The sequence below is a fragment of the Halorubrum lacusprofundi ATCC 49239 genome (assembly GCF_000022205.1).
Classification (GTDB): domain Archaea; phylum Halobacteriota; class Halobacteria; order Halobacteriales; family Haloferacaceae; genus Halorubrum; species Halorubrum lacusprofundi.
Map to the genome: position 1 here is coordinate 2,245,756 of NC_012029.1, position 112,264 is coordinate 2,358,019.

Here is a 112,264-nt window from a genome sequence, read left to right on the forward strand (position 1 = left end):
CTGTTGGCGACGAGCGCGGCGACCCTCACGGCCGCCGGCTCGGTCGGGGTCGCGGGGTGTCTCGACTTCGCCGCGGGCGACGGCCCGCAGGGCCCCGAGGGGGTCCCAGAGACCCTGACCTGCGAGGACGACTCGTTCGTCCGGCTGACAGCCCCCTTCGACGAACCGGTCGAGGGGACTATCGTCGACGCCGCCGGGACGCGGTTCGAACTGGCGACGGAGGGGAACGCCGAGACGTACGGCCAGTCGATGCGGCTCGTGTTCCGCAACACCGGCGACGAGCCGGCGACGGTCCTCGGCAAACACGCCTACTCGCTCCAGCGCGAGACGGGCGAGGGGTGGCTCGACATCCGCGGGTCGCCCGCGGGCGAGGCAGTCGAGCTTCCTCAAGCCGAGGAGACGTTCGACGCGGGCAGCGCGTACATCTGGTCGATCGACCTCGAAGAGGCGGCGATCGCGTCGGCGGTCCCCGATCGGGATCTGGCGGTGTGCCCGCCGCTCGGGGCCGGTACGTACCGGTTCGTCTACTGGGGGATCCCGGACGGCCCGCCGCTGGGTGCCAAGTTCAAGCTGGTCGGGTAATCCGATGAAAAAGCGACGAGCCTTCTAGAACGCGGTCCATTCGGAGGGCTTCCCGACCCGGCCGCGGACGCGGAACTCTCGGTCGTCTCCCTCGACGCGGGTCTCGACGACCACGTCGAACGGCTCGTGGAGGGTATTGACCACCTGCTCGTCGTGGGCGGCCGAGTTGACCACGCCGACGAACGGCCATCCCTCCCCGGACGTCTGGGAGGTCATGACGCGAGTGAACCGGTAGATCCGCTCCGGATCCCAGTACATCAATAGCTGGGACAGCGAGTAGACGCCGACGGCGCGGTCGCGGCCGGCCGAGGACTCGACGACGTCGGTGAACTTGATCCCGATATCGGTAAGGTTGCCAGCGCTGGCGACGTACTTCGTCGTCGGCGTGTCGTCGCGTTTATCGCCCTGCTCGTGGGTGATGCAGTCGATGACGATCACGTCGTCGCCGTCACGGCCGGTGATCGTCTCGTAATCCTGTCGGATCTTCTCCGCGGTACGGCCGGTAGAGATGACGACCGGCCCGGTCGACCACTCGGCGAGCAGTCGGTTGAACAGATCATACTTCCCGCTCATCGGCGGCCCGGTGACGAGCACGCTGTCGGCGTCGCGGACAGCGTCGGGAAGTACGGTCATGTGTCTGGCTTGAGAGGGTATCGGGTAAAACCCTTCCGAGGGGTCACTTCCGGAGCATCGACGGGAGGTCGAGCGACGACGGGGGGCCCTCGCGGGGGCGCCTCGTGAGTGTCAGTTCCGTTATCGCTCCGGGGAGGGCGGCCGATACGGGCGATCCTCGGGGAGAGCCAGCGCCGTCGACGAGTTGGTCCCAGACCGCCTCGGCGTCGGCGGCCTCGGTGGTGGCTTCGAGCGCCTTGGTCCGCCCCTCGTCGTACGCGAGTTCGATCAGGCTCCGGTCGTACGCGTTCCCGAAGGCGTCGAGGACGCGGTCGAGTTCTGCCGGCCGCTCGCTGCCGACGCCGTCGGCGACGCCGAGCGCGAACGCGCGCTCGACCGCCTCCTCGCGGGTAAGCTCGTCCCACTCCGTGCCGAAGGTCCGGTCGTACATCAGTGGCTCACCGTCGCGGCCGAGCCGACCCGAAGCCCGCCGTCGGTGAACTCGATACCCTGAATATCGGTGTCGACATCGGTTCCGCGCATCTTCAGCACCTGGATCCCGCGCTGCATCCCGCCGTCTTCGAGGTAGTTGTGCATGAAGACGACGCCGTGCGCGAGGTAGTGCTCCTCCGAGTAGGCGCTCGGGTCGGTCATCTCCGAGATGAGCAGGGTGGTCGCGTCGGTCCGCTTCAGGGAGGAGAGCAGCTGGATCATCGTGTCCTCGTCGTCGTCGAGCAGGAACCGCAACAGCATGGTGGAGTCGAAGACGACCCGGTCGATATCGCGGGAGTTGATGAAGCCGGTGAGCCGGTTCGTCACGCCGGAGTGGTCCCGCCGTTCGCCCGGCAAGCCGAAGAACCGCCGGCCGTCCGAGGAGAAGGAGTCGAGGAAGGTGATCCGGTCGCTGTCGAGCGCGCGGTCGAACCCGAAGTCGTACCCGCCCATGTCGCGACGGATCCCCTCCTTCGTCTCGTGCATGCTGACGTACAGCACGTCTTCACCGTTGCGGGCGCCCTGCGCGGCGAACTGCGAGCAGAACGTCGTTTTCCCGCTGCCGGGGGGGCCGCTGACAACGTACAGGCGATTCTCCGGGAAGCCGCCGTCGACGAGAGCGTCGAACCCGGGAACGCCGCTTGAGGCGCGCATACCGATCGACTTGTCGGTAATCAGATAAGGGTTGCCTCCCGGTTCTCACGGGTGAGAACGATCGCGAACGATTTCGAGACGGCACGCGAGCGACCGATGGCCGGCCGCCGGCGACCGACGCGCTACGCTTCGGCCTCTTCGCCCTCTGCGCCGAGCTCGGCGGCGTCGAGATCTCCGATCTCCTCGACATCGGGGGAGACCCAGACCACGAAGCGGTCGTCGGACTTGACGATCCCGTTTACCCCCTTGTCGTCGACGGTCGTCGCCTGATCGACGTCTTCCGGAGCCACATCGCGGACCTGGAACACCTCGTCGACCATCCAGCCGACGGTGCCGCCCTCGTCGATCTCGTCGTCGTCGAACACGACGATCCGCTCGCGGGGGCCCTCCTCATCGATCGCGAAGAGCGTCTTCGGGTCGACGATCGTCGTCGTGCGTCCTCGCAGGTCCATCACACCCTCGACGTGGTCGGGGGAGTTGGGAATGCGCGTGAGTTCGCCGGCGTCGACGATCTCGTCGATGACCCCAATATCCAGACAGTACGTCCCGTCGCCCAGCCCGAACTCCAGTACCTTCGTGGGTTCGGCGTCCGTCTCGATGGCTGCCATGAGAACCTCTGCGGCGAAGATACCAATAACCGTGTCCCCTGAATTATCAGGTGTGATTACCGGGTCCGTGGATTTATGCTGATTCTGGGCCCGCTTCCGCACATGAGTAGGACGACGGATCGGCGAGGCGGTCGCGACGACTCCTTGCGGGTAGTTGTCGTCGACGACTCGCCGTTCATGCGAGGGTTGATCTCCGATCTCTTGACCGACGCGGGGGTCGCGGTCGTCGGCGAGGCGGGCGACGGCGCCGAGGCGCTGTCGGTGGTCGCCGAGACGCGTCCGGATGTTGTGACGATGGACGTCGAGATGCCGGGGATGGGCGGGCTCGAAGCCGTGGAACGGCTGATGGACGAGACGCCGACGCCCGTGCTGATGCTCTCGGCGCACACTGCCGAGGGCGCCGAGGTGACGTTTGAGGCGCTCGAACGCGGCGCGGTCGACTTCTTCTCGAAGCCCGGCGGCGAGGTGTCGACCGGGGTCTCCCGCGAGTCGGATCGGCTCGTCGAGGCCGTCCGGTCGGTCGCGGACGCCGACCTCGACGCGGCGACCCGCGACCGACGCGAGCGCGAGGCCGCCGACAGCGACCAGAATGCGACGATCTCCAGAGTGTCGACCACCTCGACGCCGCCCGCGACCACTGAGATCGACGGCCCGCTGACGGTCGTGATCGGCGCATCGACCGGTGGACCGAACGCGGTCGAGCGCGTCATGTCGGCGCTGCCGATGGCCGACTGCCGGGTTGTCATCGTCCAGCATATGCCGGAGGCGTTTACCGCGCGGTTCGCCGACCGACTCGACGAGGCCTCGGCGTACGACGTGCGCGAGGCGAGCGACGGCGCTCGGATCGGCTCCGGTGAGGCGCTCGTCGCCCGCGGCGGAAGCCACACCCGGATCGACAGCTACCGGTCGGGCCGGCTCCGCGTCAAGCTCGACGAAGACGACTCGCAATCGGTCACGCCCGCCGCCGACGTGACGATGCGCTCTGCGGCCGCAGTCGTCGACGGCCCACTTGTGGGCGTCGTGTTGACCGGAATGGGTGCCGACGCCTCAGAAGGGATCCGAGCGATGGCCGACGCCGGCGCGCGGACGATCGCACAGAGCGAGGACACCTGCGTCATTTACGGGATGCCGAAGCGCGCGGTCGAGACGGGCGGCATCGGCGAGATACACGACCTCGACGACGTGGCCGGCGCGATCGTGGGGGGTGAGGCCTGATGGACTCGCACCGCGCCGCGTTCGTCGCCGAGGCGGAAGACGGGATCACCGACCTGAACAACGCTCTCCTCGCCTTGGAGGCCGACCCCGAGGACGCCGAGGCGATGGACGACGTGTTCCGCGTCGCCCACACGCTGAAGGGCAACGCCGCGGCGATGGGCTACGAAGGCGTCTCCGACTTCGGACACGCCCTCGAAGACCTGCTCGACGCGGTCCGGCAGGGCGACCGCGAGGTGACGCCCGAGCTGATGGACCTGCTCTTCGAGGGGGTCGACACCGTCGAGGCGATGGTGTCGGAGATCGCCGACACGGGCGACGTGTCGACCGACCCCTCCGATCTGGAGGGCCGCCTCCGCGAGATGGAGGAACACGGGACCGTCGGCGGCGAGGACGGAGACGGCGACGCCGACTCCGGTACCGACGCCAGCGATGCCGACGATGCTGACGCAGACGGCGGCGACGAGGACGGTGGCGTCAACGAGGCCTCCGCCGATGAGGACCCCGAGAGCAGCGAGGACGACGCGGAGGATATCTCTGTCCCCGAACTCCCCGACGCGGCGGCCGCCCTCGACGACCCGGTCGTGTACGCAGACGTGACGATCGGCGAGGCCGCGATGGCGGGCGTCGACGCGGCGCTCGTGTTGCAGGCGCTCGACGGTCAGTTCGGCGAGTACGTCACGGTTCCCGGCCCCGAAGCGCTGGAAGACGGAGAGTACGACGAGCGGTTCGACGTCTTCGTCGCCGACGCCGACCCCGGGGTCGTCGCCGAGGGGCTTGGCGCGCTCACGCAGGTCGAGTCGATCGCGACGGGCCTCGTCGAAGATGGCGAAGATGGCGAAGATGTCGAACATGGCGAACATGGCGAAGATGGCGAAGATGGCGAAGATGGCGACGCAGTCGACGACGGCTCCGAAGCGGCTGTAGGTGTCGGCGGTGCCGACGACGCAGACGATGCGAACGAGAGCGCCAAAGACGACTCCTCGTCCAACTCCAAATCCGACTCTAACTCCGGTGACGAGATCAAGTCCATCCGGGTCGACGTCGATCAGGTCGACGAGCTGTACGGGCTCGTCGAGCAGCTGGTGACGAGCCGGATCAAGCTCCGGCGGGAACTGGAGGCGACCGACGCTCAGTCGGACACCTTAGACGAGCTCGATAAGCTCGCGTCCAGCCTGCAGGACACGGCGATGGACATGCGCCTTATTCCGTTCTCGCAGGTGTCGGACTCGTTCCCGCGGCTCGTCCGCGACATCTCGCGAGACCTGGGCAAGCGGATCGACTTCGAGATCGAGGGTGACGACGTGGAACTCGACCGAACCATCCTCACGGAGATGCGCGACCCGCTCGTCCACGTCCTGCGGAACGCGGTCGACCACGGGATCGAGACCCCCGAGGAGCGCGAGGTCGCCGGGAAAGAGCCGACTGGACACGTCAGACTCACGGCCGAACGCGAGCGCGACCACGTCATCATCGAGGTGGCCGACGACGGCGGGGGGCTCGATCCCGACCAGCTCCGCGAGAAGGCGGTCGACGAGGGCGTCAAGAGCCGCGAGGCGGTCGAGGCGATGGAGAACGAGGAGGTGTACGACCTCGTCTTCCACCCCGGCTTCTCCACCGCGGAGGAGGTGACCGACGTCTCCGGGCGCGGCGTTGGGATGGACGTGGTCCGGACGACCGCCCGCGACCTCGACGGCTCCGTCTCAGTCGAGAGTGAACCGGGCGAGGGAACAACGGTCCAGTTCCGGCTCCCGGTCACCGTCGCCATCGTGAAGGTGATGTTCGTCGACGTGGGCGGCACGGAGTACGGGATCCCGATCAAGTCGATCGCCGAGGTCGCCCGCGCGGACGATGTAGAAGAGGTCCACGGCGACGAGATCGTCCGCCACGAGGACGATCTCTACCCCGTGATCCGACTGAACGAGCGGCTCGCGAACGGCGGCGCTACGGCGGCCGGGCCGGGAGACGACGATCCCACAGACGGCGACGCCGCCGGAGGTGACGCCGCGGCCGCGACGACCGACGGCGGCGTGACCGACGAGGGGATGCTCGTGCGGATCCGGGAGGAGACGCGGCAGGTTGCGCTCCACTGCGACGCCGTGCTCGATCAGGAGGAAGTGGTCGTGAAACCGCTCGATGGGCCGTTGTCGGGAACACCGGGGCTCAGCGGCACGGCGGTCCTCGGCGATGGCGATGTCGTGGCCGTCCTCGACGTGGTGAGCCTATGAGCGGCGAGAGCGAGACGCCCTTCGAGGGCGTCCTCAGGCAGATAAACGACACCGTGCCGTTCGAGCCCGGGTACTACAACGAGTCGTACCTTGACCGCCGGATCACCGCCCGGATGCGCCGGCGCGACACCGAGTCGCACACCGAGTACGAGCGGCTGCTCCGGGAGGACGACGGCGAGCGCGAGGCGCTGATGGACGCGCTCACGATCAACGTGACGGAGTTCTTCCGCAACCCGGAGATGTGGGACGCGCTCCGCGGCGTGCTCCGCGAGCGGACGAGCGAACAGCGCCGGGTCCGCGTCTGGTCGGCTCCCTCGGCGGACGGTCGGGAGCCGTACTCGGTCGCGATGTTGGCCTGCGACGACCCCGAGATCGACGAGTCACGCGTCGAGGTGCTCGGCTCCGATATCAGCGAGGAGGCGCTCGACAGCGCCCGCGAGGGCGTCTACCACACTACCCGCACGACCGACATCGCCGAGGAGCTGGAGCCGCTCTCGGACCCTGACCGCTACGTCGAGCGCGACGAGGACGCGTTTCGGGTGCGCTCGGAAGTCCAGCGGCTCGTCGACTTCGAGGCGCACGACCTGATCCGCGATGGCGCCCGCGATCCCTTCGACGTGGTGTTGTGCCGCAACCTGCTGATCTACATCGACGTCGACCACAAGGGGGCGCTGTTCGACACGCTCGAAGCGTCGCTCGCGGACGACGGTGTGCTCGTGCTCGGCATGACCGAGAGCGTCCCGCCGGACCGCTCGGACAGGTACGAGCCGATCGACAAGCGCCGACGGGTGTTTCGGAGGGTCTGATGTCGCTGTACCAGCACGCGCGAGATGGGAACGCCGAGCGGCTCAGAGACGCCATGGGCAGCGACAGCGCCGCGGTCCGGAAGCGTGCGGCCGAGTTCCTCGGCGAGGTCGCCGACCACGGCGACCAGCCGTCTATCGACGTACTCCTGCGCGCCGCGACCGGGGACGAGGACGCACAGGTCCGCGGGGGCGCTGTCGATGCGCTCGACGAGATCGGTGAGGCGGCGCTCGAACAGCTCCTCTCGGAGCTCACCGGCACCAAAGGGTCCGAGGCGGAGTGGGTCACCGCCCGGAAGTTCGCCCGCGCGCTGCAGGCCGACCGCCCGGAGCTACGGATGGCCGCCGCCAACGCGCTCGGCCGACTCGACGACGGGAGCGGTCTCCAGCACCTCGTCGAGGCGCTCGACGACGAGGACGCCCGCGTCAGGCTCCGGGCGTGTCAGGCCTGCGGGACCTTCGCCGATCCGCGTGCAATCCCCGGGCTGACCGAGCGGCTCGACGACGAGCCGCGAGTCCGGCGGGCCGCCGCCAACGCCCTCGGAAACATCGGTACCGATCGGGCGCTTTCTCCCCTCCTGGACCTGCTCGACGACGCCGACGAGTCACTCCGGCGCATCGCCGCCGGCGCGCTCGGGAAGGCGAACAACCCCGAGCCGGTCGAGCCGCTGGCGCGCGCGCTCGGCGACGAGAGCGCGGTAGTGCGCAACGCCGCGGTGTACTCGATCATCGAGCTGCTCTCGAACGTACCGACTCAGCAGAGCCACGCGGTCCGCGATCGAGTCGTCTCCGAGCTGAAGCAGGCCGACGACGAGACGGTCGTCGAGCCGCTGGTAGAGATCCTCACAGACGGCCAACAGAGCCGCCAGCGACGGAACGCGGCGTGGATCCTCGGCCGCGTCGCAGAACGGGAGTCGACGGTCGCAGTCGAGGCGCTCGCGGACGCGCTCGCGGACGACGACGCGCAGACCGCGCAGTTCGCGGCCACCAGCCTCAAGAGCCTCGGCGGGCCGATCGTCGAGGACCGCCTCCTCGACCGGCTCGGAACCGAACACCCCGAGGACGCCCGGGCGAAGGCGGTGTTCGTGCTCGGTCAGGTGGGTGGACAGGAGACGCTCAACCGGCTCGAAGAGTTCACTGACGACGAGAGCCCTGCGGTCCGGAAGCGGGTGTTCTCGGCAGTCTCGAAGCTCCGGGCCGGGGGTCCGTAAATGTCCGACAGCGACGGCGAGTACAAGGTGACAGACACCCAGGGACGGTTCGCGGTCGCCGTCCGCGAGGGACGGAAGGTGAGCGACGTCTCGTGGACGCCGGGCCGGGTGCTCCTCTCGAACCGGCGGCTGATCCTCGCGGGCAACGACGGAAAGCGCACGATCCCCCTCTCGAAGCTTCGGGGGCTGGGGGGGCGCCACGACGCCAACCAGTCGGTCGCGCGGGTCTCCAACTACGTCAGCTTCGACCTCGGCGATCAGGTGCTGATCGTCGCTGCCTCGGATCACGAGGCGTTCGAGCGCGACGTGTACCGAGCGCTGCTCGACCAGCGAACGGTAACCGCGAAACACCCCGCGATCGAGGGCGGCGTCGTTCAGGAGACCGAGTGGGAGCAGGCGCGGGTGAAGATCGACGAGAACGGGCTCAACGCGGCCTTGGAGAGCGGCGCGTTCGTGAAGTTCGACCTCGACGACATCAGCGGACTCGACGCCGCGAAACGCACCGTCAACGGCGAGAAGAAGCCCGTGATAGAGGTGTCACACACCGACGACGAGGGGACGAGCATCGAGACCCACATCGCCGGCGACCCCAACCGGATGCGGTTCGTCGAGGCGTGGCTCCAGAAAGGCGAAGAGCGCAGTTCGACGAACGTTGACCTCTCCAGCCGTGACCGGGAGGTGTTGATGGCGCTGTACTCCGGCGTCTCACCGTTCGAGATCCCGTCGTTCCTCGGAATGGAGGTTGACGGAGTCGAGGAGACGTTCGAGCGACTGATCGATCTCGAAGTGGTCGAAGAGGTGCGGGTGCGTCGCGAGGTGGCGTTGAACTCTCGCGGCCGCAACATCGCCAGTGAGGCGATGAACGAGCAGTAGACGGTCCGATATCTCACTGGCGGGCCGAATGGCGAACAGCCGGCGCAGCCGCTTCCCCGCGGCGGTGCGCCGGGCTCCCGCCTCGGCCGCCACGGACGACGACTCAGTTCACGGGCGCGATGGCCGCGTCATCGGTGATAAGCGGTAGGTTCGTCGGGAAAGTTCCGTGCCGTCGTCGAACCACTCTTAAGTCACAGCCCGACAGAGACGACCCATGAGCTACGAGGCGGTGTTCTTCGACCTCGATAACACCCTGTACCCGTACGCCCCCTGCAACGAGGCGGGCAAGCAGGCCGCCCTCGCGGCGTTCCGCGAGCGCGGGTACGAGATGGACCGCGAGACGTTCGACGAGCTGTACGCGGCCGGGCGTCGGGAGGCGAAACGCGAGACCCGCGGCACCGCGGCCTCCCACGACCGGCACATCTACTTTAAGCGCGCACTCCGGGAGTACGCCGGCGAACGCGACGCCGCTGACGCGCTCGCGATCGGCGACGCGTACTGGGAGGGGTACGCGAGCCAGATGGAGCTGTGTGACGGAGTCGAGCGCGTCTTCGACGCGCTCACCGAGGCGGGGACAGATGTCGCAATCGTGACCAACCTCACTACCCGCGTCCAGCTACAGAAGCTCTCGCGGCTCGCGATCGACGACCGGATCGACCGGCTGGTCACCTCCGAGGAGGTCGGCCGCGAGAAGCCGAGCGCGATCCCCTTCACGACCGCGCTCGCGGCGTTCGATCGCCGACCGAGCGAGGCGCTCATGGTCGGCGACAACGTCGACGCCGACGTGGCCGGCGCGAACGCGGTCGGGATGGACACGGCGCTGTTCGTCGCCGACGGCGACGCGCCCGCCGACGCGGAGCTCCCTGAGCAACGGCGCCCAGACTACCGGCCGGACACGTTCGGCGACCTGACGGAGGTGGCGGCATGAGCCGAGAGGATCCCGATTTTGACGCCAACGCCAATCCCGACCTCCTGCGCGACGCCCGCGGGGCGGTCGTGGAGTACGCACCGGCGCTCGCGGACCTGACGCCCGGGCGGACCGGGAACCTGAGCGTCCGCGAGGGCGACGCGGTCGCGGTGACGCCGACTGGAGTCCCGTACGACTCCTTCGACGCGACCGACGTGCCGGTGGTCTCGCTGGAGGGCGAGCGCCTGGCGGGCCGGATGGCCCCGTCGAGCGAGGTGCCGATGCACACGGGCATTTATAAGCACGACCGACCGGGCGCGATCGTTCACACCCACTCGCCGTGGGCGACGACGATGGCGACGCTCCACCGGAAGCTCCCGCCCGTTCACTACATGATCGCGGCCGTGGGGCGGGAGGTTCCGCTGGCCGACTACGCGCCATACGGCACCGAAGAGCTGGCCGCGAACGTGGTGGCTGCGATGGCCGAGGCCGACTCCGACGCCGCGATCCTCGCAAACCACGGGCTCGTCGTCACCGGGCCGGACATCGAGACGGCGGTCGAGAACACCCACCACGTCGAGGACCTCTGCCGGCTCTACCTCCGGGCGTCGGCGGTCGGCGAGCCGCACGTGCTCTCCGACGAGCAGATGGCGACCGTCGAGGAGCGGTTCGAGAGCTACGGCCAGCAGCCGAACGACGACTCGTAGCTGGGGACAAGGGGCGGACGCTGCCGGCCCGGTGTGCCGGTCACTTCCCGCCCGGTTTTATAAATACCGGGCCGGCTACTGGATCGGTATGACCGACACAGAGCCGGCGGCCCCGGTCCGGGAGACCGCCGAATCGATCGCGACGATGGAGATCCGCGGCGCGGCGACCATCGCGTCCGCGGCCGCGGAGGCGCTCGCCGAGCAGGCCGAGGCGGCGGCCGCGTCCGGCGAGACCGCGAGCGACCCCGCCGCCTTCCGCGCGTCGATGCGCGCCGCGGGCCGATCTCTCCGCGAAACCCGACCGACCGCCGTGTCGCTGCCGAACGCGCTCCGCTACGTCCTCCAGCGAATGGAGGGGGAGACGGTCGACGAGCTGCGCCGCAGCGTCGTCGACGCGACCGAGGCGTTCGTCCGCCAGCTCGACCGCGCGCAGGACGACCTCGGACAGGTCGGCGCGAACCGCCTCGCCGACGGCGACACGGTGATGACCCACTGTCACTCGACGGACGCGCTCGCGTGCATCGAGGCGGCCGTCGAGCAGGGGAAGTCGATCTCGGCGGTCGTCAAGGAGACCCGTCCGCGCCAGCAGGGCCACATCACCGCCGAACAGCTCCGCGACGCCGGCGTCCCCGTTACCCTGATCGTCGACTCCGCGGCGCGACGGTACCTCGACGAGGTCGACCACGTCGTCGTCGGCGCCGACTCGATCGCCGCGGACGGCGGCGTGATCAACAAGATCGGCACGTCGGGACTCGCGGTCAACGCCCGCGAGCGAGGGGTCCCGATCATGACCGCCGCTCAGACGATCAAGCTCCACCCGGAGACGCTAACGGGCCACACCGTCGAGATCGAGATGCGCGACGAAAGCGAGGTGATCGGTTCCGAGGCCCGCGAGGAGATCGGCGAGATCGCAGTCGAGAATCCGGCGTTCGACGTGACGCCGCCGCGGTACATGGATGCGATTGTCACCGAACACGGCCAGTTCCCGCCCGAGAGCATCGTGGCGCTGATGCGGGAGCTGTTCGGCGAGGGCGCCGCCGAGCCGTGGGCCGAACCATGAGCGGACGCGACGGTGACGGCCCCGGGACCGACGGCGACGACCGCAGGTCTGACGGCTGGGAGGAAGAGCTCGCGGAGTGGGACGAAGAGGTCTCCGAGTGGGAGGCCGGCGAGGGGGACGACGAGAGAGACGAGGCTCTCGACGGCGACTCAGACACCGACGACCCTGTCGACGACGATCCCGATCTGGAACCGGAGTCCGCCAGCCACGTTCCGAAGGTTGTCTCGGCCGGCCACATCAACTGGGATGTGACGATCCACGTCGACGAGCTGCCGGAGCCGGACGGAGAGACCCGGATCGACTTACTCGAACAGTCCGGCGGCGGCAGCGCCGCGAACGTCGCAGTCGGGCTCGTGGGACTCGGCGGCCAGTCGGTCGTCTACGGGAGCGTCGGCGGCGACGAGTCGGGCGCGCTGGCGCTCCGCGAACTCGCGAGCGCCGGCGTCGACCCCGGACAGGTCCTCGTCGACGCGGACGAGCCGACCTCGGTGAAGTACGCGATCGTCGACGGCAGCGGCGAGCTGTTGATGTTGGCGAACGACGGCGCTAACGAGTCGTTCACCGCGGCCGAGCTCGACCGCGACACGCTGGCGGCGGCCGACCACCTCCACCTCACCGGCCAGCAGCCGGGGACCGCGGCCGCGCTTGCGACCGCCGCCGGCGAGGCCGGAACGACGCGGAGCTTCGATCCGGGGCGTCGCGTGGGCGACCGCGAGTTCGAGGCCGCGCTCCACGCCACGGACGTGCTCTTCGTGAACGCCCCGGAGGCGGACGCGCTCGCCGACTCGACCGACATCGATCCATGGGAGCCCGACGACCGCGTCGTCGCGATCAAGCTCGGCGAGGAGGGCGCAACCGTTCGGACCCCTCACGGCGACGTGTCCCACCCCGGCTTCGACATCGACGCGGTCGATACCGTCGGGGCCGGCGACGCGTTCGCGGCCGGCTTCCTCGGCGCCGCCCTCCGCGATCCCGAGATCGCCGGTAACGGGTTCTCCCACGACCCCCGCGACTATCAGGTGCCGCTACTCGTCGGCAACGCCTGCGGCGCAATCGCGGCCGAGACGGTGACTGCCCGTGCGGAACTCTCGTGGGACCGCGTCCGCTCGATGATGGGCGAGTCACCCGAGTCGGACCTGCTGATCGAGATCCGGGCCTGAAGCAACCCGAACCCGGACCGCGCTAGCCGACGTAGTCGAACGCCACCGCGATGTCGGCGGCGCCGAAGAAGACGAACCGGTAGCGACCCGGCCGGAGGTCGGGACAGACCCGCAGCCCGTCGGGCTGGTTCTCCTCGGCGACGAGCCCCGACTCGGTCATCGTGAACTCCCACACGACGGTCTCGCCGGGTGGGTGGGCGATCGCCTCGTCGGTGTAGTCGAACTGGCCGTCGTCCCCGCCGCGGACATCGGTCCACCCCTCCTCAGTCAACACCTCGACGTTGTATTTCCCGTGATTGCCGACGGACACCTCTCGGTTCGAGACGTTGGTCAGCTCGATCCGCACGTCGTCGCCGCGCTCGAACGTCAGCGCCTCCGCGGGGTCGTCGCCGTCGTAGGCGGGGTTCACGACGCGGAGTTCGAGTGCTCCGTCGCCGTTATCGCCGACGCGGCCGCCGGATTCCCACGATACGCCCTCGGAGTAGGCGGCGGGATGGCGCTCGAAGGAGTCGTCCTCGCAGTCGAGCGCCGCGGGCACGGTCCGGGGGTCGCCGTCGGGCCTACCGAACCCGTCGAGCGCGTCAGGGTCGCGGATGCCTTCGTCGCCGGTCAGCTCCGCGGTCTCGCCCCAACCGTTCGTTACCGACAGCCGGAGCGAATCCGGCAGCGGGTCGGCGGTAACCCGGAGCAGCGCGGCCGAGTAGGTGATCGCCTCGCCGCAGAGCTCGTCGTCCGCGGCGGTGCTCTCGACGGTCGCGCTGGCGACGAGCGTCCCGTCCTCGACGCCGATGTCGGCGAAGGTGATCTGACTGTAGCAGGTCGTCGGCCCGACCGATTCGACGTACGCGAGCACGGACGACGAGAAGTCGGTCGCCTCGACGAATTCCCCTACCTCCGCGGAGGCGTCGTCGAACAGCCACCGAATCTCGTCCTCGTCGGTGAACAACGTGCAGAAGCCGCGCCGCGACTCACGGTCCCACGCCGGGCCGGAGAGCGCGGCGCCGACCTGCTGGACTTCGGTTTCGGGAGCGCCGTCACTGCCGTCTCCCACGTCACCGCCGTCGCTCCCGTCGGTGCCGTCGCCGCTTCCCGGGTCGCCCTCGGTCGTGCAGCCGGCGAGCGCGGCGACGCTCCCGCCGCCGAGGCCGTACAGGACCGTTCGCCGTGTGCGTCGAATCATGGCCGTCACTACGCGGGGCGCGCATAAGGGTTTCCCGTAGGCACGAACGCTTCCCGGTGTTACGCCGGTCGATTTTTCCCTTGCGGCGTCCGGAACAGGTCGGCGAGGGCGTCGGCATCGGTGTCGCCCGCTTCCCCGTCGCGGTCGAGGTCGGCCGCGAGTCCGAGTGCGAGCGCGATCCGCGCCTTCGACGCCGGGAGGGGGCCGGCGAACGTCACACCGTGCTCCGCCAGCGTGACCGCGCCGCCGGGCGTCCCGTACACCGGTTCGGTGGGACCCGCTGGAGGACGACCGGCGACGACCACGGGGACCTCCGGGAGGACGTCAGCCACGGCGTCGCCGATCGCGGCGGTCGCGTTGCCGAGGCCGGTTCCCTCGATCACGAGCCCGCAGACGCCCGCGTCGACCGCGCGCTCGACCGCGCCCGCACTGACCCCCGTCCCCGAGTGGATCACGGGCACCTCGGGGACGACATCGGCGCTCTCGATGCCATCGACGAGCGGGTCGATGTCGACTCCGCGCCGCGGCTCGCGGACGAGCCTCGACCCGGCGCGGGTGACCGTCGCCACCGGCCCTGTCCCGGGCGAGGTCATCGTCGAGAGCGCGTTGCTGTGGCCCTTGACCACGTCGCGGGCGGCGTGGATCTCGTCGTCGAACGCGACGTGGACCCCCGGCGCGAATCGATCGTCTGCGGCGGCCCGGACCGCGAGCGTCAGGTTCGCGGGCACGTCGCTGGAGGGCTCGTCGAGTCGGCGCTGGGCCCCCGTGACGACCACCGGTGCGGGAAGGTCGGTGAGCAGGTCGAGCGCGAACGCGGTATCGGCGAGGGTGTCGGTCCCGTGAGTGACGACGACACCGTCGGCGCCGTCCGCGACCGCCTCTCGCGCCGCGGTCGCGGTCGCGAGCACGTCGCGCCACCGCACGTCGAACCCGGGCTGCGAGCAGACCTCGCGAGCGCTCACGGCCGCGTACCGCTCGATGCCCGGCACTGCCGCGACGAGGTCGTCGCCGGTCTTTGCCGGCGCCGCGCCACCGTCGTCCGGCTCGGACGCGATGGTGCCGCCGCAGGCGACGACGGTAACGCGAGGATTCGCTCCGCCGGCGATCGCGGTCCGTCTCCCGTCGGGTGCCTCGCGGTCCGTGGTCGGCTCCGTGTCTGTCATACCTGTCGGTACGTTCGGAAGAACAAAGCGGTTGGTCCCCGGCAGCCGCGCGACTCGCCGCGCTGGCGGGGGTGACCCGCGGCGATCTGCGGCGATCGTCGATTGCAGCTGAAAAAAGATAAGAGGGCCGTATAAACGGTTAAATCGTTTCTGAACCTGTTTTAAAACGTCCATTACCCGCCGAGAAACGTAGTGAAATTCCCCGAACCCTCTGCGGGCTATATGGGATCGTCGGTCGTAGGAGGTAGTGTCCATGTCCATCCCCGCACCCACGCGCCTCGCCTCCGGCCAGCAGGTGGCCGGGCTGATGACCGGCACGGTGAAGGCCGCCGCCTTCTGGGCGGCGATCGCCATCCCGGCCACGTATCCCATGCTCCTCTACATGGGGCTCGAAGGCACTCCCGGTCTGCTGTTCGTCGCTCTGCTGTTCGCGAACGCCCTCGCGCTCGCGATCGGCCACGACCACAAGCGCTGAGGCTGTCGCGCCCTCCGAATCGCGTTGCTCGCCAATCCGAATTGCATCGCAGGACACCCGAACGCCCTCCGACCGGCTTCCTCTCTCCCGCTGACCACCCGCCCCCGCACCGGCCGGTCTCGAAGCGCTTACCCACCGTCCGACTCGACTGTCGGTATGACCGACGAGACGCACGTCGAGTGGCTCGATTGGGGCGCTGAGGCCTTCGCCGAGGCCGACGAGCGGGACTGTCCGGTCCTGCTGTCGCTCTCAGCCACGTGGTGTGAGGGCTGTCACGAGATGGACGCGGTCACCTACGCGGAGCCGCGGATCGCCGCCAACGTCAACGAGGGGTTCGTTCCGATTCGCGTCGACGTCGACCGCCATCCGCGAGTGCGCGAGCGGTACAACATGGGCGGGTTCCCGACGACGGCCTTCCTCACGCCGGAAGGCGAACTGCTCACCGGGGCGGGCTACCTCGACGTGGACGGGATGCGGCAGGTGCTCGAATCGGTCCGGCAGATGTGGGCCGACAAGGGACGTTCGGCGGGCCGGGTTCCCCGCGCGCTCGACGCCGACCTCCCGCCGAGGGGGGAGCTGACGGACGCGATCGAGAGCCACCTCGCCGGCCAGATCGAGGCCAAGTACGACGAGGAGCACGCCGGCTGGGGGTCGGACGCGAAGTTCCCGCTTCCTCGCACCATCGAGTTCGCGTTGAAGCGCGACCGCGGTCGGGCCCTCCGGACGCTCGACGCGGTGCGCGATCACCTCGCCGACGACGTGGCCGGCGGCTTCTTCCGGTTCGCGGGGACGCCCGACTGGGGCGACGTGGCCTACGAGAAGCCGATCGACACGAACGCGGCCGTCACCCGGGCGTTCGCGAACGCCTACCTCTACACGGGCGACGAGGCGTACCTCGCGCCCGCGACCGACGCGGTCGACTTTCTCACCGACGGCCTCTGGACCGGCTACGGCGTTGGCGGGAGCGTCGGCCCGGGGCTCGGACGCGCCTACTACGCCGCCTCCGCCGCGGACCGCGAAGAACTCGACCCGCCTCGCCGGGACCTGACCGTCTTCGCGGGCGGGAACGCGCTCGCGGCCGACGCACTGCTCGCGGTCGCCGCCTACACCGACGACGAGCGCGCGCGCGAGTACGCCGAGCGGATCCTCGACGGGCTCGAACGCGACCTGATCGACGCCGACTCCGGGGCAGTGACCCACTACCGCGGGAGCGACGAGGTCGGCGAGACGGACCTCCTCGCCGATGCCGCCCGCGTCGTGAGCGCGTACACCCGCGCCGCTGGCGTGCTCGGCGAGGGCGCCACCGTCGCCCGCGCGGTCGCGGACCGAGCGATAGATCGGCTTCGCGTCGACGGCTCCTTCGTCGACGGGCCGCGGTCCGGGGCAGGGCTGCTCGACCGCCCCTTCCGCCCGCTCGACGGCAACGTGGAGATGGCGACCGCGCTGCTCGATCTGGCGGCGCTGACCGGCGAGGAGCGCTACGAGACGGTCGCCCGCGAGACGGCCGAGTCGTTCGCCGGGGCGACCGAGCGGCTGAGCGTGCAGGTCGCCGAGTACGGGAGTCTCGCGGGGCGACTCCTCCGCGGCACGACCGTCGTCGCCGTCGGCGACGAGCCCGGCAGCGACCTCCACCGCGCCGCGTGGCGGGTCGCCGACCACGAGAAGGTCGTCGTCCCGAACGCCCACCGAGAGGATGCACCTGCCCCGCGGTCGGTCCCGGTCGGCTCGGCGGTCGTGCTCGCCGGGGATGTCGCCTCCCAGCCGGCGGAAACACCGGACGAGTTGATGACGCGGGTCGCCGAGACGGTTGAGTGACGCTCCGGGAACGATATTTCTACTCGATCTCGGCGTTTCGGTCCGGAGTCGTTTCGATCCCATCGAAAGCGAGTCGGTCCGTCGACCACCGCCGCCCCGTGTAAACCTGCGACGTGTTTATACGGATGCCGACGGATGGGTCGGTATGGCATCTCTCCGCGACCTGGGACTCTCCGAGTACGAGGCCCGCGCGTATCGCGCGCTCCTGCGCACCGGGCCCACGACGGCGAAGGACCTCTCGCGGGCCAGCGAGGTCCCGATGGGTCGGGTGTACGACGTGCTCAACAGCTTGGAACAGCACAACCTGGTCCGGAGTCAGGCGGCCAGCCGCCCGAAGAAGTACGCCGCGGTCGAGCCGGACGCCGCACTCGACCGACTGTTGGAGGAGAAAAAGCGGGAGCTGGAGACGCAGGCGGAGCAGTACGAGGGCGTGGTCGACGACCTCTCGACGGAGCTCGACGCGGGTGAGCCCGTCGACGGACAGTTCTGGACCGCGGCCGTCGGCGCGGAAGACGCGACCGACCTCCTCTTAGAGCGGATCGCGGCTGCCGAACGTCGCATGGTCGTCGTCGCCGGCGCGCCCGCGACCGGCTTCGACCTCGGGACGATCGGCGAGCGGGTGACCGACGAGCTGGAGGCGGCGTTAGACCGGGGCGTCGAGATCCGGGTGCTGTTGTCGCCGGCAACGGTGGACGCGCTCCCGCGGAGCGTCGGGCGGCGGTACACCGCCGACCTCTCGGACATGGAGGGGTTCGAGGTGCGCACGATCGCCGGCGTCGACGGGACCTTCTCCGTGTTCGACGGGATCGAGGTCTGTATCGAGGTGCCGCATCCGCTCTCCGCCGACGAGCCGTTCGCGATGATCGATGTGAAGGACGCGGAGTTCGCAACGAGCGTGAAAGATCAGTTCGAACCGCAGTGGGGAGAGGCGGAGCCGCTGACGTTCGGGTGACACCGCGCTACTCGAGGAGTGACGGCCAAAATCACTCGGCGAAAAATGCTCTGACCGCGTCTACTCCGCGTCCAGTTCGTCCCGCAGGTCGCCCATCGTGACCTCGCGTTCGGCGTGGGCGTTGTGCTGGTGGATCGACTCGTCGTTCGACTGCTTCATGTGGATCACGGCGTCGTCCGAGAGGTGGCCGAACTCCTCAATGGTGCCCTCAGCGAGGGCGCGGACACAGTCCTCGACGAACTTCGCATCGGCGTGGGCCTCGTAGGTCATGTGGTCCTCGTCCGGGCGCTTCGCCATGTTGTATATCCGGGCGCTCATCGAGTCGCGAGCGACGTCGATCAGGTCCCGGAGGTCGATATCGGGGTGGCCGTCGGTGGTGACGGTGAGCGTCGCGTGGCCGCGCTGAGAGTGGCCCGGCTGCGGGACGGCCTCCAAGAACTCCTCGGTCGTCTCCTCGTCGACACCCAGATCCGCGAGCTTCTCGCGGGCGCGAGACTCGCTCATCCCCTGCGAGCAGGGACAGACCGTCATGCCGGTGACCTCGGCGCCGATCTCCTCGCGGGTGTCCTCCTCGGTCGCCGTGGCGCTGGCGACGATAGTCGCTGTACTCTGCGTCTCGATGCCGGACGCCGGTGTGTCCTCGCGGGTGACGAGCTCCGCCGACATCGACACCTCGGCGGTGGTGGTGTAGTCGTGCTTTTCGAGGAGTCGCTCGGCGGCGTCGCCACAGACCTCCTCGACGCGGTACGCCTCCTCGCGGGTGATCTCTTCGAGGATCTCGTCGATCGTCGCGAGGTTCCGCGACATATCGATCCCCTTGCGACCGCTCGGGAGGTCGACGAACACCTCGAACTCCGCCATGAGGACGATGGGGCGCTTGTCCCCCCGAGCGATCTTGACGAGCTTCTCCACGCCGGTGACGCCGACCTGCGAAAGCCCGACGGAGACGTCGGGCGCCGACGCCTGAACGTCCGGCAACTGGTGACTCATTACGAATGGGGTAGGGAGTCAGAGGATTAGCCCTTTCGAAAGGGGGAGTCGCGTGGGGTTGTTCGAGGTCGATAGGGCGACGGAGGCGGAGAGATTTCGGCGTCGATGGCGGCGGCGGACGGGTCTCGGCGCCGGTATGGTACCGGCACCCGATCGAGGGCCGTAACGCACCATTTATAACCGCGGCAGCGGAAGAATGCCCAAGACCATGCCGAGTTCCAATGGGCCTCAGAAGGCGACCCGCGACAAGCTCTCGAACAAACCCCGCGACCGCGGCACGTCGCCGCCACAGCGAGCGATTCAGGAGTTCGACGAGGGATCGCAGGTCCACCTCAAGATCGACCCGAGCGTCCAGAAGGGCCGCTTCCACCCGCGCTTCGACGGCCGCACCGGCACAGTGCTGGGCAAGCAGGGCGCCGCGTTCAAAGTCGAGATCCCGGACGGCGGCAAGACGAAGACGCTCATCGTCACCGCCGCCCACATGAGCGCACAGCAGAACTGAGATGACGATATTCAAAGAGAAAATCGACGAGGAGTACGTCACCACCTCCGAGGCGAAGGAGATCCTCGTGGAGATCGAAGCGGAGCGCGCGGACGACGAGGACCGCGACCTCCGCTACGAGCTCGCCCGCGCGATCGAGCACGTCAACCGGTTCGCCCACCTCGACGCCGAGGAATCCCGGGAACTGGTCGAGGAGCTGACCGAGATTGAGCAGATCGACCTGCCGACCGCGGTGAAAATCGCGGACCTCCTCCCCGAGGACCGCACCGAGCTCCGGTCAGTGTTCGCGCAGGAGCGCTACTCGCTGGACGGCGACGAACTCGACGACGTGCTCAACGTCGTTGCGAAGTACGCCTAACGCGTATCTGACCGGCTTTTCACTCGCATTTCGTTCGGCCACGTCGTCGACTCTCTCGTTCGTCGGATCGGTCTCATCTCTTTATAGACAGCTGTAGCGGCGTGGATAGCGGTAACACCGGCGTCGACGATGTTCCGTTGCTCGCTTCTAGACCATTGGCGCTCGATCTGCAGAGTACACTTCCAAAGCCCCAGACGCACCGCAACCGCAGCCTCACACCTCCCCAGCCGCGTCGCCGGCGGCTTTGCCGCCGACTGTCAGAGGCACTTTGCGCCTCGCGGTCACCGGACTACGTCCGATTGCAAGCGAGGGCTTCGCTCTCGCCCTACTCGCGGCCTACTGGCCGCTCGAAGGCACGCGCCACCGTGGACGAATATGTACGACGGTAGTCAGTCGGTCGATCTGATTCACGCTCTCTCCGTCCGACAAGACCCCGGAACCCCTTTGAATTGGGACGACGACTCTTCGAGTATGATTGACGAGACCGTCGCCGAGATCCGGGCGATGCGGACCCACAGCACGTCGGCGGTGGCCGTGAAGGCGACGCGGTCGCTCGCGGACCTGCTCGACCGCGAGTACGTGACTGTCGACGAGTTCGAGCGCGACCTCGAACACAACGCCGGTGTGTTGCGGCGGTCGAACCCCTCCCACGCCGCGCTCCACAACGCGATGCGCGAGGTCGAGCGCTCGATCGTCGGCGAGGCGACGAGCGTCGAGGACGGCAAACAGCGACTCGAAGACACTATCGACCGCGTCGTCGACGACATCGAGACGGCGAAAGGGGAGGCCGCCGCCAACGCGACCGAGCGCATCGAGGACGGCGACACCCTGCTGGTCCACGACTATTCGACGACGGTGCTTGAGGCGATCGAGAACGCGGCCCGCGACGGCGCCCACCTGACGGTGTACGTCACGGAGGCGCGCCCGCGCACCCTCGGTCGGAAGACGGCCCGCGTGCTCGCCGGCATCGCACGGGTCGACACCCGGATGGTGGTCGATAGCGCGATGGGGTACGCCCTCCGCGACTGCGACCAGGTCCTCCTCGGGATCACGTGTATGACCGGGGGCACGTACTACAACCGCATCGGAACGTTCCCGCTTGTCGTCACCGCCCGCGAACTCGGCGTCCCGGTGACCGCCGTCGGCTCCGACGCGAAGCGGATCGAGGAGTTCCGGTTCGAAAACGAGTTCCGCGACGCTGTCGAGGTGATGCGCGAGCCCGTCGAGGACGTGACGATCGAGAACCCAAGCTACGACGCGACCCCGATCGGCATGCTCGACACCATAATCACCGACGACGGCATCGTCGAGTAGCTGGACCGCCGTTGCATTCCGTGTTCCCTCGTCTCGGAGCACGCCGAATGACTCGCGAACGCCCGATTTCGGGAACCGTCGTGTCAGGTGTCGAAATCCGCCACAAGCACTTTGTACGTGTGCCGTGTTAGCGCATACAATGAGCACGAGACAGGGGGCGGCGGGGATCTTTCGGATCCAGAGCGCGGAGCCCGCGACGGAATGTACCAGCGTCTCGTGTGACCTCGCCTCGATCGCGAGCGAACCCGGCACCGTCACCGCGCTGGTCATCGCCGGCGTCGTCGCGTTCGTCGCGCTGGCGTACATCCGCGACGCCGAGGCCGACTGCCGCAACGAACGCCGGCGGGTCCTCGACGAGCGCGACGCCTTCGAGGAGTTCGCTGACCGCGTCTCTGGACTCGATCCCGCGCCCGTCTCGTCGACCGCGTCGTCGCTCGACGGGTCGGCGGCCACGGTTCGCATCGTCTCTACGGCTAACGGAGCGAACGGGGTCGGCAACGATGTCCGGCTCCGGCGCGTGCTCGTGGCGTACCGGGACACGGTGATGTCGTTGCCTCACTACAGGGAGGAGTACGACGAGACGATCCCCGAGAGTCTTGCGGCCGAGCTGGGCCCGGATACGGCCACCGCGCTGGCCTCCAACGGCACCCTCTCGACCGGGGCACAGTCGGCCCTGGTGCGGCGCAGCCGGCGGGCAGCCGACGCCCGGTCGTCGCTGGCGGATGCGATCGGCGCGGAGATCGATGCGCTGTCCCGGTTCGAGGCTGATCTGACCCGCGTCGACCGACGACGCCGCCGTCTCATCGAACACCTTGACGGCGTGGCGGGTGATCGGACGGGTGCCGCGATCGACGTCTGGCGGCAGCTGGACGGGCTCGAAGACGACTGCAACGATATCGCCGGCGAGCGCCAACGCACGCTCGACGACCCGCCGATGACCGTCGATGCACCCAACGCCGACGAAGGACGGCGGACATTCCACGAGTACCTGTACGGATCCGACTCCGGACACCCCCACCCCGTGTTGGCGCAGGTCGCAGAGATCGCCGGGCGGATCCGGACGGACCGCGACCGGGTTGCGACCCAGATCGCCGGCGGCGAGTGAGTCCCCCCGCTTTCATCCGTCCCCGCTACGTGACGACGCCATGGGCAGAAGCTGGCTGTTCGCGTGGGGGCTCGCCGCCGTGGCGTTCGGCGGCGCGTCGCTCATCGTTCCCTTGTACGTCGTCGAACTGGGCGGTGGGGCGTTCGTGCTCGGTGTGCTCTTCGCGACGGCGTCGTTCGTCGGCGTTCCCGGCGCCCTCGTCTTCGGCAATCTGGCGGACCGGACGGGGAAGCGTCGACCGTTCGTTCTCGCGGCGCTCGTCGTCGCGACCGCCACGACGCTCGTCATCCCGACCCTGGAGAGCGTTCCCCTCGTCATCGCCGCCAACGCGGCGCTTTGGCTCGGGTTCGCGGCCGCCGTCCCAGTGCTCACCCTGCTCGCGGTCTCCGGCGAGCCCGAGCACCGGTGGACGGCGGTCATCGCCCGACTGAACGAGTATCAGGGAATCGGCTGGGCGGCCGGTCTCGGGCTGGGATTCGTCGTTACCGCAGTCGTGTCGCTGCGGTACGATCCGGTCACCGCCCAGCGCGCGTTCCTGTTCGTGTGCGCCGCGAGCGCCGCCGCCGGTCTCGCGCTGGCCGCGCGAGCGCTTCCACCGGACTCCGGGACAGTGTCGGAACCGAGCCCCACGCGGCTCCGCCGCCGCGTCCGCGAGGCGTCGCGGTTCAACGTCCGCGGCGCCGCCTTCCCGTTCACTCCTGCCCGGTTCGACCCGCGAGGGCTCCGTCCCCGGGTGCTCATCGATCGCTTCTCTCCGGCGCTTGCGACGTACTTCGCGGCCGTTCTCGTCGTGTTCACCGGCTTCGGCGTCTTCTTCGCGCCACTGCCCGCGTACCTCGCCGGCGTCGGCTTCGGGTCGAGCGAGACCTTCGCGCTGTACTTCGCGCTGAACGCCGCGGCCGCCGCCTTCTACGGACGGGCCGGCCGCCTCGCCGAGGCGTACGGCGTGTACGAGGTACACGCCGGCGCGCTGCTCGGACGGGGCGTCGCCCTCCCGACGGTCGCGGTCGTCGGTGTCGCGGGCGGGAGTACCCTCTTCGCGCTGAGCGCGACCGGCGCCGCCTTCGTGGCAATCGGAGTGACGTGGGCCGCCATCGCGGTGACGGCGGCGGCGCTCGTCACTCGGCTCGCGCCGCCCGCGATACGCGGCGAGGCGCTCGGCGCGTACGGCGCCCTCGTGGCGGTCGGTGGCGGGTTCGGCGGAATCGTCGGCGGGTGGCTCGCGTCGTCGGGATACCCGATCGCGTTCGTCGCGGCCGGCGGAACCGTCGTCGTCGGGACGGGAATCGTCGTCGCGCTCGCGCGGCGACCAGGGCAGCGATCGGAGCGCAGACACGGCACCGGCGAGGAGACGGGACAGTGACCGACCTCGACGCGCGGGAGCGCGACGGCCACGCCAACGCCGGCTTCCGGCGGCTGTTCGGCGGCGGGCTCACGTTCGGACTCGGGTTCCCGCTGACGGGCGAGCGACGCGGAACGCCGGACCCCACCGAGGAGGTCCGGCTCGCGGAGCGCGCCGAGGCCCTCGGCTTCGACGGGCTCTGGGCGCGGGACGTGCCGACCTACTGGCCCCGGTTCGGCGACGCCGGCGGGGCGTTCGACCCGTGGGCGCTGCTCTCGCACGTGGCCGCCCGCACCGAGGAGGTCGCGCTCGGCACGTCGAGCGTCGTCCTCCCGCTCCGACACCCGATCCACCTCGCGAAGTCCGCCGCGACCGTCGACCGGCTCTCAGACGGGCGGGTCGTCCTCGGAGTTGCTTCCGGCGACCGCGATCCCGAGTACGCGGCGTTCGGCGTCGACCCCGAGAAGCGAGGAGAGATGGTCCGAGAGCGGATCGCAGCGATGCGCGCGTGCTGGCGCGAGGACTTTCCCGAGATCGACGGCGAGTGGGGCGAACTCGGTGGCGACCTCGACGTGCTCCCGAAGCCGACGACGGAGACGCTCCCGGTGTTGCCGACGGGTAACGCGCGACAGTCGACCGAGTGGATCGCTGAGCACGGCGACGGCTGGCTGTTCTACCACCTCCCGGACGAGACGCTCCGGAGCTACGTCGCGGAGTGGCGCGAGCTCGCGGGCGCGAAACCGTTCTCCATCGCCGTCGGCGTCGAGTTCGCCGACGATCCGACCGCCGAGCCTGAACCCCTCCATCTCGGCTACCGCGCCGGCGTCGACTGGTTCCGGGAGTACTTCCGGCGGCTCGACGAGTTCGGGGTCGATCACGTCGTCGTCGACCTGCGCGGCGACGACCCGGAGACGGCGATGGAGACGTTCGCGGACGAGGTGAGCGGGCCGCTTTGAGTCTCCATCCCGTGAGCCGACCCAGGGCTTCGGTCGGTCCATCGCGGGAGGTTTATACCCGGTGACGGCCACGCTGCAGACGGTGGCCATGACGACGTGTTACCCCCACTGAGCCCCTTGTGATGAGGGTTTTCCACCGAGCCACCACTTCGAGACCGCGAGCGGCAGCGCTTCCGGTTCACCGGGGTCGCGCGGCACGGACGATATCGCCCGATCCGACGAGACATGGTGGCATGGAACACGAGACGGTAGCACGTGACAATCCGTGGTGAAAGTAGACAATTGGCTCACCGTCGACTCGCAGTCCTGCGGTCTCGACGGGAAACGGGCGGGTCGGCGACTCAGTACGACGCGGCGCGCTTGTCGAGGCCGGCGGCCTCGATGTCTTCGCCGTCGACGGACGTTCGGAGCACGTCCATCCCGTCGTCGCGGTCGATGTCGAAGTTGCGCGCGTACAGCTCCTCGACCCGGTCGTACTCGGCCTCGGAGAGCGGCGGCACGTCGCTCGCCGCGCTCCACTCGGCGATGTCGTCGCCGTCGCGGAACGTGGGCGTGACGGAGGCGACCTCGTCGTGCGCGAGCAGCCAGCGGATCGCGGCCTGCGCCATCGTGCGGGTCCCCTCGACGCCGTCGGGGTCTTCGAGGAAGCGGATGGCGTCGACCTTCTTCCAGCCCGTCTCGTACCACTCTTGCGGCCGGTGCGAGCGGTGGTCGCCGTCTTCGAGGACGGTGTCGGGCGTCACCTGCTCGTTGAGCAGGCCGGAGGAGTGCGGGACGCGAGCGATCACCGAGGTGTCCGAGCCCGTCTCGCGGATGGTGTCGACGAAGTGGCGGCCGGGCTGCTGCTCGAAGAGGTTGAAGACGGTCTGGACCGCGTCGAACTCCTCGTACTCGACGGCGGCGTCGCCCTCGGCCAGCCAGCCGATGGAGGGGCCGAGCGCCCACCCGAGCGCGCGAACGCGCCCGTCGGCTTTCCACTCGCGCAGGAGATCGCGCACCTCGGGCGTGATGTCGTCGACGTTCGCGTTGTGCAACTGGAGCAGGTCGACGTAGTCGGTGTCGAGCCGGTCGAGCGAGCGTTCGAAAGCGGTTTCGAGGTACTCGCGGTCGAGCTCCTTCGGAAGCTCGCCGTGTCCGGCCTGCGGATTGTTGTAGAAGTCGTAGCCGATCTTCGTCGCGAGCGTCACCTCGTCGCGACGGCCGCCGATCGCGCGGCCGATTATCTCCTCGCTGTCGCCGTGGCCGTACACGTCGCCGGTGTCGACGTACGTGACGCCCGCGTCGAGCGCGTCTTCGACCATACCGACCGCCTGTTCGTCCGAGCGGTCGCCCCACCAGTCGGTGCCGACGACCCACGCGCCGAAGCCGATCTCCGAGACCTCGACGCCGGAGTTCCCGAGTTCGCGGTGCTGCATACCCCGAATTGGGAATCGGGACACTTAGCGGGTGCGGTCTCCCCCACGCGCCGGGACCGCGAGGGAGGGTTTATAAGACCGGTTACGAGCGCGGAGTGCCCCGGTCAGTGGCTCAGCGCCCACGGGTAGCCGCCGTCATGGCCGCCGCTTCCGTGTTCACCACCGCTTCCATGGGCGTGGCCGCTCTCGTGGGTGTGGCTGTCGTCTCCGCCATGAGCGTGTCCGTGGTGTCCATCTCCGGCGACGCCGGACCCTGCCGGCTCCGCGTCCAGCGTCTCGTCGACGCGCAACACGAGGCTCGCGGTCCGCACGGCAGTCTCGAGACAGCGCGCGGGGACCGCGACCGGCTCGACCACGCCCGCGTCGAACATGTCGCCGACTGCGCCGGAGCGCGCGACGCCCGCCGCCGTCTCCCCGTCGTGGTGACGGTTGCGGAGCGCAGCCAGCGCGTCGATCGGGTCCGCACCGGCGTTCCTCGCGAGCGTTCTCGGAATCACGGTCACCGCGTCAGCGAACGCCTCGAGCGCGAGCGCCGACCGATCGTCGACGCTCGACGCGCGGTCGGCCACGGCGCGGGAGACGACCATCATACCGGCGCCGCCGCCCGGAACGACACCGCCACCGTGGGCGGCGTGGCGCGCGACTGCGAGGCAGTCCTCGACGATCCGCTTCGTCTCCTCGGCGACGTGCGGCGTCCCGCCGCGCAGGAGCAGCGACTCGTGCGATTCGCCCGGGAGTCCCGAGAGTTCGATCACGCCGCCGCCGACTGACCGACGGCGAACAGCTCCGACCGTCCCGAGCGCGTCCCGATCGAGGTCGGCGATCGCGGCGACCGCGGTCGCGTTCGCGGCGCGAGCGATCGCGTCGAACTCGTCGCGTCTGGTCCGTTCGACGGGAAGCACGCCGGCGCGTGCGAGGTCGGTCTTCACCGCGTCGTCGATCGACTTCTGACACACGAGCACGTCGACGTCGCGGTCCGCGATCGACCGGATCAGCCTCTCGTCGGCTGCCCGTTCGTGCTCCCTGACGGCTGCGAGGTCGTCGGGGGTTCGGACCCTCACCGTCCCCGACGCCTCGGCGGTAGGGGGCGTCAGTTCGCCGTCGACGAGCGCAACCGTCGGATCAGTGAGCGCCCGGCGGTCGTTGGTGCCGAACCCGTCGATCGTCGTCGACGACCCCTCCAGGTCGACGAGGATCCCCTTCACTCGCTCGGAGTCGGTCAGTTCGCCGCCGGGATACGCCTGAATCGTGAGCCGGGCGGCGTCGAAGTCGACCGAGCGGAGCGCGTCAACGGTGATATCAGCGAACCGCCGGGCCGACGCCGCGTCCCAGCGTCCGGTAACCGCCGTCGACGCGACCTCGCGGAGCCGCTCGTCGTCCGGATCGACCGGGACGCTGAGCTCGTCGAGGGCGTCACGGGCGTGCGAGGCCGCGCGGGCGTACCCGTCGACGATCGAGGTCGGGTGCAGCCCTCGCTCGGCGAGCGTGTCGGCCGCGTCGAGGAGTTCGCCGACGAGCAGGGCCGTCGTGGTGGTCCCGTCGCCGACGTGTCGCGCGTGGGCTTGGACCGCATCTCGGATCACGCGACCGATCGGCGCGTCGATCTCCAGTCCGTCGAGAACGGTCGCACCGGTGTTTGTCACGACGACGCTTCCGCTTCGGTCGATCACCATCTTGTCCAACCCGTTCGGGCCGAGCGTGCTTCCGAGCGTCGCCGCGATCGCTTTCCCCGGTCCGAGCAGATCGTCGGATCGTTCTTCGGTACTCGATTCCTCGGTCGCTTCGGTCGTGAATGCCATATCGAATCGTGTCACGTCGATCGCAGCGCAGCGTGCATCTCGGAGTCGGTCCCTCTCTCCGCCCGGAACGAGCTCTCGTCATTCCGGAACGAGCTCCCGCCATTTCGGAACGAGCTCTTTGTCGGGGACGCGAGCGACCCCGTCGACAGTCGCTCGGCCGGCCCGACCGATCACTCAAGGGGATCGTCGGTGACGACAAGATCGCCGCGATCGGCTCGGTTGTCCAGATTCCCGGGAGAGATGTCGAACTCGAAGACGCCCTTCGGCACCGCCAACGTCGAGCACGCGTTCGGGACGTCGACGACGCCGCTCTGACGCCCCTCGGCCGGGACGGTGCCAAGGATGTGGAGCGCCTGTTGGCCCGTGTAGCCGAACTTCTTGAGGTAGTCGATCGCCTGTAGACACGCCCGGCGGTAGGCGGTGTGCGAGTCGATGTAGCGCTGCTCGCCGTCCTCCGTCACGGAGTAGCCGCAGAACGTGATGTAGTCCTCGAAGTTGGGGCCGCGGTGGCCGGGCTCGAAGATCGGGTGGTCGACGCCGTGTTCCTCCATGCCGTTCTTGACCAAGTCGAACTCCACGTCGGCGTAGCCCGCCATCTCGATCGCGCCGCAGAAGGTGATCTCGCCGTCGCCCTGCGAGGCGTGGAAGTCGCCGAGCGCGAAGTTCGCCCCCTCGACGTAGACGGGGAAGTACACCGTCGAGCCGATGGAGAGGTCCTTGATGTCGTGGTTCCCGCCGTGTTCGCGTGGCGGAACCGTCCTCGCGGCCTCCTTCGCCGCCTCCTCGGCCGCGTCGGGGTCCATCTCGCCCATCTGTGCGCCCTCCGTGGTCGGCGGGTTCGCGACGCCCGGCTCCGCCTCCCCGGTCGGGTGGTTCGGGATCGAACTCGGGTCTTCCTCGTGTTTGTCGATCAGCTCCTGCTCCCGCTCGTTCCACTCCTCCAACAGCTCTTGGCTCGGCGCACAACCCGCGAGTCCGGGATGGATCTTCCCCTCGTAGCGGACATCGGGGACGTGCCGGGACGAGACGGTGTAGCCGTCGATCTCCCAGATCGACTTCGCGGCGTCCGGGAAGTGGTCGGTCAGAAAGCCCCCGCCGTTCTGCTGTGAGAAGGTTCCGGTGAAGCCGAACTCCGAGCGGTCGTTCAGCGGCCCCATGTCGTGGAACTCGACTTTCAACAGGTCACCGGGCTCCGCCCCCTCGACGCGCACGGGGCCGGCGAGGTAGTGGACTTGCGTGAGGTCGACGTCTCGGACCTCGTTGGGGTCGTCGTTGTCAGATATCTGTCCGCCTGTCCAGTCTAGCGCTTCGAGTCGAATCGTTTCTCCGGGTTCTGCCTCCACGACCGGCGGGATGTCCGGATGCCATCGGTTGAACGGTTTGGCCGTCGGCTGTTCGTCCGGCGGGCTGTCGACATCAACTTCGAATTTGACTTCTGGCATATGGTACCACGAAACAATACAGGGAACTGAAACAAAAGTGTTGCTGCAACAATAAGTTTTTTGAGACAACATGAACGGAGACGGGCGTCGGTTCCGGCGCGACGGCATCGGGGTGAGCAGTCGGTGCGCGGGCGTCGCACAACCGAATCCCTTTGAGTGATGGCGACGAACGTGCGACGATGACAAAGCGACACGTCTCCCTGCCCGACGGTGCGGAGGCCGGGGTCCGAGGGTTTATCGACGAGGTGGACGAGCGCCTCTCCTCGGAGGAGGACACCTGCGAGGTGGTCCGAGACACACTGATCGACCTCCACGGCGACCGCGAGCGCTGGGAGGCGTGGCAGGACGGCGAGTCGGTGCCGAGAGCCGAACGCGTCCGCCTGCAGGGGTACGACCCGTGCAACGCCACGCTGGAGTCGGAGTACTACGCCGAGAAGGACGAGGAGCAGTTCCAACGTTCCAAACACCTCCAGTGGCTCTGGCGGCAGTTCGACGCCACGCCGATGGCCGACAACGTCGATTTCGCGCTCCGATTCCGACAGATGCTCGGCAACCACCTGTTCGCCGAGTGCGGCGACGACTGCCGGTTTTTCAAGGGCATCTCCGTCACCTACGGCCACAACATCGAGGTCGGCGACAACGTCGTGATCCACGACGGTGTCCACCTCGACGACCGCGGGAAGCTAACGATCGGTGACCGCGCGTCGATCTCGGACGGCGTCCACCTCTACAGCCACGACCACGACCTCGTCGACCAGACCGAGGTCCGGAACTTCCACACGATCGTCGAGGACGACGCTCGCGTCACCTACGACGCGATGGTCCGGGCCGGCTGCCGGGTCGGCGAGAACAGCGTCGTCGGCGCGCGCTCGGTCGTGCAGGGCGACGTGCCCGCCCACCACGTCGTCGTCGGCTCACCCGCCCGGAGCGTCCGCGTGAAGCCGGGGTGGGAGGAAGTCGCCGACGAGCTGGAGGACGGTCGGCTCCCCGACCGGCAGGACGAACGCGAGATCGAGTACGACCTCCCCGACGACCTCGATCAGTTCGACGAGTTCCAGCGCGACCTGCAGCCGCCGAGTTCGCCGCAGTGAGTCCATCGGAAACCTATTATTAAGTTCCGGTCGCACCCACGTCCGGTATGCACGTCGACCTCGGCAACGTCCTAGACACGACACCGGGACTCACGGAGGAGACCTTGGACCGACTCGATTCGCGGGTCGCGGACGCACACGACCGGATCGCCACCGGCATGGCCGACGACGAGTTCGGCTACGCCGCGCTGAACCTCCCGGAGACAGCCGACCCGGACGCGATCCGCGCCGCGACCGATCAGTTCGACCGCCTCGAAGCGGTCCTGACCGTCGGGATCGGCGGGAGCGCGCTCGGCGCGGCGACGCTCGCGAACGCCCTCGAAAGCGACGTGGACGCGTACTTCCTCGACAACGTCGATCCCGACGCGGTGGCGTCGCTGCTCGATCGCCTTCCCCTCGATGAGACCGTCGTCAACGTCGTCTCGAAGTCCGGGACGACCGCGGAGACGCTCGCGAACTTCCTCGTCGTCCGCGAGGCGATGGCGGAGGCGGGCGTCGACTGGACCGACCGCACTCTCGTGACGACCGGCGAGGAAGGGAACCTCCGCGCGCTCGCCGACGCCCACGACCTCCCCGTGCTTGACGTGCCCGACGGGGTTCCGGGTCGCTTCTCGGCGCTCTCGACGGTCGGGCTCGCGGTGCCGGCCCTGCAGGGCCACGATATCGAGGCCATTCTCGCGGGCGGACGCGACGGGATGGAGAGCCTGTCGGGGTCGCTGTTCGAGACGCCCGCCTACGCCTACGGCACGGCGACGTACGCGCTCGCCGAGCGCGGCGCGCTCACCAACGCCGTGATGCCGTACGCGGAGTCACTGGAGACGTTCGCCGAGTGGTTCGCCCAGCTGTGGGCCGAGAGCCTCGGCAAGGACGGGCTCGGCCAGACTCCCGCCCGCGCGCTCGGCGCGACCGACCAGCACTCTCAGCTCCAGCTGTACCGCGCCGGCCCGCCGGACAAGCTCGTGTCGCTGATCCGGCCGACCGAGCGCGCCGAGACCGAGATTCCGGAGACCGATCTCGACGGGCTGGCGTACCTCGGCGGCTCGTCGCTCGGCGACCTGCTCGACGCCGAGTTCGAGGCGACCGAGGCGAGCCTCGCGGCCGCCGACGTGCCGAACCTCCGCGTCGAGATCGACCGCGTCGACGAGCGGGGGCTCGGCGAACTCCTGTACGCGATGGAGGCCGCCTGCGTGCTGTACGGCGAACTCGCGAGCGTCTCGACGTTCACGCAGCCCGCGGTCGAGTGGGGGAAGAAGGCGGCTCGGGGACTGCTCGGCGGCGGCGATTTCCCGGAGGCCGACGCCGTGGCCGACAAGCGCGAACTGCGGATCGACGGCTCCTGAGCCGGGCGAGTCGATCAGTCCGATTCCCTCGCCGTGGACTTCCGGAGCGCCTAACACACCGTGCGCTCAACCACCAGCGATGACAGACGACCTCCCGGTCCCGGTTGATCGACTGACCCACGCCGCGAGCGCCGTCTTCGCACTCATTTTCGCGCTCGTCGTCGCTAGCCTCATCTCCCAACTGGCCACCTCAGCCGCGGTCGGCGTCGGCGTCGTCGCGCCCGACACGAACGCGTTCACGATCGTCCGGACCGTCGCCAATTTCGTGGGATTCCTCCCAGCCGTGGTCGGCTACCTCCTGATCACCGACCAGCGGGATCTCGTTTCGGTCTCTCTCCCGTCGCTCCGAGAAGTCGGACTCATCGTGGGTTCCGCGATCGTCCTCTACGGGCTCCAGATCGGGATCCTCCTCACGCTCCGCGAGTTCGGATTCCGGACCGGAGAGAATCCGGCGACGATCGCCGCCGGCGACCCGGTGGTTTACTACGCCGCGATGATCGTCGTCTCGCTTTTGATCGTGGGGCCCGCAGAGGAGCTGCTGCTTCGCGGCGTCGTCCAGGGTGGACTGCGGCGCTCATTCGACGCCGCGCCGGCGATCCTCATCGCGGCCCTCATATTCGGAGCGCTCCACGGGAACGTCGAGGGCACCGCCGTCGAACAGGTCACGTACATGGGCGTGACGGTGGTCCTCGGTGCGATCCTCGGCGTCCTCTACGAGCGGACGGAGAACGTGCTGGTCCCGGGGTTCGCACACGGGCTGTACAACGCGATCATCTTCGCGGGGTACCTCTGGCGCGTGCTGTGATCCCTCGCTGAGCGCGGCCGTCCCGGTTTAATACGGCTCTTTCCCCCACCGCCGATCGTCGTAGGTCGCCTGCTGGTCGCTGTCGAAGCGTTCCTCGAACTTCCGGCGGAGCGCGATCTTTTCCGTCGCCGCGATCCGCGCCAGCTCGTCGGCCTTCGCGACCGCCTCCGGCGGACCCCGGGTCGTCGCCACGTCGGCGAGGACCTGTCGAGTGAGCCGCTCGCGGATCGACGGGTCGCGGGCGAACGCGTACGGCGCCTCCAGCTTGTAGGTCACGTCGGTCCGGGGGTCGTACACGACCATGAACGTCGGCTCGTACAGCTCCGGGTCGAGCTCGCGTTCGATGCCGAGCGCGTCGCCGTCGGCGGCCATCGTCGCGTCGGCGCCGCCCCGACTGCGGAACCACGTGGTGAAGGTGAGCTCGTCGTCGACGCGGTCGGGTCGGCTGCCTCCGCCTTCCCCGTCGCCCTCTCGCCGCTCCAAGAGCCGGGTGAAAAGCGCCGTGTCGTCGGGCCACGGCGGTTCGACGCCCTTCCGAGCCAACGCGCGAACGATCGTCCCGCTGGAGGGGTTCTTCACGAACCCGGCCAGCGGCACGTCGCGCTCGACGAACCGCTCGACCAGCCGGACGTACTTCTCGACTACGGCGCGGGGCTTCGCCTCGCGGGCGAGCGCGCCCAGTTCGGGGTTCCGGTCGTCCCACGTGAACAGCTCTTTCGGGTAGATCGGGCCGTCTAACACGAGCAGGTCGTCGACCTCGTCGGCGTGGTCGAGCGCGTGGGTCCCCTCGGCGAGGTATAAGGCGAGCGCGTGGACGACCCCCTCGGCGTACCGGTTCACCCGCGGCGCGTGGAGCACGCGCTGGCGGGTGTGGCCGTCGTCGCGCGAGGTCCACTCGCCGTCGAAATTCGCGGTCGAGTCGCCGGCGTGAACCGTCGCGACGATCGTTCGGTCGCGGTGGAGGTCCAAGTCTGTCGGCGCGCTCGCCATCGCGGCGTGGGCCACGTCGACGACGAGCCCGTTTTTAAATGTGGTCGGGTTGATCGTGCCGGAGTCGAGCCCGTGGACCGTCTCGAACGGGCGGTCGGTGAGGGCGGCGTCGTCGATCGGCGCCCGCCGGCGCTCGTGCTCGTCGACGGGTTCGATCACGACCCGCCCGTCGTGGCGGAGTTCGGGGAGCCACTCGCGCCACACCCGTCCCGCGAGGTCGTCGTGATCGGTCGTGTCCACGTCGCCCGCGATACCGTACGCGAGCTGCGCGATGTTCTCGACGTGGATCGGATCGAGCGTCACGGCCGTACTGCGGGCCGGGGTGACTTAAAAGCGTTCGGCCGCGGTGCCGTCCCTTCTGGGACCGCTAGGACTACACACGTTCGACGGCTCCCCTCACGGAGTATCAGAAGGAATACTCGGACGCCAACCTTCTTTGTCGGATCCTCGCTCTCGTGACCATGGCCGAATCAGCAGTCGGGTCGAATAGGGAGAGCCACGGCCCGTCGGGAGCGGGGGAGAATGGTCCGTCAGGACCGGTTGGAAAGGTTCGAGAAGTACTCAGATACATACCGAACGGTACGTCGATGCCGGCGTCGATGTGGCGCGGTCGCCACCGGAACATCCTGCTGGCGATCCTCGTGCAGGTGCCGCTGTTGCTCGCGTTAGGGCTCTACGAGGGGACGGAATCGGTCACGGGCGCGGAGATCCCCGCGACGCCGACGTGGATGCTCGGCGGCATGATCGGGGCCGTCGTCGGAACTGTGGCGCTGGCGAACTGGCCGCGACTCGGGCGCCGGACGCGGACCGTCCTCGCGGCGTTCAGCGTGATGACGGTGTCGATGGCGTTGGTCAAGTTCTCTGGGGGGTACATCGAGGCACACTTCCACTTTTTCGTGTTCCTCGCCGTGCTGGCGGTGTACGAGGACTGGCTGCCCTTCGCGGTGGGGATGGGGTACGTCGCGGTCGGGCACGGCACGTTCAGTCTGATCGACTCCAGTCTCGTCTACAACCACCCCGCCGCGATCGCGAACCCGATCGTCTGGGGCGGGATCCACGCGGTGTTCGTCACGGCGCTGGCCGCGGCGCTGATGGTCAACTGGTACTCCATCGAGAAATCGCGAGAGGAGGCACAACGGCAGCTCGACCTCGTCGCTGCGCAGAAAGCCGAGATCCAAGACGTCGAGGCGGCGAAAGCGGAGGCCGAGGCGCGCAGCGCAGAGGTCGAGCGATTGAACCGGCGCCTCGAAACGACGGCCGACGACTACAGCGCGACGATGGACCGCGCGGCCGACGGCGACCTCACAGTGCGGCTGGACGCTGACAGCGAGAGCGAGGCGATGGAACAGATCGGTGCCGGGTTCAACGAGATGATGGACGAGATTGAGGCGACGATGGGGGAGATCCAGTCGTTCGCCGGTGAGGTGTCCGCGGCCAGCGAGAAGACCGTCGCAGGCGTGGACACGGCCGAGGCTCGCAGCGAGGACGTGAGCCGATCGGTCACCGAGATAGCCGAGGGCGCCGACGACCAACGCGAGATGCTCGAACGGGTCTCCGGCGAGATGAACACCCTCTCGGCGACGATCGAGGAGGTCGCCTCCTCGACGGAGACCGTCGCGGACGCTGCCCAAGAGACCGCCTCGATCGCCGACGAGGGGCAGGACACCGCGGGCGAGGCGATCGACAGCGTCGGGGAGTCGCGGGACGCGATCGGCGAGACGGCAGAGAAGGTCAAGATTCTCGACGAGCGGATGGAGGATATCGGCGAGATCGTCGACCTCATCGGCGACATCGCCGGGCAGACCAACCTGCTCGCACTCAACGCGAACATCGAGGCGGCGCGGGCCGGCGGCGGTGGCGGCGGTAGCGGCGGAAGCGACGGGTTCGCAGTCGTCGCCGACGAGGTGAAACAGCTGGCCGAGGAGACCCAAGAGGCGGCCCAAGAGATCGAAGAGCTCATCGCCGGCACCCAGGCGCAGACGCAGGCGGCCGTCGAGGGAATCCGAACCGCCGAAGCGCACATGCAGGGCGGAGCCGAAGCCGTCAGAGACGCTGCCGACGCGTTCGCCGAGGTGGCGGACAACGCGGGAGAGACCGACGACGGGATCCGCGAGATCAGCAAGGCGGCCGACGATCAAGCCGCGAGCACAGAGGAGGCGGTGTCGATGGTCGAGGAGGTCGCGGGGATCAGCCGGTCGACCGCCGACGAGACCGACGAGGTCAGCGAGGCGGCCGACGAACAGCTCGCCGCGATGTCGCAGGCGACCGCCGAGGCCGACTCGCTCGCCGAGCAGGCCGAGCGGCTGCAGGCGCTGCTCCGGAAGTTCGAGGTTTGCGGGGAGTCACCCGACGACCCGTCGGCGCCGGGAGCGCGCGACGTTGCCGTGAGCGACGGCGGGAGAGCGGAGTAAGACGGGCGAGCGGAGTAAGACGGCGATCTGGGGCGTTACTCGCTTTTGCCGGTCGCGGCGACGACGGCTTCGAACACAGAGAGCACCCGCTTTACCTGCGCGCCGTCCTCGACGAACACCAGCGTCCGCGGCGGCCGGACCGCCTTCGGTCTGACACGGAGTCCGGCGCTCTCGGCGGCGTCGGCGGCGACTGCGGGGAGGCCGGACCCATCACTTCTCCCCGCCCCCGTGACAAATTCGATCCGGAGCCGGTCCGGCTGAACATAGGCCTCGGCGACGAGGTCCCTCTCGCTTTCCTCACTCTCCGCCTTGACTTCATCGCCGTCCGCCCCGCTTCCCTCGCCGCCGCGAACCACCCTGTACGCGAGCGCGCCGTCGGGGGTCGGCTCGACATCTGGGTCGGCGTCGGCCACCGCGAGGTTCCGCAGTCGGCCCTCGTTGCCGGCGATTTCCGAGGCGAGCAGCTGGCCGATCCGCACCCCGTCGGTCAGGCGCTCTCCGACCATCACTCCGCCTCCGCGGCGCCTGTCGTCGCGTCGGCCCCGGTGTCTCCCTCGCCGTCCGCGTCGCCGGCTGCGTCGCCGGCGGCGGCCAGCTTCTCGCGAACGTCGGCGGCGAGGTGGTCGACAGCGGCACCGTGCTCCTTCGCGAAGAGGACCGCGGCCGCCTCGATGCTGACCGCGAGGGCTCGCTGGCGCTCGTTGATACCGGCGACCGCGCGCTGTTTCTCAACGCCGGCAGCGACGATCGCGTCGAGCGCCGTCTCGAAGGTGGACTGTTCGCGGAGGATCGACTCGTCGGGCGTGAAGTCCTCGGGGACAGTCACGTCGGCGGGGTCGAACTTCGCGACGAGATCGCCGTCCTCCTCGGTGACCAGCCCGCGACCGACCGCGACGTCGACGAGCCGCTTCGCCTGATCCGGGGAGAACCAGTCCCGATCGAGCGACAGCGCGACGACGAACTCCCCCTCACCCAACTGCTCCGTCGCCCGCTGTTTGAAGGGCATGGCGACGGCGGCCTCAAGGCTCATGTCCGAATGGCGGGGCGGCGACGGCGGTAAACCTACCGAACCGAGAGCCGGGCTCGGGCCGGGTACAGGTCGGCTCGTGGCCGACAACTGTTATCACGCGTCGGAGTGATTGCGCACGCATGGAGACTCGCCCGCTCGGCGACACCGGCCACGACAGCACCGTCATGACGTTCGGCGCGATCGCGCTCAACTGGCTCGAACAGGAGGGCGCGAACCAACTGGTCGAACACGTCCTCGACTACGGCGTCAACCACTTCGACGTGGCGCCGACGTACGGCGACGCGGAGCTGAAGCTCGGACCGAAGCTCCGCCAACACCGCGAGGAGATCTTCCTCGGCTGTAAGACCCAAGAGCGAACCTACGAGGGCGCGTGGCGCAAGCTCGACCAATCGCTGAACCGGCTCGGCGTCGACACGATCGACCTGTATCAGGTGCACGGGCTCGAGTACGACGAGGAGCTGGACGAGATCACGGGCGACGACGGGGCGCTCGCGGCGTTTCGCGAGGCCAAAGAGCAGGGGCTGATCGACCACATGGGCCTGACGAGTCACGGCGACCCGGGGCTCATCCTCGATGCGCTCGACCGTATCGACGACCTCGAGTCGGTGATGTTCCCCCTGAATCCCGTCGTCGCCGGGAAGGACGACGACGAGTACGACTACGAAGCGGTCCTCGCCCGCGCCGACGAGAAGAACGTCGGCACGCTGGGGATCAAGGCGTTCGCCGGCGGCTCGTGGCCCCCGACCGACGAGCTTCCCGAGGCGGACCGACCGTTCGCGAACTGGTACCGACCGGTCACCGCGCCCGACGAGATCCGCGAGCGGTTCGACTTCGCCGCCGCACAGGGACTCACCAGCGTCATCAACGCCGGCGATCCGAAGCTCGTCACCATGATCCTCGAAGCCGCCGCCGACTACGATGGAATGGACGAGGTCGCCCAACGGTCCCTGATCGAGCGGGTGCGCCACGACGACAGTCCGGTTCCCGAACAGCTGCACCACTGAGCGGGACGGATGGACGTTCCGCACACCGTCACGGCCGCGCTCGACGATCGGTCGGTGGCCGGGAAGCGGTGTCTGGAAGCCGGTGCGGGTGCCGGGAACGCGACCGCCGGACTGCTCGCGAACGGCGCCGATCGGGTGTACGCCGTGACGAACGACCGGGATCACGCGCGGACGACGCGACGGCGCGTTGACGACGACGGTGACGATGGGGACGACGACGGTGACGACGGCGACGGCGACCGCTTGGCGGTGCTGGAGGCGGACCTCCGAGCGACTCCCCTTCCCGCCGACTCAGTCGACGTGATCACCGCGCACGGACTCTGTAACGTCCTCGATCCCGCGGCGCTGGCGGCGATCGCCGAGGAGTTCTCGCGGGTCGCGGCCCCGGGCGCGCAGCTCGTCGTCGACGACTACGACCCGTTGCCCGACGGTGCCGCGGTCAGAGAGCTGTTCGCCGTCGAAAACGCCGCGTCGGAACTGGCCCGCGGCCGCCCGGCGCTCACCTTCTACCCGGCGGCGTTCTTGCGGCGGTTCTTCGCGGGCCACGGCTGGGAGTTCGAGCGGGAGCGGACGCTGCTGGAGCCGGTCCCGTGGACCGAGAGCCACGTCTCCGCACATGCCGACCGAGCGGCCTCCATGGCCGCGGAATGCCCTGGTGAAACGAGCGACGCGCTGTCGGCGACCGCCCGTCGGCTCGCGGCCGAGATCGGGTCGGAATCGGTCGGACGGATGTACGGTCTCGCGTTTCGTCTCCCGGAGTGACGGCCTCGGAAATAGCGGTTCTGTTGAAACTCCCTGTAGTCGAGAGAAACGCTATGCGGCATACAGATCGTGTATGGATCGGGAGAACTGCCGGTGAACTCGTGCGTTTTGTCAAAGTTCGCACATTGGGAGCAAGAAACAAGCATATTCGAGCGCATCTCGTTGCTGATGGCGGATATACTGCTAGTGGTCGGCGTGACGTTGCTGGTCGCGTTTGTCTTCGGTGAGGCCCTCGAACGGGTTGGTGAACCTGCTCTCGTCGGTGAGATCATCGCAGGACTGGTTCTCGGGCCGTCCATCATTGGTCTCATTGACTACGATGAGACATTCGCTGTGTTCGGGATCATCGGCGCAATGCTCCTCTTTTTCGATATCGGCTACGAGCATCTCGACCTTACAGAACTCCTGTCAGTCGGTTCTGCCGCCGTCAGTATCGCGCTGTTTGGGATGATAATACCCGCGGGCACCGGTCTCGCACTCGGCCTCGCGTTCGACTACAGCGTCACCGAGAGTGCTTTCCTGGCACTCGCGCTCTCGGTGACTTCTATCGCCGTAACCGCTCGAACGTTACTTGACCTACACCAGCTCGATTCGCGTGTCGGGCATCGTGTTGTCGGGGCCGCAGTCGTGGACGACATCGTCGGTCTCGTCGCGTTCGCACTGCTCTTGCTCGCAGTCTCCGGGGGCGGTACCATCGAGGCCGTGACGACTCTCGGACAAGTGATCGGGTTCTTTGCCCTCGCCGTGATCGCTCGGTTCGCCGTTATCCAACAACTGTCGTCACTTCTGGCGCGTTCACGGCAGATAGAAGCAGATATACTGGCCCTCTTTGGTGTGGTATTCCTCGTTAGTTTCAGTGCTGAGGCGGTCGGTCTCGATGTTACCCTCGGGGCACTCATGATCGGTCTGCTTGTGGGTGAAGATGAGCGTCTCTCGCGGTTGGAAGTCCGTGAGGGTATCGCCGGTATCGCGTACGGGATGTTTATTCCACTTTTTTTCGCAGGCGTGGGAGCGCAGATCGATCTTCGTGTCCTGACCACGCTTGACACATTCGTCATCGCCGTCGTTACTTTCGGTCTAGCGGCGAAGTTTGTCGGCGGGTTTATCGGCAACCTGATAGCGGGCGGAGATGTCCACGAGTCCGCCGCGATCGGCGTCGGTATGACTCCAAAGGCGGGAGTCGAACTGGCGATCATCAGTGCCGCTCTCGCAGAAGGACTCATCTCAATACGGCTGTTCTCGGCCATTGCAGCGCTCGTACTGGTGTCTGTGTTGATCTCTCCATCTCTTCTTCAAGCTGTGTTGAACCGGACGAACAGTCCCGAGTGACGGCGCTCCGAGAGAGACGTGTTGTGTTCGGCACGGCTGTTGAAACCTGTCTCCGACTGAGGATTTCGACGAAGGCGAAACAGCGGGAACGCGTCGTCCAACCGCCGAAACGATCCGTCAGTCGGCCGTCGCCGTCGACTCGTCAGTCGTCGTCGGTCGCCACGGCCGGTTCGTCGGCGGCGGGCGCCCGGTCCGCGGCCGGCGTCACGTTCAGCGAGTAGCCGGTCGCCGCCATGACGAACAGCACGAGGGGCGACAGGAACGCGAACAGGTAGTACGGGGCGTACTCTAGGGTCGGAACTCCGGTGACACCCGCCATGTAGACGGCGCCCGCGTGCCACGGGAACAGCGCGCCGGTCGGCGTCCCGGCGGCCTCGACCGCACGGGAGAGTTGGTCGCTGTCGAGTCCGAACTCGTCGTAGGTGTTCCGAAGGGTGACGCTCGGGAGGACGATACTCATGTACTGCTGGGCGGTGAGCGCGTTGATGACGATCGCCGAGACGCCGGTCCCGGCGACGAGCGCACCCGGGCTCTTCACGGACGAGGTGAACGAGTGGGCGATCACCGCCAGCACGCCGGTCCGCTCCAAGATACCACCGAGCGCGAGCGCGGCGACGACGACCGTGATCGTCCATGCAGAGCCGGTGAGCCCGCCCGTCGCGAGCAGTTCGTTCACCAGATCGGACCCAGACTCCGGCGCGGTGCCGTACATGAAGGTGTTCCACGCGGCGACGAAACCGGACCCCTGCACGAGAATCGTCGTGATCGCGCCGGCGAACACGCCGGCGACGAGGGTCGGCAACGCGGCGTACCCGCGCAGCGCCAGTCCGAAGGTAACCACGAGTGGGATAAATGCGAGCAGCGTGATTGCGTACGTCCCGCCGAGCGCGCCCTGGATATCGGCGATCCGACCCACCGGGATCTCCCCACTGGCGCGGAGTCCGAGCGCGAGGAAGCCGAGCACCGCGAGCCCGAAGGCGACGGCGGTACCGGTCCGCATCCGGCGAATGTGCGTGTACAGATCGGTGTTGGTGACGCCGGCTGCGAGGTTCGTCGTGTCGGAGAGCGGCGACTGCTTGTCACCGGCGTACGCACCCGAGAGGACGGCGCCGACCGTCATCGGGGCGGGAACGCCGAGCCCCGCACCGATGCCGACGAAGGCGACACCGAGGGTGCCGACCGTGGTCCACGAGGAACCGATGGCGAACGCGACGACGGCGGCGACGACCGCGGCCGCCGGCAGGAACGTCGTCGGCGAGAGAATCTCCAGCCCGTAGTACATCAGTCCCGGAATCGTGCCGGCGCTGACCCACGTCGCGATGAGCCCGTAGATCGTGAAGATGATGAGAAGCGCCTGTAGCCCCATCACGAGCCCGTTGGCGATTCCGTCGAACAGTTCCTCCCAGTCGTAGCCGAGCCACAGGCCGAACCCGCCGACGAAGGCGATGCTCCAGAGAAGCGGGGGGTGCGGGTCCAGTCCGAGGACGGCCGAGCCGATACCAAGGAACGCCACGACGGCGAGGACCGGGATCAGCGCCGCCGCGAGACTCGGGCGGCGATCCGGATCGAGGTCCTCGTACGTTGTGGGCGTGAACGAGCGTGCCATACCCCGACATATTCCCTTGAAGCATAAATATGACTCGAAATATGCATGGAAAAGATAACGATCATTCATCTCGTTTCTGGCGGGGCGGCGGCGATGGGAGGCGAACGCCGAGAAGTCGCCGACTCCCGGCGCGTCCGACCGTGTGCCGCCGTGTCGCGGGGGTCATCGAACGGACGGTCTTATACGCGTCGGCAGTCAAGTCGGGGCAACATGATATTTGAGGGCCTCCCGACGACCCCCCGCTCGGAGGAACTCGTCGACAAGGCATTCTCGCGGGCGGCGCGCGCGGGGCGCGCCAAACACGGGCACGAGGCGCAGGAGTCGATGCTGCGGACGGCCGGCAACGTGCTCTCGGACAACTTGGAGAACGTCGTGGTGTCGTGGCCGGACTTCGGCTTCGACGTGGAGCCGTTCTACTACGAGCTCGCCGACGCCATCGTCGACGTCGACCGGCTCCGGCAGGCGCTCTCACAGGTGATGTGGGCCAGCCGGCAGATCGAGGACCTTCGCGACGAGTATACGACGAAGATCCGGAACTCGGACGTCGACACCGCGCGGAAACACCGCAAGCAGGCGTTCGCGCGCATGGCCGACGTGATGGACCAGATCGAAGACGATCTGCGGTACATCGGCGACTCCCGGGACCAGCTGAAAGTGCTCCCGGACATCCGACCAGACGAACCCGCCATCGTGATCGCGGGCTACCCCAACGTGGGCAAGTCGTCGTTCGTCAACCGGGTCACCCGCGCGTCGAACCAGATCGCGGAGTACCCGTTCACCACGAAAGGCGTCCAGATCGGGCACTTCGAGCGCGACCACGTCCGGTACCAGATCGTCGACACCCCCGGCCTGCTCGACCGGCCGGAAGACGAGCGCAACGACATCGAGCGGCAGGCGGTCAGCGCCCTCGAACACCTCGCGGACGTTGTCGTGTTCGTGCTCGACCCCTCCGGCGACTGCGGCTACCCCCTCAATGTCCAGCTCGAACTCCGCGAGGAGGTCCGCGAGCTGTTCGGCGAGGCCGTCCCGTTCCTCACGGTGGCGAACAAACACGACCGCTTCGAGGCGGTACAGGCGGAATCGGTCGACGCGACGATGAGCGTCACCGAAGACGAGAACGTCGAAGACGTGCTCGACATGGCCGTCGAGGCGGCCGCGTTCGAGCCCGACCTCCCGACCCGCGACGGCGAGGAGTGAGCGGCCGTTTATAAGCGGTCGGTGGTCGCTTATAAACGGTGAGCGCCGCGGCTCGACGGAGGCGCCCCATTCTCCCAAAAAGTCACCAGCTGAGCGCCGTCTCAGGCCTGTTCGGCGGCGTAGATGACGTTGACGCTGACCCGCACGCTCACGTCGCCGGTCTCGATGCCGGTGGCGGCGCCCGCACCGTCGCTCTCGGCCATCACGGCGGCGTCGGACACCCGATACGGCGTCACGCCCGCGTTGGCGGTGGAAACGCTGTAGGCGCCGGCCAACTCCAGCCCGCTGGAGTCCGCGAGGACGGTGGCGTCGCCCTCGGCGTTCGCCATCGCGTTCTCGATGGCGGTCTCGCGGACCTCGCGCTCGCGTTCCTCGCTGAGCCCGAACTCGATCCGCTGGACCTCGTCGGCGCCGGCGTCGATCGCCACGTCGATGACCTCGCCGACCGCGTCCACGTCGTCAAGCGCGATCGCGTAGCGGTGAACGCCTTGATACTCCGTCCGCTCGGGATTCTCGCGCGTCTCGTAGGATTCTCGGACGTCGTACTGATCGGTCCGAATGTCGTCCTCGTCGAGCCCCCAGTCGGTGAGTGCCGCGCGGACCGCCTCATCGCCGGCGGCGAGTTCGTCGCGAACGGCTGCGGAGTCGTTGCCGGTCGCGGTCACCGCGACCTGGATCGTCGCGCGGTCCGGCTCGGCCGTGGCCTCGCCGCTCGCGGTCACCTCGATGTTCCTGTCGAGCGTCGATTTGTCGCCCGTATCGACGCCGGCGGTTCCGGTCGACCCGACGAGTCCCGAACAGCCCGCGAGCGCGACGAGCAGCGCGACGCCCACGGCAGTTGCCAGTTTCCTGTTCATACCCGACCTCTCGTCGGGAACCACCAATAAGTCGCCGAAAGGACAAAGAATCGTTTGTGCTATCGGACGGGGGGATCCTGATCGACCCGATCAGGCGGAGCGGGTCTCGTCGTCCGTCTCGCTCTCGTCACCCTCGTCGTCCGCTTCCTCGCTGTCTTCCTCCTCTTCGTCGGGCTCGTCGTGATCCGTGATCACCGCCGGCTCTCGCGAGAGGCTGTCATCCGCCTCGCCCTCGTCGTCCTCCTCCTCGGGATCGTCGTGATCCGTGATCACCGATCGGTCTGCGGCTTCGTCGCCCTCGTCACTGTCGTCGCCGTTCCCGTTATCGCCAGCGTTGCCGTCGTTGCTAACGTCGCCGGCGTCATCCGTTCCGTCGTCGTCTCCCGACGCGAGATCATCGGACTCCTCGTCCCTCCGTCGGCCCGAATCGCCAATCTTCGCCCCGCTTGCCTCGTCCGGATCGCGCTCGACGCCTCCGTCCGGCGGCCCGGACACCCGCCGTCCGGGACCGAAGAGCCGATCCCGGAGCGAGCGGTTGCTCGGGCGCTCGGCGAGCAGCACCGAACAGTCCACGTCGTGGATCACGTCGAGATGCAGGGAGTTCGAGACGAGCCGCGAGAGCAGCCCCTTCTCCGTCGCGCCGATGATGACGAGGGTGTTGTCCGCGGCCTCCCGAGCGATGGCTCCCTCGACGTCGCCGCTGTCGTCGACGATACGCTCGGCGTCCGAGAGCCCGTTCTCCGCGGCCCAGGCGGTGAGGAACCCCTCGCCCTCGGTGCGGTTCTCGGGACCGTTGACGACGTGAAGCAGGCTCACCTCGGCGTCGGCGGTCCGAGAGAGCACGCTCGCGACCTCCGCGCCCAGCGTCGAGTCCGGGCCGCCGGAGGTCGGGAGCAGGACCCGCGAGGTGTCGAGGTCGCTCTCGTTCAGGATGAGGAAGTCGCACGGGAGCTGGTTGGTCAGCTCGTCGATCGGTCGCTCCGCACGGGCGGCGTTCCACAGCTGGTCTTCGCCCCATCCCATCAACACGGCGTCCGGACGGGTCCGACGGGCCATGTTGAACACCTCCTCGAAGGAGCGGTGCGAGACGACCGTTGAGGTGGAGACGTCGATGTCGTACTCCTCGGCGGTCTCGCGGAGCCCGGCCATCCCCTCCTCGGAGACGTCGGCGATCCGGCCGGCGCCCGCCGACAGCGACATCCGCTCTGGCGCCTGCACGACGTGGACGATGTGGACGAGTCCGTCCTCGTGGTCGCTCGCGATCTGACTCGCAAGCTCGACGATAGGGCCGTCGGTCCGCGGGTTCGTGATGGGGACCATGATCCGGTAGCCTTCGTTTGCGAACAGCGTCGCCTCCGTGGCGTCCAAGATCGGGACGTACGAGCGCCCGGCGGCGCGACCGAGCACCCACTCCGGCACCGTGAGCCGGCGGGTGACTCCCTCGAAGCGCGCCTCCTCTAAGCGCTCCTGGCTGGTCTGGAAGTAGTTCACCAGCGTGACCAAGACGATCCCGCCGATGGTGTTCCCGATCAACACCGGGATCACGAAGCCGACGATCCCGGAGTAGAGGCTGATCTCCGCACCGTACAGCGGGATATTGTACTCGAAGAACAGGTAGAGGACTTCGGTGAACGAGACGACCACGTGGAACAGGTCGCCGAGCGGGATCGCGAGGAACGCGAGGTAGACGACGAGCATCCGGCTCACGGAGTCGGTCGAGGCGAAGCCGACCCAGACGACGCCGGCGACGATCAGTCCCGCCATCGCGGCCTTGAAAAACAGTGGGACGGCGCCGATGCTGAATCCACCCTCGGAGATGTACCGCGCCGCGTCGACGGTGTCGCCCGTGAAGACGCCGCCGTACGAGAGCACGAGCGCGCCGATCCCGCCGCCGATGAAGTTGCCCGCGAGCACGATCGTCCAATGGCGGAGGAGTGTGGGGATACTCGCAAGCCGTTCCAAGGTCAGCGCGACCGGCGGGAGCGTGTTCTCGGTGTACAGCTGGTAGCCGCCGATGATGATGTAGATGAACCCGAGCGGATAGAGGAGCACGCTCAAGATCGGATGGGAATCGGTCGCGGCCGTCAGCGATGCGTACAGCATGAAGGTGATCGTGATCGCCAGCCCCGCCGCGAGCCCGCTGAAGAAGAGTTCGCGGCTCCCGGAGGTCACCTCCTCGTCCGCGGCAGCGATGATCCGCTGGAACACCTCGTCGGACGAGAAGCGGTCCCGAACCGCTTCGCCGACCGCGGGCGCACCGCTGCGGGAGCGCTCGACGACTTCGCGCATCGAATCGTCGTCGGGGCGTGTCGAGTCGGTCACTGTGCTATGGCACTGGGGCCGCGTTGAAAAGTACTTCTACTTCCGTCATGCACCGTAAAAACCGCTGATACTAAACTTTTGCTGGAGTAAAGATAGTTTCTGTTCATGTTTATTGGGGAACAGAGGAAATCGTTCGGTCGAGATTCCGCGCCGAGGGCGGAGACGCGTTCGGTTGCGGTCCAGCGGGTTCGACCGTCAGTCAGGCGCGGCTGACCGCCACGAGCCGAACCTCGACTTGCACATCCTCGCCGATCGCCGACTCGATCCGTTGGTCAAGGGCCCGGGCGACTGTCTCTGCACCGACGTCCGGGGGCGCCCCGACGGTAACCACCACGCGTTCGGTGTTGCGGGGCGGTAGCGTCCCGCCCCGATCGACCTCGAGTTCGATCAGTTCCATCCCGGGGTTTATCGCGTCCAGCTCGTCGCCGACGGCGGTCCGGATGTCCGCCTCGGTCGTCGAGGCGACGTACGAGTCGTAGGTGACGCCGCCGAGGAACACCGACAGCACCGCGATGGCAGCGACGAGGATGGCCGCGCGCTTCAGGAAGGCCGCGCGCGCGTCGTCCTCGCGGAACCAGCGCTGCGGGCGATACCCCTCGTACCACAGCGTCACCAGCGCGGAGAGGTTGATCGAGAGGACGTTCACCGCGACGATCACGCCCGCGCCGATCACGAGCCGCGGGATCTGAAAGGCGATCCCGATACCGACGGCGGCCGCCGGCGGAATGAGCGCCACCGCGATCATCACGCCCACCAGCGCCGCGGAGACGCCCGTCATCAGCGAGATGATCCCGGCGAGACCGGCGCCGATCGCCACGACGAGCACTAAGACGTTCGGCGCGAGCCGCTCGGAGACCTCGGCGAGATCCAACGGGTCGAGTCCCGGCGGGACGAGCGCGAGCCACCGCAGCGCGAACGCGAACAGCGTCGCGGCCGCGATCGCGACCGCGACCCCAAGTACCTGCATCCGTACCCCGCGCCGAAACATCTCCTCGTCGTCCACGACGGTGCCGACCGCCGCCGACATCGCCGGTCCGATCAGCGGCGCGATCACCATCGATCCGACCACGGTCGCCGGCGAGTTCAAGAGCAGTCCGGCCGTCGCGATCACGGCGGAGATAACGGTCATCAGCACGTACGTCCGGATCCCGGAGGCGAGGTCGTCGGCCTTCGCCTGCAGCTCCTCCCGCGAGATATGCTTGCCTGCGTGTTCGGCCTCCTCGGCGTACTCGTCTTCGAGCGCCTCGAACCGGCGGGAGATAACCGTCTCGGCCGCGACAATGACGGTGTAGGTGCTCTCGTCGATCCCCACCTCTCGGAGCCGTTCGAGTACGGGTTCGACGGCGGCAGTCGGGAGCGGGAACGTCGCGACCGCGGTGTACTCACGGCCGCTCGTTTCGTCGGTGACGACGTAGTCGACTCCCTCGTCGTCGAGCGCGCGGATAACGGCCGCGCGCTTCCCCGCCGGGATCATGACCTGAACGAGTCGCACGGTCGGTCGTCTCGCCGGCGGGACTTATAGGAGGCGATGCCGCTGGCGGTGATTGCGGCGGGAGCGACACAGCGGGCGATCAGTCGATCCGAGAGCGGGATCCAGTCAGTCGACCCGGTCAGACGATCCGAGGGCGGGACCCCGTCCGTCCCGCGCGAAACGGAACTTTAATGCGCGAATCCCTCGCACGTTCAGACAAGAATGCTCTCGCCGCTGTTCATCGACACGTTCCTGCTCGATTACCACCTCGGGCACGTCATACTGCTCGGGTTCGTCGTCTCGCTTCTGGCGACCGTGCCCCTGAAGTCCCTGAAGGTGATCGCGTCCGTCTTCGCCGGCTTCGGGACGATCTTCCTGGTCGCCCCGTACACGACGATGCCGCAGACGTACGTCCTCGCGGGCATTCCGATGATCCTGATCGGCGCGCTACTGTGGACGATGGCCGGCCGGTAACGCGGTTCGCACCACAAATTCCCGGTTTTCTGCGGTTTCCGTTTCGTTTTTGTCTGTTTCCGACAGCGTCGCCGTTTCGTCTCACCGCGCCGTTGTTCGATCCCGCCTCTTTTTGCACCCCGGGCGACACTCCCCGCCATGGTCACGGTACGGGCACCCGCCACGAGCGCGAACCTCGGCAGCGGGTTCGACGTGTTCGGAGCGGCCCTCACACGGCCGGCGGACGTCGTCACCGTCGAGAAGGCGGCAGAGACGACGATCGAGGTCACCGGCGTCGGGGCGCAGTACATCCCCGAGGATCCCAAGAAGAACACGGTCGGCGCCGTCGTGGAGGCGCTCGACGCGCCCGCGCGGATCCACATCGACAAGGGGGTCCGCCCGGCGTCCGGGCTCGGCTCCTCGGCCGCCAGTGCCGCCGGCGCCGCCGTCGCGCTCAACCGACTGTACGACCGCGGGCTCTCGCGCTCGGAGCTGGTCCCGATCGCCGCCGAGGGCGAGGCGGTCGTCTCCGGCGTCGCGCACTCGGACAACGTCGCGCCCTCGATCCTCGGCGGGTTCACGGTGACAACGAGCGAGGGGACCCACGCCGTCGACGCCTCGATTCCCCTCGTGGTCTGTCTCCCCGACGTCGCCGTCTCCACTCGCGACGCGCGCCGGGTCGTCCCCGAGACCGCCTCGATGGACGACCTCGTCGAGACGGTCGGCAACGCCGCCACTCTCGCGATCGGGATGTGCCGCTCCGATCCCGACCTCGTGGGCGCCGGCATGAGCGACCCCGTCGTCACCCCCGAGCGCGCCCGCCTGATCACGGGGTACGACGAGGTGCGCGCCGCCGCCTTCGACGCCGGTGCAACCGGGGTCACCGTCAGCGGCGCCGGTCCCGCGATTCTCGCCGTCTGCCGCGACGGGCAGCGACGCGGGGTCGCCGCCGCGATGCTCGACGCTTTCTCCGACGCTGGCATCGACTCCCGCGCCTACCAGACGCGGATCGGGCGGGGGTCGACGGTGCTTGAGGAGTGAGGCGATGACGTGGAGGTGGCTGAGGTTTCAGTCGATCGCTTATAAGTCGTTGATGACAGATAGGTAGCGAGAGTCTCCGACTCTCTAGTCACTCATTTATAAGTGATCAACTAACTCGCGGTGAGCACTTCCAAAGCCGATGAACACTTCCAAAGCCCCAGCCGGGAGGCGGGCGCACGCTCGCTGCGCTCCTTGCGGTGCTTGCGTCGCCCGCGCCCGCCTCCCGGCTGCCCCTTTGAGTCCCGCCCCGCACAGCGACCACACCTCACACCTCCCCAGCCTCACCGCGACGGCGTTTATAAACGCCGTCGTCTCCCTCGCGCGGGCTGCTCGCGGCCGCTTATAAGCGGCCGCTCGCAGGCGCACGCCACCGCAGTTCACTTATAAATAAAGCCAAGGATACCTCGTCTCCTCCGACGAGTTCCGCTCGCACTTATAAGGCACCTACGGCGCGCGGGCGACGACGGCGAACGTCTCGGTGCGCTCAGAGGCGGAGATCACGTCGAAGCCCGCCGCCTCCAGCGCCTCGACCGCGTCGTTCGCGGCGAACCGCTCGTCGGCCGGCGGGCCGTGGTCGCCGTCGCCCGCGGCCGACCAGTCGAAGAGCGCAAGCCGGCCGTCAGAGCGGATCACGCGAGCCAACTCCGCGATCGCGTCGTCGCTCGCGAACTCGTGGTACGTCATCGTCGAGAACGCGGCGTCGAGATCGCCGTCGTCGAACGGGAGCACCGCCACGTCGCTCTCGACGAGGTCGACGTTCTCGGGGACGCCCTTCTCGCGGTAGAACGCGTGCATCTCGGCCTGCACGTCGACGCCGTAGACGGTCTCGACGTGAGATGCAACATCGTCGGTGTAGAAGCCGGTGCCGCTCCCGAGGTCGGCGACGGTCGCCGCCGCGCGGTCAGCGCGCTCGGCCGTCAGCGCGCCGATAATCTCCTCGGCGGACACCCAGCGGTACCGGGCCTCGGGACGCTCCAGTCGCTCCGCCTTGTCGGCGTCGAACGTGTGAAATCCCATGGTCAGTCTTGTACACGAAGCACTAAAACGCGTCCGATCGAGCGCTCACCACTCGACGGCGAGCCGCTCGACGAGCCGGTCGATCTCGGCCTCGGTGGAGACGGCGTGGACCGACGCCCGGACCCCGTCCGGGTGCGGGAGAGAACGAACGACGATCCCCTCGTCGGCGAGCCGGTCGACCGTCGCCTCGGGGTCGTCGACGTCGATCGTGACGAGCCCGGACTCGTACTCGCGGGGGCTCAGCAGACGGTCGTCGGGGACGCCGTCTTTGAGCCGGTCCGTGAGCGACGCGATCCGGTCTTCGATCGTCGCGATCCCGACCGCGTCGATCGCGTCGAGCGCCTCGATCAGCCCGACGTGGGCGGCCGGGGTCGTCGATCCGACCTCGAAGCGCTTCGCACCCTCCTTGAACACGATCTCGTCGGCGTTGGGATCCTCGACGCTCCGGTAGCCGACCGCGCGCGGCGCCAGCTCGGTCGCGGCCTCGCGGTCGACGTAGAGGAACCCGGCTCCCCACGGGCCGAGCACCCACTTGTGGCCCGCCGCCGCCACCGCGTCGGCGCCCCACGCCGACACGTCCATCGCGACCTGTCCGGGCGACTGGACCGCGTCGACGAGCGTGAACGCGCCCGCCTCGTCCGCGATCTCGACGAGGTCCGCGACCGGGAGCCGCGTCCCGTGGGTCCACGTGATCGCGCTGAAGCAGACGAGCCGCGCGTCCGCCACGGCCTCGGCGTACGCCTCGCGATCGATCCGGCCCTCTTCGGTCTCGACGACGCGCACCTCGACGCCCTCGCGTTCGAGCCGCTTCCACGGGAGGATGCCGGCTGGGTGTTCCAGGTCGGTCCGGACGACCACGTCGCCGGGCTCCCAGTCGATGGCACCCGCGATCCGGGTGATCCCGTCGGTCGTACTCTCGGTCAGGGCGATCTCGTCGGGCTCGGCGCCGACGAAGTCGGCGACGCGCTCGCGGACCGTCTCGTACGTCTCGAAGGCGCGACTGTACGGGTCCGTCGTCGCCGAGCCGTACTCGTGGTCGGCGAGGAACTCAGACGCCGCCTCGACGACGTACTCGGGGCTCGGCCCGTGCGCGCCGAAATTAAAGTACGCGGCCTCGCCGAGCGCCGGCACGTCCGCGCGCAGCTCGCGCGGGGTCATCCGGTCGTCGACTTCGAGTCCCGCCATTCAGGCGGTGTGCTCTGCGACCGCGTCGGTAAGCGCCGCCTCCGTCTGCGCGCCGACCATCCGCTCCGCGAGCTCGCCGTCGACGAACACGAGCAGCGTCGGGATACCCTGCACGCCATACTCGCCGGCGAGCGCCTGGTGCTGGTCGACGTCGACCTTCAGGACGGCCGCGTCGGTGTCGTTCGCGATCGCCTCGACGGCCGGCTCCATCATCTGACACGGACCGCACCAGTCCGCGTAGAAGTCGACGAGGACCACGTCGTGGTCGGCGACGTAGTCGTCGAACTCGTCGGGGTCGGCCAGCTGAATCGGTTCCGTGGGGACGGCATCAGTTGAACTCATCACCTCATCGTACTCGCTCCACTCGGATAATGGTTTTGGATGGAAGCCACAATACCGCACATCGAATTGGACTGTATCCTGATCGATTCGGCGACGCAGGTCCGAGGGTTCAAATCCGGGGGCGACGAACCGCGCGGCATGTATGCGGTGGTCGGCTGCAACGAGTGCGCGGCGATGTGGCTCCTCATGGACCCGCAGACGAGCGACAGCGCGCGGTGTCCCCGCTGCGGGAAGACGCATCAGACGACGAAACTCAAGCGGTTCTTCGAGTCGGAGGACCGCGAGGCGGCCCGCGAGGCCCGGGCCGCGCTGCTCGCGAAGAAGCGTGACGAGAGCGCGGCGTTCGCCGAACTCGACCACGTCTCGGAGCTCGAGCGCGCCGTCGACGAGTCGGGAATCGACGACCGCGAGTACCTCGAAGCGTCGGGGATAGACGCCGACGCCGTCGACGAGGCGGGCGCCCGCGCCGAGGGGGGCGAGTCGGACTCGCGGAGTCGGAGTGAGATCGTCCGCGACGCGGTGGCGACCGTCGACGAGCCGACCGAGGAGAACGTCGTGGCGCACGCGAGCGACCACGGTGTCCCCGCCGAGACGGCCCGAGAGATCCTGACGCGACTCGCGCGCCGCGGCGAACTCTCCGAGTCGGGTGGACGCTATCGGGCACTCTGAGGGGGTCGATCCACGGGGTGAATCTCCTCGCGATCCCTGACAAAGCACTTATGTTGTCGTTCAGACGTGTCGGGTATGGACACGCGAACTGCCCTCCTGGCGGCCGCCGCCGCGCTCCTGCTCGCGGGCGCGGTCGGCGCCGTCGCCGCACCGGACGCGATCGTTGACCCGCGCGAGGCCGACGAGCGCCCCGGCGACGTACGCATCGTCGACACGGTCGTCTCACCGGGTGAGGTACGCGGTGAGACCGCAGAGCTCCGGCTCGGAGTCGACCTCCGACACCGAGGTTCGGCCGTCGAGAACGTCACGGTCCGCCACCGCGCGATCGGCGCCGACTCGGGACTGCTCGTCGACGAGACGACGGTCGATGTCGGCACCGTCGACGGCGGCGGCGAACGGACGATAAACGGTTCCGTTGACGTGGAGCGCGAAGGCGGCTATCGGATCGAGACCGTCGTCTTCGCCGACGGCGAGCGGCGCGCGAGCCAGACGACTCGCGTCGGCGGCGTCGCAGCACTTACTCCCGACTACGCCGATTCGCGCGTCGGCTTCACCGAAAGCAACGTCTGGCCGACCGTCGCGGTCAGCGTCAGCGAGGCGGACAACCAGACCGCCACACTATCGGTGTCGCTCTCGGTGACGAACCGCGGCGACGCCGTCTCGGAACCGCTCGATCTCCGCGTACTGCTCCGGCAGTCGGAGTCGAACGTGATCGCCGACGAGGCGAGCGAGACCGTCGGTGAGGTCCGTCCCGGCCGGACCGACACCGTGACGACGACCGTCGAGGTGCCCGCCAACTACAACTACTACGTCGACGCCGCGCTGTGGAGCGACGACGTGCTCATCGACGAGACGCAGGGCGTCGCCAACCTGAACCCCCGGGAGAGGATCACCGCGAACGAGACGGTCGAAGAAGTGGAGTTCGCCGTCGAGGACTTCACGCGAGGGAGCGACGACGCGGCGGACGTCGCCGACGCTCCCGATCGGGGTACGGACGGCGAGAGCGCCGGAGACTCGACGCCCGGCTTCGGGCCCCTCGCCGCGCTCGTCGCGCTCGTCGCCGCGATCCTCGTCGCACGGAGGAGACCATGACCGACGAGCGCGGCCACGGCGACGCCGGCGACACTAGTGACGACCGCGGCGACTCAAACAGCGACCCCGACGGTACCGACCCCGACGACATCGCCCCAGACGACACATCCGACTCACTCACCGGACCCATGACCGACATCGCCACCGACGCCGACGACACACCTGACACGAATCGCGCAGCGCGCACGACCGACCCTGAGAGCGATGCGAAGGAGGACACACAGAGGGACTCGAACGGCGACGATGGCCGGTTCGGTCGACTCTCGACCGACGACCTCCGCGGGCTCATCGACCGGATTGGGCTGGCGGCGCTGATCCTACTCGCGCTGATCGCCGGCTGGGGCTTCTACAGTCAGGCCGGCCGAGCGATCCGGACGTGGCTCGACCCGGCCTACCAGCCGATCGCCCTCGCCGTGTTCAACTTCGCAGTGCTACTCGTGGCGCTTGCCGGCGTCGCCCACCAGCTCTACCGGATCCGCCGGAGCGAGTCGGGCGTCTGAGAAAGGACAAATAACGGTTAAGTCACTCTCGACGACCGCCTACTCCTCAGGGAGGTCGTCGGTGCTGGCCGGAATCCGCTCGACCTGTCCCGCGAGCGTCGCCGCGTCGCCCGCGACGGTGGAGGCCTCGACGCCTGCCTCGTTCGCGACCAGCCGGACGTGCGCGGCCAACAGTGCGAGCGCACGGAGCCCCTCGTTGTCCGAGTCACCGTCGCTCCGCTGGGCGAACGTGGTGTCGATCTCGCCGTCGCGGACGACCCCGACGTGGACCGCCTCGATCCCCTCGCCGTCGAGGAGGGCGCGGGCGCGATCGATCTCCGCCGCGAACGCGTCGTCGCCGGCCGTCGATCCGTCTGCGGGACCCTCGTCGTCGCTCATGGGAAATTGTACGCGAAGCGGGGAGAAAAGCGCGGCGCCCGTCGGGACGCGCAGTTTCGGGGGTTCCGCGGGTCTGCCGGCTACTCGTCCGGCCGCGGACGAGCGATGAACAGCGCCTCTTCGAGCGTGAACGGGTTGTACACTGACTGGTGACAGACGCAGTAGACCCCGTTCGCGGCGTCGTACCGAGCCGACTCCTCGAGCACCTTGTAGTCGGGGATACAGCAGAAGTGCGTACAGACGTTGAGGTACGCGACGAACCCCTGGTCGGTGGACGCTTCGAGCCACTCGTCGCCCGAGTTCTCGACGGCTTCCTCGATCCGCGACGAGCGGATGACGTTCACGTTGAGGGCGGTCTCGGCGTTTTGCGACCGCCACGTGACCGAGGCCGGCTTCCCCACGCCGTCGTCGCCGATCCCGTTGCCCCACTCGTCGTAGTCGTCGAAATCGTCGATGTGGATCCGCTCGCCTTCGTCGTACACCTCGTCCATCCAGTCGTACTTCCCGGGCGCGGCGCGGAACAGGTTGTCTTCCGCCTCGTAGTCCGGCTCAATGTTCTCCTGCGACTCGACGCCGCAGTACTGGTACCACGCGCCGGTGTAGGTCTTCCCGCCGAGCTGCTCCTGTGCGACCTGGATCTCTTGGCCCTCCTGCGTGATGGTCTGCGTTTCGGGCCAGATCCCGCGGATATACCCGTCGTCGGTGACTTCCACGGGAACCTGCGGGAGGCCGCGTGGCGCCGGGCCGCCGGTCTTCTCGATCGTCATCGCGATGGTCGACCCCCCGCCGACGCCGCCGGAGGTCGTCAGGGTGTTCACCGTCGCCGACCCCATCGCACCGACCCCCGAAAGGGCCGCGCCGCCGACGACGCCCTTGACGAAGCGGCGCCGGCCGGACTCGGCCGGATACTTGTCGGACTGACTCATACGCGTTGCTCGGGTTGGACCGGTAAAAAGGGTGACGAACCCTCCACCCGAGCGGGAATGGCCATGAGTTGTCAGCGCGTCAGCGACCAAGCCGCTGACGCGTCAGCGGTCCGACCCGTCGGCGAACTGTTGAACGATCGATCGATATATTTACTCAAAACTGAGGCAAGCTTTCGTTCGGGCATCGCTTTTAACCCAGCCCGACGGATGTACCTGTGGTATGGTGTTGCACAATCGAGACGTGCGGACAGACGTGCGCGAGCTCGGCGCGCTCGTGGGAGACGTCCTCTCCGCACAGACCTCCACCGAGGCGTACGAGACGGTCGAGGACCTCCGACACGCGGCGATCGACTACCGACGCGGTGACGCGGCGAGCCGGGATATCCTTCGCGAGTCCGTCGAGGAGCTGTCGACGACCCGAGAGGAGATCGTCGCTCGCGCGTTCACGACGTATTTCGAGCTTATCAACCTCGCCGAGGAACGCGAACGGGTCCGCGCAATCCGAAATGCGGACGAGAACGGATCCCTTCACGACTCCTTCGATGCCACAATCGCCGAGTTCGCGGAGGCCGACGTCGGGCCCGACGAGCTCCGGGAACTGTTAGCGGACGTACTCATCGAGCCGACGTTCACCGCCCACCCCACCGAGGCCCGGCAAGCCACCGTGAAGGCGAAGCTCCGATCGATTGCCAACCACCTCGAAGCGCTCGACGAGCGCAACCTCACCGAGCGCGAGCGGAACGCGATCTGGCGCGACATCACCGCCGAGGTGACCAGCCTCTGGAGCACCCGACAGGTGCGCCAGCGGAGCCCGGAGCCCGAAGACGAGGCACGAAACGTTCAGTGGTACCTCGAAAACACTCTCTTCGATGTCGTGGGCGACGCCTACGAGGAGTTCGAGGAGACCATCTCGAAGGAGTACGACGACGTGGACTGCCCCAAGCTCTTCGAGTTCCGCTCGTGGGCGGGCTCCGACCGCGACGGCAACCCGTTCGTCACGCCGGAGGTCACCGACGAGACGCTGGCGCGCCAGCGCGAGGTCGCCGTCGAGAAGTACCGCGACCGCTGCAAGCGGCTCTCGGCCGTGTTGAGTCAGGACGGCGAGCGATACGCGGTCGACGACCGGCTCGCCGAGTCGCTGGCGGCCGACGTCGAACGGTTCCCGACGGTCGTCGAGGAGGCGCGCGAGCGCTACCCCGACGAGCCGTACCGTCAGAAGCTCCGCCTGATGCGCGAGCGGCTCGACCGCGTCGACGACGTGCGCCCCGGCGAGTACCCTGACGGCGACGCGTTTCTCGCGGATCTCGACGTTATCGCCGATTCGCTGGCGACCGACGGCCAAGACGCGGTCCGCGAGTCCTTCGTCGAGCCGCTCCGGCGGCAGGTCGACACGTTCGGGCTCACGCTCGCGTCGCTAGACCTCCGCGACCACCGCGAGAAACACACCGAAACGGTCGCCGAGACGGTCGCCGTCGAAGGCGTCGACTACCGAGAAATGGACGAGGACGCCCGTCAGGAGTTCCTCACCGAGGCGATCTTACAGGACGACCCGGTCGTCGACGCCGACGAGCCCGGCGACGTCTCCGAGACCACCGAGCGCGTGCTTCGCCGGTTCCAGGAGTTCGCCGAGTGGCAGGACGAGTACGGCCCGCAGGCGATCGACACCTACTGCATCTCGATGACGGAAGAGCCGAGCCACGTGCTCGAAGTGCTCTTCTTGGCCGATCAGGTCGGCGTCGTCTCGTTGCCGGACCACTGCGGGCTCGACGTCGTCCCCCTGTTAGAGACCGAATCCGCGCTCAACGGCGCCGAGCGCATCCTCGGGGAGCTGTTCGACAACGAGGCGTACGCGACCGCTCTGGAGGTCCGCGGCGAGATTCAGGAGGTGATGCTCGGCTATTCCGACTCCAACAAGGAGAACGGGTTCCTCGCCGCGAACTGGGACCTCTACGAGAACCAGCGTCAGATCGCGCGGTTCTGCCGCGAGGAGGATGTCACCCTCCGGCTGTTCCACGGGCGCGGCGGCTCCATCTCGCGGGGCGGCGGCCCGATGAACGAGGCCCTGCTTGCGCTCCCCAACGAGACCGTCACGGGGCAGGTGAAGTTCACCGAACAGGGCGAAGCGATCGCCGAGAAGTACGCCAACCGCCGAATCGCCGAGCGCGAGCTCGAACAGATGCTCGACGCGCAGATCCGCGCGCGTCAGGAGGCCACTGAGGAGCCCACCGAGGACGTGCCCGACAGCTGGGTCGACGCGATGGAGACGATGGCGCCTGCCGCCCGCGAGACGTACCGCGATCTCTTAAACACCGACGGGTTCGTCTCCTACTTCGGGCAGGCGACGCCCATCTCGGTCGTCGAGAACCTCAACCTCGGCTCGCGGCCCGCCTCGCGTTCCGGCGAGCGCACCGTCGAGGACCTGCGGGCGATTCCGTGGGTGTTCTCGTGGACGCAGACCCGGCTCATCCTCCCGGGCTGGTACTCGCTCGCATCCGGAATCGACGCCTACCTTGACGAGGTCGGCGAGGAGGAGGGCTTCGAGACGCTCCAAGAGATGTACGCGGAGTGGCCGTTCTTCCGCACGACGCTTAACAACGCGGCGCTCGCCCTCGCTCGCACCGAACCGGAGATTGCCGCCGAGTACGCCGACCTCGCGGACGACGACCTCCGCGAGCGCTTCTTCCCCGAACTGATCGGCGAGTACGAGCGTGGGCGCGAGCTCGTCTTGGAGATCAGCGGCCGCGACGAGTTGATCCGTCGCGAGTGGCTCGCCGAGAGCCTCGATCGGCGGAATCCCTACGTCGATCCGTTGAACCTGCTGCAGGCGAACCTGCTCGGGCGGACCCACCGCACCGAAGAGGAGGAGCGAACGCTCCGACTCACCGTCAACGGCATCGCCGCCGGGATGAAGAACACGGGGTAGCTCGCCCAACGACCCGCTCGCCCACCGGCCCGCTCGCTGCCGGCCGCTCGACGCTGGTCCGAGCGACGTTCCGTCCCTCCATCATTTTTCTCGATTACACTCAGATAGCCGACGCGCCGGCGATCCGATCGCGCCGGCGCCGGCGGCCTGTCGCTCAACAGCGAGAGATCCAGAAGGTAGGCATGTGACCAAATAATCGGTTGAACCGAGGTTTCTTTCGACTTGTTTATTCTCTACGAAAAGGTCCCATCGTGGTCGAACGGAAATTCAGTAGGCTGAGCGACTGTCACTACTCGATAGCACGAGAAATATCTTATATAATGGCATTTATTTTGATGGTAATTAGAGTGGAGGGTGACTGAGAAGTGCAGTCGGTTACTCTTTAACAGTGAATTGAACTGCAACCGCCTTGCCACTCTGTTCGTCACTCCCGTTCATCCAGAAATATACAAATCGGTACTTTCCCGGTACAATATCAGAGCAGATATGGTGCCCTTCAGTAGACAGTCCTTCCCGTGTTACCGAAAATGACCATTTGAATCCTCCTCCCGGTTCATGCACGACGGCGTTTGCGTCGTACCCGTGACTTTCGTCTACGTAGAAGAGGTGTTTCCACGCTCCATCAATCCTCTTCTGGATAGCAAAGAGTTCCTTGTTTGGGGTAGTTTGCACTTGATTCGTTGTATTTTCCAGCCGGAAAGTGAGTCTTCCCCCGAGAGAGACAGTCTCTGGGGAGGCGGTAAGTTCGAATCCGTGAGCGGTTCCATGCCGAACGTTATAGTCTTCCTCGAAATTAATCGCAAGTGGTTGGAGGTTATCACTACATCCCGAATCAGACGGCTCTTGTGTTGAGGGTGTAGTATTCGACTCACCAAGGGCAGTACAGCCTGCGAGTGCAGTGACGCTCGCTCCAATAGTACCAAGGTAGGTACGGCGATTCATGTAAATAAATTGTTACTCGATGCATAAATGCTTTCAGTAAGAACAAAGGGCCGTTTGACTGATTCATCCCTCAGAGAATCAAGCGATTATTTCTGACGTGCCTGCCTTCAGGAGATAGGTTCTATATAGCATCATCCGGTATACGTCGGCGAACGCGGGACGATCGTCACCGAGCGCGACACAAGAGAAGAGCCGCTGGACAGGCGATTATCGGCGGAATTGGCGGAACGAAACTCCGAGAGCCGCGGCTCTGGAGCGAGCGATAACGTGGAAAAGACGAATCAGCGGTCTACGCGTAGCGTTCGAGTTCCGGCCGGTCGAGGTCCTCGAAGACGTCGGCGGCGACCTCGGAGAGGAAGGCCTCGCCGTCGTCGGAAATCCGGCGACCCTCGCCGGCGGCGGTCGTCACGAGCCCGTCCTCTTCGAGGGCCTGCAGCGACGCGCGGATGAGCTTGCGGGAGCCGCCCTCGTGCTCGCCGGGGCGGACGGAGTAGCGGTTCGAACCGCGCTTCTTCGAGCCGTACTCGGTCGCGAGCCGCTCGATGCCGATCGGCTCGTTCTGGGCGACCTTTCGGAGGAGACTGGCGGAGCGCACGTACCAGAAGTCCTCCTGTTCCGGCGGGAGCTCCTTGCCGGCGCCGCTCTTGGCGAATTCGACCCAGTCGGGCTCGTCGATCCGGTCTTCGAGTCGTGCGGCGACTTCCTCGATGAGGGCGTCGGCCGGCACGTCGTAGATGGTTACCATTGAGGTGAATTTCAGCCTAACGTCGTTTAAACCCATCGTATTCGAGAAGCGTCGTGTGACCGGTTTTCACGGGTAGCGGAGCCACAGAAACAAGATCGCGAGGGCGATATCTCGCCGTCGACTCTCTGAGAAGCTACTCGACGTACTCGTACTTCCGCTCGTTCATCCGACCCCAGCCGGTGAAGACGAACTCCGCCTCCGGCTGCGTGAACTCCTCGATCTCGCGTTCCACGTCCATGTCGTACTCGTGCACGTCGTGGACATCCTCGTACTCCTCCCACGTGAGGTCGTAGCGGGCCGCGAGCCGGTCGTCGATGTCGAGCTCCTCGATCTCCTCGCGCCAGCCTTCACGGACCGTCTCCGCGTGTATCTCTGCCTGTGCGCCGGAGCCGTAGGAGGCGACGAGCAGCGTGTCGCCGACGAATGAGCGGTCGCGGGTTAGGGCGTCTCGCAGCGCGCTGATCCGCGCGATGTGGACCGAGCTGGTGTACCAGTTGCCGACCTCTCGCGAGAGGCCAAGCGTCGGCTCCACGACGGTGTCGTACCACGTCTGGTACTGCTCGGTGGTTTTCAGCTTGTCCATGTAGTCGCGAATGGCCTCCTCGTAGGCCTCGCGGTCGACGAAGTCGGCCTCCCGTGGCTGCCGGCCGATCTCGCCGGCGAGCGCGTCTTCGTACTCCGTATCGCGGATGACGTGGCGGTACGCCAGAAGCGCCGCCTTTCGGACCATACCGGGGAACGGCGTGTGGAACGGGGCGTACACGAAGTCGTCGAGTTCAATGTCATCGGTGACCGACTCGTAGTCTTCTAAGGCCTCTCGCATCCGGGAGAGGTACACCTGCACCGAGCGTTTGCCGTCGACGCTGGGGAACTGCTGATTCGGCTTTAGAAAGTCCGTCTCGTCTTTCGAGCCGTATCCCTGTTCCGTCGAGAGCGCGACGATCGAGGGGTCCTCGTCGATCAGCATCGCGACGGCGCCGGCGCCCTGTGTCGCCTCGCCGGGGTCGCCGCGGGCGTACAGCGCGGTGTCGGTCGTGATGACGATCGCCGGGCGGTCGCGGTTCCGTCCGGCGCGGATCCAGTTGTAGGCGTCGTCGATCGCCTGCGTGCCGGCCAGACACGCGAACTTGCGCTCGCCCTTGTTGGCGTGGGTGAAGTCGCCGTCGTACACCTGTTCGAGACAGCCGGCGATGTACGTCGACACCGGCTTGGAGTGGTCGAACGCCGACTCGGTGGCGACGTCGATCCGGCCGATGTCCTCCGGCTTCAACCCCTTCCGGTCCATCAGCCCCTTCGCCGCGTTCGCGCCCATCGTGACGATGTCCTCGTACACGTCCGGGAACGAGGAGTTGTTGAGTCCGAGCCCCTTCGTGTATTTCTCCGGGTCGTCGCCCTTCTCCGGCGCGAACGTGCCCGGCAAGTCGAGCTTGAGCTTTCCGGTCCAGATCTCGACGGCGTCGATGCCGACTTCAGTCATGAACGGTTCTTCAGACGGCCAGCATATGGCTTTGTCGATGGTCGGTTACGTCGATCGTGGAACTATTCGCCGGCGGACTCGATCGTCGGATCCGGATCGAAGGCCGCACCGGTCGCGGTGACGGTCCCGCCGTCGCTCGCGATCCGGATCGTTCCGTCACCGGAGCCGAACAGCGCTTGGCCGGTCGCGTCGAAGGCCCCTTGGATCACGTCCACGTCGCCCTCGGCGGAAATGTCGATATCGCCGGCTGACGCCCCGAAGAGCGCCCGTGCGGCGGTCGTCACGCTGACACCCCGCGCGTCGATTCGACCGTCGGACCGGACCGTCACGTCGCCCGTCGACGAGCCGAATAACCATTCGCTTGACGTGTCGAGCGTCGACCCTTCGCCGAGTGACACGCCGTCTTCGCCGACCAGTTCGATCGCGGTCGCGGAGAGGGTCACGTCCTCCTCGACTGCGATGCGGTCGGCGTCGACCGCCACCGATCCGGCGACTCTCGCGTCGTCGAACACGACGAATCGACCGTTAAGGTCGTTCAAGAACGCCATCTCAGCCGCTGTGAACGTCTCGTCCGCCGAGCCGTCCCCGTCGCGATCGAGGTACGCGACCGCGTCGGTCTCGGCGTCCAGCACCCTGACGGTCGTCGTCGCCGTGTCGGTCTCGCTCGCGGCCGCGAGTTCGACCTCGCCGACATCGGTCGGAAGCGTCTGCCACGCCAGCGATATCTGACGGCTCTCGCCGCCAGCGAGGGTGATCGTCTCCTCGTCGACGACGGCGCCGGCCGCGGAGAGATCGATCGTTTGCGTCCCCCCCTCATCACCGATGTTCTCGACGGTCGCATTCACGACGACCGGTTCTCCCGCGTCGACCCGAGTGTCGACATCGTCGATCGTCACCGCGAACTCGGCGGGTGCGAGGGGATCGAGTTCGAAGTTCTCGGTTACCGTCTTGTTGGCCTCGACGGTGACGGGTCTAGTCACCGAAATGAACCCGACGGCCATCACGGTGACCTCGTACTCTCCCGGTTTGAGGGCCTCGAACTGATAGGCCCCGTCCGCAGTTGTGGTCGCCTCAGCGACGCGGCCAGCTTCCTCGGCGGTGACGGTCGCACCGGTGACGGGTGTGACGGAGCGCCGGAGCCCGAACGTAGCGCCCGAGGCGGCCGAGGTGATCGGGTCTGCACCGACGACCGTCCCCTCGATGACACCCGTTTCGACGGTCGGAGCCGGTTCCGGCGCGAGCGAAGCCCGCTCGAGCACCGTGCCAGACGGTTGGTGGACGAGCAGGAGATCGTTCGAGGCGTTCGCGACGAGCGCGTCCGAGAAGGTGCGGCGGTCGCCGGGGGCGAACTCTCCCGAGGGCGGAGCGAACGCGATCCGAGTACGGTTCTCGCCGGCCTTGATGATCACCGTGAGATCGCTATTCGAGACAGCGTCGCCGCCGAGGTGGCTGACATCGAGATCGGACCTATCAGCCGTCATATCGGCGGAAACGACGATCTCATCTCCGTCAGAAGCCACGTCACTGACGAGGGCCGCCCCGACCGCGCCGGCGGCTATGACGAAGACGCCGAGTAGCAGCACCGTCCCGACCGTCTCCGACTGAGCGCGGGCGCTGGTGGGACGAGACATGAGAGAATCAGTCATCTTGACGGAGAGCGACGCGGTATTTCAATACCCCGCTACGACTATCGAGGGCGATAATTCCGTGAGAGACTCAAACTGACCGTCAAAAGTTAGGGATATGGAACCGTCTGCCGGTCCTGCTCGACCCCCGCTCCGTCGTAGAGGATGACGCGGACCTCGACGGCCTGGTTACCGCCCCCGATGGTTACGGTTTGTTGGCCATCGGAGGCATCGATGAGTCCGGTCTCATCCCGCATGTCCCCGTTGCTCCGGATCGACTGAACGTTCACCTGCGCGTCGGGGTCGTTGGTGTCGATTTCGAATGTGACATCGATGTCGTTACCTCCCGCGGACTGTAGATCGACACTCACAACGTCGTATATGGTCATCAAGGGAACAATGTCGACGACAATCCGGTCCACGTCGTCACCGGAAGACGCGTACAAGTCAAACGAGTCGCCTGCCTGAGCATCGTTGGTACCGAACGAAACCGTCGTCCGACCGTCCGAATCGGTCACCGGCGGATTCGAGATGCTTGGCGGCCCGTTAACGGTGCCTCGCGGCGCGAAGGAGACATCGACCGCGGCACCGTCGATTCGTTCGCCTGATGTGCTGTCCGAGACGAGAATGTCAAGCGATTCGCTCGTCCCTTCCTCGATGGTGGCTGGATCTGACTCGTCCCATTCGACATCGAACGTCCGGTTTGTGGGGGCTCCGCCGCCACTTTCGGACACGTCGAAGACGACCGACTCGTAGGCCGGCCCCACGGTCCCGTTGATTGTGGCGGTGAGCGACCCCGTCCCTGTCGGCTCAAAAGCGGCTTGTCCGTCATCGTCAGTCGTCCGGTTCACACCGTCGAACGAGACTGTCGCGTCTGGAACCGGGTTGTTGTACCGGTCTCGGACCTCAACGAGAACCTGCTCGCCGAGCACGGCACTTTCGGAGTCAACAGGAACAATGTATGCCGGTTCGGTCGTTCCGGTGGTGTCGAGCGATATCTCAGAAAGCCCTAGGCGGTACGGGTTCGACGGGTCAGAGCCGTTGGCCAGCGTGATCCGCACCGTCCCGTTGGCTTCGTCGGCGGCGGCGGTCGCGCCCGCCGGGAGTCGTTCCGTCCACCGGGTCGCGAGCGTGGCGGGATCCTCAACTGCCGTCGGGAGTTCAAGCGTGATCGATCCGTTATTGGGGACGATCGGGACGGTAGTGTCGCTCGCCGAGACGGCCCGGACATCGACGCTCCGGCGTTCGACGCTGTTCTCAGAGACTGTTCCGGTAAGCGCGGTCAGTGAAACGCTCCCGTCTTCCGACAAGACGGTCTGCCCCGATCGGAGGAGGAGCGCGTCGTCGAACTCGGCAGCGACCACCGAGTGCTCGTAGGTGAGACGCGGGGCATCGCGGAACTCGTTGTAACCGGCATCATACTGGAGTGATCGCGTCTCGAATGTCGGGGTCGTGTTCCAGAATAGACCGACGTTCTCGTGAGTGGCATCGCCCCCAATCGTCGCGTTCCGCACACGGAGCTCACCGGTCTCCTGAGTCGTGAGCGAGCCGGAGACGGGCGGGGGATTCACGAAGAACGTCCGAGAAGGATACCGCGTTCCCAACCGGATCTGCGTCGACCGCGTCGAAGCCGTGGCAGCGGCGTCGAGAACACCGTTTCGGAGATCTCCGAAGTGGTCTTCGACCTCCTGACTGTGTTCGAACTCGACATCCGCGTTCTCGGTGGGGACGACCTGTACCTGATAGATGCCCAACGCCAAGATGAGGAAGCCGAACAGGACCACCGTCCCGACCACGACCGACTGGCCCCGACGGTCGCGACTGAATCGCATTACGAGATGTCGATGCCGGACGGGTATAAAATCCTCCGTCCGGTCTCTCAGTCGCGATAACCGCTCGGACGGGTGAAGACGACGTCGCGATTACTGAAGCTCAGTCGCCGTCGGTCCGCCGCGCCGTCAGCCACGCCGACGCGACGGAGACGGAGCCGGCGAACCCGCCGATCAACACGGCCTGCGTCCAGTTGAACCCGAGCAGCGTCCCGGCGACCGGCGTGACGAGGAGAAACGTGACCGCGAGTGCGCCGATCGACGAGGCGAGAGAAACGGAGGGTTCGTCGGAGTCGCTCATGTCCGGATCTGGCGCGCGGGAGCGATAAACCGGCCGATCGGATGGCATCAGTGTGGTCGTCGAGGCGATCGGGCCAATCGAACCCACCCAGAAATAAAGCTCATTTCGCGATATCAAATTGTCTTCGCGGGTTTCCTCCTACCAGAAGGCGGCGCCCGAAGATACGGAAGGACGCGACTCAAGCGTCGTTCTGTTCATAGGCATCGAACCAGCCAGTGACGGTCTGTTTGAGCGCCCCAGTCGTACTCCCGAGGTTCAGCATCTGGTAGCCGTTCCCCGCCTTTTCATTGACATCATCCATCCCGAACCCAAGGCCTCCGACGGGGACATCCGCGTCGACGGCCTTCGATCGAACCGTCTCGACGGCTTCCCGTACCTTCGGATGATCAATTTCACCGGGATAACCGAGTGATACCGAGAGGTCGAACGGGCCGATAAAGACGAATCCCAGCTCCGGGACAGCGAGAATGTCGTCCAGGTTCTCGACGGACGCCTCGGTCTCGACGGTCACGCCGACGAGGGTCTCCCGGTCTTCGGTGGTGACGTACTCGTCGGCGAGCCCCCAGCGAGACGCCCGCGGCGAGGCCAGCCCCCGATCGCCGGGGCCATCGTCGTAGCGAAAGCGAGCGGATCGCACCGCGTCTCGGACTTCTTCGGCGGTTTCTACGCGCGGGAGGAACACGTTTCTCGCGCCGAGGTCCAGCGCTTTCCGGACGAGCGTCGGGTCGGTATCGGGAAGCCGGACGAGTAGCTCCACGTCCGTTCGTTCGCCGGCGCGGAGCAGGTCTTCCAACTGACCCCCGTCCCACGGGTCCGGGCCACCGTGTTCGAAGTCCAGCCAGACGAAATCGACGCCGAGTTCGCCGTAGAACTCCACGAGCGTCGGACTGTACGTGTTATCGAGGACGCCGAGTGCGACGTCGCCGTCATCGAGGATCGCGGCGAGGTCGTTAGCGGGTTGGGAAGCAGTCACAAGCAAGTGGACGGGTCTCGGGCGAATTGTTATAGAGGCCGTATTCGTGGCTGGACTCGGTAGTCGCTTGTTACCGGAGTGTCCGAGAACAACCCCCGGCGACCAGACGGGCGAGACGCGGTCCGAAGAAGAGGGTTTCAACAGGGCCGTTGCACCCCATTTGGAACAGGGGGTCCGGTCGATTGCGCGACTCTATAACGCTGGACGGAAAGCACGCGTCGACGCTATCCTCCGAGGGTGCGGTTCGCTCCCGGCTCCCGACCGGTCCGTTTTTGCGCGCGGCGGGTGTCTCCGCGCACATGGCGAAACAGCCGCACCTACTGGTCGAAGAGGGCGACGTCCACGAGATCGCGATCATCCCCGGTGACCCGGGACGGGTCGATCGAATCGCGGACCTCTGCGACGACAGCGAACTCGTCGCGCAGAACCGCGAGTACAAGATCGTCAACGCGAGCTACGACGGGACCGACCTCACGATCTGTTCGACCGGAATCGGCTGCCCGTCGGCCGCGATCGCGGTCGAGGAGCTCTCGCGAGTCGGCGTCGAGACGTTCCTCCGCTGTGGCACCTGCGGCGCCCTGCAGGCCGACATGGAGGTCGGCGACATGGTGGTCGCGACCGGCGCAGCCAAAGAGGAAGGGACGAGCAAGCGGTACGAGTCAGTCGAGTATCCCGCAGTTCCCGACTACGACGCGCTCACCGAGCTCGTCGGCGCCGCCGAGGACAACGACGAGGAGATCCACGTCGGGCCGATCGTCTCCGACGACGCCTTTTACAACGAGAGCGACGAATACGTCGACGACTGGAACGACGCGAACCTGCTCGCGATCGAGATGGAGGCGGCGACCGTCTTCGCGCTCGCACGCCGCAAGGGGCTCCGTGCCGGCGCGATCTGCACCGTCGACGGCAACCTCGTCGCGGGCAACCAGAAGGGCGCAGACTCTGACGACGAACTACCGGAAAAGGCTAAGGACAACGTCGAGCGCGCGATTCGGATCACGCTGAACGCGGTCACGGCACTGTAGAACCGACTGCCTGTATTCCGTCGTTCACCCGTCTTTCTATCCGTCTTCCGCTCTGAACTCCACCAGCGTCAGGTCTCGGTCGAGCGCGCACACGTCGTGGGGTGGCTCGCCGAGCACCTGATCGATCACGCGTTCGTCGTCGAAATCGGCGCCGTCGGGGACGCAGTACCCGTGGCTCGGACATTCGGTGTGCGGGCACGGGCCGGCGAGCGACACGCGTCCGCCGGCGTACGCCTGCTTCGACAGGACGTTCGCGGGGACGGGCGCGGGTTCGACCTCGACCGCGCGGACGCCCGCGTCGTGGACGGCGCAGTCGAGGGTCTGCGCGTTCTCGCGGATCCCGGTCACGCGGTACCGGGTCCCTTCGGAGAGGTTGAGACACTGGCTCCGGTAGGGGCACCCCTCGCAGTCGGGCGACTCCCCCTGATAGACGAATTCGCGGCCCGTATCTGCGAGCCGCGTGCCGATGAGCGTGACCGTAGTCATGTCCGAAGGGACGCGCCGAGAGTCCGTAAGCGTCCCGCCTCGCGAAGCGCGGGACAAGCGACCGCGAGAGACTCAGCGCGACCGGAGGGCAAGACACATCCGCGCCCCCCGGCAACGACGAGCGAACGATGATCGCGGCGCTGGCACGGGACGCGAAGCGGGAGGCCGAGGCGGCGAACGAGCGGCGCGTTCTCGTGTTCGCCGGCGACCGCGACAGCGGGATCGACGCGGCCTACGACGCGATCGAGGCGGTCGATCCCACATCGACCGCTATCGTCTCCACGCGCGAGGGGTTCCGGTTCGAGGAACATCGCCCACGGAGCACCGATGAACTACTCGGCCGAACCCGCGAGGTCGTCGTCCTCGACTGCCACGAGCAGTTCGTCCCGAACGCCCTCGGCCGGAGCGTCGGCGCGGTCGACGGCGGCGGCCTCCTCGTCCTCCTGACTCCCGGCCTCGACGCGTGGCCCGCGATCCGCGACCGATTCGACGACTCGCTCGCGGTCCCGCCCTACGGGATCGAGGACGTGACGGGCCGGTTTCGCGAGCGCTTCGTCGGGACGCTTCGGTCGCATCCGGGGATCGCGGTCGTCTCGCTCGGGACGGGCCCGGACGGGAACGACGCGATCGAGCGCGACGGGCTCGTCGGTTCTCGGGGCGACGCGGCCGCAGAACCGACCGTGCAGGCGACGGCGGAGAAACCGACTACGCCGCCAAACGCCCCGCCGAACGCGACGTTCCCGGCGGCGGCCTACGAGGCGTGTCTCACGGACGACCAGGTGCGAGCGGTGAGGGCATTCGAGTCGCTGGCGACGCCGGGACACGCGGTCGTCGCCGAGGCGGACCGCGGGCGCGGGAAGTCGAGCGCGGCGGGGATCGCGGCGGGCGCGCTCGCGCTCTCGGGCGCCGACGTGCTCGTCACGGCGCCGGCGTTCCGCAACGCGGCGGAGGTGTTCGCGCGAGCGAGCGAGCTGATCGAGGGGAGCGAGAGCGACGGCGAGGACGGAGACGGCGACGGCGGAAACGAGCGGAACAGCGAGGGCGACACCCACCGCATCGACGCGCCGGGCGGGGGGCGGGTGCGCTTCCTCGCGCCCGCCGAGGCGGCCGACCTCCCCGACGACCCGGACGCCGTGATCGTCGACGAGGCGGCCGCGCTCCCGGTTCGGCTGTTAGAGGGGTTCCTCGACGCGCCAGCGGTCGCGTTCTGCACGACGGTCCACGGCTACGAGGGCGCCGGTCGCGGGTTCGCGATCCGGTTTAAAGAGCGCCTGCGCGCGAGCCCGTTCGCGGTTCGAGATGTGCGACTCGACGAGCCGATCCGGTACGCGCGAAACGACCCGGTGGAGGCGTGGGCGTCGCGGGCGCTCCTGTTGGACGCGCGCCCGGCGGTCGACGAGGCGGTCGCGGGCTCGGCGGTCGGGGACGCGACGTACCGACGGCTGACCCCTGACGAGCTGCTCGCGGACGAGGCCCTACTCCGTGAAGCGTTCGGGCTGCTCGTCGCTGCCCACTACCGCACGGAGCCGAACGACCTCGCGCGACTACTCGACGCGCCGAACCTCGCCGCACGGGCGCTCGTCGCCGAGGGGCGGGTGGTCGCGGTCGCGCTGCTCGCGCGGGAGGGCAGGCTCGACGCGGAAACCCGCCGACGGATGTACGAGGGCGAGCGCGTCCGCGGCAACATGGTTCCGGACGTGCTCACGAGCCAGCTCCGCGACGAGACCGCCGCCGAGCCGTGTGGCCTGCGGACGGTCCGGATCGCGACTCACCACGCACTCAGAGGCGAGGGGTTCGGTACTCGCCTGCTCGACGAGGTCCACGAGGAGTTCGGCGAGGGCGGCGGGAGGGGCACGGACGGCGACTGCGATGGCGACACCGTCGACTACTTCTCGGTCGGCTACGGCGCGACCCCGCGCCTGCTCCGCTTCTGGCGGCGGGCGGGCTACCGGACGGTCCACCTCTCGACCTCCCGTAACGACGCCTCCGGGGAACACTCCGCGATCATGCTTCGGCCGACCGGCGAGGACGGACCGGGAAGTCGCCTCCTCGACCGCCACGCCGCCGCCTTCCGCGACCGCGAGCGCGACGGGCTCTCGGACGCCCACCGCGACGTGGACCCCGATGTGGTCGCCGGCGCGCTTCGAGCCTGTCCCGCGTCGATGCCGATCGACCTGACAGAGATCGAGTGGCGTTCCGTCGTGGGCGCGTCGTACGGTCCCGGGATGTACGACAGCGCGCCCGGCGCGTTCCGGGACCTCGCGCTCGCGGCGCTGATCGAGGGTGACGACGGGAGCGAGACGGGCGACGCCCTCGACGACCGCGAGGAGCGCCTGCTCGTCCGAAAGGTCCTGCAGGGCCGCCCGTGGGAGTCGGTCGCCGACGAACTCGGGTACGTCTCGACGGCCGCCTGCATGCGGGCGCTCGGCGACGCCTACGAGCCGCTCGTCGAGCGATACGGGACCGAGTTCGCGCTCGAAGAGCGGGAGCGATTTATAAGCGACTGACGGATCGACGGCGGATGTTTATAAACGAGATGCGGTGGCGTGCGCCTGCGAGCGGCCGATAGGCCGCGAGCAGCGAGGGACCTCCGGTCCCTCTGGCAGCCGGCGGCGGAGCCGCCGGCGACAGCCCGCACGAGGGAGTCGGTCGGCGCTTATAAGCGCCGACCGACGAGGCTGGGGAGGTGTGAGGCTGCGGTCCCGCGAGCAACGCGAGCGGGAGCATGGAAGTCGCAGCCCGCGCAGCGAAGCGAGCAGGATCGTCTTCCGGCGGTGCTGTGCGGGGTGGGACTCAAAGGGGCAGCCGGCGGGGGCGGAGCACGCTGCAGCAAGCACCGCAGCGAGGGAGCGGTAGCGACTGAGTGAGGAGCGCAGCAAAGCGCGCGAGTCCTCGCCGGCTGGGGCTTTGGAGGTGTTTGCTGTCGATCTGCCAGCAACCACTTATAAGCGAGCGGCTAGGTCTTTGGAGGTGTTCACCACAAAGTTACTGATCGCTTATAAACGACTGTTTGAGATTCTAGAAGTGGTTATCTCCAGAAACGACTTATAAAGGAAACTCCGATCTAGATCCGATTTTCGCGGCCGGGATCGACGTCGATCGCGTCGACCGGGCAGACGTCGACGCAGAGCATGCAGTCGATACACTGGTCTTCGTCGACGGGGCTCGCCTTCCGCTCCGACTCGGGGTGACCTGGGGTGTCGACCCACTCGAACACGTCGACCGGGCAGTCCTCCAAGCAGGCGCCGTCGGCGAGACAGATGTCGAAGTCGACCGCGACGTGCGTACCGCGTATCCCCTGCTTCTCCGGCGGCTCGACGGGTCCCCAGACGGCGACGCCGTCCTCCTCGCCGACCTTCTCCCGGTTCTGTTCGAAGTTCGAGTCGATGGCCATCGTACCCGTAGTTCCGTGTCTCGCTATTTAACCCCCGCGGCAAGAGACCGGTGAGGGAGCCTCGGGGACCACCCGAAACCGGCGACAGGTGGCCGCGAGACGCCGACTACGGATGCGCGTAGTACGCGAGCAGGTCCTCCTCGCCGGTCGGCCCGTCGGGCTCGTCGGTCGCCTCGGGATCGAACGCGTCGATCCGGGCGAAGCCGACCCGCACGAACTGGACGACGGTGTCGGGATCGACCTCGGCGACTGCGGGCTCGGCGATCCCGCGAACGTCGCCGGAGACGGTACGGAGGAGGGTGTCGAGCCCCTCGTCGGCCGGCGCCCAGTGGATCACGTCCACGTCGCCGTCGCGGACGACGTCGATACTGGCGCCGACAAAGGTCAGCTCGTCGCCCTCGTACCGGACGCAGCCGTACCCCTTGAGCCAGACGCGCTCGCCCTCGCTCGGGAGGTCGGAGGATTCGACGGCGATCCGGCCGGCTGGCACCTCGCGCTCGCCGCGGTCCGGATAATCGGGGTGGAGCGGCGGGTGGCCGGTCTCAGGGGCGGACGCGTCGCCGTCGACGACCGGGAGTTCCACGGCGGGGTCGTCGTCGCGGTCGCGCACGAAGAAGTACCGGTTCGCCTCGTCGTCGACCAAGTCGCGGTTGTTCGCGTACACGGAGGACATCGCGAGGTCGACGTCGGAGGTGGACATCCCGAGCGCCGTCATCGAGTCGACAAGCGCCTGTCCCTGAATCCCGCGGCGTCGCATCGACTGGATCGTCGGGGCGCGCGGGTCGTCCCAGCCGGTGAGTTCGCCGGTCTCGATGAGCTCCTTGATCGTCGACGTGGAGAGCTTCACGTCGTACTCGTCGACCTGCACGTGGCCCCAGTGGAGCACCTCGGGGTACTCCCAGTCGAAGTAGTCGTAGACGAACCGCTGGCGCTTCGCGGAGTCCTGCAGGTCGATCCCGCGGATGATGTGCGTGACGCCGGTGAGGTGGTCGTCGACGCCGGACTGGAAGTCGAGCATGGGCCAACAGCGGTAGTCGGCCGCTTCCTCGCGCGGGTGCGGCGTGTCGATCATCCGGAACGCAACCCAGTCGCGGAGCGCGGGATTCTTGTGCTCGATGTCGGTCCGCACGCGGAGGACCATCTCGCCGGCGGAATACTCGCCGTCGACCATCGCCGAGAACTCCTCGTGAACCGTCTCGGTGTCCTTGTCGCGGTGGGGGCACGCCTCGGCGTCGTTTTTGAGCGCCGAGAAGTCGTCGCCGGAACACGAGCAGGTGTAGGCGCCGCCGGCATCGATCAGGTCACGGGCGTGGTCGTAGTAGGTCTCCAGCCGGTCGGAGGCCTTCAGCACGCGGTCGGCCTCGAACCCGAGGTACGCGATGTCTTCGAGGATGGCGTCGTACGCGTCCATATCGGGGCGTTTCGTCTCCGGGTCGGTGTCGTCGAACCGGCAGATGAACTTGCCGTCATACCGCTCCTTGTACGTCCCGATCACTGCGGGCATGCGCGCGTGGCCGACGTGCCACGGGCCGTTGGGGTTCGGCGCGGCGCGCATCACGACCTCGCCGTCCTCGGCGTTCGGGAGGTCAGGGAGGACGTGGTCGTCCTCCTCGTCTTCGGCCTCGAGCTCCGCGAGCTTGTCGGGCGCGAGCTCGCCGAGCCGGTCACGGCGCTCGGCCTCGTCCATGCCGGCGATCCGGTTTACGACGGGCGCGACGATCCCGGGTATCTCGTCGCCGTGCGGTCGAAAGTCGGGGTTCTCGCCCATGAGCGGGCCCATGATGGCACCCACGTCCGGGTCGTTGCCGTGTTTGAGCGCGTTGAACAGCGCGGCGGCCTCGCTGGCCGCCTCGACGCGCTCGCGGAGTTCGTCGTCCATGCACTCCGGTTGTCGGGGTCGGCCCAAAAACGCCGCGGAACGGCGGTGGAGGGGGCAACTCGCCGAGACGCAGTCGGACCCGGCTCGACCCGCGTCCGACTGCGTCGACGAAGCGGGGCCGCGGATAGGGGCACCTGTCACCTGCGCACGGACGGGCTTAAACTACCAAGACCGTTCACGGCGGTAGCCCGCCGCTACCGGGGTGAACGGTCGAGAGACTTATCAGGGGGCGACGCAGTAGGTGCGTAGATTGTTCTCAAACAGCGCGGGCGACCGATCGGGCCGGCGTTCGACCGGCTCCGCCGGGTTGATATCCGGGCGAGCCGTGGGTGGCCCATGAACACGGGAGCGATCGGAGGCCGAGCGCGGACCGCGGAGGGGTCGGCGTGGTAGGACCCATGTCGGAGGCGGAGCGCGACGCCGGAAACAGGCGGATAAAGGCCGTCATCGTCCTCATCGTGGCGGTGTCGCCGCCGCTCATCGCGCTCCAGTTCGACCCCTCGCCGATCGAACTGCTCGCGGCGCTCGGTGGCGGTGTCGCGCTGGGGCTGGTCGTCGTGTGGTATCTCGGACGGTTAGGAAAGGAGTTCTCTGGGAGTTCGCATCGGCCGGGACGGCGGCGCTGAGACGGCGTCGGAAGCGGAAAGCGTCTCGCCGTCAGTCCTGTTCGATCCCCGCCGCCGAGTCGGCCGCCGGATCCTCGACGACCTCGCCCGCGCGGTCGCCGGCGATCGACCGCGACGACGACAGCGGCGAGATGCTCACTTCGCCCTCGACGGCCGCGAGCCGGTCGGATCCGGGGTCGTCGGCGACGTCGCCGCGGAGGAACTCCCGCCAGAATCGGTCCCGGAGCTCCATCCCCATCTCTCCGCGTCGTTCGCTGAACTCCCACCCCTCGGGGACGTTTTCATCTTCCGGCTCCGCCTCGCCCGGGTGGAACTCGATCACGTCGAAGCCACGCGCGGGCTCGGTTAGTCGGTAGGTCGGGTCCGCTGCTGCCTCGTCGTCGGCCGCGGGGACGTTGACGTTCAGCACGTCGGCACCGAACGGGAGGGACGGGCCCTCACTCCCGGTCTCGGCGCGATCGAGCAGGTCGACGACGACCTCGCCGGCGACCGCGAAGTCGCCGTTGTCGAGGGTCGGCGGAACGGGAAGGTTGCCGCGATCGTACAGCGACACCGCGATCGCCGGTGTTCCGAGGAACGACGCCTCCATCGCGGCGCCGACCGTGCCGGACTGCCCGAGAATGTGCGCACCGATGTTCGGTCCGTGGTTACAGCCGGAGACGACCACGTCGGGGTCGAGCCCGAGCGCCACATCCGCGACGGCAACGCAGTCGGCTGGAGTCCCCTCGACCGCGTAGCCGGCGTCGGTCTCGGTGTACTCCACCGTCGTGTCCCACCACGAGCGCGCGCCGCCGACGCCGGACTGGTTGCTCGCTGGCGCGACCACCGTCACGTCGTAGTCGCGTGAGAGCGCGTCGGCCAGCGCCCGGATCCCGACGGCGTCGATGCCGTCGTCGTTGGTGAGGAGGATCTCCGTCGTCATGGCCGTCACTGCGGGGGGACGGGGGAAAACGTCGCCGGTCACGGGCGAGAACAGAGTCGTGGGCGTCGCCTGGGTGATTTCTGGCAGTCAGCGGGAGCGCACGATCAGCGATGAATCGCAGAGAACGAGAATAGTTGAGGCGCGGGAAACGGGGTCAGTCGGCAGCGACGGGCGGTTCCGATCGTGCCAGCTCCAGCACCTCGTCGAAGAAGCCGAGCGAATCGTGCGGGCCGGGGTTCGCCTCGGGGTGGTACTGGCGGGTGATAACGTCGAGTTCCTCGCTGTCGAGCCCCTCGACGGTGTCGTCGTTGACGTTCACCTGCGTCACCTCCAGCGGGCCCGTGTCCGCGACCGTGTAGCCGTGGTTCTGGGTGGTCATCACGACCTTCTCGGTGCGGAGGTCCTTGACGGGCTGGTTGACGCCGCGGTGGCCGAACGCCATCTTCTCGGTCGAGCCGCCGAGCGCGCTCGTGATCACCTGCTGACCGAGACAGATGCCGGCCATCGGCAGGTCACCGGCGAAGGCGTCGACGACCGCCTGAGCCGCGATGAAGTTCTCCGGGTCGCCCGGGCCGTTCGAGACGAACAGCACGTCGGGGTCCACGTCGGCCACGTCCTCGGGAGTCGAGTCGTACGGGAGGACGTGAACGTCCGCGCCGCGCTCGGTAAGCGAGGAGATGATCGAGCCCTTCGCGCCGCAGTCGAGCAGGGCCACGTCGGCGACGCCGTCGCCCTCGTAGACGGTCGTCTCCGTCACCGACACCTGCGCACCGATGTCGACGTGGTCGCTCATCGGCTCGCACGCCTCCATCTCTTCGACCGCGTCCTCGGGGGTCGCGTCCGGGCCGGCGGCGATCCCGCAGGCCATCGCGCCCTCCTCGCGGACGGTGGTGACGATCTCGCGGGTGTCGACGTGGTCGACGGCGGGCACGTCCTCGTCGGCGAGCCACTCGGCGACGTCGTCGGTCAGCTCGCGGGCGATCGCCGCGCGGGGCTGGACTGACTCGGACTCGAATCGCTCGGATCGGACGCCGTAGTTCCCGATCAAGGGGTACGAGAAGGTGAGTATCTGTTCGGCGTAGGAGGGGTCGGTGAGCGACTCCTCGTAGCCAGTGTACGCGGTCGTGAACACCAGTTCGCCACGGGTGCGCCCCGGCGCACGAGCGCGCGCTTCAAGCACGCGTCCGTCAGCCAGCGCGATATAGGCGTCCGACATTACGAGATACGTACGCTCATAGGGTAATAAATGCGTCGTTCGTAGCTACGTTACGATATTCGTAACGGGTAAGTCGGCGGACCGAGACGAACGGGTATGGACGACCTCGATCGCCGGATTCTCTCGATACTGCGACGGGACGCGCGAACCCCCTACACGGAGATCGCGGACCAGGTCGGCACCTCGGAGGGGACCGTACGCAATCGCGTCGATCGCATGACTGAGGAGGGTATCATCGAGCGGTTCACCGTCACGACCCGCACTGGCAACGTGAAGGCGATGATCGAGATTTCGGTGGAGATGAACGTCGACACCGCCGCCGTCGGCGAGCGGATGGTCGACTGGGAGGAGGTGGACTTCGTCTGGCAGGTCTCCGGCGAGGACGACATCGTCCTCGTCGTCGACGCCGTCGACACGCGCGCGGTCAACGAGCTCATCTCGCAGGCCCGCGAGATGGACGAGGTCAAGTCGACGAAGACGCGGCTCATCCTCGACGAACGGCTGGGGTGAGTTCGGCGGGGAACGAGGCTCCGACTCCGTTCACCCAGACACACTGACGGTGATAACTCGTCGTCGAAGAACGCAAACCCGAACTGCCTGTCAAAAATCCCGTTCGAACCGAGAGAGCCGCTCAGGACGAGTCGGAGGCGGCGACGGCCTCGGTCGATCCCGTTGTCGCGTCGGTCTCTCCCGCTCCGTCGCCCTCGCCGTCGAGCGTCCGTCGGTTCCGGAGCGCGAACAGCACGAACAGGACGAACCCGACCGCGCGTAGGGTCAAATCAAGCAGGAGCGCGTTGACGGAGACACTCACGCCAACGAGCCCGAGCGTGTCGAAGACGCTCTCGGAGAGCAGCCCCGGCGCCATCAACAGCAGCGAGCTGAGGGCGAACACGGCCCGACTGAGCCGGCCGACACGCGTGTACAGTGTCCCGATGACGGTCGCGCCGAGCGCGATCACGCCGAGGAAGACCCCGGCGATGGGGATGAGAATCTCGGGGACCGAGTAGGACAGCTCGGCGAGGTCCGCGAACCCGACCACGCGGTACTGTTCGCGGATCGGCAGGTCGGCGGCGTTCGCCTTCTCGCGCAGCAGGACGATCCCCGGCGCGAGCACGAACGCGAAGGGGACGATCGCCTTGTTCAGCGACAGCGAGAACGCCTTCACGCCGGTCTCGAAGGGATCGGACTTGGCGATCCCGCTGGCGGCGTACGCCGCCACGGCCACCGGCGGCGTGATGTCGGCGATCACGCCGAAGTAGAGGATGAACAGGTGGGCGGCCAGAAGCGGGATACCGAACTCCACGAGCGGCGTCGCGAGCATCGAGATGAGGATGATGTAGGTGACCGTCGTGGGCATTCCCATCCCGAGGATGATGCTCGAGACGGCCGTCACGAGCAGCATGATCACGATCGACCCCCCAGAGAGCGCTAACAGCAGCGAGGTCAGGTTAGGGCCGAGCCCGGAGACGCTGATGACGCCGGGGATGATCCCCGCGGCCGCGACCGCGACCACGACCGGGACCGCGGTGCGCGCGCCCTGCTCCATCGACGTGACCACGAAGGTGCCGAGTTTGAACGGCTGGCTGTTCTCTAAGTCCCGGTCGGTCCGGTCGCCGATCGTCTCGGCCGTGTCTTGAACCGAGGGGTTGAGCTCGAGCAGCGACGCGTCGAGATCGGGCTTGGACAGCAGCGTGAGCACCCCGGCGAGCATTGCGTACCACTCGATCCCCGCAAGTATGGCGCTGAACGCCTCGCCGGGCGGGAGCCCCGCACCGCCGGCTCCGGTGACGAGGCCGACGACGTTCACGCCGGCCAGCGCGTGGCTCGCGAACTCGACGCCGACGATCGCCGCGAAGACGGCGAAGAGGCGCAGCCGCGTCTCCTCGCTGTACGCCGAGACGAGCGCGACCAGCGCCACGAGCGCCACGATCGTGAACCACGCCGACCGGGAGACCGAGAGCCGCTCGATGATGAGGTAGTACAGGAGCAGTGCGATCGGCACGAGGTAGAACCAGCCGCGTTTGAAGTGGTCCCAGAAGTTAACCGTGTCCTCGCCGGAGACGCCGCCGATCCCCTCTTGGACCGCCTTGAGGTGGACCATCACCCAGACGCCGAAGAAGAAGACGATCGCCGGGATCGTCGCGATGATGATGATGTCGGCGAACGGCGTCGACGTGTACTGGACCATCAGGAAGGCGGCCGCCCCCATCACGGGCGGGAGGATCTGCCCGCCGGACGACGCGGACGCCTCGACGGCGCCGGAGAACTCGGGATCGTAGCCCGACCGCTTCATCAGCGGGATCGTGAACGCGCCGGTCGTGACCGTGTTGGCGATCGACGACCCCGAGATCGTTCCCATGAACCCGCTGGCGAGGATGCTCGCCTTCGCCGGGCCGCCTTTACGATCCCCGGTGAGCCCGTACGCGAGGTCGATGAACCACTGGCCGGCCCCGCTCATCTCGAGGAACGAGCCGAACAGGATGAAGATGTAGATGAAGCTCATCGACACCGTCACCGGAATACCGAACACCCCGTTCTCGGTGTTGTACCAGAGGTTCTGAACGATATCCGGCCAGGAGAGCGGCGGGATCGCGAGCAGGCCGAGGAACGGGGTGTCCCCACTGATGAGGTAGCCCCAGCGGGCGTAGACGATGAACGTGGCGACGATGAGCATCAGCGGGAGGCCGAGCGTCCGGCGGGTGGCCTCCAACACCAGCAGGATGCCGGCCACGCCCAGAATCATCGCGTAGGAGTACTCGCTCACGAACGGGACGCCGCCGAGCAGGGGCTGGAGGAACGCGTACACCTCGGTAACCGGCCGCCCCGAGTCGACCCCGAAGACGCGCATGTTCTGGATCTCCGCGAACTCCGTCATGAAGTAGAACGCCGAGAGGAACGCCACGGCGATGAACAGTATGTCGACCGGAGTCACCCGCTCGCGGTCGGGGTCGAGGAACGCCCAGCGAAGCCCCGTCCGACCTCCTTCGAGCGCCCGCGTGACAGGACTCCGGTCGCCGAGGCGCTGCGACGCCGCCGGGGCGATCCGACCGAAATTCCGCGTGACCATCCCGTCGCCGGTGCTCACCGGGAACAGTAGGAAGGTGAGCACGAGCGCGAAGGCGACGTGGATCGCGTTCGCCTGCAGGAGCTGGAGCGAGACCTGCCAGGGGGCGATCGAGATCCCCGCGATATCGACGGTCGGGAGCCAGATCGTGAACGTGTAGCTCCGGGCGGCGAGGAATAACTGGAAGACGGAAAACGCGATTCCGATGATCGCGACCGCTATCGCGGCTGGTCCCCGCAGCGAGCGGCGGCGCTCGATCTCCTCTATCAGATCGTCCGCCTCCTCGCGGGAGATCTCCTCGTCCGTCCTGTCGTCCGGCGGCTCGTCCGCGCCCGAACCGCTGCCGAGGTCGCCGGGGGGTGGCCCTCCGGAGCCGCCGTCGTTCGAGTCGTCGATACCGCCGTCGGTTCGATTGGTCGTGGTCATAAGATCCTCTCGAGAAGCGACCGTCGTTCAATATGTACTCTCACGTCGTTGCCCTCGGTTACCGCGACGAAGTCGTATTGCCGTTCATCGACGATCAGCGTGTGGTTTGCGATCCGACCCGGTGAAACGAAGAGCTCGTCGAGCTCGGTTATCGGCTCCGCGGGATCGTACACGAACGTCCCGTTCACGGTCGTGACGTTGACGCGCGCCGGGAGCCCCCAGCCGTAGGACTCGAACTCCATCCGAGTGTTCACGAGCGTGCGCCCATCGACGCGGTACTCGTCGTACACGCGGGATTTCTCGACGCTGTGGGTGTATTCCAGGGCAACTGTGCTTCCATCGTTCACCGGCTCCGCGACGTACCGCTCGCCCGTCTCGGCGTTCTCGACGACGAGGACGGCTCCGATGGGGGCGGTCACTGCGACGACGACGAACGCGAGCACCGCGAGCGCGAGGATCACGGCACCGGCGTTTGGCTGAGAAAGGCGGCCCATGTGTTTGGTAGTTCTTGTAACGTTGTGTTTGAACGGCTCGCGAGTTATTTTTAAACGGAGAGCGACTCCACACGGGGCCCGCCGTCCCCCGCGATCGATGGGAGCTGTCCCTCGACGAAGCCGATGCGACTCGACTCCGGATCAGTTCAACCGGACGGCCCACGTCGGGCCGTCTTCGGGCGCCTACGCGTCGAAGTAGGCCGCGGCGCCGTCGTGGAGCTCGATGGACATCCCGTCCTGTGCGGTGTCGACGGTGATAAACTCGGTCTTGATCGAGAGCTCGTCGAGGTTATCGAAGATGGCCGCGGTGACCGTCCGGACGGTTTCGTCCGGCACCTCGGCGTTCGTGGCGATCATCGCCTGCACGGCGACCGTCTCGACGTCTTCATCGATTCCGCTATACGTGCCGCCGGGGATGGTGTCGTCCGCGAACCAGGAGGCGTCCTCCTTGACGGCCTCGCGGCTGTCGCCGCCGATCGGAACGATCTCGATGTCGTTCGTGTTCGCGAGCTCCTCGATCGCGCCGACCGGCCAGCCGCCGACGACGAATGCCGCGTCGATGTCGCCGTTGGCGAGCTGTTCGGACGCCTGCGAGAAGCCGGCGTTCTGCTCGTTGTAGTCGGTGACTCCGAGCGAGTCCAGGATCTGTACCGCGTTAACCTGCGTCCCCGACCCGAGGTCGCCGGTGTTGATCGTCGCGCCGCTGAGGTCGTCGACCGAGGAGATGTCGTTCTCCGCCAGCGTGACGAGCGTGATCGTCTCCGGGTACAGCGTCGCGACGCCCCGAAGGTTCTCGATCGGATTGTCGATGAAGGCGTCGATGCCCGTACCGTTCCTCGCGAACGAGGCGATGTCGTTCTGGATCAGCGCGAAGTCGGCCGACCCGTCGGCGAGGCTGCCGACGTTCTCGACGCTCGCGCCCGTGGACTGGACGTTCAGCGTGAAGTCGGTGTTGGCGTCGACGATGGTCTTGATCTCGTTCGAGAGGGGGAAGTAGGTCCCGCCGGTCCCGCCCGCGTGCCAGGTCAGGCGCGTCTCGCCGTCGCCGCCATCGCTTCCGTCGCTGCCATCGCTTCCGTCACTGCCATCGCTTCCGTCACTACCGTCGCTTCCGTCGCTTCCGTCGCTTCCGTCGCTGCCATCGCCGCCGTTTCCGCTACAGCCGGCAAGTGCGGCCACGCCAGCGACACCGGTCGCTTCGAGGAATCTACGTCGTGTTTGGTGTGAAGACATACGTTGCAATAAAGGAGTATGCAGGTATAAATATCTAAGGACATCGTAGATTCATGTTCGCATCTACACACGAATAGTGTTCTAATTAGTAAGAATACTCGTTAGTAATGAATAGCTATTACGAACGCCTGTTCTCGACGATAGTTCCGTCAGTCGATACCGAGGCAGCACTCGACGAGAACGTCTCGACACCGGCAAAAATCTTCGATCTTCGCGTGGTTCGGAAACTCGCCGTTATGCGAGTTTTTCAATGCCTCCGGTCGGCGGCCGGAGACCAGAGAAACGGTCTACGACTGTTATTCGATGTTCCCGGAAATCTGCGATTTCCGGGCGCACGAGCGTTCGCTTACGCCAGCTCGTCGATCTTGTCGACGACGGCGTCGGCGAACTCGCTCGTCGCGAGCTTCTCGCCGCCCTCGATCTGCCGGTGGAGGTCGTAGGTGACCTGACCGGACGAGATGGTCTCTTCGACCGCGTCGCGCACGAGGTCGGCGGCGTCGGACCAGCCGAGGTAGTCGAGCATCTCGCGGCCGGAGAGGATCATCGCGGTGGGGTTCACCTTGTCCTGGCCCGCGTACTTGGGTGCGGAGCCGTGGACGGGCTCGGCGAGACAGCGACCGTGGCCGCGGTTGATACCGGGCGCGATGCCGAGACCGCCGATCTGCGCGCCGGCGGCGTCGGACATGTAGTCGCCGTTGAGGTTCATCGTCGCGATGACGGAGTACTCGTCGGTGCGGGTGAGAAGCTGCTGGAGCATGTTGTCCGCGATGCGGTCCTTGACGACGAGGGTGCCCTCGGGCTGCTCGCCGTCGTGGGCCTCCCAGAGCTGGTCTTCGGTGATGACGTCGTCGCCGTACTCCTCCTCGGCAACCTCGTAGCCCCAGTCACGGAACGCGCCCTCGGTGAACTTCATGATGTTCCCCTTGTGGACGAGCGTGACCGAGTCGCGGTCGTTCGCGAGCGCGTAGTCGATCGCCTCGCGGATGAGTCGTTTCGAGCCGAACTCGGAGATGGGCTTGACGCCGATGCCGACCGGGCCGTCGTGGATGACGTCGGCGATCTCCATGTCGTCTTCCAAGAAGTCGCGTACCTGCTCGACCTCGTCGGTGCCGGCCTCCCACTCGATGCCGGCGTACACGTCCTCCGTGTTCTCCCGGAAGGTTATCATGTCCATCTTCTCGGGGTTCTTGACGGGTGACGGGACGCCGTCGAGGTAGTACGTCGGGCGGACATTCGCGTACAGGTCGAGCGTCTTGCGGAGCGCGACGTTCAGCGAGCGGAAGCCGGCGCCGACGGGCGTCGTCAGCGGGCCCTTGATCGCGACGCGGTGGTCGCGAATGGCCGAGACGGTGTCCTCGGGGAGGTTCTCGTCGTACATGTCTCGGGCGCTACCACCCGCGTAGACGCGCATCCACGCGATGGAGCGGCCCGTCGCCTCCGCGGCCGCGTCCAGTACCTTCTGGGCGGCCGGCCCGACGTCGGTGCCGATCCCGTCGCCGTGAATGATCGGGATGATCGGGTTCTCGGGGACGTTCAGCTCGCCAGTCTCCTCGTCGGCGAGCGTGATCGCCTCGCCGTCGTCGGGGACATCGACCTTATCGTAGCTCATGAACGTTCGTGCGTTGTTGGACCCGCGTAAAGTGCCTGCCGCTTTGCCGCTGGCCGCCAAAGCCCCGGTATCGGCCGATTTTGCCGCCCTCACACGGTCAGTACTTCCACGTCGAACAGCGACCGCCATCGGTAGCGCCGACCGCCCCAGACGAACGTCCGGCGCGAACAGACACGGCGCGGCGACCGCGACCGCGAACGCGACGTTGAACGCGGCCGCACGGGAGACTGAGAAATGGTCAGTCGGGACCGATCGCTCGCGTTCACCATGCTCGCACGCTCTTTCTCACCGGCACTCACGCGTACCGGCTTCTCGGACCCAGATCTCCTCGCTCCCGACGACGTCGACTTCGACAGCGGAGACCGTCACCGCCTCCGTCTCCGCGCCGGAAAATCCCGCTGCGCGGTCACAGAGGTGCGCGAGCGTCGCGTCGATGCGATCGGTATCGTCGGCCGACAGCAGCGAGAAGTGCTTCCGCCAGCGGGCGGTGGGATATCCCCGCGCGTCGGACGGGGTGCGGTCGGTCGCGACCGGGTCGCCGTGCAACGCATCGGTCCGGTCGCCGTCGGCGGTCGTCGCCGTCGCGAGCACGAGCGCGTCGGTCGACGGCGGCTCCGGCGCGAACATATCCCAGTCGCTCTCGGCCGGATCTGACACCGCCACGACGGGCTCTGGCGCGTCGACGACTCCGACCCCCATGGCGGTCCACGCGAGCAGCGAGACGAGCAGGAGCGCGGCGATGACGGCGACGAGACGTTCGCGGGTCGCTCTGTCGGGAACAATTTTGGAGGCCAGATCGACGAGGGTCGATCCGGGTCGCGTCGACCGGAGGGAACGGAGGAGGCGCTCTGCCATCGACCGGAACCGCCCGATCTCCGGAGCGGCCAGCGACTCGATCCGGTCCCAGACGAACGGCGGACAGAAGGGTAGCAGTGCGGTCGCCGACACCACCGGAAAGACGCCGATCTGGAGCGTGAACGCCATCGAGAGATGGGCAGCGACGAGGATGCCGGCGAGCGCAGCCCGGACTCGTCCGGCGGCCGCGACGAGTAACGGCGACGCGACGAGTAGCGCGAGCCAGCCGTAGGTGACGGCCGCGAGCAGCGCCGGGCTCTCGGGCATCAGTCCCCCGAGCGGGCCGTGGAGGTACGTGAGGCGGAAGACGGTCCCGACCGCCTCGCCCGCGGGCCACGCCTCGCCGCGGAGCTTCACGACTGCGTTGGAGACGTAGACCGCGACGACGACGGTCAACAGGAGGGCTGATTGGGGGCCGGTAAATCGGCTGCTTTCGGGCAGGGATCGCCCTCCCAACGCGGCGCGCCTCCGGACAGCATCCACCGACCAGCGCGCGCCGAGGGGACACAGCAAGCCCGCCCCGAGCAGCTGCCAGAGGAGCGTGTCGCCGGCGTTGAGCACGAACGGGTTCCGCGCCTGCAGCGACGCGAGCAGGACCAGCGAGACCGCAGCCGCGATCCGTGTCCGGTAGCCGACCGCGAGCGCGACGGCGGCGACGGCGGCGATGAGGAACAGCAGCCCGACGAACCACGCCTCACCGGAGACCGCGTACAGCGAGAATCGCGCGAGGGGGGACGACTCCGCGAGCAGCGATCGGGGGAGTACGCCGGCGTCGGTGTAAAAGGCCGTCAAGTTCCGGGCGCGCAGCGCGAGGTCAACGAGGAGGACGGCGCCGAGCGCGATCCGGAACGCCGCGAGCGCGCGCACGTCGATCCCGATCCGGCGCCGGAGCGCGGCGGGGAGACGACCGCGGACCGAGGGCTCGGCGTCGTCGATCGTGGATCCGGCACCATCGGCCGCGGATCCGGAGGCGTCGACGGCAGCGTCTCGACGTTCGTCCACGATGATGACGACTCCCCGAGCAGCGTGGATAGGTCTTACGGCGGCGGGAGACGGGAGGAGAGGTGAGGGGGCAAGGACGAACCGACCCCGTCGCTTTCCGGGCGCTTATCCGGGCGCCGCGAGACCCCCGCGTATGCGCGTCATCGCTCACGGCGGCGCCGGGGGAGTCCCGGACGAGCCGGCTTCCAGACAGGCGACCCTCGACGAGGCAACCCGCCGCGGCGTCGACGCCGACACGCCCCTCGACGCGGTCGAGGCGGCGCTCGGCGTCCTCGAATCGAACCCGCGGTTCAACGCCGGCGTCGGCGGTGCGGTCCAGTCCGACGGGGTCGTCCGCACCGACGCGGGCGTGATGACCGCCGACCGCGAGATCGGCGCGGCCTGCTCGATGCCCGGCGTCGAGCACGCGGCGAGCGTCGCCCGCGTCGTCCACTCGGAGACGCCGCATATCTTCATCTCCGGGGATCACGCGGTCGATCTCGCAAGCGAGTTCGATATCGAGACTGGCGTCGACCTGCTCACCGACGAGACTCGCGAGCGGTACGAGGCGGAGGACCCACCGCAAGGCGGCCCCCGTGAGCACCTCGACTGGCTGGCGACGCGGTTCGGCTCGGGGGATGATCAGGCCGGCGGGGGCTCGGGAAGCGACGAGGAGAGCGAGGACGATGCGGGCCGCGCCCCCGACCACGACACGGTCGGTGCGGTCGCGACCGACGGCGAGACGTTCGCGGCGGCGACCTCCACGGGCGGCCGGTCGTTCGCGCTCGCGGGACGCGTCGGCGACGTACCGCAGGTCGGATCGGGCTTCTTCTGTACCGAGGCCGGCGGCGCGAGCGCGACGGGCGCCGGTGAGGACATCGCGCGCGTGACGCTCTCGCGGCGGGCCGTCGATTTCCTCGACGACGGGTTCGGCGCGCAGGATGCAGCGGATCGGGCGATCGACGAGTTCGAAGATATCACCGGATCGGGGGCGGGCGTCATCGTCCTCGGCGACGACGGCGCCGGCAGCGCGTTCAACACCGACGGGATGCAGACGAGTATCGCGTATCAGTAGCCGCTGGCGCCGTGATTGGCTCGGAAACTTCAGACATTTATAAAGGGGGCCGACAGCCATCGTTCGATGAAGGGTTCACAAAGTCGTTTCGCGAGTAGTTGGCCAATCAAGCACCAGTAGCCGTTGTCAGTTGGACTCTTTCCATTCTTGTGGATCCCCTTCCCTGAACTCTCCTTTCGCCTCCCTGCTCCGAGGCCAGAGTACAATCGCAATCATGGCGATGTAATACAGAGCAATGACAGCGATGACAAGCGGTCCGGGGACGACGGCGATACTGGCAGTCGTCAGTAAGCTCTCGTTTGGCGCGAACGCCGTGATTCGGAACAGCCACGCGACGAGTAAAACGATCAACAGCGGGAGGTAAATTCGCCGAAGGCGGTTTGCTGTGGCTTCCCATGTCGACACTTTCAGTGTCGGTCTCCGATAATCCTGACTGAGTTTGCTCCGCCAATCCTCGTGTTCGAGCCCCTCTGACGGATCGAGCGCGTCCGCAAGCAGATTCTGTTGGAAGAGACGCACTCGCGAGCGATAGACGTCATAGTCACGATATCGCCGTGCTTCAATTAACAGGAAGAGAGAGACAGCGAGGATACCGACGAGGATGATGTAATGTGGATTATCGGCACTGGAAAACGCGAACGTGAGAATCGCAGCCACAACCGTTACCCCCCACGTGGTCGTCTGATCAAGGCGTGATCGCCATGTGGTCTCCCGGTCCAATTCTCCGCGATAGGCGTCGCCCAATATTGAACTCATCTCCGCGCTGTGGCCGGCCATTTCGCTGCCAAGTTCGGTCTCCTCTGCCAGTTCGGAGTCGTTCTGCGTGTCATCTCCCATACAGAACGGTACGGTATCAGCGGTAAAAGCACTTCCACGGTCGGGCTCTCTGTCGTTCTAGGATATTCCTCGAGCGCGGCTCAACGTGGTTTCACCGGCTGAGCCTCGTGAACCACCGCAATCGGTGTTCCCACCAAAGCGAGCCCGACCGCGCGTCGTCGATCAGCTATAAATAACTCCGTTACTCCACCCGAGCCGCCCCGTCGCCCGCGGAGGCGAGGATACAAATCCGCCCGCCGCCTTGCCCGCGTATGGTCACGTTTCTCGCCGGCGGCACGGGGACGCCGAAGCTCCTCGACGGGGCGACCCGCGTGTGGCACCCCGACGAGATTGCGGTCGTCGCCAACACGGGCGACGATATCGAACTCGGCGGCCACCTCGTCTGCCCCGACGTCGACACCGTGCTGTTCGCGGGTGGCGGCGTCCTCGACCGCGAGACGTGGTGGGGGATCGCGGACGACACGACGACGACCCACGAGGAACTCCGCCGGCTCGCGACGCAGGTCGGACTCGGAACGTCCCCCAGATACCTCGACGATAAGGCGCAGACGGCCGGCCGCGAGATCGCCCGGTGGCGGCGCTTCTCGGGCGTCGGCGAGTTCATGGAGATCGGCGACCGCGACCGCGCGGTCCACCTCACGCGCACGAGCCTGCTCGACGAGGGGCACACGCTCACGGAGGCGATCCGAACCCTCGCGGACGCCTTCGACCTCGACGTCGACCTCCTCCCGATGTCCGACGATCCGGTCGCGACGCTGATCCACACCGAGGCGGGCGAGACGATCCACTTCCAGGAGTACTGGGTCGCGCGCCGCGCGGACCCCGCCGTCGCGGACGTGGAGTTCCGAGGGGCGGCAGACGCGGAGCCGACCGCCGTCGTCCGAGACGCCCTCGCAGAGCCCGTCGTGATCGGCCCCTCCAACCCCGTGACGAGCATCGGCCCGATGCTCGCGATCCCGGGCGTCGAGGCGGCGCTGTCCGCGACCCCCGTGGTCGCCGTCTCGCCGTTCATCGGCGACGAGGTCTTCTCGGGTCCGGCCGCCGACCTAATGGCGGGCGTCGGCCGCGACCCCTCGACCGCGGGCGTCGCCGACGCGTACCCGTTCGCGGACGCGTTCGTCCTCGACGACGACGATCCGACCGACCTCCCAGACCGTCACGTCGAGCGCACCGATACCCGGATCGACGACGCGGACGACGCCGAGCGCGTCGCTCGGGTGTGCGACCGCGCGCTGGCGGCGGTGGAAGGAGCGGAGGCGGAAGCGGACGCGGAGGTGGCGGAGTGACGGCGAGCGGAGACGAGTCCCCGCCCCCGTTCCTCGTCGCGGCCAGCCTCAGCGGCGCGGCCGACGCCGACTGGGCGCGAGCGGCGGCCCCCCACGCCGACGCCGCGATTCTCGGAGGGATCGCGGTCGACCCGGCCAGTCGGGCCGCCGCGCGCGACCTCGTCGCCCGCGATCGCTCGGAGTTCCTCCCCGCGGACCCGCTCGCGTGGATCGATCGCGAACTCGACCAGCTCTCTGAGGCCCCCATCCGTCCCGGCGTCAACGTCCGAAGCGCGACCGTCGAGCCCGTTCGCGAGGCGGCGGCGGTCTGCGCCGAGCGCGACGCGGTCTGCGAGGTGAACGCGCACTGCCGGCAGTCCGAACTGCGCGCGGTCGGCTGCGGCGAGTCGCTTCTCCGGGACATCGATCGACTGGCCGAGTACGTCGCCGCCGTCGCCGAGACCGGCGCGACGACGAGCGTGAAGGTTCGCGCCGAGGTCCCCGGCGTCGACCTCGTCGCCGTCACGGACGCGGTCGCCGACGCGGGCGCCGACTGGCTCCACGTCGACGCGATGGACTCGGAGGGGATCGTCGACGAACTGACCGCCGGTCGGGCGACAGACGAGACAGGTTCTCCCCGCGACGATCTCACCGTGATCGCTAACAACGGCGTGCGGGGCCGAGAGACCGTCGCCGAGTACGCCGCGTACGGCGCGGACGCCGTGAGCGTCGGGCGACCCAGCGAGCGCCCCGCGTCTCTCTCCCGGATCGCCGACGCGGTATCGGCGTGGCGGGAGGGAGAACTGCCCGAGGAGAGCGAGGCGTCCCTCCCGGAGGCGCAGCCGTGAGACCGGACCCCGTCGACGACGCCACCCTCGCGCTCCTGCTGGAGGTGGCCGGGACCCCGAAGCCCGGCAACGTCGACCGGCATCGCGACCTCGACGACCTGCGGTTCGAGGCGTTCCTCGGCGGGGCGGTCGGCGCCCGCGAGGGGCTCGAACTGGCCGCGGACGGGGAGACGGGGATCGGTCGCGCCTTCGAGCGCGGCGTCGCGGGGATGGCGGCGCGCTCCGGGACGAACACCCAGTTCGGCTGTCTCCTCCTGCTCGTCCCGCTGGTGCGGGCGAGCGTCGGGGATGATGGGGACGATGAAAATCTCTCCCCGGCGAGCGTCGACCGGGTGACCCGAGAGACGACCGTGGACGACGCGGTCGCGTTCTACCGCGCGTTCGAGCACGTCGACGTCGCGGTGGCGGATCCTCCCGCGGACGCCGACGACCTCGACGTGCGGCGCGGGGGCGACGCGGCCCCCGCACTCCGGGAGCGGGACGTGACCCTGCGGGACGTGATGGCCCTCTCGGCCGACCCCGGCAGTCTCACTGATTCCGACGATCCTGACGACTCCGAGGACTCCGACCGAGTCCCCGACCGCAACGCGCAGGAGTGGATCGAGGGATTCCCGCGGACGTTTCGCGCGGCGGAGTGGATCCAGAGCGACGGGGGTCCCCTGACCGACCGCGCGGCCCGAGCGTTCATCGGACTGCTCGCGGCCGAGCCCGACACGCTGGTCGCTGCGAACCACGGCCCGGAGACGGCTCGCGAGGCCAGCGAACGGGCGGCCGCGCTGCTGGGCGGGGACCGCTCGACTTCCGGGGACATCGATGCCACCGCGGTCCACGACGCCGACCTCGACGCCGCGGAGGAACTGGCGGCCGCGTTCGTCGACGAGGGGATCAACCCCGGGACGACCGCCGACCTCACCTGTGCGGCGCTGTACGTCGCCCTCCGGCATGGGGCTGAGGTGTCGCCGTGAGCGACGACAGCACCGCTTCCGGCCCCGACGGCTGGCCGGTCGCCCTCCGGGGCGTCACCGAGTCGATCGTGACGACGCTCGGGCCGAACGACCGCTGGAACGTCGCGGCGCTCGGGCTCCACGCGCCGGACGATCCGAGCGACCCCGTCACCGCGCGGACGTACGGGCGCACCCGAACGTGGCGGAACTTCACCGAGCGCGGGGGCGGCGTCGTGCAGTTCACGAGCGACCCGCGGACGTTCGTCGACGCCGCGCTGACGGTCCGCGAGGTCGACGACCCGGTGCTGCCGACCGCCGACGCGTGGGTCGAGGTGACCGTCGAGGAGGTCGCGAGCGAGACCGAGGGCGACACGACGATCCGAACGTGGGCGCTCGATCCGGTCGAGCACGCGGTCGTGAGAGAGCGCGTTCCGACAATAAACCGGGGATTCAGCGCGGTCATCGACGCGACGGTGGCCGCCTCGCGGCTGGACGTGCCGGGGTTCGACACGGCGGAACTCCTCGACCGACTACGCTACTTCGCGGACGTTGTCGAGCGGTGCGGCGGCCCAGCCGAGCGCGAGGCGTTCGCCAGAATCGACGAGGCGACCGGGTGGCGGGAGCGGGCGGGGGGCGCAACGGGGGCGGGGGACGACGAGGAGTAACGGATCGGGAACGCGATCGACGCGAGTGCGCCTGCGGCCCGCTCGCGGCGTAACGAACCCTTTTAGTTCGGGCCGGCGGTATCGCTCGATATGGCCATCAAACCCAAGTACATCAAGCAGCTCGGGAACGTCCTGCTGGAGCGGTACCCCGACTCGTTCAATACGGACTTCGAGACGAACAAGGACAGCGTCACCACGCTGACGACCGTCGAGTCGAAGGGCGTCCGCAACCGGATCGCCGGCTACGTCACCCAGAAGAAGGCGCAGGCGGCTCAGAAGGCGTAAGCGGGTTCGAGTTTCTGCCGGTTCGTTTCGTTTCCGTCGAGCCGTAGCGCCCGGTCTCATCGGCCGCTCCCGACGTTTATCCCGGAAGCCGCGGCCACCTCGTCGCGATGGACGCGCTGGTCAGACCCGTCGTCGATCCGGGGTTCGCGGCGGCGGCGCTGGCGTTCCTGTGCGGGGGCGTCGCGCTCGGGACCGCGAGCGGGCTCGTGCCGGGGCTCCACGCCAACAACTTCGCGCTGCTTCTGGCCGGACTCGCTCCTTCGGTGTCGGCGGACCCACTTCTCGTCGGCGTCGCGATGCTCGGCGCCGGCGTGGTCCACTCCTTCCTCGACATCGTGCCCGCGCTCGCGCTCGGCGTCCCGGACGCGGCCACGGCCGTCGCCGCGCTACCGGGCCACCGGCTCGTCGTGGCGGGGCGCGGCCGCGAGGCGGTCCGGCTGTCCGCGGTCGGATCGGGGCTAGCGGTCGCGCTCGCGGTCCCGCTTGCGATTCCGATCACGTGGGTCATGATCCGCGGCTACCCCGTCGTGAGGAACCACCTCCCGCTGCTTTTGGGCGGTGTGGTCGCTTTTCTTGTGCTTACCGAGTCGTCGAAGCGGGCCGCGATCGGCGGGCTCGTCGCCTTCCTCGCGAGCGCCGCGCTCGGCTTTGCAACCCTCGATGTCGACCCCGCGGCGCCGCTTGACGCCGGCGGGGTCCTCGCGCCCCTTTTCGCCGGGCTGTTCGGCGCTCCGGTGCTTATCGACGCGATGGGAGGCGGGGGCGTGCCGCCACAGGCCGACGCCCGGATCGCGATGAGCCGTCGCGGGCTCGGAATCAGCGCGGGCGGCGGGTCGCTCGCGGGCGCGGTCGTCGGGTACGTGCCGGGCATCTCCGCGGCTATCGCAGCGGTCGCGGCGCTGCCGGCGGTCCCGCGCGAAGAGTCGGACCGCGGCTTCGTCGTCGCCACCAGCGGCGCGAACACGGCGAACACGATCTTCGCGCTGTTCGCGCTCGTCGCGCTCGGGACGCCCCGAACGGGGGTGACCGTCGCGATCGACCGCGCCGAGGTCCCCTTCGCGCTCCCGATCTTGCTCGTCGCGGCCGCGACCGCCGCGGCGTGCGGGTTCGCGCTCGTGTTGCTCGTCGGCGACGCGTACCTCCGAGTCGTCGGGAACGCGGACTACACGCGGCTGTCGATCGGCGTGCTGGCGCTGCTCGTGGGGATATCCTACGCGTTCGCTGGCACAGTCGGGATCGGCGTGTTCGTCGTCGCCGGGGCGTTGGGGCTCGTCCCGCCGCGGGTCGGCGCGCGACGGGTGCACCTGATGGGAGTGTTGATCGGGCCGCTTATCGCCGGGTGAACCACGGTACCTCGTCGCAACCGGACGTACGGAGGGCGAAGGCAAAGAACAACGGTTAAAAGTCGCGCGGTGGTGGTTCATGTATGAGCGAGAGTGAAACGCAGGGCACCCGACAGTGTGTCTCCTGTGGCATCCAGGTGGCCGGGATGAACGCCGCGCGGTTCTCCTGCCCCGACTGCGGGGAGACGATCCACCGGTGCGCAAAGTGCCGGAAGCAGAGCAACCTCTACGAGTGTCCCGACTGCGGCTTCCGGGGGCCCTAACAATGGGAGACGTCGCCGCCAAGATCAAGGTCATGCCGAACAGCCCCGATATCGACCTCGACGATCTGCAGGACCGGCTGGAGGAGTCGCTCCCGCAGGGCGCGAAGATCCGCGGCTTCCAGCGCGACGATGTCGCGTTCGGGCTCGTCGCCCTCCTCCCCACCGTCATCGTCCCTGACGGCGCGGGCGGCACCGAGGCCGTCGAGGAGGCGTTCAACGAGGTCGACGGCGTCGAATCCGTCGCCGTCGAGAACGTCGGTCGCCTCTAGGCGGCTTCGTTGTAGGCGACGCGAAAACGACTATTTCCGTTCCGACCGCAATCGGAGAGCGTTGGCTGTACGGTCCTTCGGGGAGTACAATCCGTTGGGCTACGCGACGTGGTCCGTGATCCACGCGGTGAGATCGTCGCCGGGGATGAACCCCTCCGCGCGGCGTGCGACCGGCTCGCCGTCGACGAACAGCACGAACAGCGGGACGCTCCGCACGTCGAACCGCTCGACGAGCGGCGGGTCGTCCCGGGGATTCACCGTGGCGACGGCGAGGTCAAGCTCGCGGGCGACGTTGCCGAGGACGGGCTCCATGCTTGCGCAGATCCCGCAGCCGTCCGTGTAGAACTCGATCACGGCGGCGTCCGCGTCGGCGACAAACGCATCAAGTGCGTCCTCGTCGGCGAGGGATACCGGTCGACGGACCTCTGTGGATGTGCTGCTTCCGGACACATCGTCCGCAGGTTCGGAGGCGCCCGATTCAGTATTGTTTTTCATGCACACTATTGGTGTCGAGCGGTGATAAAGGCTTGCGTCCGGATCGCGACGGAGCCGACCTCATCGGCCAAGGAAGCGTTGCAGTCGCCGATGAACGATATCGGGCGGCCACGAGGTCGCTGTCGTCTCGGTTGCGACGCCGAACGTCTCGACGGTCCGGTGGACGCGCACGTCGGACGCACCGCTCTGTCGCGCGAGGAACGCGTACGCAGCGATCTGGAGCTCGTATCGCCGTCGTGTCTCGGAGCTCGGCTCGGTCAGGGCGATCTTCACGTCTGTCACGAACCGGTCTCCGGTCGGATATTCCACGACGAAGTCCGCCCGTCCGTGGATCTCGACTCCGAGATCGCCGACCTCGGCCAGCCCGTCCAGCGGTCGTTCGGTGTCGACGACGGTCGCTGGATCTGCGATCCGGTCCCACAGGTCGGAGTCGAGGAAGTCGTCGAGGACTGTCTCGAAGAACGCGAACATTCCCTCGCGTTCGGCCTCGCCGACCGGTTCCGGGATCGCGTTCACGGCCTCGTCGAAGGCCGTGCGCACCTCCGGTCCCGTCGTTCGAATCGCCCGTTCGTCGACGCCGCGGGCGACCAGTTCCGTGAGCGCGTCGTGAAGACACGTCCCCACCGCCTCGGGGCCGAGCCGATCGAATCGGAGAGGGAGATCGCCGGAGACCTCGTTCGTCGTCGTGTGCAGCGGCTCGCCCAGCAGGTGGGCGAGCGCGTACCGATCCACATCCTCCGTCAGCGGGTACATTGTGCTGGGGCTCAGGAATCGAGGGACCCACGGGTCGAGCCGGTCTCGCCGTGGGGGGGATTCAGTGGCCTCGTCGCGCCCGGTCCGAGGAGCCGGACGAGCACGCCGAGCGAACAGATCCGCGTCGTTGACGCCGATCTCGATCGCGTCCCGGTTCGGATCCGAGTCGAGCAGCAGCTCGTAGGAGTCGGTGCCGCCGCGTCGGAACGCCAGCCCGTCGCGAATCGCGTCGAGCCACCGGTCCCGGGTCCGGTCTTCCTCCAGATTCGAGCGGGGTAGCGGAACAACGAGGTGGTCCCGAGCCCGCGTCAGTGCCACGTACAGCAGCCGCCACGCCTCGGCACGCTCGTTCCCCGCGACGCGGCGGAGCCGGTCCGGACCGACGAGCGCGTCGCGATCCGCGGAATCGTTTGCAGAGTCAGACCCAGAATCCTTCGCGGAGTCGGACCCAGAATCCTTCGCGGAGTCAGACGCAGAATCGGACACGGATGTGGACACGGTGTCCCGCCAGCGGGCCGTCGCCCAGCGGAGCCCGGCGTCGCGGTCCCAGTCGTCCCCGACGCCGTACAGCCCGCCGTCGAACGGCGGGATAGCGATGTCGTCGGGCACCTCCGTGTTCGTCGGCGGGGCCAGCCCCGCGAGCGGTCCCTGCGCGACGAACCACCGGGCGTGGGGACCGTGCGACCAGATGTCGAACCCGGGGTCAGCGACGACGACGACGTCGTCTTGGTCCCCCTTGGCTCGGTGAATCGTGCGGAACTCGACGTCGTAGGCGGCGCCGGCCGCGCTCGGCTGCGTCGGGCCGACGCCGGGGTCCTCGCGGAACGGCTCCGCGAGGTCGACCAGCTCCGACGGCGAGTAGCTATTGTCTCCCTCCCACTCGGAGAGCGTCTCGACGAGCGCGTCCAGATTGGCGACCCGCTGATCCGGATCGGTGTCGCCGACGCACCCGTTCGGATCGGCCCGCAGCGCGAGCGCCTCGATTACGTCCTCGACGTACTCGCTCGCCGGGAGCCGGCCGAAGGCGTCGCTCCGATCGCGGAGTCGGACGAGTCCGCGGAGGATCCCCCGCTGTTCCTCCCCGACGGCGGCCGGGTCGTCGTCGAGCACCCGATCGAGGTCCCACGACCGAGACTCGAACGGGGCCGCGTCAAACGCGGCGTTCAGGGGAGACTCGGTGAGGAGTTTGCTCGTGCGCTGCGGAGAGCCGGGCGCGGTCAGCCACTCGCAAGCGGCGAGCGCCGTCTCGACGGCGGGGCAGTCGAACAGCGCGTCGGTCGCAGTGCGGACCCGGAGGCCTTCCGCGGCGAACGCCGCCTCGTACTCGGGCATCCGCGTCCCGCGGCGGAACAGCACCGTGACGCCGAGCGGGTCGCCGTCGTCGTTGCAGAAGGTTCCGTCGGCGAGCCCCCGCGAGATGTGGGTCGCGAGCATGTTCGCCTCCCCGAGCTCCCCGTCGGGGTCCGCCCACATCGCGGAGCCGGGGTGACCGATGCCTGCGAACGACGAGACGTGGACCGCGGCTCCATCGCCGCCCTCGCCGCCGTCGCGAGCCGCGTCCAACCGCGGGTACGAGGCGTCGAGGTCGCCGAGGTTCCCGCGAGCTGGGTCGGAGAACACCGGCTCGGCGATAGCGTTGATCCCTGCGGCGATATCGGGCACGCACCGATAGGTGGTGGTCGCCGTCCGGTTCTCGTGGGTGTCCCAGTCCACACCGAGGTACGTCCCCTCGGTCGTCGCGGCGGCGAACCACCGCGGGTCGGCGTGTCGCCACAGGTAGATCCCTTGGAGGCCGTCGCCGCAGGCGAACACGCGCGACTCGCTCGTTACGACGTGCGAGAGCGCGGCGTGCTGGACGGCAGACACGTCCTGTGCCTCGTCGATGACCAGACTCCGGATCCGCGACCGGTACGTCCGGAGGACCCGATCACGGTGTGAGCCGTCGACGGAGCGGAGCGGCTCGGGGAGGTCCGATCGCTCGCCAGACCTGTCGAAGTACGCGTCCACGAGGGAGGCGACGTCCGTGTGCGAGACCGCACCGTACTCCCGAACTGCGGCCCGGTAACGGGTCCGGTACGCCGAGAGGACGGTACAGAAGTCGTCGATGCGCGCGTCCCACGCGTCGTACAGCTCGCGGTCGGCGTCGAGCAGGCGCTCTCGGTCCGGGCCGATCACCGTCTCCCGGACTCGTTCGCCGGTTCCCTCGCTAGCGTTTTCGTCACCGTTGGCAAATCGCTCGACGGATCGCACGATATCGTCGAACGAGTCCGGCTTCCCGCCGGGATACGCCGAATCGCGTGTCTGTTCCAGCTCCGACCGGAACGCCTCGGTCGAGAGGCGTCGATCGCGGCAGTACGTCAGCGCGTCCGCCAGCATTTCGTCGACGCCCTCGTCGTACTCGCCGTCCGGATACGCGGCTTCGAGGTCGCGGAGCCGCCGGGCGTGCTCCGGGTCGTTTCGGAGCGACTCGTAGCAGTCGCGGTGGACCCGTTTCAAGAGCGCGTCGTTCCCGACCGACGGCATCTCGTCGAAACCGATATCGCGCGCGAATTCCCGGAATATCTCGCGCAGGAGTCCATCGATGGTGCCCGCGTAAGGGGCCTGTCGCACGCGCTGTCGGAGGTATCGTAGCTCTGCCCCAGAGATGTCGGCCGCGGTGGGGACGAGGTCGTGTTCGACGATCGCCTGCAACCGATCGCAGATCGCCGGGACGATGTCGGCCGCCTCGTCGCGGTTAAACGAGACGACCGTGACGTGCTGTTCAGGTGTCGGGTCCCCGGCCGCGTATCGGCGGAGGATGTCCTCGGCGGCGACGTGGTGGGCGACGACCGATTTGCCGGCCCCCGGAACGCAGTCGAGGGTGAACAGCCCGGAATCGGACGCGAAGTACGCGTCCCTGATCTCCCGCTGTGCGCCCCGTAATCGGATGGGGTCAGCGTCGCCGTCGCCGTCACCACCATCGTCACTCACGGTTTCCCTCCGACTCTCCATCGCCTCGCTCCGATCCGTCACCGACGACCGCCCGCAGTTCCGGCGGAAGCTCCCGCTCCGTCCCGATCAGCCGCCGCCGGGCATCTTCAGAGACCCGCCGCGTATCGAGGTGATCGAGCAGCGGGGAGCGGGCCACGTCGTCGCCGCCGGACGTTCGGGTATGTCGGGTGAAGACGACGCACCGCCCCGCCGCCCGGAGCACGTCCCCGAACTGATCGCGGTCGCGGCCGCCGACCCACGCCGGCTGCGGCGCGAGCGTCCCCGTCGCTCCCTCCCCCCGGAGGATCGCCTCCTGGAACTCCGGAGGCAGCGGAGACCGCGACGGCTGTGGCCACTCTTCCGCCGTCATTCCGACACCGATCACGTACGGGACGTCAAGCGCCCAGATGTCGTTCGCCTCGAAAACGTCGAGCGCGCGGGCGTTCGAGTGCTCCCGACGACCGGGGCGCTGTGTAGCGATCACGCCGGCGAGATCGGCGACATCGGCCCACGAGCGCTCAATTGCGTCCTCTTCAAGACGGTCGGCAAACTTGTGTCGTAGCTGTCGGACGAGGGTACGAACCCGCACGATCGCCCGCGCGTCGGTCTCGGTGTCGAGCAACGCCGGCGAGTCCGCGACCTTCGTCTCTGGAAGCCCGCGTTCGGCGTACCCCTCCACCACCTCGCCGAGCAGCGAGGCGACCGAGACCGGCTCCAGCGGCGGAGCGGCGGCGATCCACTCGGCGAACCGCCGGATGCGGTCGTCGGCGCCGTCCGTCGAGTCGATCACCTCGATCCACTCGGGGATCGATCGTGGCCCGTTCGGGAGCATGATCCTTGCCCGGTGTACCGCCGCAGGCTCGATCGGCCATTCCGCCGGCGGGGGAGCTGAGCCCGACGAACCACCCGATCCCGGCGGCGACCACCGGAGTTCGAGCGGACGCAGCAGTGTCTCGCGGTCCACGGTGTCCCCGGCCAGCGCCCCGCACACTGATTCGACGAGGGCGTACGGGCGGGTCCGGGTCACGCGGAGCTGCGTCCAGAACACCGGTGCGATCCCGTACTGGAGCGCCGCCCGGAACAGCGGCTCCTCGTACGGATCGAGGTCGCGGACCGCGACAGCGATGTCCCGGACTGGAACGCCGCTGTCCCGGAGCGCGGCCGCCACCGCCATCGCGCTGCGCGCCTCGTCCCGACGCGTCGGCGACGCGATCTCGATCGTCGGTACGTCGGGCGTGTCGATCGGTGCCGAGAGCGCGAGCCGGTCGGATCCCGTCACTCGAACGCCTCCGTTCCGGGATCGGTGATAGCGAGGAGATCGGGGACTCGGCCCCGGAGGTACTCGCCGGTTCCCTCCCGAAAGTGAACGTGGACCGTGAGGGACGTGGCAGCCAACAGCCCGTGGACGAGGTCGGTATGCGGCGCTGACAGGCTGCTGAGCCCGAGCAGCGTGAGCCGTTCGATCTCCGGGAACGCCTCCGCCCACGCCGACCCGTTTGTCGCCGTGATCGACCGCGTCGCGCGGCGCAAGAGCGCCGTCTCCGAGACGGCTTTCGTGGTTCTCTCCCGCAGTTCGCGTTCGGCACCGAGGCCGGTTTCGAGGATCGTCTCCGCTTCGTCGTCGATCGGCTCGTCGATCTTGTCGGCCGTCTCACCCCAGGCCGCGAGCCGGTCCGGGTGGAAGTTGGTGATCGCTTCCACGTCGGTTCGGATCTGCTCGATCCGCTGCGGGTCCCCCGGCGCGGCTCCGGTCGGAAGAGAGAGTGTGGTCGGTTCGTCAGACCCTCCGGCTTCGAGGATCGACCGGATCAACGAGAGGCGATCGACGCGGTCGACGGCAGCGGTCGGACGGCCCGCCGTTTCCAAGACGCGGACACAGATCCCGACCGGGTCCGCAAAGCGGAAGGCGTCCTTCGGCAGCCGCGCCTCGCGGAGCCGGCGCTGGATGTTCCGCTGGTGGAGTTCAACTGGGGAAACGACGAGTTCAGTCGGCTGCGAGCGTCGCCGAGCCCTGTCGAACAGCCGCTCTTCGTCACCAACGTGAAGCGTCAGTTGGTCCGGCGTCCAGTCGTGGTGTGTGTCCGTTGCATCCATTGATCCGATGTGGTATCCGTCGTCGCCGCCCGTTCACCCTCCTTGCCTGAACCGTTGTCGGTCGCAGATCGGCTCGAGGTCGAGGCGGTCGAGGCGGTGACGGCGCTCGGCCCGTCCGTTTGCAGGCGTTCGGTCGGCGACGTGTTTTTATACGCTCGGAGAGGGTGATACGCTAACACGATGCCACGCGAACAGTACCAAACGAAACTGGAGGGGCTCCGGGACGACGTGCTCTACATGAGCGAGCTCGTCGCCGATCGGCTCCGCATGGGACTCGACGCCTTGGAGCGTCAGGACGGCGAACTGGGCGAGAAAGTCATCACCGGCGACGCGGAGATCAACGATCTCTACCTCGAACTGGAGGGGCAGTGTACGGACCTCATCGCCCTCCAGCAGCCGGTCGCGGGCGATCTGCGTTTCATCGCCGCCTCGTTCAAGATCATCACCGATCTCGAACGGATCGCCGACCTCGCGACGAACCTCGGCGAGTACGCCAAGCAGGCCGACCGAGAGGTGTTCCCCGACGTCGACGTGCAGCGCATCGGCGACGACACGCTGGCGATGCTCGACGACGCGATGGCCGCCTACGCCGAGTCGGACTCTGAGCGCTGTTTCGCGGTCGCCGAGGCGGACGACGACGTCGACGCCGCCTGTGAGGCCGCGAGCGAACTCGTCGTGCGCGACTTGATCGAACGCAACGAGCTCCGGGAGGAGACGGACCTCGAGGGAACGATGCGGAACGTCTCGCGACTCCTGCTGACAATCCGCGACCTCGAACGCGTCGGCGACCACGCGGTCAACATCGCGGCGCGCTCGCTGTACATGATCGAGAACGACGACGAGCTGCTGTACTGACCGCCGTGAACACCTACACCACCGATATCGACGTTCGATTTCGCGATATCGACGCGATGGGCCACGTCAACAACGCCGTGTATGCGACGTACATCGAGCAGGCGCGAACCGAGTACTTCCGCGATGTGCTCGACGCCGACCTCTCCGCGCTGGCGACGGTGTTGGCGTCGCTGTCGATCGACTTCCGCCGCCCGGTCGAGCTGACTGACGGGACTGTCTCCGTCGAGATCGATATCGCAGAGATGGGCACCTCCAGCGTGACGATGACCCACGAGATCCGTACCGACGGCGAGGTCGTCGCCGAGGCGGAAGCGACGCTCGTGAGCCTCGATCCGGACTCCGGCAAGCCCGCCCCGATCCCCGACGAGCACCGGTCGGACATCGAGTCGTACCACGGGCTCTGACGGCCGAAGAGTCCGCCCGTCTCCTCGCCGCTCACTGCTGTCCGCTCACCGCTGTCCGCTCACCGCCCGCCGCTATCTTCTCACCGCTCACCCGCCGGCGACACCCTACCTTCTTGCCGCCGCGTGCCGATCGGTCGGACATGGCGATTCAACTCTACGCGCTCGACGGGTGTCCGTGGTGCGAGAAGGTGTCCGACGCGCTCGACGAGGCCGGCGTCGCGTACGAGACCGAGTGGGTCGACGCGCTCCACTCCGACCGCAGTGAGGTGAAGCGAATCAGCGGTCAGCGCGGCGTCCCGGTCCTGATCGACGAGGAGCGCGGCGTGACGATGTCCGAGAGCGCGAACATCTTGGAGTACGTCGAGCGGAGCCTCGTATGACCATCTACACCGGCCGCGGCGACGAGGGCGACACCGATCTCCGGGACATGAGCCGGGTGTCGAAGGCGAGCCCCCGGATCGAGGGGTACGGGACGGTCGACGAGGCGAACGCGCTGATCGGAACGGTGCGCCCGACCGGCCACGACGACCTCGACGAGCTGCTGGAGACGGTCCAGAACCACCTCCACGTCGTGCAGGCCGACCTCGCGAACCCGGATCCTGACCCCGACGACCCCGCGATCGAGGCCGCGCACGTCGAGACGCTCGAAGCACGCATCGACGCGCTCGACGAGGAGCTGGAGCCGCTGCGCTCGTTCATTCTCCCCGGCGGCGGCGAGGCGGGCGCCCGCCTCCATCACGCCCGCACGGTGACCCGCCGAGCGGAGCGTCGAGTCGTCGAACTGGCGCGCTCGGAACCGATCAACGAGATGACCGTCACCTACCTCAACCGACTCTCCGACCTGCTGTTCACGCTCGGTCGCGTCGCGAACGCGCGCGACGGCGAACCCGAGGAGTCGCCGACCTACTGACCTCGCTCTCCTGCGCTTCTCCCGCGTTTCTCCCGCGTTTCTCTCCGATTTTTCGACGTACAGCCTCGCAAAGACGGATTCCGAACCAACGACGATGCGATCGCGTCAATCTGACCTCGATGGACCGCCACAAAGAATATATCAGTCGCATGCGAAAGGACAGATATGAGCAAGCACTTCGAAGACGCACGGTACTACCTCGGTCGCGCGGCGGAACACGCGAAGGCGGGCGTGAAAGAGGAGCTAGAGCCGGTCGAGGCTCGGGTAAAGGATCTCGTCGGCATCGTCGACGACGGGGAGCCGGAGCCCTCGCGGCTCGACCGGCTTCAGGCCGACTTGAAGAAACTGGAGGAGCGCGCGGAGGGCGAGGCCCGCGAGGCGGTGGCGGCGGCACGCGAGCGCATCGTCGAGTATCGCGGCCGCAACGTCGCCAAAGCGGAGTAGGGCAGCCGGGTCGGACACGATTTGCCGCTTTTAAACCGTGTCGTCCGTGACGGCGAGCCGCTCCGCCGCCGGCACCACGGTGTACTCGATGTCGGCGCGCTCGAACAGCCTTCTCGTCCGTGCGATCCCCGTCTCGGCGTCGACGTCGATCGCACGGTAGTGCCGGATCGGGTGCCGGATCCACGAGGGCTCCCAATGTGCGTACACGTCGGTCGTCTCGCGGTCCGGGCCGACGAACAGCGCGAGGTGGAGTTGGCGGTTGCTTGCGAGCGCCCCGTCGGGGTAGCGGACCCAGCTCGCGACCGAGGTCTCGGGCGGCATAGCGTAGTCGCGGAACTTGAGCGACGAGACGAGATTGCGGACGAATCCGAGCCGGTGGAGCCGCGCCTCGACGATCGGGTACGGCTCCCGGAGCGTGAGCGCGTACTGGTCGCGGGGCGTCTCCCGCTCCGCGTAGAGCCCGATCGCCGACAGCGGGAGGTGGAGCAGGCTCGTCGCGTGCTGACGGAGGCGTTCGAGGAACCGGAGTTCGTGAGTCACGGCGGGTCGGTTCGCGCGCTCGGCGAAAGAATCTTCGCCGTAAGGTAACTCTTAAGTCCAGAGGTCGGATACGTCGACACGAGCGGGTTGGTGGTCTAGCCAGGTTATGACGGCTCCTTCACACGGAGCAGGTCGGCGGTTCGAATCCGCCCCAACCCATTTTTGTCGATACCGCAACGACGAGCGCAGCGAGGAGTCCGTGTCGACAAAATGGTGCTGCGGATTCGAACCAGGGAACGAAGCGAGCGCCAGCGAGCGGAGTGACTGGGGTTCGAATCCGCCCCCACGTTCGTTTTCTCGACGCCGTTGAATTCCTCGACTAGCGACAGATTCCGCGTGCGTTACTACCACGATCGCGACGCTCACAACACGGTCACACCTCCCGTTCGAACTCCGGATCGAACAGCCGCGCCGACATCGGCGCCGGGTCGCTGTCGGTGAGGTTGTACGGCGAGAAGTCGGTGACGCCCGCCTCACGGAGCAGGTCCTCGTCGTAGAAGCTGTTGCCCGTACACGCTGACGGATCGCGCGAGAGGATTTCGAGCACCGCGTCGGAGACGATCTTCGGGGTGCGCCAGTCGTCCTCGGTCCCGAGCCCGAAGTAGCGGGTCGCACGGGTGTCGATGGTCGTCACCGGCCAGAACGTGTTACAGCCGACGTCGTCGCTAGCCAACTCCTCGGCGAGCGAGAGCGTAATGAACGACATTCCGAGCTTCGACCACGCGTACGGCGCCTTCCCCGGAGAGCGGTCAGTCACGACCGGCGGCGAGTTCGACAGCAGCCACGCCTCGTCGAGCCCCGCGAGGTGGTCGGCGAACGCGTGTGCGACGAGGTGGGTCCCGCGGACGTTCACCTCGGTCAGGAGGTCGAACCGATTGGCCGGCAGGTCCGCGATGTTCGCCAACTGGATGGCGCTCGCGTTGTTGATGACGATGTCCACCTCGCCGAAGTGGTCGATCGCCTCCTCGACGACCGCCTCGACGCGGGCTTCATCGCGGAGGTCGAGTTCGAGCGCGAGCGCCTCGGACCCGCGGTCGCGCACCTCGCGGGCCGTCTGCTCGATCGATCCTTCAAGATCGGAGTCGTCGTCGTCGGTTGTCTTGCCCGTCGAGACGATGTTACAGCCGTGGTCGGCGAGCGCGAGCGCGAGCCGTTTGCCGATGCCGCGGGTCGTTCCGGTGATGAACGCCGTTGAGCCTGAGAGGTCAGGATCCGCAAGTGCCATGCCCCCAGTTCGGCCGACCGAGGGATAATTCTCGGTGTCCGAGCCGCGAGGTCGGCGCTATCTGTATGGACTGTGAAGGAGAGAGCGGTTCGTCGGTGGACGCTGCCCATGTCCGTGCGTTTTGTCGGGTCGCTGTTCGAGACCGTTCTGTTGTGAGATCTACACCGTCGAGACGCGCCACGTCGTCGCGCCGGTGTACGACCACTTCTCGATCTCGAGGTCCTGTACCGAATCCTGTAGCTGCACGATCAGCGCACCGATCTCTTTCGGCGAGAGCCCCACGTCGTCGGCGATGAACTTCGCTTTGAAGTACGTCTCGCCGTCGGCCGCTTCCTCGCGCAGGAACGCGGCGAGGCGATCGGCCTTCGAGGCGGGCGATTCGGCGGATTGCTCAGTGGACTGCTCGGTCGTCTGCGCGAGAGATTGGGTGGTGCTCATGCGTTGGTGGAGGGGTTGTTGGAGGGGGTGTTGTGTTCGTGGCCGATCACGACGCACGCCATGTGGACGGCGATGAGCGCGATCGCGCTCCACGCGCCCTCGAAGCCCATCACGCCGTACGCCGCGGGGACGTACGCAAGCGGGAGGACGACCGCCGCCCAGAACGCCGCGGCGCGAACGCCCGCGATCGCTTTGTTCCAACAGGCGGTCGACACGCTGGACCCGATCTGAATCGGCGCCCGGATAGATGAGGGGGACGTTTGGCTTGACATGGGGAACACCGTCGTCGCTCGATGCATGGAGCGCCGATTGCATATAAGGGCCAGAGCGTTGGCGCGTCTTCAGCCGGATTAACGATTTTCCGCGGTGAGTTCCGAACCGTTCATCGCGTTTTTCGACCGTTTAAAACGCTTCCAGAGACCGTAATACACTTTACAAATTCTTTTCAGGCGCTTGTTTTCCAACCGAAGTCGATTCGGCAGAACGTGGAATATCTGTCGTCGCGTCGCTGTGGCAGGTCCGCGTACCGATCTGTGGTGGGTCCGGGCGTGGTCGGGAGGCGATCCGTCCTGAGCGATCCACCGTGGGTAAGCCATATTACCGTCTAGCGGGTGTGTTCTCGTATGGAATGTATGGGACGGCGCGCTCGCACGGCCCCCTGTGCGCGCGACGGCCGTCCGCCGATCGGACGGAGACGTGATCGGCCATGAGCCATCACCTTGACGAGATCGACCGTCGGATACTGCACGCGCTGATGTCCGACGCGCGGAATACGTCCGCGCCGATGATCGCGGAGGGCCTAAACGTGTCCGCGGCGACGGTCCGGAACCGCATCGAGCGGTTGGAGGAGGAGGGCGTGATCCGCGGGTACACTGCCATCGTCGACTTCGAGCAGGCCGACGGCCGCCTTACGTCGGTTTTCATGTGCACCGTTCCGGCGGACGAGCGGGAGCGGCTGGCGTTGGCGGCGCGGTCGATCCCCGGCGTGATCAACGTCCGCGTGTTGATGGCTGGGCGCCGCGATCTGCAGGTCGTCGCGGTCGGCGAGGAGACCAGCGATCTCCGGGAGATCGCCCGGGAGCTCTCGGGCCTCGACATCCGCATCGAGGACGAGGAGCTGCTCCAGACCGAACTGCACACACCGTATTCGCGATTTCTGTCAGACGACGCCGCGCACCCCGTGGTCACCGATACTGTCACCCTCGCCGACGGGACCGCCGTGATCGAGGTCTGCGTGACCGACGAGGCACCGATCGTCGGACTCACACCGACAGCGGCCCGCGAAGAAGGAATCCTCTCTGCAAACACGGTCGTGACGTCGATCGAGCGCGAGGGGTCGATCATCCATCCCGCCGACGAGACAACGATCCGTCCGAACGACGTGGTGACGGTGCTCCCGAAGGACGCGTCGGCGGAGGAGCACCTGACGGCGTTCGTCGCACCGGAGGAGGCCGCCGAGTCGTCGGCCTCCTAAGCCCTCCGTTTTTCAGCCTCGACGACCGAGTTCTCACCATGGGAGACACAATTCTCGTTCCGATCGAACTGCCGGATCCGGATCCGCTGTCGCCGGTGTTGATCGACGACCTGTCGTCGCTCGACGTCGTGGTGCTCGGTCACTACGGCCTTCCTGAACAGACGCCGGTCCGATCCGCTCGCGAGCAGTTCGGCGACGAAGCGCAGGCGACGCTCGACGAGGTTGCAAATGCGTTCGCCGAGGCGGGAGCCACCGTCAGAACGCGGTTAGTGTTCGGGAAGGACCGAACGACCGCGATTCAGCAGGTCGCCGCCGACGAGGAGTGCGCCGCGGAACTCGATCCCGCTCCGACCGACGGCATCGACCGAATTCTCGTTCCGCTTCCGGACGTGGCGGAGTTCACCCGGCTTCCGACGTTCATTCGCCTCCTCGCCGAAGACACAACACAGCGGATCACGCTGTTCCACGTCGTCGAAGGAGAGGAGTCTCGCGAACGGGGCCAGCGGATCGTTGAGGAGACCCGCGAGAAACTGATCGAGTCGGGGTTCGACCCCGAATCGGTGGACACCCGCATCACGGAGGGCGACGAGCACGACGACGAGATCCTGCGCGTGGCCGACGAGTACGACGCGGTCGTGATGTACGAGGCGGAGTCGCGGCTCGGCGATCGGGTGTTCGGTACCCTCCCTGACCGAATCGCGAACGAGACCGGAGATCCGGTGATAGTCGTCAATCGTGATTACTGACCATCCCCGGTCTTCGCTTCTCCGGGAACCGTTTCTAGATCGCCACCGAGGCCGCAATCAGGTCTCTCTCGAAAATGTGAACAGCCTCGGAAACGAACCCCGCTAAAATCGGTCTGTTCCGCCTGCCGATCGTCCGTCCGTGATTACGAGTCGTCGTCGGACTTCTTCTCGTCGACGGTCTTCTCGACCGTCTCTTCGACCTTTTTACCGACGGTTTCTTCGACCTTCTCGTCTACTGTCTCTTCGACGGTTTCCTCGACCTTCTCGCCCACCGTCTCTTCAACCGTCTTCTCAACCTTCTCGCCTACCGTCTCTTCGACCGTCTCCTCAACCTTCTCGCCTACTGTCTCTTCGACCGTCTTCTCAACCGTCTCGCCCACCGTCTCTTCAACCGTCTTCTCAACCGTTTCCTCGACCTTCTCGCCCACCGTCTCTTCAACCGTCTTCCCAACTGTCTCCTCGACTTTCCCGGTGACCTCATCGCTGACAGTGTCGCTGACCTCGTCAGCAACCTCGCTGACCTCCTTGCTGACGGTCTCGCCCACGCTCTTTTCAACCTCCTTGCTAACCGTGTCGCCAACCGTCTTTTCGACTTCCTTGTTGACGGTTTCACCCACGCTCTTCTCAACTTCCTTGTTGACGGTCTCACCCACGCTCTTCTCGACCTCCTTGCCAACCTGATCGGCGACCTCGCGGGTCATCCAGTCAGGGTCGAACCGGGCCATCTTCCAGACGACGTGGATGACGTAAGAGGCGAACACCCCGATCCCGAACGCCACCCCGATGTCGTTCACGTTGAGCGTCGCAATGAGCACGATCGATAAGGCGATCAGCGCACCGTAGGCGATGTCGGTGAGCGCGTCCACGCGGGCGGGGCTTACCATCGTCGGCCCTCCGCTGGGAATTCGACGCGTCCGTGTGTCGCTCCGCCGCCGATGCTCGCTCGTCGGCTCCATGTCGTAGTCATAAGTATACTCCTCTTTCCGCTCAGACGGGCTAAAGTTCCCGCTTCGCGGCCGCACCGGTCGCGTGATCGATCCGCACGACACGCGGAGCGGGGTCCTTTTGTGGTGGATAGCCGAACGCGGGGTATGGACATCGAGGAGGGCGGTCTCACCGTCTCCGTTCCGGAGGCCCGCGACGGGGCCAGCGAGGGCACCGGCGGCGGGGTCTTCTTCAACCCCACGCAGGAGCTGAACCGCGACGTGACTGTCGCGGTGCTTCGCGCGTACCGCGACCGCGAGCCGCGCGCGTCGTCGTACCTCGACGCGATGGCGGCCTCGGGGATTCGGGGCGTCCGCGCCGCCGCCGAGGGGTACGACACCACCTGCGCCGACGTGGACCCGGACGCCGTCGAGCTGGCCGCCGAAAACCTCGCCGCCAACGACCTCGACGGGGAGACCGTCCACCGCGACGTCAACGCCCTGCTGTACGAGAACGTCTTCGACGTCGTCGATCTGGACCCGTACGGGACGCCGATCCCCTTCGCTGACGCCGCGCTCGCGAACGCGCGCAACCTCGTCTGCGTCACCGCGACCGACACCGCGCCGCTGTGTGGCGCGCACCTGAACAGCGGGATCCGCAAGTACGGGGCGGTTCCGCGCAACACCGACTATCACCCCGAGATGGGGCTCCGGACGCTGATATCCGCGCTGGTCCGGACCGCCGCGCGCTACGACAAGGCGGCCCGCCCGATCGTCTCGCATGTCTCGCGCCATTACGCGCGAACCTACCTCGAACTGGAGTCGGGCGCCCAAGTGGCCGACGACTGCATCGACGAGCTCGGGTACATCGACAACTGTGAGGACTGCCTCTGGCGCGATCCGACCCACGGGCTGATCGCGGACCCCGTCGACACCTGCCCCGTCTGCGGGAGCGACCGCGTGCTCACCGCCGGGCCACTCTGGCTCGGCCCCGTCGCGGACCCCGATTTCGCCCGCGCGGTCCGCGAGCGCGTCACCGACGACATGGGCGAGGCGAAGCGCGCGCGGAAACTGCTTGGAACCGTCGCGCGCGAACTCGACACCCCCACGCACTACGACCAGCACCGACTGTACAAAGCGTGGGGCGAGCCCGCCATCGGGATGGACGAGTTCGTCGACCGCCTGCGGGGGGCCGGCTACGAGGCCAGTCGCGCGCACTACCGCGGCACGGCGGTCAAGAGCACGGCCTCGATCCCCGAGATGCGAGACGCGATCCTCGGTAACGAGGGCGACGCCGACGGCGACGCAGACTAATCCGCGGCGTTCGGTCGGGTGCCGACCCGGTCCCGTCGCCGTCGCGATCGGTTCGCGGCCGCGACTGGCCCGTACCTCCCCGCTCCACCCACCCGTTTTTGTTACTATCGTCCGAATCGGGATGCGTGCCCACACACTCTCTCGCCTCGATCGACACGGTTCGGCGCGTCGTTGACGTCGCGATCGACCGACAGGTGACGTTCCTTGCCGCCGCAATCGCCTATTACGCGTTCGTCTCGCTGATCCCGGCGCTCCTGCTGCTCGTCGTCGTCGCGACCGCCGTCTTCGGGGAGGCGATCGCCGTCGAGCTCCTGGCGGCGGCCGGCGACTTCCTCACGCCCGCCGGCCAGGAGGCCGTCGCCGGCGCGATCTCCTCCGCGGGTGGCCGAACCGGCGCGAGCGTGATCGGCGTCGCAGTGCTGCTCTGGTCGACGCTGAAGGTGTTCCGTGGGCTCGACACCGCGTTCGCCGAGCTGTACGGCGTCAAGGAGCCGCCAGACTTCGTGAAACAGCTCGCCGATGCCGCCTCGGTCGTCCTCGCCGTCAGCGTCGGTATCGGCGTGATGGTCGCCATCGGCGCGTTCGTCGCGGCCGCCGACGTAGTCCCGGCCGTGGAGGCGGCGAGTATCCTCGTGTTACCGGCGTTCCTCGCGGTCGTCTTCCTCCCGATGTACTACCTGCTCCCCGAGCCGGACATCGGTCTGCGAGAGGCCCTCCCCGGCGCGGCCATCGCCGCCGTCGGCTGGACGCTGCTGCAGGCCGGCTTTCAGGTGTACGCCGCGAGCGCCGGCCAGTTTCAGGTGTACGGCGTTATCGGCGGTATCTTACTGCTCGTCACGTGGCTGTACCTCGCCGCCGTCGTCGTCGTGGTCGGCGGGGTCGTCAACGTCGTCTTGGCCGGCCGCGACGAGACGGCCCCTGCAAGCGGCGCCGGCTTGGGTGGTGGGCCGGCGATCGCCGACGCCATGGACCGGCAGTTACAACACGACCGCGACCGATCCACGGGTATGAACGGTGAGTCGGACGGCGCGGGCGACGCCGGCGACGAGGAACGCCCAGCGGGGGCGCCTGACGTGGCGGCGCTACAGGAGGAGGTGAGCCGGCTACGGACGGAGTTCGACGCGTTCGAGGACGACGTCGAACGGCGTACCGTCGACAAGCCGGCCGTCGAATCGGAGCTGAAGCGGTACGTCCGCTCGCGGATGCGGCGCGGCCACGCCCGCGGCTGGGGACCGTACCTCGTGCTCCTGTACGGCACGGTGCTGATACTCGGCGCATTCTCCTTCCTCGACGGGCTCTACGCCATCGCCGCGATGCTCATCTTGGGGCTGTCGACGCTAGGACTGTACACCCTCTTTATCATCGTCGGCATCGGGCTCAACCTGCTCGAAACCCCCGGCAAAGCGCTCGATTACGCCCGCCATCGGAGCGATGACTGACTGGACGATCAGTTCGTGACCGGACTCGTCACTGCCGAGCGCGGGATCGGCGAAGTCACCCTCGTTGACGCGCTCCCGGAGCTCGTCGTCGTCGCCTTCGCTGCCGTCACCCACCTCGCGGACCCGTGGTTCCTGTTCGGGCTGCTGGCGGTCGGCTACTGGTTCGCGAGCGATCGGCTTGCGGCGTCGCCGCGCCGCGCCGGGGCGACCGCGATCGCGGCCGTCACCTGCGCGTACGCCGCCACGGCGCTCGGAAAGGCGTGGTTCGCGCTCCCTCGTCCGCCCGGCGCGATCGGCCCCGCGGACGTGCCGGCGTGGCTCCCCAGCCTGTTGTCGGCGTGGTACGAGGCGCAGGTGCTCTCCGACGGCTTCGGCTTCCCCAGCGGCCACGCCACCGGCGGCGCGGCGGCATACCTCGCGCTAGCGCTCGTGTACGATCGGGCGTGGACCGGTCAGAGACGGCTCCTCGCCGCCGTCCTTGTCGCCGTCGCCGTCGCGGCCTCGCGGGTCGTCATCGAGGTTCACTACCTCGTCGACGTGTTGGCGGGGCTGGCCGTCGGTGGCGGCGTCGTGCTCGGTGCGCTGTGGCTCGCGGGCGACCCGCGGGTTCGGCGAGGCGGTTCTGCGGAGAGCGAAGGCGGTTTCGACTCTCGCGGCGCCACCGCCGCGCTCGATCCCACGCTACCGTTCCTGCTGGCGGCGGTCGTCTCGACCGGCGCGCTGGCCGTCACCGTCGCGGGCGGGCACACCGGCGAGGTGGTCGAGGCGGGAATCGGGATCGCCACCGGCGCCGGCGGCGCGGTCGGCTGGCGACTTGTCGACGGCGACGAACCCGCGGTCCCGGTCCGGATCGCGGTCCCCGCGCTGGCCGTCACCGGCGGGCTCTGGGTGGGCGCGTACGTGTTCGCGGGATCAGTTGCGGTCACGCTGGCCGCGACGACTGCCGCCGTGGTCGCCGTCGTCGCGCTGCCCGCGCTGCCGGAGCGGATCGAGAGAATGTCGGGCGCGTGGAACTGAGCGGTTCTGCTGGGCGAGCGTCGTGGTCCCGTCTCGATCGACGGCGGGAGTGAATAGTGCAGTTCGTCGGCAGCGATACGAGATATAAATAGACGTGAGCGACAGCGACACCACTCGCTCAGTTATAAACAACCGATCTGCGTCACGCACTCGCGCTCTCGATCGACGAACGAACGCAGCGCTCCCGGGCGTCAAAAAACGAGAAAAATCGCTGCCGCAGAGAACTGTCGCCGAATCAGTCGTCTTCGAGCGCCTGCGCGATGCGCTGGAGCTGACGGGTGGCGTCGCGGACCTCATCGCGGAGCTGGCGCACCTCGCGGACGAGTTCCTCGTTGCCGGCCTGATCGCCGCGCTCCTCGCCGCGACCGCCCGCGCCGCCGGGACCGCCGCCGCCCATCCCGGGCGGGCCGCCCGCGCCGCCGGGACCGCCGCCGCCCATCATGCCGGACATCATCTGCGCGAAGGGGTTGCCGCCGCCACCGCCACCCATCCCGGGCGGGCCGCCGCCGCCACCCATCATCTCTTCGGGGTCGGGCCGGTCGCCTTCCTCGCGCTCCTGCTCGCGTCGCTCGCGGATCTCCTCGACGCGCTCGCGGAAGGATTTCTCCTCGCCGTCGTCGCCTTCGGCGTCGCCGCCCTCGGCTCCGGCGGCGCTGTCGCCCTGTTCCTCGCCGTCGTCGGCGTTAGTGGGGTCGTCGTCTGCCATGGACTTCGGTTCGGTGGCCCGGCCGAAAAGGGTTGTCGTGCCGCCCACGACGGTGCGTTTATAAGTAGGAGACGAAGACGTCGGGCTCGCTCGCCTCGACTCGATCGTTTTGATCCGATCGTACCGGTCCGCTCGTACCGGCCCGCTCGCAACACCTCACTCGTGACCGGAGACGCGGACCGGCTCGTACGGCTCTTCGAGCCACTCCATGTCGGATTTCGAGAGATCGATATCGAGCGCCTCGACCGCGTCTTCGAGGTGTTCGACGCTGGTCGTCCCGACGATGGGTGTGTCGACCCACTCTTTGTGGAACAGCCACGCCAACGCGATCTGGGCCATCTTCACGCCCTTCTCGTCGGCCAGTTCGGCGACGCGCTCGTTGACCGCCAGCCCGCCGCCCTCGCGGTAGGGGTGTTCGTAGAGGTGCTCTTCGGTCTCTCCGCGGAGCGTGGCGTCCACGTCCTCGTGCGGGCGCGTGAGGTACCCGCGCGCCAGCGGACTCCACGGCATCACGCCGATCCCCTCCTTCTGACAGAGCGGGAGGGTCTCGCGCTCCTCCTCGCGGTAGGCGAGGTTGTAGTGGTTCTGCATGGTGGCGAACCGCTCGTACCCCTCGCGGTCGCTCGTGTGCAGCGCCTCGGCGAACTGGTGGGCCCACATCGACGAGGCGCCGACGTGTCGGACCTTGCCGCGCCGCACGGCGTCGTCGAGCGCGGCCAGCGTCTCCTCGATCGGCGTGTCGTCGTCCCACCGGTGGAGCTGGTACAAGTCGATCGTCTCCATGCCCAGCCGATCGAGGCTGTGTTCGAGCTCCTGTTCGATCGCCTTCCGCGAGAGCCCGCCGGAGTTCGGGTTCGACTCGGCCATCTGGAAGTACGCCTTCGTGGCGACGACGCTCTCCTCGCGGTGGCCCTCCAGCGCCTCGCCGAGGACGCGCTCCGACTCGCCGTTCGAGTACATGTT

107 protein-coding genes and 1 tRNA gene (2 of these 108 running past the window's edge) are annotated in these 112,264 nt (G+C 67.7%); 57 read left to right on the top strand and 51 right to left on the bottom strand.

The genetic code is table 11. The features are described 5' to 3' along the window. A protein-coding gene (locus HLAC_RS11215) for a hypothetical protein (protein WP_015910954.1) crosses the window boundary here: on the top strand, positions 1 to 582 show its 3' portion. It extends 21 nt beyond the left edge of the window; 582 of the gene's 603 nt are visible here — the last part of the coding sequence; its start codon lies beyond the left edge, outside the window; its stop codon occupies positions 580 to 582. Positions 583 to 606: 24 nt separating this feature from the next. On the opposite strand, the gene HLAC_RS11220 is transcribed toward HLAC_RS11215, so the two are convergent. From HLAC_RS11220 to HLAC_RS11235, 4 genes are all read right to left on the bottom strand, one after another. Continuing rightward, entirely contained in the window at positions 607 to 1,215 is a 609-nt protein-coding gene (locus HLAC_RS11220; protein ID WP_015910955.1) for a DUF7504 family protein, read from the bottom strand. 43 nt (positions 1,216 to 1,258) lie between these two features. Next, positions 1,259 to 1,645, bottom strand: a complete 387-nt coding sequence (locus tag HLAC_RS11225; protein WP_015910956.1) for a DUF8057 family protein — start codon at positions 1,643 to 1,645, stop codon at positions 1,259 to 1,261. Then, the gene (locus HLAC_RS11230; protein ID WP_015910957.1) at positions 1,645 to 2,340 is read right to left on the bottom strand and encodes an RAD55 family ATPase; all 696 of its coding nucleotides are present in this window, start codon (positions 2,338 to 2,340) and stop codon (positions 1,645 to 1,647) included. Before HLAC_RS11230 ends, HLAC_RS11225 begins: the two co-directional genes overlap by 1 nt. Before the next feature lie 122 nt (positions 2,341 to 2,462). After that, positions 2,463 to 2,948, bottom strand: coding sequence for a chemotaxis protein CheW (locus HLAC_RS11235; protein WP_015910958.1), 486 nt, complete (start codon positions 2,946 to 2,948; stop codon positions 2,463 to 2,465). 102 nt (positions 2,949 to 3,050) lie between these two features. On the opposite strand from HLAC_RS11235, the gene cheB reads away from it, so the two are divergent. The 9 genes from cheB (at position 3,051) to HLAC_RS11280 (ending at position 13,109) form a co-directional block, all read left to right on the top strand. After that, positions 3,051 to 4,163: a chemotaxis-specific protein-glutamate methyltransferase CheB gene (gene cheB / locus HLAC_RS11240; RefSeq protein WP_170933362.1), complete on the top strand. Its 1,113-nt coding sequence runs from the start codon at positions 3,051 to 3,053 to the stop codon at positions 4,161 to 4,163. Then, positions 4,163 to 6,388 carry a chemotaxis protein CheA gene (locus tag HLAC_RS11245; RefSeq protein WP_015910960.1) on the top strand — a complete coding sequence of 742 codons (2,226 nt, stop codon included), beginning with the start codon at positions 4,163 to 4,165 and terminating at the stop codon, positions 6,386 to 6,388. Before cheB ends, HLAC_RS11245 begins: the two co-directional genes overlap by 1 nt. Further along, positions 6,385 to 7,194, top strand: a complete 810-nt coding sequence (locus HLAC_RS11250) for a CheR family methyltransferase (RefSeq protein WP_015910961.1) — start codon at positions 6,385 to 6,387, stop codon at positions 7,192 to 7,194. Before HLAC_RS11245 ends, HLAC_RS11250 begins: the two co-directional genes overlap by 4 nt. Next, positions 7,194 to 8,402 (top strand): HEAT repeat domain-containing protein, encoded by a 1,209-nt coding sequence (locus HLAC_RS11255; protein ID WP_015910962.1) that lies wholly within the window; start codon positions 7,194 to 7,196, stop codon positions 8,400 to 8,402. Before HLAC_RS11250 ends, HLAC_RS11255 begins: the two co-directional genes overlap by 1 nt. Continuing rightward, positions 8,403 to 9,275: a CheF family chemotaxis protein gene (locus HLAC_RS11260; protein ID WP_015910963.1), complete on the top strand. Its 873-nt coding sequence runs from the start codon at positions 8,403 to 8,405 to the stop codon at positions 9,273 to 9,275. Positions 9,276 to 9,489: 214 nt separating this feature from the next. Then, a complete protein-coding gene (locus HLAC_RS11265; RefSeq protein WP_015910964.1) occupies positions 9,490 to 10,203 on the top strand; it encodes an HAD family hydrolase in 714 nt (237 codons plus the stop codon). Next, positions 10,200 to 10,889: a class II aldolase/adducin family protein gene (locus tag HLAC_RS11270; RefSeq protein ID WP_015910965.1), complete on the top strand. Its 690-nt coding sequence runs from the start codon at positions 10,200 to 10,202 to the stop codon at positions 10,887 to 10,889. The genes HLAC_RS11265 and HLAC_RS11270 overlap by 4 nt, the downstream gene beginning before the upstream one ends. 88 nt (positions 10,890 to 10,977) lie before the next feature. Beyond that, positions 10,978 to 11,949: a ribose 1,5-bisphosphate isomerase gene (locus HLAC_RS11275; RefSeq protein ID WP_015910966.1), complete on the top strand. Its 972-nt coding sequence runs from the start codon at positions 10,978 to 10,980 to the stop codon at positions 11,947 to 11,949. Next, entirely contained in the window at positions 11,946 to 13,109 is a 1,164-nt protein-coding gene (locus HLAC_RS11280; RefSeq protein ID WP_015910967.1) for an ATP-dependent ribose-1-phosphate kinase, read from the top strand. The genes HLAC_RS11275 and HLAC_RS11280 overlap by 4 nt, the downstream gene beginning before the upstream one ends. Positions 13,110 to 13,131: 22 nt before the next feature. Here HLAC_RS11280 and HLAC_RS11285 read toward each other — a convergent pair whose 3' ends face one another. Continuing rightward, complete coding sequence (locus tag HLAC_RS11285; protein ID WP_015910968.1) at positions 13,132 to 14,289, bottom strand: cupredoxin domain-containing protein; 1,158 nt, start codon at positions 14,287 to 14,289, stop codon at positions 13,132 to 13,134. A gap of 59 nt (positions 14,290 to 14,348) precedes the next feature. After that, the gene (locus HLAC_RS11290) at positions 14,349 to 15,452 is read right to left on the bottom strand and encodes an asparaginase (RefSeq protein WP_015910969.1); all 1,104 of its coding nucleotides are present in this window, start codon (positions 15,450 to 15,452) and stop codon (positions 14,349 to 14,351) included. Positions 15,453 to 15,705: 253 nt separating this feature from the next. Between HLAC_RS11290 and HLAC_RS11295 the strand changes: the two genes are divergently transcribed. The 3 genes from HLAC_RS11295 to HLAC_RS11305 all read left to right on the top strand — a co-directional run bounded on the left by HLAC_RS11295 (position 15,706) and on the right by HLAC_RS11305 (position 18,694). Beyond that, positions 15,706 to 15,927 carry a DUF8028 family protein gene (locus HLAC_RS11295; protein ID WP_015910970.1) on the top strand — a complete coding sequence of 74 codons (222 nt, stop codon included), beginning with the start codon at positions 15,706 to 15,708 and terminating at the stop codon, positions 15,925 to 15,927. Between the two features lie 156 nt (positions 15,928 to 16,083). Then, positions 16,084 to 17,742, top strand: coding sequence for a DUF255 domain-containing protein (locus HLAC_RS11300; protein ID WP_015910971.1), 1,659 nt, complete (start codon positions 16,084 to 16,086; stop codon positions 17,740 to 17,742). Between the two features lie 145 nt (positions 17,743 to 17,887). Further along, positions 17,888 to 18,694 carry a TrmB family transcriptional regulator gene (locus HLAC_RS11305; RefSeq protein ID WP_015910972.1) on the top strand — a complete coding sequence of 269 codons (807 nt, stop codon included), beginning with the start codon at positions 17,888 to 17,890 and terminating at the stop codon, positions 18,692 to 18,694. Positions 18,695 to 18,754: 60 nt separating this feature from the next. On the opposite strand, the gene mptA is transcribed toward HLAC_RS11305, so the two are convergent. Then, positions 18,755 to 19,684, bottom strand: a complete 930-nt coding sequence (gene mptA / locus HLAC_RS11310) for a GTP cyclohydrolase MptA (RefSeq protein WP_015910973.1) — start codon at positions 19,682 to 19,684, stop codon at positions 18,755 to 18,757. A gap of 208 nt (positions 19,685 to 19,892) precedes the next feature. On the opposite strand from mptA, the gene HLAC_RS11315 reads away from it, so the two are divergent. From HLAC_RS11315 to HLAC_RS11340, 6 genes are all read left to right on the top strand, one after another. Beyond that, the gene (locus HLAC_RS11315) at positions 19,893 to 20,186 is read left to right on the top strand and encodes a 50S ribosomal protein L21e (protein WP_049933742.1); all 294 of its coding nucleotides are present in this window, start codon (positions 19,893 to 19,895) and stop codon (positions 20,184 to 20,186) included. Between the two features lies 1 nt (position 20,187). Beyond that, positions 20,188 to 20,544, top strand: coding sequence for an RNA polymerase Rpb4 family protein (locus tag HLAC_RS11320; RefSeq protein WP_015910975.1), 357 nt, complete (start codon positions 20,188 to 20,190; stop codon positions 20,542 to 20,544). A gap of 471 nt (positions 20,545 to 21,015) precedes the next feature. Beyond that, on the top strand, positions 21,016 to 21,858 hold the full coding sequence (locus HLAC_RS11325; RefSeq protein WP_049933744.1) for an eIF2B alpha/beta/delta subunit family protein: 843 nt from the start codon (positions 21,016 to 21,018) through the stop codon (positions 21,856 to 21,858). 139 nt (positions 21,859 to 21,997) lie between these two features. Then, the gene (locus tag HLAC_RS11330; protein ID WP_015910977.1) at positions 21,998 to 22,963 is read left to right on the top strand and encodes a DUF7260 family protein; all 966 of its coding nucleotides are present in this window, start codon (positions 21,998 to 22,000) and stop codon (positions 22,961 to 22,963) included. Beyond that, the gene (locus HLAC_RS11335) at positions 22,935 to 24,326 is read left to right on the top strand and encodes an MFS transporter (protein WP_337680956.1); all 1,392 of its coding nucleotides are present in this window, start codon (positions 22,935 to 22,937) and stop codon (positions 24,324 to 24,326) included. Before HLAC_RS11330 ends, HLAC_RS11335 begins: the two co-directional genes overlap by 29 nt. Next, positions 24,323 to 25,261, top strand: a complete 939-nt coding sequence (locus HLAC_RS11340) for a TIGR03571 family LLM class oxidoreductase (RefSeq protein WP_015910979.1) — start codon at positions 24,323 to 24,325, stop codon at positions 25,259 to 25,261. The genes HLAC_RS11335 and HLAC_RS11340 overlap by 4 nt, the downstream gene beginning before the upstream one ends. A 341-nt stretch (positions 25,262 to 25,602) precedes the next feature. On the opposite strand, the gene HLAC_RS11345 is transcribed toward HLAC_RS11340, so the two are convergent. The 3 genes from HLAC_RS11345 to fmdA form a co-directional block, all read right to left on the bottom strand. Continuing rightward, complete coding sequence (locus HLAC_RS11345; protein ID WP_015910980.1) at positions 25,603 to 26,676, bottom strand: aldo/keto reductase; 1,074 nt, start codon at positions 26,674 to 26,676, stop codon at positions 25,603 to 25,605. Between the two features lie 104 nt (positions 26,677 to 26,780). Next, positions 26,781 to 28,475: a TCP-1/cpn60 chaperonin family protein gene (locus HLAC_RS11350; RefSeq protein ID WP_015910981.1), complete on the bottom strand. Its 1,695-nt coding sequence runs from the start codon at positions 28,473 to 28,475 to the stop codon at positions 26,781 to 26,783. A 170-nt stretch (positions 28,476 to 28,645) separates the two neighbouring features. Beyond that, a complete protein-coding gene (gene fmdA, locus HLAC_RS11355; RefSeq protein ID WP_015910982.1) occupies positions 28,646 to 29,917 on the bottom strand; it encodes a formamidase in 1,272 nt (423 codons plus the stop codon). Positions 29,918 to 30,096: 179 nt separating this feature from the next. On the opposite strand from fmdA, the gene HLAC_RS11360 reads away from it, so the two are divergent. The 3 genes from HLAC_RS11360 to HLAC_RS11370 all read left to right on the top strand — a co-directional run bounded on the left by HLAC_RS11360 (position 30,097) and on the right by HLAC_RS11370 (position 33,153). Continuing rightward, positions 30,097 to 31,008 (top strand): acyltransferase, encoded by a 912-nt coding sequence (locus tag HLAC_RS11360; RefSeq protein WP_015910983.1) that lies wholly within the window; start codon positions 30,097 to 30,099, stop codon positions 31,006 to 31,008. Positions 31,009 to 31,055: 47 nt separating this feature from the next. After that, positions 31,056 to 32,348 (top strand): hypothetical protein, encoded by a 1,293-nt coding sequence (locus HLAC_RS11365; protein ID WP_015910984.1) that lies wholly within the window; start codon positions 31,056 to 31,058, stop codon positions 32,346 to 32,348. Positions 32,349 to 32,427: 79 nt separating this feature from the next. Continuing rightward, positions 32,428 to 33,153, top strand: coding sequence for a CPBP family intramembrane glutamic endopeptidase (locus HLAC_RS11370; RefSeq protein WP_015910985.1), 726 nt, complete (start codon positions 32,428 to 32,430; stop codon positions 33,151 to 33,153). Positions 33,154 to 33,180: 27 nt separating this feature from the next. Here the strand turns inward: HLAC_RS11370 and HLAC_RS11375 are convergent, their stop codons facing one another. Next, entirely contained in the window at positions 33,181 to 34,446 is a 1,266-nt protein-coding gene (locus HLAC_RS11375) for a DNA double-strand break repair nuclease NurA (RefSeq protein WP_015910986.1), read from the bottom strand. 284 nt (positions 34,447 to 34,730) lie between these two features. On the opposite strand from HLAC_RS11375, the gene HLAC_RS11380 reads away from it, so the two are divergent. Next, positions 34,731 to 36,554 carry a methyl-accepting chemotaxis protein gene (locus HLAC_RS11380; protein ID WP_241211133.1) on the top strand — a complete coding sequence of 608 codons (1,824 nt, stop codon included), beginning with the start codon at positions 34,731 to 34,733 and terminating at the stop codon, positions 36,552 to 36,554. A 35-nt stretch (positions 36,555 to 36,589) separates the two neighbouring features. On the opposite strand, the gene HLAC_RS11385 is transcribed toward HLAC_RS11380, so the two are convergent. Both HLAC_RS11385 and HLAC_RS11390 read right to left on the bottom strand, forming a co-directional pair. Then, complete coding sequence (locus HLAC_RS11385) at positions 36,590 to 37,060, bottom strand: DUF7993 family protein (RefSeq protein ID WP_015910988.1); 471 nt, start codon at positions 37,058 to 37,060, stop codon at positions 36,590 to 36,592. Then, on the bottom strand, positions 37,060 to 37,584 hold the full coding sequence (locus tag HLAC_RS11390) for a DUF2240 family protein (protein ID WP_015910989.1): 525 nt from the start codon (positions 37,582 to 37,584) through the stop codon (positions 37,060 to 37,062). Before HLAC_RS11390 ends, HLAC_RS11385 begins: the two co-directional genes overlap by 1 nt. A 119-nt stretch (positions 37,585 to 37,703) precedes the next feature. Here HLAC_RS11390 and HLAC_RS11395 point away from each other — a divergent pair, with 119 nt between their 5' ends. The 3 genes from HLAC_RS11395 to HLAC_RS11405 all read left to right on the top strand — a co-directional run bounded on the left by HLAC_RS11395 (position 37,704) and on the right by HLAC_RS11405 (position 40,679). Next, on the top strand, positions 37,704 to 38,588 hold the full coding sequence (locus HLAC_RS11395; RefSeq protein ID WP_015910990.1) for an aldo/keto reductase: 885 nt from the start codon (positions 37,704 to 37,706) through the stop codon (positions 38,586 to 38,588). A gap of 9 nt (positions 38,589 to 38,597) precedes the next feature. Next, positions 38,598 to 39,350, top strand: coding sequence for a class I SAM-dependent methyltransferase (locus HLAC_RS11400; RefSeq protein ID WP_015910991.1), 753 nt, complete (start codon positions 38,598 to 38,600; stop codon positions 39,348 to 39,350). Positions 39,351 to 39,518: 168 nt separating this feature from the next. Beyond that, the gene (locus HLAC_RS11405; protein WP_015910992.1) at positions 39,519 to 40,679 is read left to right on the top strand and encodes a cation:proton antiporter; all 1,161 of its coding nucleotides are present in this window, start codon (positions 39,519 to 39,521) and stop codon (positions 40,677 to 40,679) included. A gap of 142 nt (positions 40,680 to 40,821) precedes the next feature. Here HLAC_RS11405 and arcD read toward each other — a convergent pair whose 3' ends face one another. Then, positions 40,822 to 42,285 carry an arginine/ornithine antiporter ArcD gene (gene arcD, locus HLAC_RS11410; RefSeq protein WP_015910993.1) on the bottom strand — a complete coding sequence of 488 codons (1,464 nt, stop codon included), beginning with the start codon at positions 42,283 to 42,285 and terminating at the stop codon, positions 40,822 to 40,824. A gap of 210 nt (positions 42,286 to 42,495) precedes the next feature. Between arcD and HLAC_RS11415 the strand changes: the two genes are divergently transcribed. Beyond that, positions 42,496 to 43,482, top strand: coding sequence for an NOG1 family protein (locus HLAC_RS11415; RefSeq protein WP_015910994.1), 987 nt, complete (start codon positions 42,496 to 42,498; stop codon positions 43,480 to 43,482). Positions 43,483 to 43,583: 101 nt separating this feature from the next. On the opposite strand, the gene HLAC_RS11420 is transcribed toward HLAC_RS11415, so the two are convergent. From HLAC_RS11420 to HLAC_RS11430, 3 genes are all read right to left on the bottom strand, one after another. Further along, positions 43,584 to 44,339, bottom strand: coding sequence for an SIMPL domain-containing protein (locus HLAC_RS11420; protein WP_015910995.1), 756 nt, complete (start codon positions 44,337 to 44,339; stop codon positions 43,584 to 43,586). A gap of 90 nt (positions 44,340 to 44,429) precedes the next feature. Next, positions 44,430 to 46,661 carry a formate/nitrite transporter family protein gene (locus HLAC_RS11425; RefSeq protein WP_049933587.1) on the bottom strand — a complete coding sequence of 744 codons (2,232 nt, stop codon included), beginning with the start codon at positions 46,659 to 46,661 and terminating at the stop codon, positions 44,430 to 44,432. A gap of 199 nt (positions 46,662 to 46,860) precedes the next feature. Next, positions 46,861 to 48,135, bottom strand: a complete 1,275-nt coding sequence (locus HLAC_RS11430) for a TIGR00341 family protein (RefSeq protein ID WP_015910997.1) — start codon at positions 48,133 to 48,135, stop codon at positions 46,861 to 46,863. Between the two features lie 219 nt (positions 48,136 to 48,354). Between HLAC_RS11430 and HLAC_RS11435 the strand changes: the two genes are divergently transcribed. Then, positions 48,355 to 48,606: a DUF8006 family protein gene (locus tag HLAC_RS11435; protein WP_015910998.1), complete on the top strand. Its 252-nt coding sequence runs from the start codon at positions 48,355 to 48,357 to the stop codon at positions 48,604 to 48,606. A 138-nt stretch (positions 48,607 to 48,744) separates the two neighbouring features. Beyond that, on the top strand, positions 48,745 to 49,626 hold the full coding sequence (locus HLAC_RS11440) for a homoserine kinase (protein ID WP_015910999.1): 882 nt from the start codon (positions 48,745 to 48,747) through the stop codon (positions 49,624 to 49,626). 444 nt (positions 49,627 to 50,070) lie between these two features. Here HLAC_RS11440 and HLAC_RS11445 read toward each other — a convergent pair whose 3' ends face one another. Genes HLAC_RS11445 through trxA form a run of 3 tightly spaced genes read right to left on the bottom strand, consistent with a single transcriptional unit; the run spans position 50,071 to position 52,170 of the window. Continuing rightward, complete coding sequence (locus HLAC_RS11445) at positions 50,071 to 50,643, bottom strand: class I SAM-dependent methyltransferase (RefSeq protein ID WP_015911000.1); 573 nt, start codon at positions 50,641 to 50,643, stop codon at positions 50,071 to 50,073. A gap of 45 nt (positions 50,644 to 50,688) precedes the next feature. Continuing rightward, positions 50,689 to 51,828 carry an aminotransferase class V-fold PLP-dependent enzyme gene (locus HLAC_RS11450; protein WP_015911001.1) on the bottom strand — a complete coding sequence of 380 codons (1,140 nt, stop codon included), beginning with the start codon at positions 51,826 to 51,828 and terminating at the stop codon, positions 50,689 to 50,691. Continuing rightward, positions 51,829 to 52,170, bottom strand: coding sequence for a thioredoxin (gene trxA, locus HLAC_RS11455; RefSeq protein WP_015911002.1), 342 nt, complete (start codon positions 52,168 to 52,170; stop codon positions 51,829 to 51,831). Positions 52,171 to 52,308: 138 nt separating this feature from the next. Between trxA and HLAC_RS11460 the strand changes: the two genes are divergently transcribed. From HLAC_RS11460 to HLAC_RS11470, 3 genes are all read left to right on the top strand, one after another. After that, entirely contained in the window at positions 52,309 to 52,839 is a 531-nt protein-coding gene (locus HLAC_RS11460) for a DUF5817 domain-containing protein (RefSeq protein ID WP_015911003.1), read from the top strand. A 75-nt stretch (positions 52,840 to 52,914) separates the two neighbouring features. After that, on the top strand, positions 52,915 to 53,931 hold the full coding sequence (locus tag HLAC_RS11465; protein WP_015911004.1) for a DUF7490 domain-containing protein: 1,017 nt from the start codon (positions 52,915 to 52,917) through the stop codon (positions 53,929 to 53,931). Next, on the top strand, positions 53,928 to 54,431 hold the full coding sequence (locus tag HLAC_RS11470) for a DUF8060 family membrane protein (RefSeq protein ID WP_015911005.1): 504 nt from the start codon (positions 53,928 to 53,930) through the stop codon (positions 54,429 to 54,431). The genes HLAC_RS11465 and HLAC_RS11470 overlap by 4 nt, the downstream gene beginning before the upstream one ends. A 39-nt stretch (positions 54,432 to 54,470) precedes the next feature. Here HLAC_RS11470 and HLAC_RS11475 read toward each other — a convergent pair whose 3' ends face one another. Together HLAC_RS11475 and HLAC_RS11480 are read right to left on the bottom strand one after the other, a co-directional pair. Continuing rightward, the gene (locus HLAC_RS11475) at positions 54,471 to 54,809 is read right to left on the bottom strand and encodes a DUF8113 family protein (RefSeq protein WP_015911006.1); all 339 of its coding nucleotides are present in this window, start codon (positions 54,807 to 54,809) and stop codon (positions 54,471 to 54,473) included. 80 nt (positions 54,810 to 54,889) lie between these two features. After that, positions 54,890 to 55,735 (bottom strand): Rieske 2Fe-2S domain-containing protein, encoded by an 846-nt coding sequence (locus HLAC_RS11480; RefSeq protein ID WP_015911007.1) that lies wholly within the window; start codon positions 55,733 to 55,735, stop codon positions 54,890 to 54,892. Between the two features lie 220 nt (positions 55,736 to 55,955). Here HLAC_RS11480 and ppc point away from each other — a divergent pair, with 220 nt between their 5' ends. Then, positions 55,956 to 58,658 carry a phosphoenolpyruvate carboxylase gene (gene ppc / locus HLAC_RS11485; RefSeq protein ID WP_015911008.1) on the top strand — a complete coding sequence of 901 codons (2,703 nt, stop codon included), beginning with the start codon at positions 55,956 to 55,958 and terminating at the stop codon, positions 58,656 to 58,658. Between the two features lie 375 nt (positions 58,659 to 59,033). On the opposite strand, the gene HLAC_RS18805 is transcribed toward ppc, so the two are convergent. The 7 genes from HLAC_RS18805 to HLAC_RS11515 form a co-directional block, all read right to left on the bottom strand. Beyond that, positions 59,034 to 59,600, bottom strand: coding sequence for a hypothetical protein (locus HLAC_RS18805; protein WP_141104766.1), 567 nt, complete (start codon positions 59,598 to 59,600; stop codon positions 59,034 to 59,036). 289 nt (positions 59,601 to 59,889) lie between these two features. Further along, the gene (locus tag HLAC_RS11490) at positions 59,890 to 60,345 is read right to left on the bottom strand and encodes a 30S ribosomal protein S19e (protein WP_015911009.1); all 456 of its coding nucleotides are present in this window, start codon (positions 60,343 to 60,345) and stop codon (positions 59,890 to 59,892) included. Between the two features lie 133 nt (positions 60,346 to 60,478). Continuing rightward, the gene (gene hmgB / locus HLAC_RS11495) at positions 60,479 to 61,822 is read right to left on the bottom strand and encodes a hydroxymethylglutaryl-CoA synthase (RefSeq protein ID WP_015911010.1); all 1,344 of its coding nucleotides are present in this window, start codon (positions 61,820 to 61,822) and stop codon (positions 60,479 to 60,481) included. A gap of 62 nt (positions 61,823 to 61,884) precedes the next feature. Then, positions 61,885 to 63,468, bottom strand: a complete 1,584-nt coding sequence (locus tag HLAC_RS11500) for a carboxypeptidase regulatory-like domain-containing protein (protein WP_015911011.1) — start codon at positions 63,466 to 63,468, stop codon at positions 61,885 to 61,887. Positions 63,469 to 63,557: 89 nt separating this feature from the next. Continuing rightward, positions 63,558 to 65,279: a hypothetical protein gene (locus tag HLAC_RS11505; RefSeq protein ID WP_015911012.1), complete on the bottom strand. Its 1,722-nt coding sequence runs from the start codon at positions 65,277 to 65,279 to the stop codon at positions 63,558 to 63,560. Between the two features lie 100 nt (positions 65,280 to 65,379). Further along, positions 65,380 to 65,577, bottom strand: a complete 198-nt coding sequence (locus HLAC_RS11510) for a hypothetical protein (protein ID WP_015911013.1) — start codon at positions 65,575 to 65,577, stop codon at positions 65,380 to 65,382. A 178-nt stretch (positions 65,578 to 65,755) separates the two neighbouring features. Next, on the bottom strand, positions 65,756 to 66,550 hold the full coding sequence (locus tag HLAC_RS11515) for an HpcH/HpaI aldolase family protein (protein ID WP_015911014.1): 795 nt from the start codon (positions 66,548 to 66,550) through the stop codon (positions 65,756 to 65,758). 299 nt (positions 66,551 to 66,849) lie between these two features. Here HLAC_RS11515 and HLAC_RS11520 point away from each other — a divergent pair, with 299 nt between their 5' ends. Continuing rightward, positions 66,850 to 67,575, top strand: coding sequence for a guanosine phosphorylase (locus tag HLAC_RS11520; RefSeq protein ID WP_015911015.1), 726 nt, complete (start codon positions 66,850 to 66,852; stop codon positions 67,573 to 67,575). Positions 67,576 to 67,611: 36 nt separating this feature from the next. Here HLAC_RS11520 and HLAC_RS11525 read toward each other — a convergent pair whose 3' ends face one another. Then, a complete protein-coding gene (locus tag HLAC_RS11525) occupies positions 67,612 to 68,061 on the bottom strand; it encodes a UPF0179 family protein (protein ID WP_015911016.1) in 450 nt (149 codons plus the stop codon). A gap of 128 nt (positions 68,062 to 68,189) precedes the next feature. Between HLAC_RS11525 and tmcA the strand changes: the two genes are divergently transcribed. Continuing rightward, positions 68,190 to 70,568 (top strand): tRNA(Met) cytidine acetyltransferase TmcA, encoded by a 2,379-nt coding sequence (tmcA, locus tag HLAC_RS11530; RefSeq protein ID WP_015911017.1) that lies wholly within the window; start codon positions 68,190 to 68,192, stop codon positions 70,566 to 70,568. 557 nt (positions 70,569 to 71,125) lie between these two features. Here tmcA and HLAC_RS11535 read toward each other — a convergent pair. Together HLAC_RS11535 and HLAC_RS11540 are read right to left on the bottom strand one after the other, a co-directional pair. Further along, a complete protein-coding gene (locus HLAC_RS11535) occupies positions 71,126 to 71,455 on the bottom strand; it encodes a 4Fe-4S dicluster domain-containing protein (RefSeq protein WP_015911018.1) in 330 nt (109 codons plus the stop codon). A gap of 106 nt (positions 71,456 to 71,561) precedes the next feature. Beyond that, a complete protein-coding gene (locus HLAC_RS11540) occupies positions 71,562 to 73,334 on the bottom strand; it encodes a glutamate--tRNA ligase (protein ID WP_015911019.1) in 1,773 nt (590 codons plus the stop codon). Positions 73,335 to 73,732: 398 nt separating this feature from the next. Here HLAC_RS11540 and HLAC_RS11545 point away from each other — a divergent pair, with 398 nt between their 5' ends. Then, positions 73,733 to 73,960 (top strand): hypothetical protein, encoded by a 228-nt coding sequence (locus tag HLAC_RS11545; RefSeq protein WP_015911020.1) that lies wholly within the window; start codon positions 73,733 to 73,735, stop codon positions 73,958 to 73,960. A gap of 31 nt (positions 73,961 to 73,991) precedes the next feature. Here HLAC_RS11545 and surE read toward each other — a convergent pair whose 3' ends face one another. Beyond that, positions 73,992 to 74,882, bottom strand: coding sequence for a 5'/3'-nucleotidase SurE (gene surE, locus HLAC_RS11550; protein ID WP_015911021.1), 891 nt, complete (start codon positions 74,880 to 74,882; stop codon positions 73,992 to 73,994). A gap of 154 nt (positions 74,883 to 75,036) precedes the next feature. Continuing rightward, positions 75,037 to 76,098, bottom strand: a complete 1,062-nt coding sequence (gene carA, locus HLAC_RS11555) for a glutamine-hydrolyzing carbamoyl-phosphate synthase small subunit (RefSeq protein WP_015911022.1) — start codon at positions 76,096 to 76,098, stop codon at positions 75,037 to 75,039. A 96-nt stretch (positions 76,099 to 76,194) separates the two neighbouring features. Between carA and HLAC_RS11560 the strand changes: the two genes are divergently transcribed. Continuing rightward, on the top strand, positions 76,195 to 76,608 hold the full coding sequence (locus tag HLAC_RS11560; protein WP_015911023.1) for an Lrp/AsnC family transcriptional regulator: 414 nt from the start codon (positions 76,195 to 76,197) through the stop codon (positions 76,606 to 76,608). A gap of 121 nt (positions 76,609 to 76,729) precedes the next feature. Here the strand turns inward: HLAC_RS11560 and HLAC_RS11565 are convergent, their stop codons facing one another. The 5 genes from HLAC_RS11565 to HLAC_RS11585 form a co-directional block, all read right to left on the bottom strand. Further along, complete coding sequence (locus HLAC_RS11565) at positions 76,730 to 79,588, bottom strand: TRAP transporter permease (RefSeq protein ID WP_015911024.1); 2,859 nt, start codon at positions 79,586 to 79,588, stop codon at positions 76,730 to 76,732. Further along, a complete protein-coding gene (locus HLAC_RS11570) occupies positions 79,585 to 80,082 on the bottom strand; it encodes a DUF1850 domain-containing protein (protein ID WP_015911025.1) in 498 nt (165 codons plus the stop codon). Before HLAC_RS11570 ends, HLAC_RS11565 begins: the two co-directional genes overlap by 4 nt. Before the next feature lie 183 nt (positions 80,083 to 80,265). Next, on the bottom strand, positions 80,266 to 81,315 hold the full coding sequence (locus HLAC_RS11575; protein ID WP_015911026.1) for a TAXI family TRAP transporter solute-binding subunit: 1,050 nt from the start codon (positions 81,313 to 81,315) through the stop codon (positions 80,266 to 80,268). A 346-nt stretch (positions 81,316 to 81,661) separates the two neighbouring features. Further along, a complete protein-coding gene (gene icd, locus HLAC_RS11580) occupies positions 81,662 to 82,924 on the bottom strand; it encodes an isocitrate dehydrogenase (NADP(+)) (RefSeq protein WP_015911027.1) in 1,263 nt (420 codons plus the stop codon). Positions 82,925 to 83,209: 285 nt separating this feature from the next. Further along, positions 83,210 to 84,781, bottom strand: coding sequence for an HTTM domain-containing protein (locus HLAC_RS11585; RefSeq protein WP_015911028.1), 1,572 nt, complete (start codon positions 84,779 to 84,781; stop codon positions 83,210 to 83,212). 133 nt (positions 84,782 to 84,914) lie between these two features. Between HLAC_RS11585 and HLAC_RS11590 the strand changes: the two genes are divergently transcribed. Further along, positions 84,915 to 85,835 (top strand): isoaspartyl peptidase/L-asparaginase, encoded by a 921-nt coding sequence (locus HLAC_RS11590; RefSeq protein ID WP_015911029.1) that lies wholly within the window; start codon positions 84,915 to 84,917, stop codon positions 85,833 to 85,835. A gap of 126 nt (positions 85,836 to 85,961) precedes the next feature. On the opposite strand, the gene HLAC_RS11595 is transcribed toward HLAC_RS11590, so the two are convergent. Further along, complete coding sequence (locus tag HLAC_RS11595) at positions 85,962 to 86,672, bottom strand: DUF2270 domain-containing protein (protein WP_015911030.1); 711 nt, start codon at positions 86,670 to 86,672, stop codon at positions 85,962 to 85,964. Positions 86,673 to 86,923: 251 nt separating this feature from the next. Between HLAC_RS11595 and cofD the strand changes: the two genes are divergently transcribed. The 8 genes from cofD (at position 86,924) to HLAC_RS11635 (ending at position 92,554) form a co-directional block, all read left to right on the top strand. Then, complete coding sequence (gene cofD / locus HLAC_RS11600; protein ID WP_015911031.1) at positions 86,924 to 87,958, top strand: 2-phospho-L-lactate transferase; 1,035 nt, start codon at positions 86,924 to 86,926, stop codon at positions 87,956 to 87,958. Beyond that, the gene (locus tag HLAC_RS11605; RefSeq protein ID WP_015911032.1) at positions 87,955 to 88,785 is read left to right on the top strand and encodes a tRNA-dihydrouridine synthase; all 831 of its coding nucleotides are present in this window, start codon (positions 87,955 to 87,957) and stop codon (positions 88,783 to 88,785) included. The genes cofD and HLAC_RS11605 overlap by 4 nt, the downstream gene beginning before the upstream one ends. Further along, positions 88,782 to 89,750: a triphosphoribosyl-dephospho-CoA synthase gene (locus tag HLAC_RS11610; protein WP_015911033.1), complete on the top strand. Its 969-nt coding sequence runs from the start codon at positions 88,782 to 88,784 to the stop codon at positions 89,748 to 89,750. Before HLAC_RS11605 ends, HLAC_RS11610 begins: the two co-directional genes overlap by 4 nt. Beyond that, positions 89,747 to 90,394: a DUF447 domain-containing protein gene (locus tag HLAC_RS11615; RefSeq protein WP_015911034.1), complete on the top strand. Its 648-nt coding sequence runs from the start codon at positions 89,747 to 89,749 to the stop codon at positions 90,392 to 90,394. Before HLAC_RS11610 ends, HLAC_RS11615 begins: the two co-directional genes overlap by 4 nt. 90 nt (positions 90,395 to 90,484) lie before the next feature. Beyond that, entirely contained in the window at positions 90,485 to 90,679 is a 195-nt protein-coding gene (locus HLAC_RS11620) for a 30S ribosomal protein S17e (RefSeq protein ID WP_015911035.1), read from the top strand. Positions 90,680 to 90,786: 107 nt separating this feature from the next. Beyond that, entirely contained in the window at positions 90,787 to 92,022 is a 1,236-nt protein-coding gene (locus HLAC_RS11625; RefSeq protein ID WP_015911036.1) for a tripartite tricarboxylate transporter permease, read from the top strand. Between the two features lie 83 nt (positions 92,023 to 92,105). Then, a complete protein-coding gene (locus HLAC_RS11630; protein ID WP_004047107.1) occupies positions 92,106 to 92,285 on the top strand; it encodes an HVO_2753 family zinc finger protein in 180 nt (59 codons plus the stop codon). 2 nt (positions 92,286 to 92,287) lie between these two features. Beyond that, complete coding sequence (locus HLAC_RS11635) at positions 92,288 to 92,554, top strand: elongation factor 1-beta (RefSeq protein ID WP_015911037.1); 267 nt, start codon at positions 92,288 to 92,290, stop codon at positions 92,552 to 92,554. 99 nt (positions 92,555 to 92,653) lie between these two features. Here the strand turns inward: HLAC_RS11635 and HLAC_RS11640 are convergent, their stop codons facing one another. From HLAC_RS11640 to HLAC_RS19420, 4 genes are read right to left on the bottom strand one after another with little or no spacing between them, the layout of a single operon-like run. Next, a complete protein-coding gene (locus HLAC_RS11640; protein WP_015911038.1) occupies positions 92,654 to 93,049 on the bottom strand; it encodes a thioredoxin family protein in 396 nt (131 codons plus the stop codon). Between the two features lie 60 nt (positions 93,050 to 93,109). Further along, positions 93,110 to 96,793, bottom strand: a complete 3,684-nt coding sequence (locus HLAC_RS11645) for a UvrD-helicase domain-containing protein (protein WP_015911039.1) — start codon at positions 96,791 to 96,793, stop codon at positions 93,110 to 93,112. Next, the gene (locus HLAC_RS11650) at positions 96,765 to 98,051 is read right to left on the bottom strand and encodes a PD-(D/E)XK nuclease family protein (protein WP_015911040.1); all 1,287 of its coding nucleotides are present in this window, start codon (positions 98,049 to 98,051) and stop codon (positions 96,765 to 96,767) included. Before HLAC_RS11650 ends, HLAC_RS11645 begins: the two co-directional genes overlap by 29 nt. Next, entirely contained in the window at positions 98,048 to 98,866 is an 819-nt protein-coding gene (locus HLAC_RS19420) for a hypothetical protein (RefSeq protein WP_015911041.1), read from the bottom strand. Before HLAC_RS19420 ends, HLAC_RS11650 begins: the two co-directional genes overlap by 4 nt. A 180-nt stretch (positions 98,867 to 99,046) precedes the next feature. On the opposite strand from HLAC_RS19420, the gene phoU reads away from it, so the two are divergent. From phoU to HLAC_RS11680, 5 genes are all read left to right on the top strand, one after another. Beyond that, positions 99,047 to 99,721, top strand: coding sequence for a phosphate signaling complex protein PhoU (phoU, locus tag HLAC_RS11660; RefSeq protein ID WP_015911042.1), 675 nt, complete (start codon positions 99,047 to 99,049; stop codon positions 99,719 to 99,721). Positions 99,722 to 99,726: 5 nt separating this feature from the next. Next, on the top strand, positions 99,727 to 100,125 hold the full coding sequence (locus HLAC_RS11665; RefSeq protein ID WP_015911043.1) for an acyl-CoA thioesterase: 399 nt from the start codon (positions 99,727 to 99,729) through the stop codon (positions 100,123 to 100,125). Between the two features lie 140 nt (positions 100,126 to 100,265). Continuing rightward, positions 100,266 to 100,505 carry a glutaredoxin family protein gene (locus HLAC_RS11670; protein WP_015911044.1) on the top strand — a complete coding sequence of 80 codons (240 nt, stop codon included), beginning with the start codon at positions 100,266 to 100,268 and terminating at the stop codon, positions 100,503 to 100,505. After that, positions 100,502 to 101,035 carry a cob(I)yrinic acid a,c-diamide adenosyltransferase gene (locus HLAC_RS11675; protein ID WP_015911045.1) on the top strand — a complete coding sequence of 178 codons (534 nt, stop codon included), beginning with the start codon at positions 100,502 to 100,504 and terminating at the stop codon, positions 101,033 to 101,035. The genes HLAC_RS11670 and HLAC_RS11675 overlap by 4 nt, the downstream gene beginning before the upstream one ends. Before the next feature lie 165 nt (positions 101,036 to 101,200). Further along, positions 101,201 to 101,479: a DUF7553 family protein gene (locus tag HLAC_RS11680; RefSeq protein ID WP_015911046.1), complete on the top strand. Its 279-nt coding sequence runs from the start codon at positions 101,201 to 101,203 to the stop codon at positions 101,477 to 101,479. A 30-nt stretch (positions 101,480 to 101,509) separates the two neighbouring features. Here HLAC_RS11680 and HLAC_RS11685 read toward each other — a convergent pair whose 3' ends face one another. Further along, positions 101,510 to 102,019 carry a hypothetical protein gene (locus HLAC_RS11685; protein ID WP_015911047.1) on the bottom strand — a complete coding sequence of 170 codons (510 nt, stop codon included), beginning with the start codon at positions 102,017 to 102,019 and terminating at the stop codon, positions 101,510 to 101,512. Positions 102,020 to 102,103: 84 nt separating this feature from the next. Between HLAC_RS11685 and HLAC_RS11690 the strand changes: the two genes are divergently transcribed. After that, a tRNA-Val gene (locus HLAC_RS11690) sits at positions 102,104 to 102,178 on the top strand. Between the two features lie 214 nt (positions 102,179 to 102,392). Here HLAC_RS11690 and HLAC_RS11695 read toward each other — a convergent pair. The 3 genes from HLAC_RS11695 to HLAC_RS11705 form a co-directional block, all read right to left on the bottom strand. Beyond that, positions 102,393 to 103,244 (bottom strand): SDR family oxidoreductase, encoded by an 852-nt coding sequence (locus HLAC_RS11695; protein ID WP_015911048.1) that lies wholly within the window; start codon positions 103,242 to 103,244, stop codon positions 102,393 to 102,395. Positions 103,245 to 103,403: 159 nt separating this feature from the next. Next, complete coding sequence (locus tag HLAC_RS11700) at positions 103,404 to 103,682, bottom strand: DUF7123 family protein (protein ID WP_015911049.1); 279 nt, start codon at positions 103,680 to 103,682, stop codon at positions 103,404 to 103,406. Beyond that, positions 103,679 to 103,954 carry a DUF8028 family protein gene (locus HLAC_RS11705; RefSeq protein WP_049933747.1) on the bottom strand — a complete coding sequence of 92 codons (276 nt, stop codon included), beginning with the start codon at positions 103,952 to 103,954 and terminating at the stop codon, positions 103,679 to 103,681. The genes HLAC_RS11700 and HLAC_RS11705 overlap by 4 nt, the downstream gene beginning before the upstream one ends. Before the next feature lie 434 nt (positions 103,955 to 104,388). Between HLAC_RS11705 and HLAC_RS11710 the strand changes: the two genes are divergently transcribed. Together HLAC_RS11710 and HLAC_RS11715 are read left to right on the top strand one after the other, a co-directional pair. Then, positions 104,389 to 105,156: an Lrp/AsnC family transcriptional regulator gene (locus tag HLAC_RS11710; RefSeq protein WP_015911051.1), complete on the top strand. Its 768-nt coding sequence runs from the start codon at positions 104,389 to 104,391 to the stop codon at positions 105,154 to 105,156. Positions 105,157 to 105,194: 38 nt separating this feature from the next. Then, entirely contained in the window at positions 105,195 to 105,902 is a 708-nt protein-coding gene (locus tag HLAC_RS11715; RefSeq protein WP_015911052.1) for a universal stress protein, read from the top strand. A 143-nt stretch (positions 105,903 to 106,045) separates the two neighbouring features. Here HLAC_RS11715 and HLAC_RS11720 read toward each other — a convergent pair whose 3' ends face one another. Then, positions 106,046 to 106,786, bottom strand: coding sequence for a hypothetical protein (locus tag HLAC_RS11720; RefSeq protein WP_015911053.1), 741 nt, complete (start codon positions 106,784 to 106,786; stop codon positions 106,046 to 106,048). A gap of 207 nt (positions 106,787 to 106,993) precedes the next feature. On the opposite strand from HLAC_RS11720, the gene HLAC_RS11725 reads away from it, so the two are divergent. The 3 genes from HLAC_RS11725 (at position 106,994) to HLAC_RS11735 (ending at position 110,595) form a co-directional block, all read left to right on the top strand. Next, a complete protein-coding gene (locus HLAC_RS11725; RefSeq protein ID WP_015911054.1) occupies positions 106,994 to 108,139 on the top strand; it encodes a tRNA (guanine(26)-N(2))-dimethyltransferase in 1,146 nt (381 codons plus the stop codon). A gap of 125 nt (positions 108,140 to 108,264) precedes the next feature. Continuing rightward, entirely contained in the window at positions 108,265 to 109,578 is a 1,314-nt protein-coding gene (locus tag HLAC_RS11730; RefSeq protein ID WP_015911055.1) for a YihY/virulence factor BrkB family protein, read from the top strand. A gap of 15 nt (positions 109,579 to 109,593) precedes the next feature. Then, the gene (locus HLAC_RS11735) at positions 109,594 to 110,595 is read left to right on the top strand and encodes a phosphatase PAP2 family protein (protein WP_015911056.1); all 1,002 of its coding nucleotides are present in this window, start codon (positions 109,594 to 109,596) and stop codon (positions 110,593 to 110,595) included. A 235-nt stretch (positions 110,596 to 110,830) separates the two neighbouring features. Here HLAC_RS11735 and HLAC_RS11740 read toward each other — a convergent pair whose 3' ends face one another. Together HLAC_RS11740 and HLAC_RS11745 are read right to left on the bottom strand one after the other, a co-directional pair. Further along, positions 110,831 to 111,301, bottom strand: coding sequence for a hypothetical protein (locus tag HLAC_RS11740; RefSeq protein WP_015911057.1), 471 nt, complete (start codon positions 111,299 to 111,301; stop codon positions 110,831 to 110,833). A 156-nt stretch (positions 111,302 to 111,457) separates the two neighbouring features. Further along, positions 111,458 to 112,264, bottom strand: the 3' portion of a protein-coding gene (locus HLAC_RS11745; RefSeq protein ID WP_015911058.1) for an aldo/keto reductase. The gene runs 168 nt beyond the window's last position; the window shows 807 of its 975 coding nt (coding positions 169–975); the start codon falls outside the window, past its right edge; its stop codon occupies positions 111,458 to 111,460.

Coding starts and splice junctions, on each gene's coding strand:
- HLAC_RS11295 (WP_015910970.1), top strand. CDS start 15,706: ATGTCCATCCCCGCACCCACGCGCCTCGCCTCCGGCCAGCAGGTGGCC.
- HLAC_RS11265 (WP_015910964.1), top strand. CDS start 9,490: ATGAGCTACGAGGCGGTGTTCTTCGACCTCGATAACACCCTGTACCCG.
- cheB (WP_170933362.1), top strand. CDS start 3,051: ATGAGTAGGACGACGGATCGGCGAGGCGGTCGCGACGACTCCTTGCGG.
- HLAC_RS11705 (WP_049933747.1), bottom strand. CDS start 103,954: ATGTCAAGCCAAACGTCCCCCTCATCTATCCGGGCGCCGATTCAGATC.
- HLAC_RS11435 (WP_015910998.1), top strand. CDS start 48,355: ATGCTCTCGCCGCTGTTCATCGACACGTTCCTGCTCGATTACCACCTC.
- trxA (WP_015911002.1), bottom strand. CDS start 52,170: ATGAGTTCAACTGATGCCGTCCCCACGGAACCGATTCAGCTGGCCGAC.
- HLAC_RS11225 (WP_015910956.1), bottom strand. CDS start 1,645: ATGTACGACCGGACCTTCGGCACGGAGTGGGACGAGCTTACCCGCGAG.
- HLAC_RS11270 (WP_015910965.1), top strand. CDS start 10,200: ATGAGCCGAGAGGATCCCGATTTTGACGCCAACGCCAATCCCGACCTC.
- HLAC_RS11300 (WP_015910971.1), top strand. CDS start 16,084: ATGACCGACGAGACGCACGTCGAGTGGCTCGATTGGGGCGCTGAGGCC.
- HLAC_RS11260 (WP_015910963.1), top strand. CDS start 8,403: ATGTCCGACAGCGACGGCGAGTACAAGGTGACAGACACCCAGGGACGG.
- cofD (WP_015911031.1), top strand. CDS start 86,924: ATGGTCACGTTTCTCGCCGGCGGCACGGGGACGCCGAAGCTCCTCGAC.
- HLAC_RS11395 (WP_015910990.1), top strand. CDS start 37,704: ATGGAGACTCGCCCGCTCGGCGACACCGGCCACGACAGCACCGTCATG.
- HLAC_RS11740 (WP_015911057.1), bottom strand. CDS start 111,301: ATGGCAGACGACGACCCCACTAACGCCGACGACGGCGAGGAACAGGGC.
- HLAC_RS11540 (WP_015911019.1), bottom strand. CDS start 73,334: ATGGACGACGAACTCCGCGAGCGCGTCGAGGCGGCCAGCGAGGCCGCC.
- HLAC_RS11285 (WP_015910968.1), bottom strand. CDS start 14,289: ATGATTCGACGCACACGGCGAACGGTCCTGTACGGCCTCGGCGGCGGG.
- HLAC_RS11625 (WP_015911036.1), top strand. CDS start 90,787: ATGGACGCGCTGGTCAGACCCGTCGTCGATCCGGGGTTCGCGGCGGCG.
- phoU (WP_015911042.1), top strand. CDS start 99,047: ATGCCACGCGAACAGTACCAAACGAAACTGGAGGGGCTCCGGGACGAC.
- HLAC_RS11430 (WP_015910997.1), bottom strand. CDS start 48,135: ATGATCCCGGCGGGGAAGCGCGCGGCCGTTATCCGCGCGCTCGACGAC.
- carA (WP_015911022.1), bottom strand. CDS start 76,098: ATGTCGGACGCCTATATCGCGCTGGCTGACGGACGCGTGCTTGAAGCG.
- HLAC_RS11385 (WP_015910988.1), bottom strand. CDS start 37,060: ATGGTCGGAGAGCGCCTGACCGACGGGGTGCGGATCGGCCAGCTGCTC.
- HLAC_RS11400 (WP_015910991.1), top strand. CDS start 38,598: ATGGACGTTCCGCACACCGTCACGGCCGCGCTCGACGATCGGTCGGTG.
- HLAC_RS11315 (WP_049933742.1), top strand. CDS start 19,893: ATGCCGAGTTCCAATGGGCCTCAGAAGGCGACCCGCGACAAGCTCTCG.
- HLAC_RS11490 (WP_015911009.1), bottom strand. CDS start 60,345: ATGGTAACCATCTACGACGTGCCGGCCGACGCCCTCATCGAGGAAGTC.
- HLAC_RS18805 (WP_141104766.1), bottom strand. CDS start 59,600: ATGAATCGCCGTACCTACCTTGGTACTATTGGAGCGAGCGTCACTGCA.
- HLAC_RS11360 (WP_015910983.1), top strand. CDS start 30,097: ATGACAAAGCGACACGTCTCCCTGCCCGACGGTGCGGAGGCCGGGGTC.
- HLAC_RS11480 (WP_015911007.1), bottom strand. CDS start 55,735: ATGAGTCAGTCCGACAAGTATCCGGCCGAGTCCGGCCGGCGCCGCTTC.
- HLAC_RS11590 (WP_015911029.1), top strand. CDS start 84,915: ATGCGCGTCATCGCTCACGGCGGCGCCGGGGGAGTCCCGGACGAGCCG.
- HLAC_RS11275 (WP_015910966.1), top strand. CDS start 10,978: ATGACCGACACAGAGCCGGCGGCCCCGGTCCGGGAGACCGCCGAATCG.
- HLAC_RS11220 (WP_015910955.1), bottom strand. CDS start 1,215: ATGACCGTACTTCCCGACGCTGTCCGCGACGCCGACAGCGTGCTCGTC.
- HLAC_RS19420 (WP_015911041.1), bottom strand. CDS start 98,866: ATGGATGCAACGGACACACACCACGACTGGACGCCGGACCAACTGACG.
- HLAC_RS11715 (WP_015911052.1), top strand. CDS start 105,195: ATGGGAGACACAATTCTCGTTCCGATCGAACTGCCGGATCCGGATCCG.
- HLAC_RS11575 (WP_015911026.1), bottom strand. CDS start 81,315: ATGTCTTCACACCAAACACGACGTAGATTCCTCGAAGCGACCGGTGTC.
- HLAC_RS11680 (WP_015911046.1), top strand. CDS start 101,201: ATGAGCAAGCACTTCGAAGACGCACGGTACTACCTCGGTCGCGCGGCG.
- mptA (WP_015910973.1), bottom strand. CDS start 19,684: ATGAGTCACCAGTTGCCGGACGTTCAGGCGTCGGCGCCCGACGTCTCC.
- HLAC_RS11675 (WP_015911045.1), top strand. CDS start 100,502: ATGACCATCTACACCGGCCGCGGCGACGAGGGCGACACCGATCTCCGG.
- HLAC_RS11700 (WP_015911049.1), bottom strand. CDS start 103,682: ATGAGCACCACCCAATCTCTCGCGCAGACGACCGAGCAGTCCACTGAG.
- HLAC_RS11710 (WP_015911051.1), top strand. CDS start 104,389: ATGAGCCATCACCTTGACGAGATCGACCGTCGGATACTGCACGCGCTG.
- tmcA (WP_015911017.1), top strand. CDS start 68,190: ATGATCGCGGCGCTGGCACGGGACGCGAAGCGGGAGGCCGAGGCGGCG.
- hmgB (WP_015911010.1), bottom strand. CDS start 61,822: ATGACTGAAGTCGGCATCGACGCCGTCGAGATCTGGACCGGAAAGCTC.
- HLAC_RS11725 (WP_015911054.1), top strand. CDS start 106,994: ATGGACATCGAGGAGGGCGGTCTCACCGTCTCCGTTCCGGAGGCCCGC.
- HLAC_RS11630 (WP_004047107.1), top strand. CDS start 92,106: ATGAGCGAGAGTGAAACGCAGGGCACCCGACAGTGTGTCTCCTGTGGC.
- HLAC_RS11475 (WP_015911006.1), bottom strand. CDS start 54,809: ATGAGCGACGACGAGGGTCCCGCAGACGGATCGACGGCCGGCGACGAC.
- HLAC_RS11380 (WP_241211133.1), top strand. CDS start 34,731: ATGCCGGCGTCGATGTGGCGCGGTCGCCACCGGAACATCCTGCTGGCG.
- HLAC_RS11345 (WP_015910980.1), bottom strand. CDS start 26,676: ATGCAGCACCGCGAACTCGGGAACTCCGGCGTCGAGGTCTCGGAGATC.
- HLAC_RS11440 (WP_015910999.1), top strand. CDS start 48,745: ATGGTCACGGTACGGGCACCCGCCACGAGCGCGAACCTCGGCAGCGGG.
- HLAC_RS11525 (WP_015911016.1), bottom strand. CDS start 68,061: ATGACTACGGTCACGCTCATCGGCACGCGGCTCGCAGATACGGGCCGC.
- HLAC_RS11280 (WP_015910967.1), top strand. CDS start 11,946: ATGAGCGGACGCGACGGTGACGGCCCCGGGACCGACGGCGACGACCGC.
- HLAC_RS11535 (WP_015911018.1), bottom strand. CDS start 71,455: ATGGCCATCGACTCGAACTTCGAACAGAACCGGGAGAAGGTCGGCGAG.
- HLAC_RS11565 (WP_015911024.1), bottom strand. CDS start 79,588: ATGACCACGACCAATCGAACCGACGGCGGTATCGACGACTCGAACGAC.
- HLAC_RS11595 (WP_015911030.1), bottom strand. CDS start 86,672: ATGGGAGATGACACGCAGAACGACTCCGAACTGGCAGAGGAGACCGAA.
- HLAC_RS11405 (WP_015910992.1), top strand. CDS start 39,519: ATGGCGGATATACTGCTAGTGGTCGGCGTGACGTTGCTGGTCGCGTTT.
- HLAC_RS11365 (WP_015910984.1), top strand. CDS start 31,056: ATGCACGTCGACCTCGGCAACGTCCTAGACACGACACCGGGACTCACG.
- HLAC_RS11470 (WP_015911005.1), top strand. CDS start 53,928: ATGACCGACGAGCGCGGCCACGGCGACGCCGGCGACACTAGTGACGAC.
- surE (WP_015911021.1), bottom strand. CDS start 74,882: ATGACGACGGAGATCCTCCTCACCAACGACGACGGCATCGACGCCGTC.
- HLAC_RS11545 (WP_015911020.1), top strand. CDS start 73,733: ATGTCGGAGGCGGAGCGCGACGCCGGAAACAGGCGGATAAAGGCCGTC.
- HLAC_RS11465 (WP_015911004.1), top strand. CDS start 52,915: ATGGACACGCGAACTGCCCTCCTGGCGGCCGCCGCCGCGCTCCTGCTC.
- HLAC_RS11235 (WP_015910958.1), bottom strand. CDS start 2,948: ATGGCAGCCATCGAGACGGACGCCGAACCCACGAAGGTACTGGAGTTC.
- HLAC_RS11250 (WP_015910961.1), top strand. CDS start 6,385: ATGAGCGGCGAGAGCGAGACGCCCTTCGAGGGCGTCCTCAGGCAGATA.
- HLAC_RS11305 (WP_015910972.1), top strand. CDS start 17,888: ATGGCATCTCTCCGCGACCTGGGACTCTCCGAGTACGAGGCCCGCGCG.
- HLAC_RS11505 (WP_015911012.1), bottom strand. CDS start 65,279: ATGCGATTCAGTCGCGACCGTCGGGGCCAGTCGGTCGTGGTCGGGACG.
- HLAC_RS11245 (WP_015910960.1), top strand. CDS start 4,163: ATGGACTCGCACCGCGCCGCGTTCGTCGCCGAGGCGGAAGACGGGATC.
- HLAC_RS11560 (WP_015911023.1), top strand. CDS start 76,195: ATGGACGACCTCGATCGCCGGATTCTCTCGATACTGCGACGGGACGCG.
- HLAC_RS11620 (WP_015911035.1), top strand. CDS start 90,485: ATGGCCATCAAACCCAAGTACATCAAGCAGCTCGGGAACGTCCTGCTG.
- HLAC_RS11460 (WP_015911003.1), top strand. CDS start 52,309: ATGTATGCGGTGGTCGGCTGCAACGAGTGCGCGGCGATGTGGCTCCTC.
- HLAC_RS11320 (WP_015910975.1), top strand. CDS start 20,188: ATGACGATATTCAAAGAGAAAATCGACGAGGAGTACGTCACCACCTCC.
- HLAC_RS11450 (WP_015911001.1), bottom strand. CDS start 51,828: ATGGCGGGACTCGAAGTCGACGACCGGATGACCCCGCGCGAGCTGCGC.
- HLAC_RS11445 (WP_015911000.1), bottom strand. CDS start 50,643: ATGGGATTTCACACGTTCGACGCCGACAAGGCGGAGCGACTGGAGCGT.
- HLAC_RS11695 (WP_015911048.1), bottom strand. CDS start 103,244: ATGGCACTTGCGGATCCTGACCTCTCAGGCTCAACGGCGTTCATCACC.
- ppc (WP_015911008.1), top strand. CDS start 55,956: ATGGTGTTGCACAATCGAGACGTGCGGACAGACGTGCGCGAGCTCGGC.
- HLAC_RS11645 (WP_015911039.1), bottom strand. CDS start 96,793: ATGGAGAGTCGGAGGGAAACCGTGAGTGACGATGGTGGTGACGGCGAC.
- HLAC_RS11510 (WP_015911013.1), bottom strand. CDS start 65,577: ATGAGCGACTCCGACGAACCCTCCGTTTCTCTCGCCTCGTCGATCGGC.
- HLAC_RS11290 (WP_015910969.1), bottom strand. CDS start 15,452: ATGACAGACACGGAGCCGACCACGGACCGCGAGGCACCCGACGGGAGA.
- HLAC_RS11390 (WP_015910989.1), bottom strand. CDS start 37,584: ATGAGCCTTGAGGCCGCCGTCGCCATGCCCTTCAAACAGCGGGCGACG.
- HLAC_RS11350 (WP_015910981.1), bottom strand. CDS start 28,475: ATGGCATTCACGACCGAAGCGACCGAGGAATCGAGTACCGAAGAACGA.
- HLAC_RS11370 (WP_015910985.1), top strand. CDS start 32,428: ATGACAGACGACCTCCCGGTCCCGGTTGATCGACTGACCCACGCCGCG.
- HLAC_RS11230 (WP_015910957.1), bottom strand. CDS start 2,340: ATGCGCGCCTCAAGCGGCGTTCCCGGGTTCGACGCTCTCGTCGACGGC.
- HLAC_RS11635 (WP_015911037.1), top strand. CDS start 92,288: ATGGGAGACGTCGCCGCCAAGATCAAGGTCATGCCGAACAGCCCCGAT.
- icd (WP_015911027.1), bottom strand. CDS start 82,924: ATGAGCTACGATAAGGTCGATGTCCCCGACGACGGCGAGGCGATCACG.
- HLAC_RS11415 (WP_015910994.1), top strand. CDS start 42,496: ATGATATTTGAGGGCCTCCCGACGACCCCCCGCTCGGAGGAACTCGTC.
- HLAC_RS11640 (WP_015911038.1), bottom strand. CDS start 93,049: ATGAAAAACAATACTGAATCGGGCGCCTCCGAACCTGCGGACGATGTG.
- HLAC_RS11670 (WP_015911044.1), top strand. CDS start 100,266: ATGGCGATTCAACTCTACGCGCTCGACGGGTGTCCGTGGTGCGAGAAG.
- HLAC_RS11325 (WP_049933744.1), top strand. CDS start 21,016: ATGATTGACGAGACCGTCGCCGAGATCCGGGCGATGCGGACCCACAGC.
- HLAC_RS11720 (WP_015911053.1), bottom strand. CDS start 106,786: ATGGTAAGCCCCGCCCGCGTGGACGCGCTCACCGACATCGCCTACGGT.
- fmdA (WP_015910982.1), bottom strand. CDS start 29,917: ATGCCAGAAGTCAAATTCGAAGTTGATGTCGACAGCCCGCCGGACGAA.
- HLAC_RS11520 (WP_015911015.1), top strand. CDS start 66,850: ATGGCGAAACAGCCGCACCTACTGGTCGAAGAGGGCGACGTCCACGAG.
- arcD (WP_015910993.1), bottom strand. CDS start 42,285: ATGGCACGCTCGTTCACGCCCACAACGTACGAGGACCTCGATCCGGAT.
- HLAC_RS11255 (WP_015910962.1), top strand. CDS start 7,194: ATGTCGCTGTACCAGCACGCGCGAGATGGGAACGCCGAGCGGCTCAGA.
- HLAC_RS11420 (WP_015910995.1), bottom strand. CDS start 44,339: ATGAACAGGAAACTGGCAACTGCCGTGGGCGTCGCGCTGCTCGTCGCG.
- HLAC_RS11570 (WP_015911025.1), bottom strand. CDS start 80,082: ATGGGCCGCCTTTCTCAGCCAAACGCCGGTGCCGTGATCCTCGCGCTC.
- HLAC_RS11500 (WP_015911011.1), bottom strand. CDS start 63,468: ATGACTGATTCTCTCATGTCTCGTCCCACCAGCGCCCGCGCTCAGTCG.
- HLAC_RS11330 (WP_015910977.1), top strand. CDS start 21,998: ATGAGCACGAGACAGGGGGCGGCGGGGATCTTTCGGATCCAGAGCGCG.